Annotated in this window: 93 protein-coding genes, 1 tRNA gene and 3 pseudogenes (1 of these 97 running past the window's edge); 34 read left to right on the top strand and 63 right to left on the bottom strand. The window is 42.1% G+C overall.

The features are described 5' to 3' along the window. The 3 genes from AWH66_RS21110 to AWH66_RS21100 all read right to left on the bottom strand — a co-directional run. Positions 1–1805, bottom strand: partial view of a response regulator gene (locus AWH66_RS21110; RefSeq protein WP_063603599.1) — the 5' portion only. 1360 nt of this gene lie to the left of the window's left edge; the window shows 1805 of its 3165 coding nt (coding positions 1–1805); its start codon is at positions 1803–1805; its stop codon lies off the left edge, out of view. A 100-nt stretch (positions 1806–1905) separates the two neighbouring features. Then, the gene (locus tag AWH66_RS21105) at positions 1906–2775 is read right to left on the bottom strand and encodes a YdcF family protein (RefSeq protein WP_063603600.1); all 870 of its coding nucleotides are present in this window, start codon (positions 2773–2775) and stop codon (positions 1906–1908) included. 12 nt (positions 2776–2787) lie between these two features. After that, positions 2788–3186: an OsmC family protein gene (locus AWH66_RS21100; protein ID WP_063603601.1), complete on the bottom strand. Its 399-nt coding sequence runs from the start codon at positions 3184–3186 to the stop codon at positions 2788–2790. A 186-nt stretch (positions 3187–3372) separates the two neighbouring features. On the opposite strand from AWH66_RS21100, the gene msrB reads away from it, so the two are divergent. Further along, the gene (msrB, locus tag AWH66_RS21095; protein ID WP_420882872.1) at positions 3373–4449 is read left to right on the top strand and encodes a peptide-methionine (R)-S-oxide reductase MsrB; all 1077 of its coding nucleotides are present in this window, start codon (positions 3373–3375) and stop codon (positions 4447–4449) included. A gap of 245 nt (positions 4450–4694) precedes the next feature. After that, the gene (locus AWH66_RS21090; RefSeq protein WP_063603603.1) at positions 4695–5801 is read left to right on the top strand and encodes a mechanosensitive ion channel family protein; all 1107 of its coding nucleotides are present in this window, start codon (positions 4695–4697) and stop codon (positions 5799–5801) included. A gap of 254 nt (positions 5802–6055) precedes the next feature. Here the strand turns inward: AWH66_RS21090 and AWH66_RS26185 are convergent, their stop codons facing one another. Beyond that, positions 6056–6250 (bottom strand): hypothetical protein, encoded by a 195-nt coding sequence (locus AWH66_RS26185; RefSeq protein WP_240495646.1) that lies wholly within the window; start codon positions 6248–6250, stop codon positions 6056–6058. Positions 6251–6360: 110 nt separating this feature from the next. Then, positions 6361–7413 carry a 3-deoxy-7-phosphoheptulonate synthase AroG gene (aroG, locus tag AWH66_RS21080; protein WP_063603604.1) on the bottom strand — a complete coding sequence of 351 codons (1053 nt, stop codon included), beginning with the start codon at positions 7411–7413 and terminating at the stop codon, positions 6361–6363. Between the two features lie 381 nt (positions 7414–7794). Here aroG and AWH66_RS21075 point away from each other — a divergent pair, with 381 nt between their 5' ends. Further along, a complete protein-coding gene (locus tag AWH66_RS21075) occupies positions 7795–9411 on the top strand; it encodes a VRR-NUC domain-containing protein (protein ID WP_063603605.1) in 1617 nt (538 codons plus the stop codon). 52 nt (positions 9412–9463) lie between these two features. Here AWH66_RS21075 and AWH66_RS21070 read toward each other — a convergent pair whose 3' ends face one another. Continuing rightward, entirely contained in the window at positions 9464–10144 is a 681-nt protein-coding gene (locus AWH66_RS21070) for a MaoC family dehydratase (protein ID WP_063603606.1), read from the bottom strand. Between the two features lie 332 nt (positions 10145–10476). Here AWH66_RS21070 and AWH66_RS21065 point away from each other — a divergent pair. From AWH66_RS21065 to AWH66_RS21055, 3 genes are all read left to right on the top strand, one after another. Next, positions 10477–10567: transfer RNA gene (locus AWH66_RS21065), tRNA-Ser, on the top strand. A gap of 87 nt (positions 10568–10654) precedes the next feature. After that, positions 10655–11977, top strand: a complete 1323-nt coding sequence (locus tag AWH66_RS21060; RefSeq protein WP_063603607.1) for a site-specific integrase — start codon at positions 10655–10657, stop codon at positions 11975–11977. A 247-nt stretch (positions 11978–12224) separates the two neighbouring features. Next, positions 12225–13766: a hypothetical protein gene (locus tag AWH66_RS21055; protein WP_063603608.1), complete on the top strand. Its 1542-nt coding sequence runs from the start codon at positions 12225–12227 to the stop codon at positions 13764–13766. 67 nt (positions 13767–13833) lie between these two features. Here the strand turns inward: AWH66_RS21055 and lpdD are convergent, their stop codons facing one another. From lpdD to AWH66_RS21040, 3 genes are all read right to left on the bottom strand, one after another. Continuing rightward, positions 13834–14184, bottom strand: coding sequence for a prenylated flavin chaperone LpdD (gene lpdD, locus AWH66_RS21050; protein WP_143081553.1), 351 nt, complete (start codon positions 14182–14184; stop codon positions 13834–13836). Between the two features lie 74 nt (positions 14185–14258). Next, the gene (locus AWH66_RS21045) at positions 14259–14477 is read right to left on the bottom strand and encodes a non-oxidative hydroxyarylic acid decarboxylases subunit D (protein ID WP_063603610.1); all 219 of its coding nucleotides are present in this window, start codon (positions 14475–14477) and stop codon (positions 14259–14261) included. 1 nt (position 14478) lies between these two features. Then, entirely contained in the window at positions 14479–15894 is a 1416-nt protein-coding gene (locus AWH66_RS21040; RefSeq protein ID WP_063603611.1) for a non-oxidative hydroxyarylic acid decarboxylases subunit C, read from the bottom strand. 88 nt (positions 15895–15982) lie between these two features. Between AWH66_RS21040 and AWH66_RS25510 the strand changes: the two are divergent. From AWH66_RS25510 to nfsA, 3 genes and pseudogenes are all read left to right on the top strand, one after another. Beyond that, positions 15983–16464: pseudogene (locus AWH66_RS25510) on the top strand (transposase); the annotation flags it as partial. A 446-nt stretch (positions 16465–16910) separates the two neighbouring features. Further along, a complete protein-coding gene (locus AWH66_RS21030) occupies positions 16911–18560 on the top strand; it encodes a thiamine pyrophosphate-binding protein (protein WP_063603613.1) in 1650 nt (549 codons plus the stop codon). Positions 18561–18831: 271 nt separating this feature from the next. Beyond that, positions 18832–19554: an oxygen-insensitive NADPH nitroreductase gene (gene nfsA / locus AWH66_RS21025; RefSeq protein WP_063603614.1), complete on the top strand. Its 723-nt coding sequence runs from the start codon at positions 18832–18834 to the stop codon at positions 19552–19554. A 64-nt stretch (positions 19555–19618) separates the two neighbouring features. On the opposite strand, the gene AWH66_RS21020 is transcribed toward nfsA, so the two are convergent. Both AWH66_RS21020 and AWH66_RS21015 read right to left on the bottom strand, forming a co-directional pair. Continuing rightward, the gene (locus AWH66_RS21020; protein WP_063603615.1) at positions 19619–20962 is read right to left on the bottom strand and encodes a sensor histidine kinase; all 1344 of its coding nucleotides are present in this window, start codon (positions 20960–20962) and stop codon (positions 19619–19621) included. A 2-nt stretch (positions 20963–20964) separates the two neighbouring features. Then, positions 20965–21657, bottom strand: coding sequence for a response regulator transcription factor (locus AWH66_RS21015; RefSeq protein ID WP_063603616.1), 693 nt, complete (start codon positions 21655–21657; stop codon positions 20965–20967). Positions 21658–22087: 430 nt separating this feature from the next. On the opposite strand from AWH66_RS21015, the gene AWH66_RS21010 reads away from it, so the two are divergent. Next, positions 22088–23701 carry a hypothetical protein gene (locus AWH66_RS21010; RefSeq protein WP_063603617.1) on the top strand — a complete coding sequence of 538 codons (1614 nt, stop codon included), beginning with the start codon at positions 22088–22090 and terminating at the stop codon, positions 23699–23701. Between the two features lie 39 nt (positions 23702–23740). On the opposite strand, the gene AWH66_RS21005 is transcribed toward AWH66_RS21010, so the two are convergent. The 6 genes from AWH66_RS21005 to AWH66_RS20980 all read right to left on the bottom strand — a co-directional run bounded on the left by AWH66_RS21005 (position 23741) and on the right by AWH66_RS20980 (position 30258). Beyond that, entirely contained in the window at positions 23741–24532 is a 792-nt protein-coding gene (locus tag AWH66_RS21005; protein WP_063603618.1) for an EAL domain-containing protein, read from the bottom strand. Between the two features lie 209 nt (positions 24533–24741). Further along, positions 24742–25788 (bottom strand): GMP reductase, encoded by a 1047-nt coding sequence (locus AWH66_RS21000; RefSeq protein WP_063603619.1) that lies wholly within the window; start codon positions 25786–25788, stop codon positions 24742–24744. 526 nt (positions 25789–26314) lie between these two features. Further along, on the bottom strand, positions 26315–27847 hold the full coding sequence (locus AWH66_RS20995) for a bifunctional ADP-dependent NAD(P)H-hydrate dehydratase/NAD(P)H-hydrate epimerase (protein WP_063603620.1): 1533 nt from the start codon (positions 27845–27847) through the stop codon (positions 26315–26317). A 140-nt stretch (positions 27848–27987) separates the two neighbouring features. Continuing rightward, positions 27988–28230: a hypothetical protein gene (locus tag AWH66_RS20990; RefSeq protein WP_083400091.1), complete on the bottom strand. Its 243-nt coding sequence runs from the start codon at positions 28228–28230 to the stop codon at positions 27988–27990. Between the two features lie 36 nt (positions 28231–28266). Beyond that, positions 28267–29163, bottom strand: coding sequence for a DUF6279 family lipoprotein (locus AWH66_RS20985; protein WP_063603621.1), 897 nt, complete (start codon positions 29161–29163; stop codon positions 28267–28269). Positions 29164–29271: 108 nt separating this feature from the next. Further along, a complete protein-coding gene (locus tag AWH66_RS20980) occupies positions 29272–30258 on the bottom strand; it encodes a cytochrome-c peroxidase (protein WP_063603622.1) in 987 nt (328 codons plus the stop codon). A 494-nt stretch (positions 30259–30752) separates the two neighbouring features. On the opposite strand from AWH66_RS20980, the gene AWH66_RS20975 reads away from it, so the two are divergent. From AWH66_RS20975 to AWH66_RS20965, 3 genes are all read left to right on the top strand, one after another. Continuing rightward, positions 30753–31145, top strand: a complete 393-nt coding sequence (locus AWH66_RS20975) for a glycine zipper family protein (RefSeq protein WP_063603623.1) — start codon at positions 30753–30755, stop codon at positions 31143–31145. Between the two features lie 66 nt (positions 31146–31211). After that, positions 31212–32030: a LysR family transcriptional regulator gene (locus AWH66_RS20970; RefSeq protein ID WP_063603624.1), complete on the top strand. Its 819-nt coding sequence runs from the start codon at positions 31212–31214 to the stop codon at positions 32028–32030. A 176-nt stretch (positions 32031–32206) separates the two neighbouring features. Next, complete coding sequence (locus tag AWH66_RS20965) at positions 32207–33223, top strand: OmpA family protein (protein WP_063603625.1); 1017 nt, start codon at positions 32207–32209, stop codon at positions 33221–33223. 46 nt (positions 33224–33269) lie between these two features. Here AWH66_RS20965 and AWH66_RS20960 read toward each other — a convergent pair whose 3' ends face one another. Beyond that, positions 33270–34538, bottom strand: a complete 1269-nt coding sequence (locus AWH66_RS20960; protein ID WP_063603626.1) for an O-acetylhomoserine aminocarboxypropyltransferase/cysteine synthase family protein — start codon at positions 34536–34538, stop codon at positions 33270–33272. Between the two features lie 234 nt (positions 34539–34772). On the opposite strand from AWH66_RS20960, the gene AWH66_RS20955 reads away from it, so the two are divergent. After that, a complete protein-coding gene (locus AWH66_RS20955) occupies positions 34773–35642 on the top strand; it encodes a patatin-like phospholipase family protein (protein WP_063603627.1) in 870 nt (289 codons plus the stop codon). A gap of 36 nt (positions 35643–35678) precedes the next feature. Here AWH66_RS20955 and yqfB read toward each other — a convergent pair whose 3' ends face one another. The 4 genes and pseudogenes from yqfB to AWH66_RS20940 form a co-directional block, all read right to left on the bottom strand. Continuing rightward, a complete protein-coding gene (gene yqfB / locus AWH66_RS20950; protein WP_063603628.1) occupies positions 35679–35987 on the bottom strand; it encodes a N(4)-acetylcytidine aminohydrolase in 309 nt (102 codons plus the stop codon). Between the two features lie 9 nt (positions 35988–35996). Continuing rightward, positions 35997–37592, bottom strand: a pseudogene (locus tag AWH66_RS26325) (SbcC/MukB-like Walker B domain-containing protein); the annotation flags it as partial. 779 nt (positions 37593–38371) lie between these two features. After that, positions 38372–39041: pseudogene (locus AWH66_RS26320) on the bottom strand (AAA family ATPase); the annotation flags it as partial. A gap of 6 nt (positions 39042–39047) precedes the next feature. Continuing rightward, the gene (locus tag AWH66_RS20940) at positions 39048–40193 is read right to left on the bottom strand and encodes an exonuclease SbcCD subunit D (protein ID WP_063603630.1); all 1146 of its coding nucleotides are present in this window, start codon (positions 40191–40193) and stop codon (positions 39048–39050) included. A 440-nt stretch (positions 40194–40633) separates the two neighbouring features. Between AWH66_RS20940 and AWH66_RS20935 the strand changes: the two genes are divergently transcribed. Next, positions 40634–40930 (top strand): hypothetical protein, encoded by a 297-nt coding sequence (locus AWH66_RS20935; RefSeq protein ID WP_063603631.1) that lies wholly within the window; start codon positions 40634–40636, stop codon positions 40928–40930. 33 nt (positions 40931–40963) lie between these two features. Here the strand turns inward: AWH66_RS20935 and AWH66_RS20930 are convergent, their stop codons facing one another. The 6 genes from AWH66_RS20930 to pepT all read right to left on the bottom strand — a co-directional run bounded on the left by AWH66_RS20930 (position 40964) and on the right by pepT (position 49831). Beyond that, positions 40964–42256 (bottom strand): ATP-binding protein, encoded by a 1293-nt coding sequence (locus AWH66_RS20930; RefSeq protein ID WP_063603632.1) that lies wholly within the window; start codon positions 42254–42256, stop codon positions 40964–40966. A gap of 11 nt (positions 42257–42267) precedes the next feature. Then, positions 42268–42975: a response regulator gene (locus AWH66_RS20925; RefSeq protein WP_394628591.1), complete on the bottom strand. Its 708-nt coding sequence runs from the start codon at positions 42973–42975 to the stop codon at positions 42268–42270. Positions 42976–43301: 326 nt separating this feature from the next. Continuing rightward, positions 43302–46457, bottom strand: coding sequence for an efflux RND transporter permease subunit (locus AWH66_RS20920; RefSeq protein WP_063603634.1), 3156 nt, complete (start codon positions 46455–46457; stop codon positions 43302–43304). A 3-nt stretch (positions 46458–46460) separates the two neighbouring features. After that, positions 46461–47594, bottom strand: coding sequence for an efflux RND transporter periplasmic adaptor subunit (locus tag AWH66_RS20915; RefSeq protein ID WP_063603635.1), 1134 nt, complete (start codon positions 47592–47594; stop codon positions 46461–46463). Positions 47595–47718: 124 nt separating this feature from the next. Further along, on the bottom strand, positions 47719–48573 hold the full coding sequence (locus tag AWH66_RS20910; RefSeq protein WP_063603636.1) for a mechanosensitive ion channel family protein: 855 nt from the start codon (positions 48571–48573) through the stop codon (positions 47719–47721). Positions 48574–48601: 28 nt separating this feature from the next. Then, positions 48602–49831 carry a peptidase T gene (gene pepT / locus AWH66_RS20905; protein ID WP_063603637.1) on the bottom strand — a complete coding sequence of 410 codons (1230 nt, stop codon included), beginning with the start codon at positions 49829–49831 and terminating at the stop codon, positions 48602–48604. Between the two features lie 228 nt (positions 49832–50059). Here pepT and AWH66_RS26015 point away from each other — a divergent pair, with 228 nt between their 5' ends. Continuing rightward, positions 50060–50206 carry a hypothetical protein gene (locus AWH66_RS26015; protein WP_167360980.1) on the top strand — a complete coding sequence of 49 codons (147 nt, stop codon included), beginning with the start codon at positions 50060–50062 and terminating at the stop codon, positions 50204–50206. A gap of 74 nt (positions 50207–50280) precedes the next feature. On the opposite strand, the gene AWH66_RS20900 is transcribed toward AWH66_RS26015, so the two are convergent. From AWH66_RS20900 to AWH66_RS20890, 3 genes are all read right to left on the bottom strand, one after another. Further along, positions 50281–50469 (bottom strand): hypothetical protein, encoded by a 189-nt coding sequence (locus tag AWH66_RS20900; RefSeq protein ID WP_006073603.1) that lies wholly within the window; start codon positions 50467–50469, stop codon positions 50281–50283. Between the two features lie 286 nt (positions 50470–50755). After that, positions 50756–51709, bottom strand: coding sequence for a TerC/Alx family metal homeostasis membrane protein (locus AWH66_RS20895; RefSeq protein WP_063603638.1), 954 nt, complete (start codon positions 51707–51709; stop codon positions 50756–50758). Positions 51710–52178: 469 nt separating this feature from the next. Then, positions 52179–52754: a hypothetical protein gene (locus AWH66_RS20890; RefSeq protein ID WP_071487868.1), complete on the bottom strand. Its 576-nt coding sequence runs from the start codon at positions 52752–52754 to the stop codon at positions 52179–52181. Positions 52755–52924: 170 nt separating this feature from the next. On the opposite strand from AWH66_RS20890, the gene AWH66_RS20885 reads away from it, so the two are divergent. Continuing rightward, positions 52925–54979 carry an alpha-amylase gene (locus AWH66_RS20885; RefSeq protein ID WP_063603640.1) on the top strand — a complete coding sequence of 685 codons (2055 nt, stop codon included), beginning with the start codon at positions 52925–52927 and terminating at the stop codon, positions 54977–54979. A gap of 49 nt (positions 54980–55028) precedes the next feature. Here AWH66_RS20885 and AWH66_RS20880 read toward each other — a convergent pair whose 3' ends face one another. Further along, on the bottom strand, positions 55029–55985 hold the full coding sequence (locus AWH66_RS20880) for a hypothetical protein (RefSeq protein WP_063603641.1): 957 nt from the start codon (positions 55983–55985) through the stop codon (positions 55029–55031). 266 nt (positions 55986–56251) lie between these two features. Here AWH66_RS20880 and AWH66_RS20875 point away from each other — a divergent pair, with 266 nt between their 5' ends. Next, positions 56252–56899, top strand: a complete 648-nt coding sequence (locus tag AWH66_RS20875) for a hypothetical protein (protein ID WP_063603642.1) — start codon at positions 56252–56254, stop codon at positions 56897–56899. A gap of 39 nt (positions 56900–56938) precedes the next feature. Here the strand turns inward: AWH66_RS20875 and AWH66_RS20870 are convergent, their stop codons facing one another. Next, entirely contained in the window at positions 56939–57154 is a 216-nt protein-coding gene (locus AWH66_RS20870) for a DUF3820 family protein (protein ID WP_063603643.1), read from the bottom strand. A 90-nt stretch (positions 57155–57244) separates the two neighbouring features. Between AWH66_RS20870 and AWH66_RS20865 the strand changes: the two genes are divergently transcribed. Beyond that, positions 57245–57859, top strand: a complete 615-nt coding sequence (locus AWH66_RS20865) for a hypothetical protein (RefSeq protein ID WP_063603644.1) — start codon at positions 57245–57247, stop codon at positions 57857–57859. 2 nt (positions 57860–57861) lie between these two features. Here AWH66_RS20865 and AWH66_RS20860 read toward each other — a convergent pair whose 3' ends face one another. Continuing rightward, positions 57862–58212 (bottom strand): cupin domain-containing protein, encoded by a 351-nt coding sequence (locus AWH66_RS20860; protein WP_063603645.1) that lies wholly within the window; start codon positions 58210–58212, stop codon positions 57862–57864. Between the two features lie 184 nt (positions 58213–58396). On the opposite strand from AWH66_RS20860, the gene AWH66_RS20855 reads away from it, so the two are divergent. Next, positions 58397–59593: a potassium/proton antiporter gene (locus AWH66_RS20855; protein WP_063603646.1), complete on the top strand. Its 1197-nt coding sequence runs from the start codon at positions 58397–58399 to the stop codon at positions 59591–59593. Between the two features lie 180 nt (positions 59594–59773). Here the strand turns inward: AWH66_RS20855 and AWH66_RS20850 are convergent, their stop codons facing one another. From AWH66_RS20850 to AWH66_RS20840, 3 genes are all read right to left on the bottom strand, one after another. Further along, a complete protein-coding gene (locus AWH66_RS20850; RefSeq protein ID WP_063603647.1) occupies positions 59774–60226 on the bottom strand; it encodes a ParB N-terminal domain-containing protein in 453 nt (150 codons plus the stop codon). 470 nt (positions 60227–60696) lie between these two features. Continuing rightward, positions 60697–61959: an amino acid permease gene (locus tag AWH66_RS20845; RefSeq protein ID WP_083400090.1), complete on the bottom strand. Its 1263-nt coding sequence runs from the start codon at positions 61957–61959 to the stop codon at positions 60697–60699. A gap of 75 nt (positions 61960–62034) precedes the next feature. Next, complete coding sequence (locus tag AWH66_RS20840; protein ID WP_063603649.1) at positions 62035–63444, bottom strand: tryptophanase; 1410 nt, start codon at positions 63442–63444, stop codon at positions 62035–62037. A 1060-nt stretch (positions 63445–64504) separates the two neighbouring features. Between AWH66_RS20840 and AWH66_RS20835 the strand changes: the two genes are divergently transcribed. Further along, positions 64505–67825 carry an Ig-like domain-containing protein gene (locus AWH66_RS20835; RefSeq protein WP_063603650.1) on the top strand — a complete coding sequence of 1107 codons (3321 nt, stop codon included), beginning with the start codon at positions 64505–64507 and terminating at the stop codon, positions 67823–67825. A gap of 49 nt (positions 67826–67874) precedes the next feature. On the opposite strand, the gene AWH66_RS20830 is transcribed toward AWH66_RS20835, so the two are convergent. Next, positions 67875–68963 carry a ketoacyl-ACP synthase III gene (locus AWH66_RS20830; RefSeq protein ID WP_063603651.1) on the bottom strand — a complete coding sequence of 363 codons (1089 nt, stop codon included), beginning with the start codon at positions 68961–68963 and terminating at the stop codon, positions 67875–67877. A 180-nt stretch (positions 68964–69143) separates the two neighbouring features. Here AWH66_RS20830 and trxC point away from each other — a divergent pair, with 180 nt between their 5' ends. After that, the gene (gene trxC / locus AWH66_RS20825; RefSeq protein WP_063603652.1) at positions 69144–69578 is read left to right on the top strand and encodes a thioredoxin TrxC; all 435 of its coding nucleotides are present in this window, start codon (positions 69144–69146) and stop codon (positions 69576–69578) included. A gap of 24 nt (positions 69579–69602) precedes the next feature. Here the strand turns inward: trxC and AWH66_RS20820 are convergent, their stop codons facing one another. Then, the gene (locus AWH66_RS20820) at positions 69603–70505 is read right to left on the bottom strand and encodes a helix-turn-helix transcriptional regulator (RefSeq protein WP_063603653.1); all 903 of its coding nucleotides are present in this window, start codon (positions 70503–70505) and stop codon (positions 69603–69605) included. 72 nt (positions 70506–70577) lie between these two features. Between AWH66_RS20820 and AWH66_RS20815 the strand changes: the two genes are divergently transcribed. Beyond that, positions 70578–71960, top strand: coding sequence for an MATE family efflux transporter (locus tag AWH66_RS20815; protein ID WP_063603654.1), 1383 nt, complete (start codon positions 70578–70580; stop codon positions 71958–71960). An 80-nt stretch (positions 71961–72040) separates the two neighbouring features. On the opposite strand, the gene AWH66_RS20810 is transcribed toward AWH66_RS20815, so the two are convergent. After that, positions 72041–72928, bottom strand: coding sequence for a LysR family transcriptional regulator (locus AWH66_RS20810; protein WP_063603655.1), 888 nt, complete (start codon positions 72926–72928; stop codon positions 72041–72043). Between the two features lie 256 nt (positions 72929–73184). Between AWH66_RS20810 and AWH66_RS20805 the strand changes: the two genes are divergently transcribed. Further along, positions 73185–73553 carry a MaoP family protein gene (locus tag AWH66_RS20805; RefSeq protein WP_063603656.1) on the top strand — a complete coding sequence of 123 codons (369 nt, stop codon included), beginning with the start codon at positions 73185–73187 and terminating at the stop codon, positions 73551–73553. A gap of 123 nt (positions 73554–73676) precedes the next feature. Here AWH66_RS20805 and AWH66_RS20800 read toward each other — a convergent pair whose 3' ends face one another. The 7 genes from AWH66_RS20800 to AWH66_RS20770 all read right to left on the bottom strand — a co-directional run bounded on the left by AWH66_RS20800 (position 73677) and on the right by AWH66_RS20770 (position 82431). Next, positions 73677–74114, bottom strand: coding sequence for an ATP-dependent zinc protease family protein (locus tag AWH66_RS20800; RefSeq protein WP_031495458.1), 438 nt, complete (start codon positions 74112–74114; stop codon positions 73677–73679). Between the two features lie 4 nt (positions 74115–74118). Continuing rightward, on the bottom strand, positions 74119–75138 hold the full coding sequence (locus AWH66_RS20795; protein WP_038226967.1) for a succinylglutamate desuccinylase/aspartoacylase family protein: 1020 nt from the start codon (positions 75136–75138) through the stop codon (positions 74119–74121). Beyond that, positions 75139–76044, bottom strand: coding sequence for a 30S ribosomal protein S6--L-glutamate ligase (gene rimK, locus AWH66_RS20790; RefSeq protein WP_038226968.1), 906 nt, complete (start codon positions 76042–76044; stop codon positions 75139–75141). It lies immediately after the preceding gene. A gap of 492 nt (positions 76045–76536) precedes the next feature. Further along, on the bottom strand, positions 76537–77550 hold the full coding sequence (galE, locus tag AWH66_RS20785) for a UDP-glucose 4-epimerase GalE (protein WP_063603657.1): 1014 nt from the start codon (positions 77548–77550) through the stop codon (positions 76537–76539). Positions 77551–77651: 101 nt separating this feature from the next. Next, complete coding sequence (locus AWH66_RS20780) at positions 77652–79067, bottom strand: FAD-dependent oxidoreductase (protein ID WP_063603658.1); 1416 nt, start codon at positions 79065–79067, stop codon at positions 77652–77654. A gap of 253 nt (positions 79068–79320) precedes the next feature. Beyond that, the gene (locus AWH66_RS20775; protein WP_063603659.1) at positions 79321–81753 is read right to left on the bottom strand and encodes an ABC transporter permease; all 2433 of its coding nucleotides are present in this window, start codon (positions 81751–81753) and stop codon (positions 79321–79323) included. Between the two features lie 3 nt (positions 81754–81756). Beyond that, the gene (locus AWH66_RS20770) at positions 81757–82431 is read right to left on the bottom strand and encodes an ABC transporter ATP-binding protein (RefSeq protein ID WP_063603660.1); all 675 of its coding nucleotides are present in this window, start codon (positions 82429–82431) and stop codon (positions 81757–81759) included. Here AWH66_RS20770 and tesA point away from each other — a divergent pair. The 4 genes from tesA to AWH66_RS20750 all read left to right on the top strand — a co-directional run bounded on the left by tesA (position 82430) and on the right by AWH66_RS20750 (position 88151). Then, positions 82430–83038 (top strand): multifunctional acyl-CoA thioesterase I/protease I/lysophospholipase L1, encoded by a 609-nt coding sequence (gene tesA, locus AWH66_RS20765; protein ID WP_063603661.1) that lies wholly within the window; start codon positions 82430–82432, stop codon positions 83036–83038. The two genes, AWH66_RS20770 and tesA, sit on opposite strands and share 2 nt — an antisense overlap. Before the next feature lie 137 nt (positions 83039–83175). After that, the gene (gene fabV / locus AWH66_RS20760; RefSeq protein WP_063603662.1) at positions 83176–84372 is read left to right on the top strand and encodes an enoyl-ACP reductase FabV; all 1197 of its coding nucleotides are present in this window, start codon (positions 83176–83178) and stop codon (positions 84370–84372) included. Positions 84373–84545: 173 nt separating this feature from the next. After that, positions 84546–86408, top strand: a complete 1863-nt coding sequence (locus tag AWH66_RS20755; RefSeq protein ID WP_063603663.1) for a putative bifunctional diguanylate cyclase/phosphodiesterase — start codon at positions 84546–84548, stop codon at positions 86406–86408. 87 nt (positions 86409–86495) lie between these two features. Beyond that, complete coding sequence (locus AWH66_RS20750) at positions 86496–88151, top strand: ABC-ATPase domain-containing protein (protein ID WP_063603664.1); 1656 nt, start codon at positions 86496–86498, stop codon at positions 88149–88151. Between the two features lie 36 nt (positions 88152–88187). Here AWH66_RS20750 and AWH66_RS20745 read toward each other — a convergent pair whose 3' ends face one another. Continuing rightward, positions 88188–88799 (bottom strand): DNA-J related domain-containing protein, encoded by a 612-nt coding sequence (locus tag AWH66_RS20745; protein WP_063603665.1) that lies wholly within the window; start codon positions 88797–88799, stop codon positions 88188–88190. Between the two features lie 101 nt (positions 88800–88900). Beyond that, entirely contained in the window at positions 88901–89740 is an 840-nt protein-coding gene (locus AWH66_RS20740) for an isopenicillin N synthase family dioxygenase (protein ID WP_063603666.1), read from the bottom strand. A 198-nt stretch (positions 89741–89938) separates the two neighbouring features. Here AWH66_RS20740 and AWH66_RS20735 point away from each other — a divergent pair, with 198 nt between their 5' ends. Continuing rightward, positions 89939–90547: a DUF2238 domain-containing protein gene (locus tag AWH66_RS20735; protein ID WP_063603741.1), complete on the top strand. Its 609-nt coding sequence runs from the start codon at positions 89939–89941 to the stop codon at positions 90545–90547. Here AWH66_RS20735 and cutA read toward each other — a convergent pair. From cutA to AWH66_RS20710, 5 genes are all read right to left on the bottom strand, one after another. Continuing rightward, positions 90537–90857: a divalent-cation tolerance protein CutA gene (gene cutA / locus AWH66_RS20730; protein ID WP_063603667.1), complete on the bottom strand. Its 321-nt coding sequence runs from the start codon at positions 90855–90857 to the stop codon at positions 90537–90539. The two genes, AWH66_RS20735 and cutA, sit on opposite strands and share 11 nt — an antisense overlap. Before the next feature lie 11 nt (positions 90858–90868). Beyond that, the gene (locus AWH66_RS20725) at positions 90869–91120 is read right to left on the bottom strand and encodes a hypothetical protein (RefSeq protein ID WP_063603668.1); all 252 of its coding nucleotides are present in this window, start codon (positions 91118–91120) and stop codon (positions 90869–90871) included. A gap of 4 nt (positions 91121–91124) precedes the next feature. Continuing rightward, positions 91125–92846, bottom strand: coding sequence for an SgrR family transcriptional regulator (locus AWH66_RS20720; RefSeq protein ID WP_063603669.1), 1722 nt, complete (start codon positions 92844–92846; stop codon positions 91125–91127). Between the two features lie 63 nt (positions 92847–92909). After that, on the bottom strand, positions 92910–93143 hold the full coding sequence (locus AWH66_RS20715; protein ID WP_063603670.1) for a DUF3389 domain-containing protein: 234 nt from the start codon (positions 93141–93143) through the stop codon (positions 92910–92912). Next, on the bottom strand, positions 93140–93574 hold the full coding sequence (locus AWH66_RS20710) for a hotdog fold thioesterase (protein WP_063603671.1): 435 nt from the start codon (positions 93572–93574) through the stop codon (positions 93140–93142). The genes AWH66_RS20715 and AWH66_RS20710 overlap by 4 nt, the downstream gene beginning before the upstream one ends. A gap of 139 nt (positions 93575–93713) precedes the next feature. On the opposite strand from AWH66_RS20710, the gene AWH66_RS20705 reads away from it, so the two are divergent. Then, positions 93714–94496 carry a M48 family metallopeptidase gene (locus tag AWH66_RS20705; protein ID WP_063603672.1) on the top strand — a complete coding sequence of 261 codons (783 nt, stop codon included), beginning with the start codon at positions 93714–93716 and terminating at the stop codon, positions 94494–94496. Between the two features lie 48 nt (positions 94497–94544). Here AWH66_RS20705 and AWH66_RS25760 read toward each other — a convergent pair whose 3' ends face one another. The 3 genes from AWH66_RS25760 to AWH66_RS20690 form a co-directional block, all read right to left on the bottom strand. Further along, entirely contained in the window at positions 94545–94760 is a 216-nt protein-coding gene (locus AWH66_RS25760) for a hypothetical protein (protein WP_143081551.1), read from the bottom strand. Between the two features lie 496 nt (positions 94761–95256). After that, positions 95257–96204, bottom strand: a complete 948-nt coding sequence (locus AWH66_RS20695; protein ID WP_063603674.1) for a hypothetical protein — start codon at positions 96202–96204, stop codon at positions 95257–95259. 566 nt (positions 96205–96770) lie between these two features. Beyond that, a complete protein-coding gene (locus tag AWH66_RS20690) occupies positions 96771–97823 on the bottom strand; it encodes a cysteine synthase A (protein WP_063603675.1) in 1053 nt (350 codons plus the stop codon). 272 nt (positions 97824–98095) lie between these two features. Here AWH66_RS20690 and AWH66_RS20685 point away from each other — a divergent pair, with 272 nt between their 5' ends. After that, complete coding sequence (locus AWH66_RS20685) at positions 98096–98938, top strand: patatin-like phospholipase family protein (RefSeq protein ID WP_063603676.1); 843 nt, start codon at positions 98096–98098, stop codon at positions 98936–98938. Between the two features lie 92 nt (positions 98939–99030). Here the strand turns inward: AWH66_RS20685 and AWH66_RS20680 are convergent, their stop codons facing one another. Next, on the bottom strand, positions 99031–100224 hold the full coding sequence (locus AWH66_RS20680; RefSeq protein ID WP_063603677.1) for an acetate/propionate family kinase: 1194 nt from the start codon (positions 100222–100224) through the stop codon (positions 99031–99033). 275 nt (positions 100225–100499) lie between these two features. Next, positions 100500–102422 (bottom strand): DEAD/DEAH box helicase, encoded by a 1923-nt coding sequence (locus tag AWH66_RS20675; RefSeq protein ID WP_063603678.1) that lies wholly within the window; start codon positions 102420–102422, stop codon positions 100500–100502. A 363-nt stretch (positions 102423–102785) separates the two neighbouring features. On the opposite strand from AWH66_RS20675, the gene rnb reads away from it, so the two are divergent. Beyond that, the gene (rnb, locus tag AWH66_RS20665; protein ID WP_063603680.1) at positions 102786–104801 is read left to right on the top strand and encodes an exoribonuclease II; all 2016 of its coding nucleotides are present in this window, start codon (positions 102786–102788) and stop codon (positions 104799–104801) included. Between the two features lie 82 nt (positions 104802–104883). Here the strand turns inward: rnb and AWH66_RS20660 are convergent, their stop codons facing one another. Next, positions 104884–105231 carry a DUF3024 domain-containing protein gene (locus tag AWH66_RS20660; protein WP_006069662.1) on the bottom strand — a complete coding sequence of 116 codons (348 nt, stop codon included), beginning with the start codon at positions 105229–105231 and terminating at the stop codon, positions 104884–104886. Between the two features lie 184 nt (positions 105232–105415). Between AWH66_RS20660 and AWH66_RS20655 the strand changes: the two genes are divergently transcribed. Next, positions 105416–106231: a phosphate ABC transporter substrate-binding protein gene (locus tag AWH66_RS20655; RefSeq protein WP_063603681.1), complete on the top strand. Its 816-nt coding sequence runs from the start codon at positions 105416–105418 to the stop codon at positions 106229–106231. Between the two features lie 164 nt (positions 106232–106395). Further along, entirely contained in the window at positions 106396–106716 is a 321-nt protein-coding gene (locus AWH66_RS20650; RefSeq protein ID WP_006069660.1) for a heavy metal-binding domain-containing protein, read from the top strand. A 52-nt stretch (positions 106717–106768) separates the two neighbouring features. Here the strand turns inward: AWH66_RS20650 and pulA are convergent, their stop codons facing one another. The 3 genes from pulA to amyS all read right to left on the bottom strand — a co-directional run bounded on the left by pulA (position 106769) and on the right by amyS (position 115070). After that, entirely contained in the window at positions 106769–110401 is a 3633-nt protein-coding gene (gene pulA / locus AWH66_RS20645) for a pullulanase-type alpha-1,6-glucosidase (RefSeq protein ID WP_063603742.1), read from the bottom strand. A gap of 492 nt (positions 110402–110893) precedes the next feature. Continuing rightward, positions 110894–113203 (bottom strand): DUF7507 domain-containing protein, encoded by a 2310-nt coding sequence (locus AWH66_RS20640; protein ID WP_063603682.1) that lies wholly within the window; start codon positions 113201–113203, stop codon positions 110894–110896. A gap of 343 nt (positions 113204–113546) precedes the next feature. Beyond that, on the bottom strand, positions 113547–115070 hold the full coding sequence (gene amyS / locus AWH66_RS20635) for an alpha-amylase (protein ID WP_143081572.1): 1524 nt from the start codon (positions 115068–115070) through the stop codon (positions 113547–113549). Positions 115071–115343: the final 273 nt, after the last annotated feature.

Below are 115343 nucleotides of genomic sequence, written 5' to 3'. Positions count from 1 at the left end.
CCTCCCATCAATTCAATCAATTGAGTGCTGATCGCTAATCCTAGACCCGTACCTCCAAACTGTCGCGTTGTGGAGTCATCTTCTTGAGCAAACGCTTCAAAGATTTTGGATTGCCTTTCTTTGTCGATGCCAATGCCCGAATCCTGAACTTCAAACATCAACGACGCCATGTTATTAGACTCGCCTTGATAGTGTACTCCTATGGTAACACTACCTTTATCAGTGAACTTGACGGCATTAGACATAAAATTCATTAACACTTGACGCATACGGTGATCATCAGCGAGAACACGAAACGGAACGTTCTGATCGATATCAACGTTTAGCTCTATGCCTTTCTCTTTAACTTTTGGTGCCACGATCGATGCGATGTCATAAATCGTTTCCCGAATAGAGGTAGAGTGTGGGTTGATTTGAAGCATCCCTGATTCAATCTTCGAAAAGTCGAGGATGTCATTGATTAGGCTTAATAGCAGCTGGGATGAAGTCTCAATCGTATCAACGTAATCTTTTTGAGTAGCAGTCAGCACCGTATCAGACAAGACTTCAGAAATACCGATAACCCCGTTTAAAGGGGTACGAATTTCGTGTGACATGTTCGCCAAAAAACTACTTTTCGCTTTACTTGCTTCGATGGCATTCTCTTTCGCCTGCTCAGCTGCGTTTTTAGCTTCGAGCAATTTACGTTGGCTCTCTTGCTGCTCGTTCGTCAACCTTTCGACTTCACGTGCAAAGCGGCTTAATTCGTCTTTACCACCAATTCGTGCCGTTAGCGGTATATTTCCAATACTTTTTTCATTCTCTAGGAATGATAGGACCAGACTCAAGTTTCGAGTTACACGATGAGCAAGACTTATCCCAATGCCCACCACCAAGATAGTTAGAACGCCAACTAATGTTAAAAACAATAATCTTTGTTTTTCAAAACCCGAGACAAGTTCTCGAATTTCAGTTCTAAGTTGTACTTCAATAGACTGAGACACGCCCTGAATCAAATTAAGCCTTAAATCTAGCGCTTCCATCCCAAGCTTAATATCTGCTATAGGTAAATCAGTTGCGCTCTTAGTATTTAAAAGCTGCTCTCTAAAAACACTGCTTTGTTCAAAAGCAAGATTAGAAAAGGCTCTCAGCAACAAACTAACTTGAGTTTCATCCGCATTTATCGCGATAAATCTCTCCACAAAAAGTTGCTGGCTTTGCACTAAGTTAACTATCGACTCTCTTGTTGATAGCATCGCTGCTCTATCCTTTTGATCGTCGCTTACTAACGTATTGATCTGCCAAATCTCTTCCCCTGCCCAGAACATTAGCCACTCTAATTGTGCGAGTGATACCAGATGTCCATCGACTTTTGGTATCACGGCCGTTAACGGAGTTTTCTCTACAAACAGCAGCAATTGCTTGTAACTCTCATTTTGCCAATCAACGAGCTCATGAGTCTCCGCTATGTCTTGGCTTTCTCTAATCGATTCAATGGTTTCAAAATAATCAATAAGAAGATTATCAATCCGTTTTAGATCTTCTACACCGTATATTTTGGCTGCGTATTGTTGGAGAGAATCAAGGACAGGGGAAAGTTCGACAGTCGTCTTATCTAGTCGCGTACTGTTTGACTGCGATTGTGTATCGGAAAGAATTTCTGAAAAGCGCACTAACGCTTCTACTTTTTCAAGATTGTTTAGTTGGAGATTTAGGGTAGAAATCTGACGAGATGCCAAGAAGATAATTAGTGCTATCGGTAACAATACAAGTAAAAGCATTTTGCGTTGAACCGACAAATTATTCCAAAAGTTAAGTTGCCTCATTCCCTTGCCCAACTAAAGTTTAGATACTTTGAGTGTAGGACATCATTGAGACAGGTCGAACTAATCGACTAATTTAATGATAATTTTTTCCAAAAGTCGGTTATCGCCACCACTTAATACTCTCGTCACGCTCAGGATCCAAATATCGATTTAAGTAGTTTAATAAAGTGTCGAATAAAGAAAGATCGTTCTCAATCTCACTGATGTTCTCTGTTGATGATGTTCTTTCAACCGCCGACTTTAAAGCTGGCAGTTGATCATACAACACTGCATGAGTTGTAGGCGAAACGAGAACTTCTAACTGTGCTAATGCACAATGGGCAATGGATAACGGTTTTACGATTACTTCGGATAAAGGACGTCTAAACACGTTGTCCCTGACCCCTTCCAAATACACTCGGTAAGTTGTGAGTTCATCTAGCAAGGTGAATAACTGTCCATTTACACAGCTGTGAGGATAAGGTACTGAGAAATGCGACTGTATGTCAGGTGAGATATTTAAATTCAACCCTGCTCGCTGGCATTCAGATTTTAGGTAGCGTAGCAAACCTTGCTCATCGAGTAAGGACTGGATCGTTAACATCCTTTCCAAGTGGTAGTCATTCGAAACAAACTTAACCTCAATCTTCGCACCATTTTGTAGCAATTCACTTTCCAAGAGTACCTCTGACAAGTGAATGATGTTTTCCACCGTACTTGTTGATTCCTCTTCTAGCAAAACAGCGCCAACGTTGGAATTATCCATTGGTGAAAGACCAGTTTCAAACGCTTCAAACATTAATCGAGCTTCAGAAACTGACTGTCCATTCGTCACACCACCACAAAAGGCAATGATCGATGAACTACAGTCATTGCTGCTAACATGACGCAAGATTTCTTCGACTCTAGACACCCCTTCCAAAGTGAGTGCATTTTTGTTGAGGCGCTTTCCTAGAACAACGATAAGTTGATCGAATTCCTTTTCTTTCACCGATATCGTCCTTTAAATAATTTCCCAAGAGTGCGTCATTTCAACACCAGCACCAAGCATGAGACATACCGAGCAATATTTCTCCAATGAATCTTTAGTTACCTTAGCCACCAAGGCTTCATCGAGATTGTCGCCACTGATTTCGAAATGGATGTTAATCGCGGTAAAGATTCTTGGCGCGGTTTCACGTCGTTCTGTGGTTAGCTTTGCATTTACCGATGTTACAGCTTGGTTTTCTGACTTTAATCCGTCAACGACATCGACTGAGCTACAACCACCTGCGGCCATTAGAACCATCTCCATTGGACTTGGTGCGGTTTCGCCACCACTGCCATCCATTACGATTGAATGACCAGATTGCGATTGTCCTAAAAACTTGAATCCTTCGATCCATTTCACTTCCGCTTGCATATAAACCTCTGCAGTACGACTGATTATAAAGACTGAGATAGTAACCGATAAAACGGCAATTTGAAATTTTTCAGCAGGCAGCTCTGTCTAATCTAAATAACAAACACTACTTAATTTGGAGCTTTCATGACGAAATTCACCAAACTACTTGTTGCATTAGTAGCGGCTATTCCAATCCTTTGGCTTATGATACCTCGCGAGGGGATGGCTGACTCACCTAAAGCGCAGGGAGCGAATCAAGAGATCGCGACTTTAGCGGGGGGCTGTTTCTGGTGTACTGAGTCAGATTTAGAACAATTGTATGGCGTAACAGAAGTTGTGTCTGGTTATGCGGGTGGTCAGCAGCAAAACCCGACTTACCGACAAGTTGCGAGTGGAAAATCAGGTCATATTGAAGTGATTCAAGTAAGCTATGATGCTGACAAAGTCTCGTACGAACAAGTTCTTGACCACTTCTTTCGTCACATTGATCCAACTGATGATAAAGGCTCATTCGTAGACCGAGGGCCGCAATATCGCCCTGCTATTTTTTACCATAATAGCGAGCAAAAGCACATTGCGGAGCGATTTATGTCTGAGATAGACACACTCGGTGTATTTCAAAAACCTCTCGCTACTGAGTTGATTGCTTTTGATACTTTTTGGCCAGCGGAGGAATACCATCAGGATTTCTACAAAAAAAGCGGCCTGAAGTACAAATACTATCGATATAACTCGGGTCGCGATCAGTATCTGGATGAGATCTTTGGTAAGGATAGGAATGATAATCCAATCACCCTTCGTCAAATGATAGATAGCCAGGCCAATAAAAGCTCATTAAAGCGTTATACAAGGCCAAATAACAACGAAATCAAACAATCCCTTACTGACTTACAGTTCTATGTCACTCAAGAAGATGGTACAGAAAAGCCATTCAACAATGAATATTGGGATAACAAAGAGGATGGTATTTACGTAGATGTTGTTAGCGGAGAGCCTTTATTTTCTTCCACTGACAAGTACAAGTCGGGAACAGGCTGGCCTAGCTTCACTCAACCCATAGATAATGGTTACATTGTCACAAAAACTGATTACAAGATGATTTTTCCGAGGACGGAAGTAAGAAGCAAGTTTGCGGACTCTCATCTTGGACACGTGTTTAAAGATGGTCCCGCTCCTACCGGGCTGCGTTACTGCATGAACTCAGCAGCAATGCGTTTTATTCCAAAATCAAAGCTTGCACAGCAGGGTTATGAAAAATACTTGGCTTTGTTCGACCAATAGGTGGGCAACATAAACTTATGCTGCAAGTGTTGCTCATTTTTCAAAGGTCGAACGCACGCGATACCAGCCTACTCGGTATCGCGTTTCTTTTTGTATCGATAAAATGGTCCGGATCCATAAAATAAAAATCACTTTCTGCATGTACTATTCTTATTAATCTGAGTAATATCCGATAATTACGATTCATTTACTCATTGTTTGTTCTGTACAAATACATTGAGTTAATAGAAAGGCTTCTAACGGCGATGAATAGTTCAATAGATACGCTACAAAACTATATTCAATCTTTTGGCTACGATCTATTAAGTAATCTACTACTGATCACTGGCAGTAGTTTCCTTCTTTGGGTTGTTTGGCGAATATTCTATGGGCGACTTGAAGCACTGACTCAAAGAACCAATCTTGTATGGGATGACCTACTCATTAAAGCGGTTAAGTCTCCGATTAGTGTTCTCATTTGGCTCTGGCCCGCAACTGTATCTATTGGGTTAGTTTTGGCCTCCCATACAGAAACGGATTCGAGTTGGTTAAATAAAGTCGACTTACTGCTTGTTATATCAACCTTCATATGGATTTTTCTTCGACTTATTCAAAACGTTGAAGAATATGTATTGGCTCAGAAAAAACGTGATGAGACAACCGTTCAGGCCATCGCAAAAGTAGCGCGCTTGTTCTTTATCTCTATTGGCATTCTGACGGTAATGCAGGCTCTAGGCCTCAGTCTATCAGGCCTACTTACCTTTGGTGGTGTCGGTGGTTTAGTTGTCGGTCTTGCGGCTAAAGACTTACTGTCTAATTTCTTCGGCGGCATGATGATTTATTTTGACCGCCCCTTTAAGGTCGGTGACTGGATACGCTCTCCAGACCGAGCGATAGAAGGAACAGTGGAACGTATTGGTTGGAGGATGACCATTATTCGTACTTTTGATAAAAGACCGCTTTATGTTCCAAACTCTGTTTTTAGCAACATTGTCGTTGAAAACCCCTCACGTATGCTTAATCGCAGAATATATGAAACGATTGGTCTTCGTTATGACGATGGGGACAAGGTCAGTCAGATTGTTAATGAAGTAAAAACCATGCTAGAAAATCATAAAGATATCGATGCCAAGCAGACACTGATGGTGAATTTCGATAAATTTGGTCCTTCTTCGCTTAACTTTTTTATCTATACCTTTACTAAAACAGTAAACTGGGCTCGCTATCATGAAGTAAAGCAAGATGTCCTATTACAAGTAATGGACATTATTAAGAAAAATGACGCTGATATTGCGTACCCTACGCAAACTTTGAAAGTTGATCCTGTCTCGATTCACGAACACCCCACAGTGAAAGACATCATTGTCGAGTGACTTTAAAAGGGAGCATTTAATGCTCCCTTTTCCTTGGTAAAACGCATTAGGTTTTGAGCTGTCTGGCTTGATACTTTTCTGATTTGAATCCACCATTTCTTTGTTTCATCTTTACCTCAACAGCTCTAGTATTATTGGAAACATCATAATGGATGGACTGCTTTAGGTAAGCATCATTTAATCTAGATTCCCTCGCCTCAAGTTTTATCGTTCTCGAAGAACGATTCACGTGACAACGATAATCCCAGTCGTTCTTACCATCTTTTAATGCCAACAGTATTTTGTTTTCCGGCTAGCCCCTTTGTATTGATTCCACGTGGTTGTTTATCAATAGCGAGCGCTAGACCTGCCGTACAGAGTTGTTCATTAGTCAACGTATTCGCACTTACGGCAGTAGATACAAGAACACGCAAGCAGACAATGAGGATACGGCGGACGGACAGCTTCATTATATTCAACCTAAAGATATGACAGGGCTGCATATAATAGTATGTCATACTGTATACTTCAATAAAAAAGCCCTCGTATTACCAAGGGCTTAATCATCAATCAAAAATGTTTAGGCTTTACGGCGAGCTTCAACAGCGTCTGCCAGTTCACGAAGTACATTCTCTGTATCTTCCCAACCGATACACGCATCAGTAATCGACTGACCATAAGTTGGCGCAACTCCATCAACTAAATCTTGACGACCTTCAACTAAGTGAGACTCAATCATTACACCAAAGATAGCGTCTTCACCGTTAGCCATCTGCTGAGCTACATCTGTAGCAACGACTTTTTGACGTTGGAATTGCTTTGAGCTATTCGCATGGCTAAAGTCAATCATCACTTTCGCAGGTAGACCATTCGCTGTCAGCTCATCTTTGATAGCTTTTACATGATCAGCACTGTAGTTTGGCTCTTTACCACCACGTAAGATAATATGACAGTCAGGGTTACCAGCGGTTTCAATAATCGCAGAATGACCGTATTTGGTTACAGACAAGAAGTGGTGAGAAGCGCTAGCAGAGCGAATCGCATCAGATGCAATCTTGATGTTCCCGTCGGTACCATTTTTAAATCCTACAGGGCAAGAAATACCAGAAGACAGTTCACGGTGAACTTGAGACTCAGTTGTACGAGCACCAATTGCACCCCAACTAATAAGGTCAGCAACATATTGCGGGCTGATCATATCAAGGAACTCACTCGCCGTCGGCATGCCCAGATCAGTCAAGTCTAGGAGAAGCTTACGACCCATACGCAAGCCATCGTTAATCTTGAACGTGTCGTTTAAATAAGGGTCATTAATGAGGCCTTTCCAACCTACTGTTGTGCGTGGCTTCTCAAAGTAAACGCGCATTACGATTTCTAGTCTGTCACCAAGTTCGTCACGCAGTACTTTTAGTCGTTTACCGTACTCAATCGCCGCTTCAGTGTCATGAATAGAACATGGACCGACAATCACTAGCAGACGGTCATCGTCGCCTTGAAGGATATTGTGGATTGCTTTACGTGCGTTAAACGTTGTTGAAGAAGCAACTTCTGTCGCTGGAAACTTCTCTAAAACAGCAACTGGTGGTAATAGTTCTTTTACTTTATTAATTCGTACATCATCAGTTTGAAACATTGCTTACTTCTTCCTATTCTTTTAAATCTACATCTTTGATACACGACCGCATTCCATTTTGTGACTTATGTCGTGCTCTTTCCTTGTAACTTATCTGCTTCGAACAATAAGTTCAATCACTATTTAAATAAAAAGGCAAATTAATTGCTCGTTTTTAAAATTAGACACAGTGTAAACATATCAATACATTTATTTTTGACTAATAATCATACATTTAGTAAACATTGTCAGAAAATCATCCATTTAGCTGATAGATCTACGTCACTAATCTACGACTCAACAAACGGTCTATTTTTGGTAATGTGATATTTTTTATAGCTCAAATTACTCAACTATTATTTAATAAAGCGGAATTCATCTAAACAAGAAGCGTCTTTCCTAGTGTCTGTTTTTTCACCACCTACTCTACCGTCTAAGTATTATCGAGATAACTTCATACGTTTGCTGTTGCATGTTGAGTCTATCTACTCTGATTTGTTGAAACAAAGTGAACGACATTGGATTGAATCGTTTCATACTCTTAGTGAAAACGCGCAATGCCTTGTTATTCGACTAATGACTCGCAAAGGGATTTGGTTTAGAGACGATAAACTGAACTATCCCGAAATCGGCTGTCTCGACTCACCTATTTCAGAACTTATGGATTATGGCTTTATAAGCACAGAGCCGCCTACAAGTTCATTTGAACTCGCGTCCACGTTGTTATCAAAGCCTGAGATTCTCACTTTTTATTCAGATCTAAAACGTACCGCTAAAAAAAACCAACTGATCGAACAACTACGTCACCAACAGCCAAATCATGTACCCAAACTTCCGTTCACTGTCGTCAGACTGTTGGACGATGAGGTGTTACCTCTTCTTTGCTTATTATTCTTTGGAAATCGGCATCAAGAGTTCGCACAATTCGTCTTAGAAAATCTAGGAATTCATAAGTTTGAGGATTATGAAGTGTCTAAGGCGACTAGATTGTTCAATAGTAGAACGGAAATCGACTCCACACTAGCAATTACAGGTCTAAGGATAGCGTACACAGAACTCAAAAAGCCCTGTTCCAAGCTCATAAGGCAATTTGCTGACTTACTTCCATCCGCAAACGGACAGTACGCCACTAGACAATTAGACAAACTCACTAATCTAATCGCGAGAGATCTCGAGCGACAAGGCGACCTCGACCTTGCTTTGAGCCTGTTCGAGTCTTCCCGACTTCCGCCATCTAGAGAGCGACAAGTTCGTATACTTATTCATCAAGGAAAATTCGAGGCAGCAATTAAACTTACACTAATAATGATTAAAAGCCCTCTAAGCATCGATGAGCAAGAAGTAGGAGAACGATTAAAAACTAAACTCGACAGGAAATTAAAGATAGCTCTTGATAGGACAGTCAAACCAAGCTTTCCAGAACGTAGGTTCAATCTTGACTTATCTCATGAACGTGTTGAGTTAGTTGTTTGCAATAAGCTATCTGATCTAGGATGGAAGGTTTTCTATTTAGAGAATCAGTTTCTCAACACTATGTTTGGATTGGTATTTTGGGACATTATTTTTGCACCCGTCGAAGGCGCTTTTATCAATCCATTCCAACGCCAACCGCTCGATTTATATCATCCGTCATTTATTGAAAAGCGAAAAGGCGCAATCGAACAAAGGCTATCCGAAGTTAAACGAAATGGTGTTAAACCGTACCTAAACATTCTAGAAACCAAAAAAAATATGCAGAACCCATTCATTGTTTGGGACTTAGTGGATACGGAATGGTTAGAGTTGGCAATGACATCCATTGACTATAAGCAATTAGCAGATTTGTTTGCTGTTCTTCTCTCAGACCTGAGAGCATATCGCAATGGTATGCCTGATCTAGTCGCGTTCAAAGGCAACGAATGGTTATGGTGTGAGGTAAAGGGGCCTGGTGACAAACTTCAGAATAATCAAAAACGTTGGTTTAAACAGATGGAGAGATTAAACATTAATTATGAAGTGTGTTACGTCAATAATGACTGATGTAGTGGCAGGCAAAAAAACCAGCAATGACGCTGGTTTTTATGAAACTCGACTAGAAGTGTAAGTGAATCACAGATGTCGCAACACACGCGGGGCGACGGATTCCTTCTATTTCTACGCGTATTTCACGCTCTATCTCAAGACCTTTCTTGATCGGTGTAACTTTGACCAATGTGCTCTTAGCTCGAAGGTTACTACCTACCTTAACTGGGTATGGGAACCTGACTTGGTTCAACCCGATATTTACCATCATCTTCGCAGTCGGAAAAAGAGGTTTATCCGGATCGACACTATCTGTTAGTGCTGGCAACAAAGACAGAGTTAAGAAACCATGTGCGATAGTGGTCTTAAATGGTGATTCTTGTTCCGCTCTTTCTGGATCAGTGTGGATCCACTGGTTATCTTCCGTAATTGATCCAAATTGATTGATTCGTTCTTGACCAACGTGAATCCAGTTACCTTCATGAATCACAGTGCCAATCTTGTCTTGCAGTTCGTCAAATAGTTCCTGTGCTGCGGGTTTGAGCACAATTTCTGGTTCGACCTGTACTACATGTGGTTCATTTACGGCAGGCTTGTGATAGTCTCTGACCCATGCTAAAAAATTGCTATGATTCGTCTTGTCGACAAACTCAGTCCAATATTCGCGAATAGTGGGCGACATCCATTGCATAAGCTCAGACTGATGCTTAACCGAATCAGCTCTTTGTTTAAACAATTTTACAACTTTCATCTTGACCTCAAATCTCAGTTCATAAGAACTAACCCTACTATTTTGAAGCATGTCACTTCATCACGCAAACTTTTTCGAGCGAACACGCGTATTCTGAACACTGTTTTATATTTAAAGATCAATATCTTAGCAATAAAAAACATTATTTTATTTAGCAGTAAAATTCGCCGGATATCCACTTTTAGTAAAACAATCTTCTTAGAATCACACACATAACGACCACCCTGAACAAATTAACATCACTTTGACTGCATTTAACGCAGTCAGTACCCAAAAGCGAATTTTCTACTTTACAGCCCTTTCTCGTGGCTCTATTATTAGCGCCACAAAACGGAGAGATGGCTGAGTGGTTGAAAGCACCGGTCTTGAAAACCGGCATACGTTAATAGCGTATCTAGGGTTCAAATCCCTATCTCTCCGCCACTTTTAAAATGAAATAAGCCGTTGATTATCAACGGCTTATTTCATTTCTGACAGGTGCAAAGTTAACCGTAAGGATTGACTCAGACAATGTACCTATTCAAAACTGCCAGCCATAACTACTATACCCGCATCTGTCTTCCTAAATGTGCGCGTGATAGAGGCTTCCCATTTGACCTCAAAGTCTCGCTATTAACCAAAGACCGACGGCTCGCATCACTGCGTAACCTAGCTATCGCCATTGAACTGAAGCACTTGATAGAGAGCATCACGCCTCAAACGACGCCATTAGCGTTTAAACAAGCTGCTGACAACTTGGTTAATGAGTTGAGAAGCGCGTTTGATGACAACAAAGATAACCACAAACCATTAGCGACCGTACCTATCCGTCAAACGACCACAGTGACATGCCACCAAAGCTCACCTGTCCACACCACAGCCATCGTTTCATTAAAAGATGCGCTCGCATCTTTTGTCGAATCGAAAACGCTTCAATCGGTTAAACCGCTGACCATACATCAGCTAAACAGTCGCATTCATCACTTTATTGACTTCGTGAGTGAAAAAACCGTCGGTAACATCACCACCGCTCATGCCTTAGGATATCGAGATGAACTCTTGAGACAAGGCAGAAGCCCTAAAACGAATAAAGACTTCCTTGCCGCCTGCTTCCAGTTTTTTAAGTACTGTAAACTGATGAACCATACCAGCTTGAACCCTTTCGAAGACGTGAAGGTGTCAAGTAAAGCTTCAAAACGACATGATGAGCAGCGCGAGCGCTGGACACTCAAAGACCTAACCCGATTCTTTCACACCCATCAGTTTGAAAACAGAGACACAGAGTTTCAATGGATATCTCGACTACTCCTGCTATCAGGGGCTCGACCTTCCGAAATCTGTCAATTGAAGCTCTCCGACATACAGTGTCAGCGCGGTATTCATTACTTTTCCATTAACGATAGTGATGAAGAGAAATCAGTGAAAAATGTCCATAGTCTTCGTCAAGTCCCGATTCATAACACGCTGATAAAGCTAGGTTTCCTCGACTATGTCAGCGCACGTAAGGCTCGCGGTTATACTCAACTGTTTAGTTACGTCCCTGCCAATCAATTTGATGATTGGTCTAAGTCCTACTGCTCTAAAATGGGTAAGTATCAGACGGCTATTGGGATGAAAGCAGGTCAGCGCCCGACCGCCTATGGTTTTCACCACACTTTCATTGATGAGCTTAAGCAGCAAGGTGTGCCTGAGCATATTACGGCTCAAATAGTGGGCCACAGCAATAACACCATGACCTATGGTCGTTATGGAAAGCGTCTATCACTCTGTAAACTGGCGAACGTTATCAACAAGATTCATTATGACGCTGTGTTTGATAAGTACTCTCATGTTATTGCAAATGCTGATACATGACAGCCCTGAGCTTGAAGCCGCGCTATTCAGCGAGGCCTATCATGATACCTTCGCTTAAACTCGCCTTTGGCACTGTTGCTGTCATCAATGGCACTTTCAGTGCCAATATCGTTCACTTAAAAAGTGTGACGCAATAGCAACCCGCTACGCTCCCGTCACACTTTTGCTGCGCAAAAGATGAACGTGAGCTGCGGGCAAGAGAAGCCTATCTTGGCTCTCGAAATACCTGGCCTCTCTGGAGGCCAGAATGAAGGATATCCATCACTTTCATCGACGAGTAAATTACACCTCTCAGTCTGTTAGTCGGTTGAAATGCGAAGCGTCGCTCAAACACTCACTCAGAATAAGGGACACTTTATCTGATTCCAAAGCAAAGTCTAAACCAACGAAAAAGCTGGAATGGAATGACGAGTTATCAGCTCACAATCTTATCTGGTGTTATGACAGATTGTCACCACTAAACACTTGGGCGAAAGAAGCGCGTACAGATTTGCTATATCAAATTGCCCCTACTCCGCGTATCCAGAATCAGAAAAAACTTCAAACTCAGCATCGTCAATATCGACTCAAACTCAAAAAAGCCATCGCTAGTGAGACACGAAAAGGCAATGTAGAGGTAGCAGAGTTACTTCAAGCGGTACTCGATACCGAAGGGCATGTCCCGTATTCCAGTTTAGACAAGTTTGCGAAGCTGACTATGCAACGTAAAAGCCAGCGGATAAAGATGCTAGAGACATATCTGGATGCACATAACCAAGTTCAAAGCCGCCCTCCAACCAATGCCGTTTATTTGCAAGAAGGCATTCTCAAGGTTCCACATCGTTGGGGTGTTAGCTCCGACACCCTGAGCCTAGAGGAGTACATTGAATTTACACATAAGTTCCTGACTCATTACTTTCCGCAGTGTTCAATACAGGCAATCATTGGCCATAATGATGAACGTAATAGTGGTCAGAATACGGGGTGCCATCCCCACTACTTTCTTTCAGGACGAAATAGTGAGACAGGCGACTATGACTTGCACAAACGTCAAATTCAAGTAGTGAATGAATACGTTCATCAGATGTTCTTAGTGAAAGATTTCTTTCCTAAAGACGGCAAACTCAGTCGTGAGGAGTCGCAAGACTTTGGGCGGCTCTTCCAAATGATGGTAAAGGATTTTGCAAACGAGCACCTATTCCACGCCAAAGGGCTTAACGTAACATTCTCACCCGAGACGGAGCGGCAGTCTGAGCGACGCAAGAAAATGAACCGAGAAGCTCGACTACCAAAAGCAGAGCGTAGTTATAATTACTATTCTCATCAGTTAGAACTTGTGTTGGACAAGATAGAACTGACCAAAAAAAAGCACGCCAGCTTGCTAAATGAGCAAGAAAACATAAAGCAACTTCTGGCTCAGTTAATTGATGATACTGCGCAGGCTCAAGCAAGGCTGAGTCAGCTTCAGGTTGAGCGGGACTTTGTTCAAATAGAAGTGTCAGACCTAACGGCAGAAACGAGTCGGCTTACAGCACTCACGCAGGAGCTAACACAAGCTTTGGTACCACGGCTTGTTGAGGTGTTTAAGAAGGTTCTTCTTGCCTTCAATGCGAAGGATAAAAACATGTTGAACAAGCAGGCCGAATACCTTGAATCAGCAATCAACTCTGTTATTGAGCTTCCCCCTTCTGTGGCGCAAGGGATTGCCAGAGAAATCAAGGCAGTTAAAGAAGCGAGCATTAATGTTGAAGTAGGAGCTTCAATGGATAAGTTATTTCACATCAGTAACTTAGCTAACCATAATAACTAAGGTAATGTAGCTAACCCGATTAGACACCGAATGTAGAGACTGCAGTCCGAACCACTGTTGTCACCACTTACACCTCTCTGGAAATTAGGTAATCATGCAATAGTTGAATACAATTATTTACGGCCTGAGTGATTTCTTTTTTGCTGATGTTATCCCAATGTATACCACAACTTATAACACACGTTTTAGCGTATTTAGGAACAATGTATTGGATTAATTGTTCTGTCAAAAACGCTTCTTTATGCTCTGGCACAGCTAGGGTTTTAAACTGTACCTTTCCTTGATATTCAAAGCCTATTGTTACAGCACCAATATGGCCTCGCTCTCCACCGTAGAGAGTCATACTTAAATCATCACCGGCTTTACATACTGATAATGTTATTTTTGTATTTCTTACTGATGATAAACTAAGTTCCATATCTCGTATAATACCAAGGCTGTGACAGTGAAAACGGTCTACGGTTGCCAGTGTAGACTCTACGGATATAACTATTACCTCTTTGCTAGTGGTGGACTTACCTTCATATTTTCAATGATGTCGTCATTTAGTTTAAAGATGTCAGGGTAAGCACTATTGTCAGTCAACTCTTCTGATTCAGTATTACGCCATGTGTAAAGGCAATGATTGCACTTTGTAATTGACCAAATGTTGTCTTTAGGTGCATCGACCAATTTCTCGGTATCGCTATTGTTGCATCTTGGGCAGTTCATTTTATTGGTCCTTAATCATATGCTGTAGTTTGGTTAACCATTCATCACAGCCGTCTGGCAAGGTAACTAAATTGGTATCCTCTAATAACTTGGCTGGTGCAACAGGTGTTGTAGCGTCGATGATCATTTTTGAGGACATACCACTTGGATTAGAGGTTGGATCAAGCCCCACACCTGGCATGTTATCTAATATCTGTACGTCGTTTAAGGGGTCAACACGAACGGTCATCGCCCACATAACTTGATTAAGATCGAATGGGTCAACAAACTCATCAACCACAATAACAATTTTGGTAAATGGCATACCGTGAGGGGTCGAAAACACTCGGTTTGCCACGGCTTTTGCAAAACCACCAAAGCGACTCTTCACAGAAATAATCATGCCAATACCGTGTGTATACATCGCATTGACAGCTTGGACTTCAGGAAACTCTTCTTTTAGCTGTTGATATACAGGAACACTAGTATTGAGCGCAATAAGATGATCAACCTCAGTCCAAGGCATACCAACATATAGATTCTCAAAAATTGGGCTATTGCGGTGAGTTACGGTATGAACTTTCACTGTTGGTTGTCTTCTCGCTCCAGAATAAGACCCAGGAAATTCACCAAATGGACCTTCTACTACTCGCTTATTAGGATAGATTTTGCCTTCCAAGACAATCTCTGCACCGGCGGGAAGATCTAAATTTGATGTTTCTGCTTTGATTATTTCATAAGGCTTTTGTTGAATAGCCCCTGCCATTTTATATTCTGATTGGTCGTAACCCAAAGGTGTGCTAGCCATCAGTGAAATAATCGGTTCATTACCAATGGTGATAGCAATATCCAGTGGCTCGTTGTTTCGCTCCGCCTTAGAAAAATGAATACCAATATCGTGAAATGCGGATGGCTGAATACTAAGCTCATCCTTTCCTGTGACTTGTAGGCGATAAATACCAACATTTTGTTTATCGGTGTCGTCGGGAAACTCAGGATCTCGACTCACTATTGATGCTTTCGCAATATAGAACCCAGCATCCCCTTTGTTCACTCTAAATAACGAAAGAAGTTCAAACAGATTAATATTTTCGTTAACAATATTCTCTTTGCATGGTGCTTGGTCAACGAGCACAGGCTCAATTGGATAGTTTAACCAACGGTCATTCATCTCATGAAACTGTTCCTTCAGAGAAGTATTTTTATCCATATCAAGCATCAATGCATGATTTTCCCAAGAACCGTGTACATTCATTACCACGCGATTGTGATAACCCGCAATATCATTGAACAGCAGGGCTGGGGATGATGTCAGCTTGTTCGCTGCAGCTGCGGCCGCGCTAATATCAGGTTCAGGCATTACCTTTTGGTTAATTTCTAAAAGCTGATTATTATCTTGAAGTACCGATAGAAATTGGCGTAAGTCACTATATGGCATGATTACTCCTCAGCCTTCCAACGCTTTGATCCGCACCAGAAGTTTTGGACACTGAGTTAAGTGAGTAAAATCACTAATGAGGTGAACTATGACAAACAAGAAAAAACGTATTATCCATTCTCCTGAATTTAAAGCAGAAACTCTCAAGCTTGCTGAAACAGTAGGTGTAGCTGCTGCCGCTAGACAGCTATCTCTGCATGAGTCTCAGATCTATGGCTGGCGTAAATCTGCAAATAAAAACTCCAGCACTACTGAACGAGAGAAAGAATTAGCTGCAGAAGTAGCAAAGCTCAAAAGGCAGTTGGCGGAACAAGCTGAAGAGCTAGAAATAGTAAAAAAGGCCGCCACCTACTTTGCGAAGAATCTAAAGTAAATTGCTATGAATTTATGCTTGAACACCTACTGTTCTTCCGCGTTTCACGGATGGTTAAGGTGTTCGGCATATCGCGAAGTGGGTTTTATTACTGGATTAAACATCGCCATAAGGATTGCCTGCGGGAACAAAGCCGCCAAGTCTTAGATGGAAAGGTAAAAGAAGCGTTCGATAACAGTAAAGGTAGAGATGGAGCTAGTGTTCTGCTCCAGTTAGGCTGGACACCCTAGGAAAAGTATCAATCCTGTCCTACTTTTAATATCAGATGAGATAACGACAGGAGTCCAACGTGACACTGTTCCCATGAATCTTTTTTTTTGTACTAGGCATGTCTATTTCTACTCGCACATTTGACACGGATAGCACAACCGATATCTCAAAAAAGTTTACTAACCTCAAACCTCGTACCTGACGTTATTTGTCATGCTTTAAAAGGAGGTGCCATAGAAAGAGAAAAATAGGAGGCTAGCATGATTATCGTGATTGGTAAGTCAATAATACTCACTCCAAAGCTAAAGCTTCTAAGTCGATAAACGTTATCTATAGCTTTGGAAGGGCCAGTCAGTACCGAGTGAAAATTCCACATTCTCGACTAGCATTGGCCAACATTGGACACTACACCAAAATTTGATAGGGGATTAAAATGAAATTTGGAAAAGACATAATTATTGACACTCTAAAGAGAAACAATGTTACCCGCATATTTGGTAACCCTGGAACTACAGAGACTCCTCTTTTAAATGCCCTCTCTCATGACGGAAGTATTGAATACCTTTTAGGGCTTCAAGAAGGTACCGTTGTTGGAATGGCTGCTGGCTATTCTCTATCTACAGGTCAAACATCAATAGTCAATATTCACACTTACCCAGGTTTAGCTAATTCACTATGTAATATGCATAATGCAATGCTGGCTAATGCACCAGTTCTAATCACCGCAGGACAACAAGATTCTCGGCACCTTTCTCTGTCTCCCACATTATCTGGTCCTTTAACATCTTTAGCACAAACCTCCTCGAAGTCATCTGAAGAAATACTAATTTCAGAAGATATTGAATTAAAATTGCAGAGAGGTATCAATGTTACTCAGAAATACCCTAAAGGTGTCGCCTTCTTGTCTATACCAATGGATATTACTGAGCGTGAAATAAACAACTACCATAAACTAAGGCCCACTAAACAAGAGTCTCTGGGTGAGATAAGCTGTGTTGATGCTGAGCATTTGGCCAAATCTCTATCAGGTAAAAAGAATGCTGTTATTTTAGATCAAGAAGCCGCTGAGGCATTTGAGAGTATTGTTATGTTGGCTGAAAAACTTGAAGCAGATGTTTTTAGCAATCCTATGGCAAACATCCAAGTTTTCGATACGGCCCATGTCCTTTATAAAGGCGCCCTTCCCCCTTTCGCCAAGCAAGCTCATAAAATATTGTCAGAGTATGACAATATTTTACTAATTGGAAGGAACATCAGCCTCTTCCTGTTTACGCAGGGGCCTCAAGTGCCTGAAACTACTAATTTCATTCAAATAAACCCTTATAACCTAGCTGATAGAGAAAATTATTCTGTAGATGAATTTTACACAGCAGACATTAGGTCTAGCATACTTAAAGTTACGACACTGTTAGAAGCTAACAACTTGGTTGATTCGGTGAAGTCTAGAGATAAGGCATTTAAGCAAGAGCTGAAAGCAAAAAGAAAAGCGTACTTAAAGAAACTGGATTTATTCGACTCAAAAATAAACATACAAGGATTATGCAATATTGTGTCTAAGTACATACCCGAGCAAACTGCTTTAGTTATAGAGGCATCATCTTACGAAGGGATAATTAAGAGTTCAATATATAGGTCTGTTCCAGGTCGAATGTATACAGCCCCCGCTGGAGGAGGGCTAGGGTGGGCAATGCCATTAGCCGCTGGGGTGTGTTTAGGCTTAAATGAACGTGTTCTTTGTTTTGTGGGTGATGGTGGGTTCAATTATAGCTTACAAGCGATTTATTCTATGGTTAGATACGATATGGATGTAATGATAATTTGCTTAAACAATAACTACTATGATGTTTTAGAAAAACTAAAAAATGTTCAATTCCCTGAAGATGCCCTCAAACCGATTGAGTGTCTAGACTTATCTCCAAATGCGGTAGATTATTTAAAGGTAGCGGAAGGTTATGGCGCAAGTACTGCTTCAATATCCACATATAACGACCTGATAAAAGCATTGGAGTCTTTTAGTTTAAAAGGCGGGTGTGTTGTTCTAGATGTGCAAATAGAAAAAATAGATAGCCTGACAATGACCTAAATCATACGTATAACTGTTAGAATTTAGTAGTTGAAATACCTTTAATCAAGCTGTAATGTCAGTATAGTCTATTGATATATAACGACTAATTTTCAATTTTGGCGATGGGTGTAGCTTTCAAATCCCTATCTCTCCGCCACATTCTAAAGCCTCGCTTAATGCGAGGCTTTTTTCTTTGCTCTACGATCCTCTATGCAATTCAAACTTGCAATCTCCTATGAAAAGAAACTAAGGTTCAGTAAGTTATCTTAGCCATAGGGACAAAAGGAACGTGAACTCTACTCTAGAAACAATACTCAGCCACCGTTCTATTCGAAAATTTAAGCAGCAACCTATCGATAAGGATATTCTAGACACTATTCTTAAAGCTGGAATTGCCGCATCATCATCTAGCCTATTGCAAGTCGTCTCTATTATCAGGGTCACAGAGAAAGATAAGCGCAACAAACTGGTGGAACTTTCTGGCAATCAACCCTATGTGGCCCAAGCCGCTGAATTTCTCGTTTTCTGTATAGACTATCAGCGACACCAAGAGTTGAACCCAAACGTGAAAGTTGACTACACAGAGTTAGGTCTAATCGGTGCTATTGATGCCGGAATAATGGCACAGAACTGTTTAGTGGCGGCCGAGTCACTAGAGTTAGGCGGCGTCTATATCGGAGGCCTGAGGAATAAAGCGGCTGAAGTTGATGAGCTGTTAGGTTTGCCCCCACACTCTGCGGTTCTTTTTGGGATGTGTTTAGGATACCCAGACCAAATACCAGAGGTAAAACCACGCTTGCCTCTTGACGTCATTGTGCATGAAAATGAATATCATCAACTAGATAAGAAGGCGGTTGCGCAATACGACGATGTGATGCTTTCCTATTACGCACATCGATCAACAAACCAAAAGAGCAGTACCTGGTCTTCACAAGTTACTAGTAAACTCGAAGGTGAATCTCGACCTCATATTCTCGGTTACCTAAACCGTAAAGGCTTGTTCAAACGCTAGTTTCTACGTTAAGAACTCATGACCTTATCTCTTGCTAGTCATGAGTTCTTTGTTACAAAATAAATCACTCTTTCGGGATCACTACTGTAAAACGGGCTCCACCAATGTGGCTTTCATCTACAGATACACTCCAACCCAAGTTTCTGCTTGCCTGAGCGACAATAGCTAACCCTAGACCGAATCCACCATTGTTATGATTTCGCGAGGAGTCCAAACGCGAGAAAGCGATAAATACTTCCTCTCGCTTTTCAATAGGGATGCCAGGACCATTATCTTCTACGTCCAAAGTCCAACATGACTGGTACTCTCTCAAGGTGACATTGACTACCCCGCCGCCGTAACGAAGTGCATTTTTAAGTAAATTATCAATGACCAGTTTGGACAAGCACTTTGAAGCAAAATATCTATCACCTTGGATGTTTGAATCTTTGGTAAACTGAATTTGCTTAGAATCGGCAATAACATCGATACGTTTTTCAACTAATTCAGAAATGGAAAATGCCTCGCGAGCGATTGGTAGTTCACCACAGCGACCGTTAGTGAGCCTCGATAACTTAAGAATATCACTGGTTAAATGGGAAATGTCTTCGATATAACTGTCTATGTCGTTAAAGAGCGTTTGTTTGTCCTTTGTATCCTCTCTCCTGAGTAAATCACTGGCCATTTGAATTCTAGTTAGGGGCGTTCGGATTTCATGAGGAATAGCCTGAGAAAACACCAGCGACTCTTTCACTCTTAGTTCAATATCATCAGCCATATCGTTAAAACTTTGAGCGAGCTCTTTTATCGGTGAAATGTGGAACTCCTCAGAGCGGACACTAAGGTCACCTTGTCCAAATTTCGTCTGCACAGCTAATAGTTTGTTAATGCGCTTGTTTACTCTGTGCAACGGCAAGTAAATTAATCCTGCTAAAGCGATGCTCAATGTCACGAATAAGGAAAAAAAGAACTGGTTATCGCTGTCTTCATACCATTGAGCGTCAGCACTAAACGGGTCTTCGGTTTCTATAAAGAATAGTTGCTTGTTGGCACGTGGTATTGGAAAAGCGGCTACGAATAACTGGTTATTTTTTATATAAACATCAATGCCATCTCTTCGTTTGAATAGTTCACAATCTGAACAGACCTCTGTAATAGAAATAGCACTGTCCGATAGCATTAATTTGTAGTCGTAGTACAGCAAAGAGGACGTGGTGTTGAGCTTATGATAAAATCCGTGCCTCTCATATTGACTATCGATATAATCTTGAACGTAAGAGTTACCATTGTCGATAAAAGAGCCAATATCCTCGTGTCTTAATAAAACGTTCGTGACATTGATAAAGATGAAGAAGGTTAATACTAATCCTACTAGACTTTCTATATACAAGCACGTAAACATGTTTTTCGGCTGAGAAAGAATTTTCATCGTTAGGCCTTAACCAGTCTGTAGCCTTGGTTTCGGACTGTTTTAATAATTGCATCATATATTTCAGCTTGAATCAGTTTTTTCCTTAAGCCTGAGATTCGCATATCGATAGAACGGTTGTAGGAGCTGTACTCAATCCCTCTTACAACTCGACAGCAATGCTCTCTAGAAACTGTTTTTCCCTTATTTTCAATAAGTAACTGAAGAATTTCAAACTCAGAGTTAGTGAGGTTTAAAGGTTTCTGTTCATAGTATGCAGTCTGGTTCTCACTATTGACGACAATTCCATACGCATCTGATATATATAGTGACTTTTCAGCTTCTTGGACAGGTTTATAACGGCGCATTAATGCTTCGATACGAGCAACAAGAATATGACCTCGCACTGGTTTAGTTATATAGTCGTCAGCCCCTAGTTTGAATAACGATACCTCACTCATTTCATCTTCTGCAGCCGTAACAACCATAATCATTCCAGAATAAAATGCACGCGCTTCTCGACAAATATCCACCCCTGACTTTCCCGGTAGCATTAAATCTAATATCACCAGATCCGGTTTAAGAGAATCGATTTTATTCAGAGCCATTGATCCGTCTTCAATCCAGTTGACTGTATAGCCTTCTGCCTCCAAGAACATTTTGGTCAAATTTCCGATATGCATGTCATCTTCGATAAGCAAAATATTGCAATCCATAACTCCCCCTTAAAACGTAAACGCGCCGGAGTATATTGAAAGTTGCGCATTTCTCAATGCCAATATAAAAAAACATAAAAAAGTTTAGTATCACGGACTTTACAACGGTAATGCTTACATTAGCTTACCTTACTCAATTATATGACATGCCATTCTATATAATTTAATACTTTAGGGTTATCAAATTACTCATAGAGCCGAGAAATTACATTTAATGACTAAATGTGACTAAATAATTATTGTACTCATACTTACAAACACCTTAATTGAACACTGTAACTCCATTTGTACACCTAGATTTCCGCTCTTCAATTATTACTATCGCACACAATTCAGGGGGAAGGTTCACGTTTTAAAACCGCCCTACTTCATTTATGAGCATTAACGTATTTCAAATAATGCTGATCGTTAGAAATCATTAGGAAACAAAATGCATTTGATTAAGTTACTAAGCTTGAGCGCGATGACTCTGGCTATTGCTTCAGGCTGTAAGTCAGACAGCAATTCAAGTAATCCAACTTCACGTCCTCCAACAACTCCTGCCTCGAAGACCGTGAGCAACATATCAATTAGTGAAGTTAGTAAGACACTTCCAGCTGAGTTTAAGATAGCAAGCAATGCCGGTTTTAACCTCTACGTTTCAGTAATACCATCAGGCACAGCGACGACGCAATCGAGATCGTCAAATATCAATAATGGTGCTATACATTTCATTGCGTATTTTGATGAATCAAAATATCCAAATGCTGTAGAAATGAAGAAACGTAGAGCAATATTCAACTACAAAGTCGAACGAGCAACTAAAATTCTTCAACATCTAATGTCCAACGTTCGTAACTCACAGTATGGCGAAGACAAATCGTCAATCGCTGAACTAATGGCTCAACGCGAAGCGACGTTGATAATGACGGAAAACGATGAACAAAACCAAATGATGCTCACTAAGTTATTTGTCGGTGAAGCGTTTCGTCAAAACAAAATAGATGATTGGGTATCAAAAGTTCCTTCAGCGCCAAGTGTCCTTGATACTGCATCAGAATCTAGCTTTTTGAGTTCTCTAATACAGCTAGCGTCATCTGACGAGGATCTCTTCGATAATGTTATTACTTCAATCTTAACCGGTGTACAGCAAAGTCCCAATAGCCCTAAATGGCTCGTCAACAGCCAATCGTTAATGTTCAGGGAATTAACCCTTGAAGGTGACTGTCACTATATGAGTAACTTCGCGAGCTATTGCGAGGACTTAGGTAAACATGCCGACAGAGACGCAGGGTTTGAAGAAATACTCCACTTGTTTCAAGCACAAGGCATCGCTCCTAATCCATCGTTTTATGCGTTTCAACAACAGATTCAACAACGAGCACTTTCACTCTATACCGATCACAAGAATGGCAACTACTCTCCATGGCAACCAACCAATAGTAGTTGGCAAGATTGGAAAAATGACGACATAGATCCGGAAATCGGACCAAGTTATTCTCATGAATACTTTGCGGCTGCGTTCGAAGCTTACATGGGGATGTGGGAGCACAAGAGCGAAGGTCTGGATAACTATCAAGCAGTAACTCGCTCTCAAATGCGTTCTGTTGATATCGAGTCAGCCTTTTGGATAGAAAACATGTTCCACGACTACTTGCAATACACCGCAAATATCGATTCCAACGGTGTTAAGACGTATTACAACCACCGATTTCCGCAAGGGGGCTTAACTCCGACGTTCAATATGTCGAAAAGTACTCATCCACCTCTTGAACCGTATACGTTTAAGTCTCGCTGGCTAGTTAACGCAAAAATCATAGGTGATGCAACGATTGACCTCAATGCCAATGACCAGAACAATCATATTGAAGGTAATAATAAAGACAATGTGGTTGATGGTAAGGGTGGCAATGACGTCTATATTATTGATGAGAATTTTGCTAACTGCATTATCATAGAGCAGAAATACACAGTTGCGGTGCAATGTTCAAACACAGGAACAGACACCCTAGCGAATTTCGAGGCTATTCAGTTTAAAGATCGTATATACTCCCTCGCGCAATAATTCCTGCTCTAGGAAGCAAGCCCATTTGTTTGCTTCCTATCAATCCAATTTACATTCCAATATTTTCATTGCATTGGGCTTTGCTAAGCCGAATCCTTGAAACAATGACACTCCATGCAGTTGACAGCGCGCTAATGTGTCTTGATTTTCAATGCCCTCTGCTACAGTAGTTGCCCCTATTTTATTCGCAATGGTTACCGCTTCTGAAACTTTCTCGTCACACAATAAGATGCTTCTATCAAGTTTTAAATAGTCAGCTTTGATTTCTAGTGCACGATCTTTAGTGGAATAATCTGTTCCGTAGTCGTCAAGCGCTGTCTGCACACCAAATTTCGAGAGCTTGCCCTTTCCCATGACAATGGCGCTGATGTCAGATTCTTTAAACTCAGTAATTTCAAACACTATTTGTGATGGTATCGCACCAAATTCACCTATTCGTGTCATGAAACGTTCAACGGCAAGCGGTTCATTTGCAAGCAACTCGAACACACATGGCGAGACATTTAGGAATAACTTTCGTCTTCTAAAACGAGAACAAGAAAAGTTATGCAGGTGTAACTTGCAACATAGAATAGTACAGACGACATTTACCTCCACTTGTCGCTCTAAATCAGCGAAGTAACGTGCGGGGTCAAGTTTCCGACCTGAGATGTGCTTTATTCGAGCCAACCCCTCAAGTGCGACAAGCTCTAGTTGCTTGTTGAAAATTGGTTGAAACACACTAGTAAACTGAACGCCTTGATAAACACCTGTGGCAAGGCCATCTGGTTGTATCTTTAGCAGCTTTTGAACTGCATCATATTGATTAGAGTATATATTGCTAATGTCCATATTACGCAAACAGTACCTCCTTTACGGTTTGTAGCACGAAGTATCGCAGCAATAGTACCAAACCCGTGTTGTGAGATACGTAACACCATGTAAGCAAAGCACTTTGTTTGAACCTGATATGTAAATTGAGGCAAAAACAATGCAGAAAGTTAAGATCAAAAAAGAGCCGCCTAGGCGACTCTTTTATCAGAACTTGGATTAAAAGCGAATTAACCTTCTTTACCAAATACGTTGTTCTCTTGCTCTTGTACGCGAATAAAAGTCGTACGCTTAGTAAGTTCTTTAAGCTTAGCAGCACCAACATAGGTACAAGTTGAACGAACGCCACCTAGAATGTCTTGGATTGTGTTGTTTACATCGCCACGGTAAGGCAGAAGAACCGTCTTACCTTCAGCTGCACGGTAGTTAGCAACACCACCTGAGTGCTTGTCCATAGCAGACTGAGAAGACATGCCGTAGAACTTCATAAATTGCTTACCATCTTGTTCGATGACCTCGCCACCAGATTGCTCATGGCCAGCTAACATACCACCTAGCATTACGAAGTCTGCACCGCCACCGAAAGCTTTAGCAACGTCACCCGCACACGCACAGCCACCATCACCAATGATCATACCACCTAGACCGTGTGCAGCGTCAGCACACTCGATGATTGCAGAAAGCTGTGGGTAACCAACACCTGTCTTAACACGTGTAGTACATACCGAACCAGGGCCAATACCTACTTTAACGATATCCGCGCCAGCTAGAATCAGCTCTTCACACATATCACCAGTCACTACATTACCTGCTGAGATCGTTTTTGTTGGGAATTCAGCTCGTACTTTTTGCACAAACTCAACCAGGTGCTCTGAGTAACCGTTTGCAATATCGATACAAATGAATTCTAGATCTTCGCTTAATGCTAAGATTTCTTTTGTCTTATCGAAATCACGCTCAGACGTGCCCGTTGATACGAATACTTTGTTCAATGTTTCTTTTGTTGCACCAGCAACAAACTCAGCCCACTGCTCTACTGTGTAGTGCTTATGCATCGCAGTCATTACACCGTGTTGTGCTAGCGCAGTAGCCATTTCAAAACTACCAACAGAATCCATGTTAGCTGCAATTACTGGTGTACCAGACCATTGACGACCACTGTGCTTGAATGTAAAATCGCGGGTTAAATTTACTTGAGAACGACTTTTCAGTGTTGAACGCTTAGGGCGAAACAGTACATCTTTAAAGCCTAACTTAAGTTCTTGTTCGATACGCATTGTGTAAATTCCTTGATTTATATAGTACATGTTCCAGTGGGCATATGACTAAGCATAGTGCGTTGGCTCTCCGTTGGCAGACGGTTTACCTTTCTTCGGACACAAAAAAACCGGAGCGTTGGCAGACGCTCCGGTTTTCAGCATTATAGGTCGCGAAAATAATCTCGCAAGACTGATATTTTAATTTTTTTTGTGTTACTATTCCGACAAGTTGCAAATCCGCTGATTATCAATCTACTCCCAACGAAACAAAACCTCCCCAACCCTCTGATATAAAAGAACAAACCTACACTATTTACATGAGCAAGCTTAGTTTAGCACTCGACGCAAACGTTTTTGCACTGTTCAAATATCGAGCTTTCAACACCTATATGTGCAATTGTTGGCCAATTTTTGTGGTTGTTCTTGTTGTCTATGAGTTCATTTTTACCGATTAATTCGGAAAAAAACCGCTATTTTATACAACCTCCGAACTGTTCAAACTAAAAGTCATTGTTCTTATCGCCATCACAAATACTTCAAACGCTTAAGATGAAACATAATTGTCATGATTTCGAACTAAACGAATTTGTGGGAGTAAGTCAGAAGCTAGCATGCCGACTTCTCCATGTTCCTTTGACTCCTCGTCAGCCGCAATGCTGTGAATCAAAGTGCCGAGAATTGCGGACTGCACGGTGTTTTTTCCCTGCCCTAATAGACCTAGGATTGTTCCAGTCAATAAATCACCCATTCCACCATTGGCCATCCCTGGGTTTCCCGCATGACAAACAATCATAGACTGACCGTCATAAATCAGTGTCCCTGCACCTTTTAGCACCACCACTCCGCCGTAAGCTTTTTGTAATGCTCTAATTGCCTGAAAACGATCTTTTTCTATATCACCTATACGACAGTTTAATAATTGTGCGGCCTCACCTGGGTGAGGTGTCATGATATGGTTCTTCAAGACAGGAAGGTCGCTTTGTGACTGGCTTAGGCGATATAAGCCATCAGCATCAATGACGACAGGAAGATCCAGTGACATTGCCAACTTCAGTGTTTGGTCAAAAACTCTAGCGGACCAAGCAGTTCGTCCTAACCCCACCCCTATTGCGACTGCGGAGCTCCAATTAACGCGGTCAGTCAATGATTGGGTGGTGCACGCATCAATCATCGCCTCAGGTAGCAACGTTCTTATTGGTGTGACACTCGCTTCGTGGGTTAATACTGCGCAAAGCCCACCACCTGCTCTCAAACAAGCCGCAGAGGCGAGATAGGCCGCCCCACTCATTCCATTATTTGCACCAACCACTAGTAACTTTCCATGCGTACCTTTGTGAGAGTCTTTTGCTCTTTGCGGAAGATGATTCAGCCAATGATTGTTGGTCAATGTGGCGTTCGCTTTATTTTGTTGAGTAAACGCCTTATCCACTCCTAATCCAGCAAAATGCAGTTGTCCTGTAAATGCTCTAGCTCGACCGGTAACTAACCCTTGTTTAACGCCGATAAAAGTTACGGTTCTATCCGCCTCGATCGCATTTCCCAAAACAACACCGGTATCAGTATCAAGCCCGGACGGAGTATCTATCGAAACGATTGGTTTAGAAGACTGATTTAAACGGTCAAACACGTGAGAATAGAAAGGACGTACTTCACCCGAAATACCTGTCCCTAACAAAGCATCAATAATAATGTCAATGTCATCCGCTACCACATTTTCCGGCGAATCAATAACGCCACCAGCGGCAAGAAATTCATCTCTAGCTCGCAATGCGTCGCCTTTGAGTGCGCTTGAGTCGCCAACTTGCCAAACAGTAACGTCGTAGCCCGCAATAAGACTTAGTCTAGCGACAATATACCCATCACCGCCGTTGTTACCCTTACCGCAGCAAACTAGTAGTTTTCGAGTCTCTGTATAGTAAGTTTGTATCAGCTCAAATACTGACGCGCCAGCCAGCTCCATTAAGGTATACATTTCTATACCTAGTTGTTGAGCGACGACCTTCTCTCCTTCGCGAACTTGTTGCGAAGTGAAAAGCGGCTCAGGCAAGGATGTTATTTTTTGATTCGAAGAGATCATGTGTGCTCCCGTTTTAACCCTAGTGTCTGCTTATTAGGCAACAAATAAGGGGCTATAAAGCGTTAGCTATTCCGCTTTTATTGGTATTTATCCAAATGTTAGCAAACGGGGCACATCAAAGGTGTGAATGAGATTACAAGTTAAAACTGAGGCCAGAAAATATGCAGCGCAAACCTGAGGACAATGGCGAAAATGATCAGTGCTACACCTAATCTATAACGTTTGTACTCATTAACGCTCATTGGAACGCGTTTATAGAACATGGTGACGACGCCCTTCCAATCTTGACTACGACGACCATATTGCACGACACCCGTGATAATGAACAATACCCCGGCAAGTAACAGAAGTTTCTCTGTCCAAAAAACACCTTGCTCTATCATAACCCAACTCACTCCTTAAACTGGTTCGTAACTAGTTTATGATGGAAAGACGTACTTTTCTGTAGAACTATAGTCTAATAGCGAACTTGTCATTAAGTCTGAAGCGATGTCTCGCCAACCATCAATTTCTTGTATTAGATGTTGATGTTGTTTTTCTGTCACACTGTTGAGCGCAAGAGATATGTATTTTTCTGCTACTTGTCGATTGTTAGCGATTTTAAGTTTTAGTTCTTCGCTATAAAAACTCTCACTGTCATTTAACAAACGCTGAAACTCTGGTTGAAAGTAGCCTAGATCGGAGCGCCGATTAAGCAACTGGCGCATAAAGTGCTGCATCTGCTGACGATGGGCTTGCCAATCAAAGACCGTAACATCCATTTCATTTGCCCAACGACTCGCAAGTGTTTTTTGCTGATCTGTCAGAGATCCAAACCAACGCTCCAAATTCTCTTCAATACGTTGTTGGTAAATAAGTCGAATATCTTCGTCTTTGAGGCCTTGATACTTTTTAATGAACTTCTCGTCTTTCTGTTCAAAATTTTCGAGTAACTCTTTCACTTGTTTATCTGTCATCTGTTGCGTCAATGCATACAAATCAGGGGTAACCTGAGCAACTAAACGTTTTGTATGCTGCCTCACCTGTTCCATCTGCAAAGAAACATACTCTGAATCCACCTTTTTTGGGTCTTTATTTCGGATATCCGTCAACTGTTGTAGGTATCGAGGTAGTTCATTTGATTTATGCCAATCACCAAGAACTAGAATACGTTCGGTTAATATTTCCTCCTGTCCATCTTCAAGCGTTACGTAGTCATCAATATAGTCAACAATGAACCAATCCAAATTGCTATATAAGAATTTTGTTGTACACCCAGTTACAATTAACAAACTGGCAAATAAACCGAAAGTTCTAACCCAACCAACCTTTTTCATATAAATACTTCTTCCCTAATTTATGTTCACGCGGACTTATACGAAGTTTAAGATAAGATTAGATTGAAAATGACTAAAGCGCCCAACTTTGAGCGCTTTTTGACTTGTTTAAATTTGTGGTCTGGCGGTTGAGTGCGTTGAAGGAGGAAGGTGAGGTAAAGTAACCTCAGGCTGCTCTCCTGTGAGCGATCTTAAGAATGCGGTGATTTTCTTCGATTCGTCTTTAGTTAAGCTTTGCCCTAACTGAATATCGGCCATTACTTCCACTGCTTCTTGCAGATCCCATACAGAGCCGTCATGGAAGTATGGGTATGTAAGTTCGATGTTGCGGAGTGTAGGCACTTTAAACACATATTTATCGAAATCCTTTCCTGTTACGGCGGCTCTACCGATATCTGGATTATCTGTTTTAAATGCTTTTACCAAGCCCATTTTTTGGTACATCTGGCCTCCCGCTAGTGGTCCACTATGGCAAGCCGTACAGCCTTTTTGCTTAAACAACGCATAGCCTTCGACTTGTTCCGCAGTTAAGGCAGAATCATCACCCTTTAACCACTTATCAAACGCCGCGTTGGGGGTGCGAAGCGTTTTTTCAAACGTTGCAATGGCATCAGTTACTTCATTAATGGTAAAGTTCTTTGAACCATACGCACTTTCAAACCACTGTTGATACTGAGGAATGGACTGCAAGGTCCCAATAGCAAGCTCATGTGAAAACGCCATTTCTATCGGATTTTCAATAGGCCCTGCTGCTTGCTCTTGAAGATCTTTCGCTCGTCCATTCCAAAATTGTACGAAGTTTAGATCTGAGTTAAGAACCGTCGGTGAATTGATTGGTCCAATTGCCCACTTATGACCAATAGAGCTTGGAAGATTATCAACGCCACCTTTCGCCACATTGTGGCAAGAATTACACGAGATCGTATTGGATGCAGATAATCTTGGTTCAAACCAAAGGGCTTTACCCAAGTCGACTTTTTGTTGGTCCAAGCCAACCACGGATTCAATCACTTTGATAGGTTCTTGGTCTTGCCTTTTCGCATTAACGTTAAATGCGATACCTACTGCTATTGCTGTTACTATTACATTTCTCATTGCTTATTCCTTTGCGCAAATATGTAAATATTAAATACAAGCGAATACCGACGAAATATATCGTCTAGTTAGGTTATAATTATTATTAAATACAACGAACTTATGGCTTATTTGTTTGTCGCCATAAAACAGTAAGTAAATATTAATCGCTTTTACAATGCAAAATTTAGATTAAGCTTATGAAAAAAAGGAATGTAAAGTTTAATAAGCTGCTATTCGCCTTTATTCATGGTACTTTGAAATATAATGAGAAATTAGTCATTACAGTAATTCTACATTTTGTTTACACACTTTATTGATTTAAATCAACCAGTAAATTTAGCATTAGAAAAGAAACGATACACTAGAGCTATTTATTTTTTCATCGCATTTCTCTAGTGAATTCCCAAAAATCCACCATATGCGTTTCACCCAACGCTATACGTAATAACCGATATTCCAAATTGACATACCGATTTCGTTAACATGCTCCCAAATCAACCGGAGTACCCCCTATGAAAAAACCTTTATTTTCTTTACTGTTAGCCTCTACATTTGCCTTGCCTAGCTACGCAAACATTATCGTTGATATGCAAGGTGTGGACGAAAAAGATTACATCTACGATCTACACCAGTGCGAAGAGATGTCTGGACAAGTACAGAAGCAAAAATCATCAGGTGGAGCAATAAGCGGGGCAGCTAAAGGGGCAGCTTTAGGTTCGGCTGGCGTAGCAATCGCTGGTGGATCGGGGACTGAAGGTGCGAAAAAAGGTGCTGCAGTGGGAATGGCAGCTGGCGTTCTTGGCCGTAACCGCGCTAATCGTGAAAACGCAGAACAATATAACCAAGACAAGCAGACAGTAGTTAAAAATTGTATGACTAACCGTGGTTACGTGGTACTTAACTAATAATTGCTAAGTTCCTACCCAACAATTATAGTTGCCTTAAACTAGCTAAATGGTATCGACTTGCCGATGAACGATCTCAATGCGCTACGCGTATTCTTAACCCTGATGCAAACGCAATCTACGTTAAAAACAGCCAAGGCGTTAGGTCGTTCTCAGTCCTATGTATCTAAGACGCTAGCTCAATTAAGGATCGACTTAGCTGATCCGCTTTTTGTACGTAGTGCGGAAGGTTTATCTCCGACTAGCTATGCTCAAAACATTGAGCCCAAACTAAGAATTGCCCTCGCAGATATTACCGATGCTTTAAAGCCGGATACCTTCAATCCCAAATCTGTCGATAAAATCACTTTACACATCATCGAACCTTACTTGATCGCTTGTGGCAAAGAAATTATCGATGCCATTCGCGCGCATACATCAGCGCCAATTGAAATCAGGCAGTGGAATAAAGGCTCAGAGTCGTTGCTTCTGACGGAAGAAGTTGATCTTGCAGTCCATGCTTTGACAGACAAGCCCCAATCTATATATCAGAAATATATTCATACTGGTACTGGCGTGTTATATGGAAACACGGATGGCGAATACGTTAAGTATATGGTTGCCGATCTCAATGAACATATTGATTGGTACAAGCTGCTTGATAGTGGTGCGCAAGCAACCATTTTCGTCGATAATCATGCTTTGATGACACAGTTAATGGAACAATGTTACACATTGCGATATATCACGTCCGAAACACCAGAAAAAGCCCCCTTACACTTGGACATGGCTATCTTAACGAAGGCGTCACGTAAAAATGAAGATAAGGTAAAATGGCTCATAGAAATCGTCGAACCAATTCTGAGACGTTATACCCCTCTTTCTTACAGCAACACACCCAACTGAGACATAGACCTAGTTCACATATATAGGAAATCTGCGTCCGTTATTTCTTATAAATGAGCAATAGGCTGTCCTTTTGATATGAAACCCGTTTTATTCCTTTGATAAAAAAGGGTACTTCACCTATTTTTAGCAGTGATGTAATACATCGTACAGTTAACGATATAAAGGACGTCATTATGAGAAAAACAGTGGTAGCAGCATCAATTATAGGAGCGATGATGGCATTGCCCGTTATCGCCGATGATGGTTTTTATTTGGGTGGTCGATTGGGTGGTTCTCAACTATCCGATGCGTGTAATGTCTCAGCAGCACCTTGTACAGACAGTGGCTTCAGTGCAGGCGTTTATACTGGTTACGATTGGAATGACTACATTGCACTCGAGTTTGCTTACGATTGGCTCGGCAGTTATGAAACATCATTTGTTGATGGAGCAGAGTATAGAAGAGATGCCAATTTGAGTGCTATTACACTTGCACCTAAGTTCTCGTACCCATTTAACGATGAATGGGCAATATTCGGTAAAGTTGGCGCCGCATATACAATGTATGATGACCGTAAGTCAACAGCTCTGATGGGAGGAATCGGTTTAGAGTATGACTTTGCAACAGCTTGGTCAGGTCGACTCGAATATCAGCGAATCAACGACGCTAAAGACGACTGGTTCAACACTGATGTCGATACATTCTGGCTCGGCATTTCATACTCATTTGGTAATGCATCTGGGGCTGCTGCAACCGCTGCAGCAGCTAGTGCAACTCAGGAGGCCCCAGCCGAAGAACCACCTGTTGTAGAAGCGGTGGTTATGACCAAAACATTTGAACAAGTTTCTGGTCAAGAAAACTTCGAGTTTAATAGCACGCAGTTGAACGAAAATACTAAGTCTGACTACGATCCACTTATCGCTCTAATGCAAGATCATCCAGATTCAACAGTAACCATCACAGGTTATACTGATTCATCTGGTCCTGAAGAGGTCAATCAACGAATTTCTGAAGAGCGCGCTGAATCCATCGCCGCTTACTTAGAATCTCAAGGCATAGACCGCTCTAGAATGACGGTTAGTGGCATGGGCGAAGCGAACCCAATTGCCGACAACTCAACGAAAGAAGGTCGTGCGCAAAATCGTCGTGTTGAAATTACTGTTCCTGAGTTCGAATACACCACAGAAGAAATGGTAGAAAAAACTCAATAGTAGTTCTTAAGAGCAAAAGAAACCGAGCTTAGCTCGGTTTCTTTTTTTATGCTTTAAGTGCTTGTTCCAAGTCGGCCAGTATGTCATCAATATGTTCAATGCCAACTGAAAGCCTAATCATCTCAGGACGTACTCCCGCTTCTAACTGTTCAGACTCACTCATTTGTCTATGAGTTGTAGAAGCAGGATGACACGCTAATGATTTCGCATCGCCAATGTTCACCAATCTCTTAAATATCTGTAACGCGTCATAAAAACGTACACCAGCTTCATAACCATCTTTCAAGCCAAAAGACAGAATTGCGGATGGTTTGCCATCCATATATTTGCACGCCAGTTCATAGTGCGCCGAATCTTCTAAACCTGCATAAGACACCCAACTCACTTTCTCGTGTTGCTGTAAATATTGCGCTACTTTCAGGGCATTTTCAGTATGACGCTCCATACGCAAAGGGAGAGTTTCTAGACCTTGTAACAACATAAATGCATTCATTGGAGAGAGCGCTGACCCTGTATTGCGCAAAGGCACGGTTCTAGCTCGACCTATAAACGCTGCTGGACCAAACGCTTCGGTATAGACCACACCGTGATAAGACGGTTCTGGTTGATTGAAGACAGGGAATCGCTCTTTATGTTGCTCCCATGGAAACTTCCCAGAATCGATAATCACACCGCCGAGCGATGTTCCATGTCCACCAACATACTTTGTCAAAGAATGCACTACTATGTCCGCACCATACTCGATGGGTTTACAAAGTATCGGAGTCGCAACAGTATTGTCGACAATGACAGGAACACCTTGTTGATGCGCCAACGTAGAGATACCTTCTAAGTCGACGATATTTCCTGCCGGGTTACCAATCGATTCGCAATAAACAGCCTTGGTATTTTCGTCAATTAACTCGGCGATCGATTCTGGCTTATCGTCTTTAGCAAACTTAACTTGAATCCCTTGCTTGGGCAACATATGGGCAAATAATGTGTACGTTCCGCCATAAAGTTGCGGCGTCGAGACAATGTTATCTCCGGCCTCAGCTAGAGTCAGAATGGCATAATTAATCGCGGCACTACCTGCACTAACCACCAACCCAGCAATTCCGCCTTCTAAAGCTGCCATGCGCTGTTCGAGTACATCATTCGTTGGGTTCATAATGCGAGTATAAATATTACCTGGTACTTCCAAATTGAATAGATCCGCTCCGTGCTGTGCGCTATCAAATTCGTACGCTACCGTTTGGTAAATGGGCGTCGCGACTGATTTTGTCGTAGGGTCCGTTTCATATCCGTGATGAATCGATAGTGTTTCGTCTTTCATTGTCCTTCCTTTTACAAAGTCCTGTCTTTCTGGACGGTTTTAAGCGTCAGCCTTTCAGTATTTCACTACTAAATCGAGAATTCTTTGAATCAGACCAAAAAACCAACATGAGATTTTGCTTTTTAGCCTTATGTTTTATCGGTTTTACCAATTAATGAAATAAGTAGAGCCAGTTATACGTGCTTCAACAACCCTAGTATTGTTGCGACATAATCAAAAAGAAGAGAAAACCATATGACCGACAAAGCACTGATCGTCGAAGGTGGCGCAATGCGAGGCATATTTGCAGCAGGTGTGTTGGACGCGTTTTTAGAGCAGTCGCACAGCCCATACCACTTCGTTATCGGCGTTTCTGCCGGAGCATCAAACCTACTGGGATATTTGGGGAATGCTCCAGGTCGAAGCTATAAAGTTATTAAGGAACTCGCGACCAGCAGTCAGTTTTATAACCCTCGCAGGTTTGTATCTGGTGGACATCTCGTGGATGTTAAATGGCTATATGAAGAATCCAATAAACAGTTTCCACTCGATAAAGACACAGTGTTCAATTCAGTACCTTTTATCGCCGCAGCTACAAATGTTTCAACAGGTCTACCGGATTACTATGAAGTCACTCGTCACAATATCGCTAAAGCATTAGAGGCAACCGCCTCATTACCTCTCGCCTATAAAGAAACACCTTGCTTTGGTGGCGGATGTTATACCGATGGTGGCGTGGCAGATTCAATTCCCGTACGTGAGGCATATCGCCGTGGAGCTAGAGACATCACGGTTATCCTGTCTCATCCTTTAAGCTATGAAATGCCTAAACCTAAAGCAGGTTGGCTAATGAAAAAGATGTTTGTCAAACATCCAAATGTAGGTCGAGCACTCACTAAACGCGCTCAAAACTACAATGAATCTTTGGATTTTATCCGGAACCCACCGTTGGACTGCATCATTCGTGTCATCTCTCCACCAGAGCATTTCCCAGTAAAACGTTTAACAATGAAAAAAGAGTTGCTGGATGTAGGTTACGATATGGGACTAGACGAAGGAAGGAAGCATGTTCACCACCTTAAGGGTGAACATGTCTATCAACAAGAAGAGTGCCCTTTCTGCTAACACCAGGTGTTATAGGACAAGGTCTTCATTAAGCGATTATGCTAACTCAAACGTGATTACGTACAATTCGTTCTCACTAGGATATATGTCACGGATGACTTCTTTTAGCTGAGGTAAAGTCATGTTCTCTTGATGAGCGTGAGCCTCATTAATATCGTCGTATTGAATCGCCTCAATGGAAACAATGTTTAGACTTCCAAACTTTCTACCAGTTTCAAACGTCGCGACAGGAATGACTCGCCCTAGTTCAAAATCAATTTCTGTTTTGTCGCGAATCGTAATTGTTTTCTTACCTGACAAAATATCAGTTTCAAACCTTTCGAAAAACGTGATTTGGTCTAGCATACAATACCCTTAATTAACCAAACTTACTGTACTACCAACTCTCGATGCATGCACATCAAGACGAAGTGGCATTTGTTCTTTTAGTTCTGAGACATGGGAAATAATCCCAATTGTTCGTCCGCTTTGTTGAAGCTCAACTAGAGTCTGAACTGCAAGGTCGAGAGATTCTGGATCTAAGCTGCCGAATCCTTCATCGATAAACAGCGTATCCAATCGAATGCCACCGCTATAGGATTGAACGACATCTGACAGTCCAAGGGCTAAGGAAAGCGCTGCCATAAATGACTCACCACCCGAGAGCGTCGCCACATCACGCCATTTTCCTGTATATGCATCCTCGACTATTAAATCCAAGCCAGACCCTGCATTACCTTTACTTCGTGTTTCTTTTCGTTTTAGGTCATATCGACCTTTACTCATCAATCTCAATCGTTGTGATGCTTGGATGAGTACGTCATCAAGCAATACGCCTAATACAAAACGATGAAGACTAATTTTATTACCCGTTTTACCATTAGCCACGTCACTTAATGTCCCAACCACTTGATATTGTTTATCAAGCTCTGCATTTTGCGACATCAACGAGTTCACTCGAGTTAATACGTTATTTAGGCTATCCAGTTTAGATTGCTGTTGTTGGAACTGATCTAACATATGTTGATACGATGCATCAGTTTCATTTTTCACAACAAACAGTTCTTGAACATTCGGATAATCAGCGTCTTTCAGCTCTTCAGTCAACAGCTTGAGCTGCTCACTTACCCTAACCTCATCTCGAAAAAATGTCTCAAGTTCCTGCTCAAGCGCAATAATACGTTGCTCGTCTACTATCGAGAACAAGAAAGTTTCCTCATCAGGAAAATTGCTACTCAACAGCAGCGTCTTCCACCTCTCTACTGAAGAAACATGTTCGTTTGATAAGTCATTCAATTGCTTAGTTAATGTGTCCAAATGAGATTGATATTTAACCAAGGTTTCTGCTGTCTGATTAGCATAGCTCTGTGCTGCTTCAAGTGCCTGAGAAAGCTGCATTAGTTCATCAGAGATTGAAGCTTGTCGCTGTATGACTAATTGCGCATTAGCGTATCCAGTCTTATTATTCGATTCCAACTGTACAACCACTGCTCGCAGTTGCTCTTTTGAAATTGCCGCTTTATTGACTGTTTCCGTTAAAGTGTTTAATAACTCTTGCTTAGTTGATGTTTCGCTGACGTGCTTGTTAAGGCGCGTTTCCATAGCGTTTAAATCAATCTTGTTGAGTTCACTGATTTTGTTTTCAAGCATCGTTATTTGATTCTGCGTTTCAATAACAGATTGTTCTAACTTTTCTTCTTCCAACTCTAATGAATTTATAAGGTCGCTTCGCTGTAAGACGGCACTTTCTAGAGCACTATTTAGTCTTACCAACTCCTGTTGCTGCTGGTTAAGCTCTACATTTACGCTCGTTTCATTGGCTCTAAGGTCATTCAATTGTTGTAAGCTAACGGTTTCCTGCGATGGTGCCGCTAGTTTAGGGTGTTCAACACTGCCACAAACTGGACAAGCGGTACCTTCTTCAAGAGTCGCGGCCAGTATCGAGGCTTGACTAGAATGCCAGACTATTTCACATTCTGTACGCTTGCGAGTAGCGGCTTGAGCCGAAGCTGACAAGTTTTTAACCGTAGATTGAGTGTCATTTTGCTGTTTCTGCAAGGCTACAATATTCGCGGCTAATGTTTTAAGTGTTTCAATACCTTGCCATTGTTTTCGCTGCTCATTGAGTGACATTGTCACTTCACCAAGTTTCTGCTTCTCTTTCCCAGCGTCACTTATAGATTTTTCAAGCGTTAGAGTCTGCCCTTGAAGTCGTTCGACTTCATCGGATATTTGTTTATGCTGCTCTACATATGTGTTGAACTGACTTTCAGCATGTTGAGCTTCTCGCCTTTTATAATCAAGCTGGTTCAGAGTTTTCTCTAACTGCTTTAAGGAGTAGCTTTCTTCATTGAGCGCTTCACTCCTTTTATGAACCACTTTTTGTTGTTCCAAAGCAGTAAGAGACGCTTCTCTTTCCATCTGCGCTTGTTTAATTTTTCCACGTCCAATATCAATACGTTCCGATAAAGTAGACATGTTTTGTGCAAGCTTTATGGTTTCATCAAACGCAGGTTTAATCTTTATTGCCTGCTTGTGGCTCGTCATAATTTGCTTGTTTTGTGTAATCTCTCCACGTTTGTCGTTTAACGTTTTTGCTTCAGCCTCTAGGTTGCTCCTAGCTTGGAATCTCTTTTCTAGTGACTGCGCTTGATCATATGTTTGCTGAGCTAGGTTTTTTCTCTTTTCAACGACTTGTAATTCTTGCTTTGCTCGCTCAACATTGGGAGATAACATGTCTAAAGAGTCATTGAGCTGCTGTAAAGATTCAAGAGAAGCTACATCTAACGCGCCTTTAATTTGGTTATCAAATTCCTCTTTCGCTTTTCGAATACCTGCTGCTTTATCAAAAAGAGTACGTTCTATCGCCGTATAGACTTGTGTTTGAAATAACTGACCAAAGATAGATTCCCTCTCTTTAGAACTTGCGGTTAGCAACTCTCTAAACTTTCCTTGAGGAATCACCATCACTTGTCGAAACTGCTTAACGTCAAGTCCTAGCAGTTCTTGTATCGCGACACCTACTTGTTTAGGTTTATTAGCAATAAGCGTGTTGTCGCTAAGCTTAAGTAATGTAGCACTATGGCTTCGTTTTGTTGTGCCGTCTCCACGTTGTTTTGGAACTTCCTGATCGGGACTACGAGTAACCTCATACTTCTCACCTGACAGTTCAAACTCAAACACTAAGGTGGTCAGCGTTTTACTATCGGCATAATCACAACGCATTTGATCGCCAGTACGCTCGCTTCCAGTGGTCTCGCCATAAAGCGCGTAGCAAATCGCATCCAGTATTGAGCTTTTTCCAGAGCCTGTGGGGCCATTGATAAGAAAAAGCGGACAATCACCTAGCTGAGAAAAATCAATACTCTCTTTACCAGAGAATGGACCAAACGCCTGCAGAGTCAGTTTTAAAGGTTTCACTATTGATTACTCCTCAGACTGCTTTTTCAACGACATCACAACTTCTGATAACATGTCCTTTTGATTGCCGGTCATTTCATCTCCCTGAACTTCAAGAAAAAAGTCCTGGAACATATCCACTTCAGAACGACCTAAACGAGCTTGCGACATTTCTTTATCCACACCGATCAACATTCCAGGCTTTTCTAAATGAAGTACGTTTGGGTAGACCTCTCTTAACTTCGCCATAGGATCGAGAATCGCATGCCTATCAGTCAGCCTTACCAATAGATAGTCATCAAAATTTGCGTCGGTTCGACCGTGTTCAAGTAAGTTTTCTAACTCTCCCTCAAGCACTCGCATATCGTGCGGAGCGTTTAAAGGCAAAGCTCTTGTGGTTATCTCGCCACTCTCATCGCAGATTTCCACTAACGTCACGCTTTTTTTATGATGCTGTTCTGAAAATGAATACTTCATGATCGAGCCGGAATAGCGAATAGTTTCTAGCCCTCGTTTTTGAGCTTGATGAAGATGTCCTAAGGCGACGTAATCAAACGACTTAAAATGTTCGTAGCTGACACGATCGGCTCCCCCTATTGATAATGTTCTCTCCGACTCACAAGTTTCAGCACCATCAATAAAACAATGGCTAATAACTACATTATGTACGTCTTTATTTAAGACACTATCGATCTGAGAGGCAAGGTAAGCATGAGCGTCATCATGATTGTTGATTTGGATATCATAGTGGTGCCTTACCGTTTCAGGGTCGCTATAAGGCATACCATAGAAGTGAACCACTCTATTTTGATCGGATACAATTTCGACTGGAGTACAGAGTTGCTCAAGTGAACTAATGATGTGGAGGCCTGCTTTATCGAATTGCTTTGCTCCAAATCCCAACCTCTTCGCCCCATCGTGGTTACCGGAAATCATAATTACCGGCACGTTCAAATCTTGAACCATATGATTCAAAAACCCATCGAGCACTTCGATAGCTGCGGTTGGTGGTACTGAACGGTCATAGATATCACCTGCAATGACTAAAGCGTCAATATGGTTTTCAGTAACGTATTGGGTGATTTGGTTCAAGACTTGCTTTTGATCTTCAAGCAAAGAGACATTGTGAAACTGTCTACCTAAATGCCAATCAGAGGTATGGATAAATTTCATGCGGTTCAATTCGTTATCGATGATTTCCTTGTAGCAAAGTATATCATCAGCACTTCAGATTCCTGCGAAAAACTTCTCGCTTAGGCCACTTACCCTTAATTGCCATATTCTTAGCTATAACCGCCAAAAAATGGGGGTTTTATGAATTTTGATATCAGTTTAGTTATAAATATCATTACTCCCCGACAAAAATAAAAACGGGTAAAAGGGTTTATGAGAGTCAACCACAGTTGATTTAACTGTAATTACTCGCGTTGTTGGTCATGTGTATTTCATTATGCCATGGTCACGTTATCAGCTCTGCTTTTCAACATAGCTGGTATTACTTTTGGTTGATTTTCTCTTATCGCGACCCACTCATGGATGGCAGGTCGCACTTTTAATCCACTCAACAATACGCCAGACAAACAATGTCTAGAACAATAATAAAGGAGACGACAATGAAAGCTCCACAACGAAAAGATAGAATTGAAGACCTTCTGCAAGGGGTCGCCAAAGAAGTACATGCCTACCTTCATGAGTGTGGACGTTTAACTTCCGATGGTTGGGTTTCTTCGGTGACGATCCAGAAGCAGCTTGGTTTAAAACATCATTGCAATCCCATTGGATGCTCAAATGACACGCCAAAAAGCTGGGTGTTTAGCGTCATTATGAGAAAGCTACAAGACCAAGGTAAAGTAGAGTATAAAAAAGTGGGTTCCCGCGTTACCTATCGAAGCCGTACCTTTGTGCACTGACCACCGACAACCATTACCAATAAGAAAGGAGCCTTACGGCTCCTTTCTTATTGGTAGAATCAAACTAAAACAGGCTCCGCCCAACTCACTGTGACTGACTTCCACGTCCCCACCATGACGAAGCATAATGTGTTTTACGATGGCAAGACCAAGTCCGTAACCTCCAGATGCCCTATCCCTCGCTTTATCTACACGATAAAACGGCTCAAACAGCATACTCCAATGTTCTGGGTCGATACCGATGCCATCATCATGAACTTCTATCGCAATATGATCAGAATCAGGAACTGCTTTTACAACAATGGCATCTTTTGCATAGCGTTTGGCATTACCAACCAGGTTCACCAATGCCCTGCATAGAAGAAAACCATCAATCTGTGTAGGTAACTCGGTCTGATAGGTTTGCAGAAGAAACTTTTGCCCAATGTGATGTTCCCATTTAGCATGATTCTCCTTGAGCCATTCTACTAGGTTTACAGTCTCTAGATTAATCGCAGCATCAGGTCGTTCTACTCGAGCATAATAGAGCAACTCATCAACCAATTTTTCCATGTCTTCAGTATCTTCAATGATACTGGTTAGCTGCTTTTTCGCTTCTGGGTCTTTTATTTGCTCTATCAGGATTTCGCTTTGCCATTGAATCCTAAATATTGGTGTTCGCAACTCATGAGCAACGGCATTAGTTAATGCTTTATTGCTGATCATAAGGTCAGCAATCTTGGTCGCCATTCTATTAAAGGTGCGATTAAGCTTACCTAACCTTACCCAATGACGTTCCGATGCTCTCGCAGTAAAATTACCGCTGGCAAATTCCATCGCAGTTTTCTCTAAAACCCGAAGACGACGGCTCAAGAACCAAATGAGTACAAAACTAAACGCGACAAAGCTCGCTAAGAAAAACAGCCAAACCACTTGGTTTCCAAACTCAATGGCTTTAATCAGCTCAGAGTCTGGGTCATCAGAGAGCTCAAAGTAATTGGGGTTGTTATCAAACTTCAACCATAAATGACTGTCATCATTTAACAAGAAATGCGTATCTTGGTTTTCTTTGAAGTATTCACTAATAGCCTCTGGAAGTTTGTCTTGCGGATATTGTTCTAGCAAACGGTGTGTTTTTTTTGCGAACAGCTCCATAAGTTCAATAGCTTGCTCATCACTTTCATTAGTCGACACATGATTCATGATGTCACGAAACGCTTCCACACGAAGGTTGGCATCAACTAAATCAGGGTCTGTCTTACCATAAATTAGGTATTCATAACCATAGATACTGGCTGCGAACAGCAGGATCAACCCTACTAGAGACTCTACGAATATACGCCACACAATAAGTTACCTTAGTGTTTCCAGCCATCGGCAACAAACAGATAGCCTTTTCCGCGTACAGTGATAATCCCTTTAGGATTTGTCGCATCATCGGAGAGCTTTTTACGCAGTGTCACTATACGGTTGTCGATAGTGCGATCGATACCATCATAGTCTATGCCGCGTAATTGGCGAGTAAGATAGTCTCTTGAGAGAACCTCTCCTGCAGATTTTCCAAGTAACCACAACAGGTCAAATTCACTATCAGTAAGTGCAACATCAACATCGTCATACTTACAACTTCTGCTCTTCTGACAAATCATTAAGCTTCCAAAAGACATAGAATTTCCGTCTATTTGTACATGGTCATCAGTAGGACGTCTTAATAGGTTGCGGACACGGGCTAATAATACACGAGGCTTGATCGGTTTCGATACAAAGTCATCAGCCCCAGTTTCTAACGCAGCAACATGGTCAAAATCATCATCGCTGGCCGTAAGCATTAATATTTTTCCCTGATAACTATCGCGAACCTCTCTGCATATCGACAAGCCATCTTGGCCTGGAAGCATAAGGTCTAAAATTGTGATATCAGGATTGAACTCGGTAATTAGATCAGCTGCTTCATTGCCCTCGAAAACTGTCTTTACCTCAAAACCTTGAGCTTTAAAGTAATCGCCTAACATCACGTTGAGTTTCGTGTCATCTTCTACAATTAACAATTTTTGATTTACCATGATTGAGTCCAACTCTTCTCTATATTGATCGCAACAATACATAAATTTACATAATACTACAATCAGACCTGTTTACAGGTGCGTCAGATTATTCCTAGCACGCGCGTTGGTGCATATAACTATATTTATACAAATTAACTCTATAATACAATAACTTATACCATCAGCTTAATCCGCATTAATTGAACGCCGTGCAAAATACAGCCCTAGTCTCTTTTTTAGATCCTACTGTATGGATTTGTCAGAATCCAGGAGACAGAACATTACACTTTATAAAAAAGCCCCTCTAGATAGAGGGGCTTTAGATTAGAATTTAGCTTTTTTTTAGATTATTCGTCGTCTTCTAGAGGTACTAGCTTAGTACTTCCACCACGTATTTTTTCACGTCGATGTTGAATCATGGCGTAAAAGCCCGGAATTAAGAACGTACCGGCTAGTAACACACATAACAAACCACCAACTAATGAAATACCTAACGAATTTTGACTTACGTGACCGGCGCCAGATGCAAAAATCAAAGGGAATATACCTAAGATAAACGACCAAGACGTCATATTTACCGCTCGGAATCTCAGCATCCCTCCTCTAACAGCTGCATCATCGATAGCCACATCTTTATCTTCACGTTCTAGTTTGGCGAATTCTACAATCAATATCGCATTCTTCGCCGCCAACGCTATGAGCAGGACGAGACCTATTTGCGCATAGAGGTTAAGAGGTGTACCAGTCAGATTCAGAGCAATAAACGACCCCAATGTCGCAACCGGAACAACGAGTATGATGGCTAAAGGAATCGTCCAACTCTCATATTGAGCTACCATGAACAGATAAATAAATATTAGCGCTAGCGCAAACGCGTAAATCGCTTGATTACCCGCTAGTACTTCTTGGTAGGCCATTCCTGTCCATTCATACTGGTAACCCATTGGGAGTACCTCAGCAGCTACCCTTTCCATCGCAGCAATCGCATCACCACTCGAATAACCAGGAGCAGGTTGTCCTTGGATAACAGCACTTCGGTACATGTTGTATCGCCAGGCCACGTCCGGTTCAAACACTTGTTCGTAAGAAACCAATGTGCTTAATGGAATCATCTCACCATTAGAAGAGCGTACGTGGAACAATTGTAAATCATCCATTCCACTTCGATATTGCGCATCCGCCTGTACCGTAACACGAAAGTTCTTACCAAACATCGTAAAATCATTCACATACAAAGAACCTAAGTTACCCTGTAGCGTTTGAAATATCGAAGAAAGAGGAATCCCAAGCTGCTGCGCTTTCTCACGATCAATATCCACATAGTAATGTGGAACGTTCGCGCGGAACGTACTAAACGTATACGCTATTTCCGGTTGCTGGTTAGCAGTCTGAATGACATCTTGCATGACTAAAGCAAGGTCAGTTCGGCTTCTTCCCAAGGTATCTTCTAGAACAAACTCGAAACCCGAAGCAGCCCCCATACCCGGAACCGCTGGTGGTCCCATCGCAAACACAACAGCACCTGGAATCTGCTGTGCCGCCATTCCATTTACTCTAGCAGCGATCGCGTTTGCAGAATGATCGCCTTCAAACCCGTTCCGCTCACTCCAATCTTTCAACTTGATAAATAATGAAGCACCATTGGAGGCCGCGGCACCAGTCATAAACGCGTATCCATTAGCAACCGTTATTCCATCGATACCTGGTTCTTGTTCTACTAGATTCACCAACTTTTCAGTGGTTTCAGTGGTACGAGATAACGAAGCTGAATCAGGAAGTTGAACGTTTACGAGCAGAATGCCCTTATCTTCTTGAGGTACAAACGCTGTTGACGTGTTTTTAGCAAGGAAGGTTACTGTACCGACTGCTATAACAAAGAATGTCATCAACAGCAGCGCTTTTTTCACCAAGAACCCCGCAACTTGACCATAACGCATCGTGATACGCTCTAACAGTCCATTAAACGTTTGGAACCAACGTGCTGTGTTTCCACCGCCCTGTTTCAACACTAACGAACATAGCGCTGGTGATAACGTTAACGCGTTAATCGATGAAATGATTACCGAGATACAGATGGTCAACGCGAACTGGCGATACATGATTCCGGTGATACCCGGAAGCAACGTCACTGGAATAAATACCGCTAACAGAACCAGCGTTGAGGTAATAATCGGCCCCGTCACCTCTTTCATCGCCATCAAGGTCGCTTTTCTCGGCGAGATATGAGGGTTACGCTTCATAATGGTATCTACGTTCTCGATAACCAGAATTGCATCATCTACCACGATACCAATCGCAAGAATAATCCCGAATAAGGTTACGGTATTTATCGTGAAACCCGTCATATTCATCACGGCAAATGTACCGATCAGAGATACAGGGATTGCTACAACTGGAATTAACGTCGCACGTGCACTACCCAAGAACAGATAAGTAACCGCGATTACCAGCAAAATAGCTTCAACCAGCGTTTTAACCACGCCTTTGATCGACTCTGCAACGAAAACCGTGGTGTCATAGCTAGTTTCATACGCCATTCCCTCTGGGAAATTGACACTTAGGCGATCAAGTAAATCCATTACTGCCTTACCACTTTCTAATGCATTCGCATCAGATTGTAGGTTTAGCGCAACAATTGACGCGTCTTCACCGCGGAACTGACCGCTACCATCATAGAACTTCTTACCCAACTCAACGCGAGCAACATCTTTTAAGTAGACGGTAGAGCCATCAGAGTTTGCACGAAGAACCACATTTTCGAACTCACTGACTGACTCAAGTCGACCTTTCGTCACAAGGTTAAACTGAACTTCTTGTGGATTAGCGTAAGGTGCAGCACCAACACGTCCGGCGGCAACTTGAACGTTCTGTTCAGCAAGCGCCGCATAGACATCACTGGTGGTCATTTTTAGGTTAGCTAATTTATCTGGGTCTAGCCAAACGCGCATTGCGTATTCGCCACCGCCAATAACGTTAACTTCACTGATGCCTTTAACACGAGCTAGCTGATCTTTGACGTTCAGATTAATGTAGTTAATCAGGAACTGGTCATCGTAACGACCATCTGGAGAATAGAAGTTTAGAACCATCAACAGATCAGGCGAACGCTTTTTAACCGTTACGCCAACCATTCGTACTTCTTGCGGAAGTTTTGACTCTATCTGCGATACTCTGTTTTGAACGTTAACCTGAGCCATGTCTGGGTCAGTACCGATGTCAAAGGTAACATTTAGGTTATATGAGCCATCGTTAGCACTCTTGGAGGACATGTAAATCATGTTCTCAACACCATTGACCGACGTTTCGATTGGGTCGGCAACAGCTTCTTCAACGACTTCCGCACTTGCACCCGTATAATAAGCAGTAACACTTACCGATGGCGGACTGATTTTAGGATACTCAGCAACAGGCAGAACCATTAAGGAAATGGCACCTGCGAGTGTAAGTATTATCGAAATGACCAAAGCGAACTTTGGCCTTTGAATAAAGAAACGACTTAACATGTATTAGGCACCCTGTTCTTGTGACTTAGGCTCTTGAATACGTACAGGGATTCCATTTCTTACACGTTGTAGACCTTGGGTGATAACAACATCGGTAGTTTTAAGACCTGAGCGGATCACAACACCCGTTTCCACCTGAGGTCCCAATGCAACATTGCGGCGCTCTGCCACATTTCCTTCAGAAACGATCATAACAAAATCACCTTCTAGGTCAGTTTGTACTGCGCGTCGTGGCACCGTAACCACATCGCTCGCTTCTTTTTCCATAAGCTCTACGCGAACATGTTGACCTGGTAGCAGTCTTTGACTTGGGTTTTCTACCACCGCACGCATCGCTAATGTGCCAGTATTAAGATTAATTCGGTTGCCTAAGAAGTCGATTTTCCCTTGTTGCTCATAGACGCGACCATCTTCTAGGATAACGTTGACTGCTACGCCATTAGATTCATCAGAACCATCACCTTCAATTTGGTCCATACCTAACGCAAGTCGTTCTCGCTCTGAAATGCTGAATGAGGCATAAATAGGATCCATACTCACGAGAGTAGTAAGCACACCTGAAGACGGTGATAACAAGTCACCCGTACTCACTTTACTATCAGAAATTCGACCCGTGAACGGTGCTCGGATTGTAGTATGCGATAGGTTTACTTCAGCAACTTTCTCTTGTGCAATTCCAGCTTCTAGTTGCGCGCGAGCGCTCATTAGTGAAGCAGTTAATGCATCAAATTCGGCCTGAGAAATATTGTTTGATTTAACTAGGTTTTTACCACGCTCGAAGTCCAGTTCAGCTTTCTTTAACGAGGAGCGAGCTTCTGAAACCATAGCTTTTGCGCTCGCTACTTGAGCTTCAAACGTTGAAGGCTCGATGGTATAGAGCAACTGTCCTTTTTCTACAATTTGCCCTTCTTGGAAATGACGTTCCACTAAGTAGCCTGAGACTTGAGCTGTAATAGCCGTGTCTTCTACCGCATCCATGCGTCCGATGTAAATTTTACTTTGTTGATGAGGAATCACCTCTACCGCTTGGGTTTGTACTAGAGGCGCTGGCGCGTTTTGTTGGGTATTAGTTGTTTCACCGCACCCTGCTAGAAGAACAGCAGAGACTAGGCTAGCAACGAGTAGTTTTTTAGGCATTGAAACACCATTTTATCTTCTAATTGGAACAAGCTTTGGCAGACTAGCAAATTACAAGTCAGCTGAATGTCCGAGAAGTATTAATAGTTATCTTGAAAGTGTTTCAAAATATAACAAACTGTTTTTACGTAGTTTTTTCTATCTCTTTTGGAAATGCCTGGTGGTAGATATTCATAAAATCAGCGCGAATTTCTTGCTCTAAATGCGTCGCTAATTCTGTAGGACAAAATATCATTACGTGTACAATTTGTTCCCCCGTCGCACCACTAGAAATGTGGACGTGTGGCTCTGAACCAGGGAGATCAACACCGGCATGTTTCTCAATAACACTGTTATAACGCCGCGCTACATCGATAAAGCTCTCACTATGGTGTTCAATTTTATTTGTCAGTTCAGGTAATAGCGGGAATAAGTTGTCAAACCCAGGAACAATAATAGAAAAGCTATGGTAGACATACCTTTTCATGAAGTTTAGGTTTTTCACCGCATAGGTAAAGAACATGCTGTTTGGCAAAGTGATCGTTTTACCAGTGAAGTGGTATTGGCCGTGATACAAGTCTATCTCTTGAATAACTGTCGCCATTAAGTTGTGCTCTATCACCTCGCCACTCGTTTTGCCGACCTCAATCCAGTCTCCTATTCTAAATGAACGAGAGCTCGCTCTTTGGATAGAACCAGTGAAGCAGAGGATAATTTCCTTGGAGGCAACGACGATAGCGACGGCGATAGCTGTAACCGACAGTGCAAACTCACTGATTTCGGACTTCCAAACCAAAAACAACGTGATGACGATAATGGCAAAAGAGCCATTTTTGGTTCTCGACATCCATTTACGCTGATCTTCAGATAAGAAAGCGACATCCCCCCGAATACTGGAAAGGGTCACTCTACGAATGATTAAGTTAATAAAGACGACCAGAAAGCTTAATAACAGTTTATTTTCGAATAAGAACGCTATTACTTTTTGAAAATCTTCCATGGCCGCCTACTGCATAACTTTGTTTTCCTTAACGATAACGAATTGCAGTGTCTTTCGCAATTTGCACAATCACGTTTACTGCTAATTCCATTCCTTGAACGGTGATAAATTCATGAATACCATGGAAATTATAACCACCAGTGAAGATGTTGGGGCATGGTAGACCCATAAACGATAATCGTGCTCCATCTGTACCACCACGAATCGGTTTGATATTTGGCTTAACAGCGCAAGCTATCATCGCTTTTTTAGCAATGTCGATAATATGCGGATGCGGCTCAACCATTTCCTTCATATTAGAATAGTTATCAGTGACCGTTAAAGTAACTAGTTTCTGTTTACTGCCTTGGTTAAATGTCGCAACCTTATCTTTCAAATAAGCTTTTCGTCTCTCTAGGCCTTCTTGCTCAAAGTCTCGCAAAATATAATGTAGCGTAGACTTCGGTACCGACATTTCAGCAGTTGTTAAATGGTAGAATCCTTCATAACCTTCTGTCATTTCAGGCGTCTCTTCAGACGGCATTTCTGCTTGGAATCGTGACGCGAACGTCATTGAGTTCACCATCTTACCTTTGGCTGTCCCAGGGTGAACATTGTTACCATGAAACGTCACCGTTGCGGCTGCTGCATTAAAGTTCTCATACTCAAGCTCTCCTACTGGACCACCATCTATCGTATAAGCCCACTGCGCCCCAAACTTCTCAACATTAAACAGGTCCGCGCCACGCCCGATCTCTTCATCTGGAGTGAAGGCAATTTTGATGTCGCCGTGAGGAATATCTGCATTTACGATCAGATACTCTACTGCCGAAATGATCTCCGCAATGCCTGCTTTATTATCTGCACCTAATAGCGTTGTGCCATCGGTGGTTATGATGTCATATCCATGCAACTCATGAAGATCTGGATACTGTATCGGAGACAAGACTTCCTCGCCCTTACCCAAGGCAATATCACCGCCCTGATAATTTTCTACTAGCTGAGGTTTTACGTTAGATCCTGAAGCATCAGGAGCGGTGTCCATGTGAGCGACAAAACCGATGGCTGGAACCTTGTAGTCAACATTGGATCGAAGTGTTGCCATAACGTATCCGTTGTCATCTAAAACCACATCGTGCAGACCTAATGACAGAAGTTGGTCTCTGAGAAACGCAGCGAATGTCATTTGACCTTTTGAACTGGGACAACAACCTTGTGACGGGTCTGATTGCGTGTCAAACGTGACATAATTGAGAAACCGGTCGATAAGACTTGTCATTTTTTCACCTTACGTTCTTATGAATACTGGTACTCATCATACGTAAACTCATTGTCAGTAAATTGCGATGAATCAGTTTTATATAGATTGGGAGAGAAAAACGCTATTTAATATACGCCTATCACCCTACGCCCTAAATTTGGTGGTTTAGGCTGATGACGATTGGAGTTATAAGATAAATAATGAGTTTATAAATTACGTTTACCAATCTAAATGTGGACTTATCATATGACGACCAATAAACACTACGTGTTTTCTCCAAAGGATCTTAGCGAAGCTACTGAAGTAGTAGCAGAAAACACATCTCGGGAATCAGAAAGAGTTGAGTTAGTAAAAACGTTACAGAAAAAAGGTGGTTTTGAAGAACACCAATAGGTACACGAGTATTAAAACGAGCAAAAAAAAAGAGCATCTAGATAACTAGATGCTCTTTTTTAAATTCTTTGTGCTTATCGATTTATGCCGATATCACGCTGCATATGACCAGATAATTCGTTTGCGTAGTAAGTGTTCTCTACTTCGCCTTTACCGAACATAATGTCTAGTAAATGTGCAATCAATCCTTTGAAGTTAACCGCGTAGGTTTTCTTTTCCATAGAGGGTACAGCGATAGTTTCGATGTTCATTGCTTGTGCCATGATTGCCTCTCTTAAAAACTGGGTAACTCGTTGTTGTTGGTGACAATATTAGGCAAAAAAACGCTGTTTAAAAAATGACAAAATTTAGAACTTCGCATTAGTTATTCTAATAAAACAAACCATTAACAATGGTTCGTTAATGTTATCCCCAATTGATGACTACATAGTCACAATAGACATCAATAAGTGCATAATTAGCGAATTAAACACTTAGTTACAATACGGTTGTTGTATTATTGTTAAACAAAAAACCTCTTATTACTAAGAGGCTTTTTGCTATTTGTCGTTAGCTATTCTTATCTACCATATGGGGTTCGCGCTTTTCTCGATAGAGCGATGCAACCGTTGCTAATGTCATAGTCACTAGAATCACACTTAACGACACCCAAGTTGGAATTTCCCAAGCTGAACCCACTAGTGCCATTTTCACACCGATGAAAATCATAATGAATGACAACGCTGGTTTTAAGTAAACAAAACGATTCATCATCCCTTCTAGTACAAAATATAAAGAACGTAACCCAAGCAACGCAAATACATTTGCAGCTAGTACTAAAAACGGTTCTCTGGTTACTGCAAAAATCGCTGGAATTGAGTCTAAAGCAAACATAATATCCATAAACGCAATCACACCTATTACCACCAACATTGGCGTAAATACACGTTTACCGTTTTCGATAATAGATAACTTGTTACCATGAAAATCGTCTGTAACTGGGACTAACTTTCTAATTACACGTTCAGGTAGTGGGTTAACTTCATCTTCACTTGAGTCTTTAGCAAGCTTAATACCTGTCCAGATTAAGAACGCAGCGAACAAGTACATCACCCAATGGAACTCAGCAAGTAACTGAGCTCCGACACTGATCATGATTGCTCTTAGAACCAATGCACCTATAACACCCCAAAGAAGAGCTCTAGGGCGCAAATGTTCAGGCACTGCGTACTGGTGGAAGATAATTGCAAACACGAACAAGTTATCGACGCTCAGCGATTTCTCTAATAAGTACCCCGTTAGGAAAGACACCGTCGCCTTTTCCGCCGTGTAATCACTTGCCGGAGCGTAAAAATCCCAAAATAAGTAGATCGTCGCAGAAAAAGCAAACGCTAGTAGAAACCAAAACACACTCCATATCGCTGCTTTGCGAATAGAGATTTGACCACCGCGAGTTTGACATATGTCCAACGCAACCAGAGCTAGCGTTAGTACAAAAAAAGAAACGTAAATAGATGGGCTCATAAGTCCTCCAGGCAGAAGGACGAAGAGTATGGGTGTCGACCTTCCACAAACAAATACTTCACTCAGTAATAAAATACTGAGCATTTGATTGCGTTGGTCTCGTCAAAGCGCGGGCTGCGCTCTTATTTGCCGGATAAGCCTTAGACTTAACGAGATGACGACAAATAAACGGGTGACTACTCCCCAAAACGAGCGGATTGTATGCCTCAATTTTGAGGTTGTCTATCTTTTTTGTGAGCTAAAAACGAAAAAACCAGCACTTTCTTTTTTATGCTGGTTTCACGTCTTGGTTTGTAAAGCTTGATTACGCTTTTGCTTTATCCGTTGTTTTCTGGTTTGTTTCTTTCCAGTATTGAATACGACAACGATGAAGCTGTGCACGTCTCATTTTTTTCATGGTTAACTCCTTCTATACTTTACGCAATTCAAGTTACTTTTTGAATGTAACATTGAAATGACAGTCGTGAGACTATTGTGTGACAGTGTTAGAAAGCTGGGGAAAATCCCAAGTGAGCATGATTTGCTCTTTGTCACTCGTCATTAAAAGCGTTTCTGTTGCTAACGTATTCTGAATCTCATTTTTACGGATCCAGGTAAATAGTTTGGACTCAGAAATGGGATATAAGTTCAAAAATTCTATGAGTTTCTTATCGGCGATATGAGGTAAGTCTTGATTGATTAAATCTTCAACAATCAATTCCTTACCCGCTATTTTAACGCTTTTTATTTGATAGCCGTCAGAACGTAGTAAGGTCTGAAGCCTTGTGTAGTTTGTAACTGTCATTGGTATGAAAAAAGTGACTCGCGTGACTGACTGATTCACTACATCGATCTCAACCTCTATAGGAATGCCACGATAGTTTGTATCAAAACCACAAAAACGCTGATGTTCTATTTCACCACAATCATATACATCAGACAGCGACCTAACCTGATTTAAGTCACTTAATGGCATCTCTCCCATCACATAGCGAGATGGCCATGTAGTCATAGCAAATGAGATAGAGGGAATCAGTAGTGATAGCAACAATATTCTTAATTTCATCTTTCTATGATAGCTATTATTTCTTTCTACGAACTCATCCCCCTCTAACTCATCCCTAAGAATCCGTTATGTGAGCTTACTCTGACTTTGAGGCGTAGAGCATGAGAATGATGTAAGACCGTTTAAGGCAACTTATAGTAACCTCGGATTATTAGAACAACGGAATGAGCATGAAACATAAGACCCTACTTGCTTATATGCTGTTGGCTTCGCCATCGCTATTTGCATCACGCTACTTAACCATCTCTACCTCTACAACGAGCAGAGACTATCCACTAGACTCTACGACTCCATTAGTCGTCACTCTTAATAAAGATAAGTACCAACTCGAAATCAGCGCTATAGATAGGCTCTGCAATAATGAGTTGCCCAATAAGGTCAAGTTCAACACTCCAGTCCCTCTACTATGCGACAAAACATCTACTTTGCCTTTGAATATTAGGTTCACCGGAGACTACGCCTTTATCTACGATGAAAAACTTCACACATTGACCTTTAAACGACAACCTAAAAAAGTGGCTAAAACTGAGTTTAAACGTCCAATACCAAATGTTAAGTGCGAACAGCTCCCTAACCAGATCCAGACTATTGACCTAGGAAGCTCTTACCCCGATGGGACACAGCTGAAAGATGTGTTTTCAGGTTCCGTGGTCACTGTTCATAATGGTCACGTCTCACTACAACCAAACGCATCGAGTGGCGGACTAACATTGTTAGAGCCCGTTAAATCAGTCCAATCGAACACCAAGTTCGACTATAGAAACGCTAACATCTATTTCGTCATGGTCGATCGCTTTAATGATTCCAACCCAGGGGCAATACAACCTTATGGACGTCAAAAAGATGGTAAAGATGAGATCGGAACATTTCATGGTGGCGACTTAAAAGGCGTCACAGAAAAGCTAGATTATATTAAAGCGCTTGGTACCAACGTTATCTGGCTTTCTCCCATCGTAGAGCAGGTACATGGTTTTGTTGGGGGTGGTGATAGCGGCTCGTTTCCATTTTATGCCTATCATGGTTACTGGGCTCGCGACTTCACCAAAATTGACCAGAGCTTTGGTAATGATGATGATTTGAGACAGCTTGTTTCTGAAGCCCATAAACGGGGAATAAAGGTTTTGTTGGACGCAGTCATTAATCACCCGGGCTATTCAACGCTTGCCGATCTCCAATTTGATCGCATTGATGTTGCCAAAAATACCCATGTCCTTCCAAAGACCTGGGCACAGTGGGCACCTAAAAAAGGTGAAAATTGGCATAGTTATCACATCAATATAAATTACAACTCACACAATTGGGCTGATTGGTGGGGGCCTGATTGGGTAAGAACTGGTCTACCTGGCTATGATAAGCCAGGCTCTAGTGATACAACCTTGTCCCTTGCAGGTCTGCCAGATTTCAAAACAGAATCAAATAAAACCGTTCAACCACCAGAATTTCTATTAAATAACCCAGGCACACGAGTAGTCGCTAGAGACAATTATACCGTGGCCGACTACTTAATCGAATGGCAAACCGATTGGGTTAAACGTTTCGGTATAGATGGATATCGCGTTGATACCGTCAAGCACGTTGAAGGCGAAGTCTGGAAAAGACTCAAATCTGAAGCGACCTCTAGCCTTGAGTTGTGGCGTTCAGAAAATAACGTTGAAGGACAGCCTTTCTGGATGATGGGAGAAGTATGGGGGCATAGTGCCTACAGAAGCCCCTATTTTGATGATGGGTTTGATGCATTAATTAACTTTGATATGCAAAAGAAGCTCGACATAGGCGCTGCATGCTTCAGCCAAATGGCAGACACCTATCAGCATTACGCCAACTCCATTCAAAGCTCGCCTGATTTCAATCCAGTAAGCTACATGTCTTCTCATGATACTGAGCTGTTTTTCAGCCGCTTTAAAGACTATGACATGCAACGAAATGCTGCCAACGCCTTGCTGCTAAGCCCAGGTGCGATTCAAGTCTACTATGGCGATGAAGTGGGAAGAAACATCGGTCCTTATGCAGATGATTTCCATCAAGGTACACGCTCGGACATGATTTGGGAACTTTCAAATGACAAGCAAAAGCTGTTAAAGCACTGGGAAACAGTTGGACAATTTAGAGATCGACACCCAGCCATAGGCGCAGGAAAACATACGGTATTAGCGAATGACAACGCTTACGTATTTTCAAGAGAATTAGGCGACGACAAAGTCGTCATCGCCTATTTTGGAAAGTAACAGCTAGAGACATTCAATCAAGAGTTCTTAGGCTAAAACGCCTAAGAACTCATTTATATCCGCCTTCAATCATGGGTTCATCTAGCCTTAGTCTAATTCGATTTACATCCCATACACCAACAGCATCAACAGCAGAGGTCCCAGAAAGCGTATTGCCTTGCTCATCGGTTATCACCCAATTAATGGGTTGGCCCGATTCAACATTAGTGACCGTTCCTAGATATATACTCGACCCGACTTCTTGAGCGTTCAAGTAGTCGTCGCCGAATCCGTCAGCTTCCACAGTAATACTTGCCAAGGTATCTTTGATGGTGCCGTCATTGGCAGAAATACTATTTCCAACGTTATCATAAACAACGGCTGTGACCACTAACGGACCTTCGACTAACTCGGTTAGCACCACGCCTGAAACAGAATATTGTCCATCCTGAGTAGTTGCCTGAACTTGGATTGTGTTGGCATCTTGATCGGTAATGGTAATCTGAACAACGCGACCATCTCGCACATCAGTAGCTGTACCGACGATAGTGACATCAGGCACTTCAAATTGGTTTTCATAACCATCACCGCCATCTAGAATCTCAACCGTTAACTGTGCTTGGTCAGATAGAATGTCGAGCATTGTCGTTTCCGGCCTAGATTCTTGTGTATCGAATAGTCCAGGTCTAGTATCAAACCCCGCTCGGGCAATGGTTTCATCCAGTGTTGCTTTCAATGCAATGACAAAACCACCGCTGTCACTAGAGCTGGATGAAATCGTATCTACGGTCCCTTGTGAATTAACGATGTTATTAGAAAGGTTATCTAAGGTTTGAGAAAGCTCACGTTCTATCGCAGTAATCTGATTGTCAGATAACTGCACATCTTCTCCTAATTCCTGAACCTGTTGTCTAACAAGCTGAACTCCATCTAATAATTCCTCATCATCAGCTACTCTTTGCCACGAACCGTCAGCGGAAATTTTCCATATCACATCGCCAAGCTGCATGTAAAGAACCGGAACCATAGTAAAAACCTTATACGACACTAAGTTATTCATTAAGAATAGTATTTCTTACAATCTCTGCAGAAAATGTTGTAAAAAAGCGGCGTTATTCTCAGTTTAAATACTTATCAACAACCTTATCGTTACATGCACAACAAGAAGTTTTGGGCTAAAGATCCCATTTTCTACTGATAAACCTTACGAACCTCATCTATTTACTAGGCTATATATGATGGAGCAATTCATATAACCACATGTTTTTAATGGATAAATGAAAAGGAATTTCAATGGCAAAGATAATCTTATATATGCCTACACCAACAACGGATCTGCTGTCTTACATTGAGTACGGCGATCAACTTAACGACAAAGGCAATTTATCGACTTATGCAGGGCATCGAAAAAACCATCAATGGATTGAATATCTGTTAAATACCAAAAATAAAGAAGCAATCCAAATTTGGTATGAACCAAAAACCGTGATAAACGAATTAAAAACCATTTCTAACGATGACCAAATCTATATTCGAGGACACGGCGAACCTGGAAGCGAGTTTATCAAAACCTCAAAAGGTGGTAAGGAACTAGGACACCGATTCGTTGTTGATAGATTGAGAGAAAACGGTTTACCCAAATCCTTTAGAGGAAAGATAAAGTGCTATAACTGCAATAGTGGCTCATGGCTCAACGGCAAACGAAGCTTCGCCCAAGCTCTGGCGGATTACATGTATGGATGGGGATATGACAAATGTACCTATTACGGATACAGAGGAAAACTAGATTCGTATTATAAACAGGGCACACAAGGCGTACACAAATACATTCGCGAAGGAGCTTGGGATGTGAATCAAGGCATTTGTAGGGCTAGAGATGGTAGGGTACAAATAAAACCTCAGGCTCTCCACCCAACTCAATGGGAGTCCCTATCAGGTTAACGAATACAACCAAGCGACGCACGTAAGCGTCGCTTTTTACTACATTCGCTTTAATGGCTTGACGACACTGTCCAGTCCTTCAATTTTCAGCGCCAAGCACAGCTTAAGCAACTCCCCCAACTCACCATTAGGCCAACCTTTTTTGTCAAACCACAATAAGTACTCTTCAGGCAAATCAATCAACACCCTACCCGCGTACTTACCGAACGGCATTTGAACCCTAGCGAGCTTTACTAAATTTTCTTTATCTAACATCTTATTCTTGGGACTAGTCAGGTTCTTTTAAGGTGGCTAATCTTAAAGATGTTCAACCAAATAGCAATAAAAACGATCAAGGAGAAAACAATGAGGACTCTCATTCTCTTATTAGCCTTGTTGATTCCAGCATCTGTCAGTGCCAATTGGTTCAAAGAACACAAGGTAGATAAATTTGATGGTGTAGAGACACATCGCACATGGGGGTTTGGAAATATCATTGGTGAGGAATTTACGTCCTATGGAATTCGCTGTGATAGTCGTTCAAAGTTGTTGCTTACCCTTGGTTTCGCTACTGAACTAGAAAACTTCAATGCACCTATTGACGTCGTGTTTAAAGTAGATGGAAACGACCCAATACACTTAGAAGGGAAACTCTTTTCTAACTCGCAAAAGTCAGGTTTTGTTAGGGCGGATAAGTCTAATATATCAATGATTAACCAATTGATTTTGCAAAGCCGTAAAGGGAGAGTTATTGATATAAGAGTCTCCAATGTTGAGCAAAGTCAGTTTGTAGAATACTCTGTTCCGTTATACGGCTTTTCAAAATTCAGTAAAGCAACGCGATCCGCTTGCGGTGTTGGCAGTGTAAGAATGGAAATGACCCCAGAAGATAAAGCAGAACTGGTAAAACTAAACCAACAGTTGAAAGAAACTAGGCAGAGAATCGCAGACCTTGAGGCCAAATACTCCACTGGGTTTTAAACTCAGTGTTTCTGCTCACTCTCATCCTTTGGATAAAACACCGCCAACCAAATCGTTAATGAGGACTCTGAGGTAGACTTCACTCGATGCTTTTCATGTGCTGGGATTTTAATGTGATCACCAACACCTAACGTGACAACCGTACCGTCAAGGTACTCAATAACACCCTCTCCTTTCAAAACAGTCACCCATTCATTTTCGGCTTGATCATACCAATCACCAATTGGTGTAAAATGTCCATCTGAAACGATACGTTCAATTCTCACTCTCTCAGAAGTAATGATGTCTTCAAATACTTCATTGGTTAAATCTTTTGGAATTTCACCAAAAATATTTCCTCTCTTTAATCCCATTTTTCTGTTTCACTCTAGTTAGGTAAGCAACTAAAATACTTACAAAATTTTTGCGTCTAAGTTAAAGCTCTATCGCTAATAAGGTACTATAATCTAAACAAATAGAAACATAGAGTTTACGAATCATTTTCCATTTTGGTCTTTGATTTATGTCATTTGAAACAACAAAGATAATAGGACATTCATGAACTTTGAGTTTGGACTCGTAGGTTTTGCGGCGCTAATTTGCGTAGGCATTCTGTTACATCACCCTTCTCGTACTCTTGGCTTACCTTCTCTTTTAATCTTTATGGCGGTAGGTCTCGTCATAGGCAACGGCGAGTTTGGGTTCGTCTATGACAATTTTACACTGACCTCTGCAATCGGAGCGATTGCGCTAAACATTATTGTCTTTGTAGGAGGGTTGAGCACTTCCACCCAAAGTATTAAAGTGGCTTACAAAGAAGGCGGCGTTCTTTCGTCTCTTGGAGTGGTGTTTTCCACTGTCGCCTTTGCGGGTATCATCTATATCATATTTGCTCTTCCGCCGGTTCAATGTTTGTTATTCGGTGCAATAGTATCATCCACCGACGCAGCTGCCGTTTTCTCTATCCTTGAGTCTAAAAAACTAAAACTCAAAGAAGACACTGACACGATCTTAGAATTTGAGTCTGCAACCAACGATCCCGTGGCTTTGATCTTAGTCGTACTACTTACTAGCCTTGCCCTAACCCCAGATACTGTCCCTTCGTTAGCGAGTATTGGTCTTGAATTATTCCTTCAGATATTCGTCGCGCTAGCTATTGCTATTTTTGTCGGCAAACTTTGTACTCATCTATTAAACAATATCAAGCTTGAAGAATATGGACTAATCCCGGTTTTCATTCTTGCTTCTGCAGTGTTAGCGATGTACGGAGGTGATTTACTTGGCGGCAATATCCTACTCGCTTCCTATGTCGTTGGTGTGGTAATTGGCAACGGTGTAAAACGAGGTATGGAAGTCAGTCGCCACTTTTTTAATAGTCTTTCGTGGTTAGCTCAAGCAATACTCTTTGTTGCTTTAGGGTTACAGATCTTCCCTCAAGAACTATTCAAAGTGTTCTGGCAATCCTTGTTGCCTGCTTTCTTGTTAATTCTTGTCGCAAGACCGATAGCAGTACAGCTATGTTACCTACCGTTTAGAAAAGCCAGTTGGCAAAAGCGTTTATTTATATCTTCTATCGGACTGAAAGGAGCAACCCCTATCGTATTTGCCCTAATTCCTGCAGCCGCAGGAGTTGAAAACGCGGTTACTATGGTTCATATGGTGTTCTTTATTGTTGTCATTTCTGTATTCGTGCAAGGAGGTGCTATAGAAGTACTCGCCACAAGGCTTGGACTTAAAAAAGTGGATTCAGAATAACAGCAGAATCTAATTCACCGCTCACCATAGCAACACAAAAGGCAGAGTAAGCCGATAACTTGCTCTGCCTCAGGTAGCTGACCATCACTCATCATTACTTTTTACTTTTTACTTTTTACTTTTTACTTTTTACTTTTTACTTTTAGTTAAGTCTTGATAATCGTATTTATTTTCAATGCGTTACCCTACCGCGTGATCTTTGATTGAATGAGCCGTACTGTCCTTCATATTGTTTATTATCACAACAGGGATGTGGTTAGCTAAAGACTCTCTGATATCCGGTTCACTCTTAATAATTTCCATTCGGTGGGCGCCATCAGTCACTGTATAGCCATTTTCGCCTGAACACTGTCCTACAACAATTGGCATTGTAAGCCCTTCTTTACGGATAGATTTTTTAAGCGCGCAGTCCTCCGAAAGAGTGATGCTCTCGGCGCCAAAATCGTTGTTGAACACTAGGTTAGCTTCTACCAACCTAACATTTAATACAGGATGCCGAATCCCAACAAGTTTTTGCGATAAACCTGAGAGGAGATTAAAAATCACAATTCGTTCTTTTGTTGTTAATTCGTCGCAACAAGTCGATAAGGCATTAATAAAATTCGACGCACACTTAAGTGTTTTTGCATTCATATCTCACATTCCAAAAATAGATGTTAGAACTACTACTAAGATAATGTTTATCAATCGATACTTTGCAGGCTTATTTCTTTCCTTAAGATTTGATAAAACATCCTACGATTTAGTGTAAATAAAAAAGGCCTATCTCCATCATTTAATGGGGAGTGTCATGGTGCCTCTATATGGAGTAGGCCAAAACCGAAGCGCTTTTCTCGCCTGTGACAGCTATGTAATTTAGTAATAATTTCATCGCTTAATTATTATTCGAGCCCCAAGTTCTTTCTTTCACACTAACGTTGGGTTCTTTTTGTTCCATTGGCAGATTACAATTACAACCAGTTAAAAAAAATAAATATCAGCACTACTACTATCAAGTTAACTATCCCTATACTCAAAACCACTCTTACCAGTAGACGAATATGAGTGAATAACAACAAGAATAGTTCGTCAAAAGACTTCATAGAGTCGCCTTTTATGAGTGCTTAACTTAATTTAGGTAAGAGTTCAAAGTAACCAAGAAGCATAACTACTATTAACACCGTACTATAGCCAAAAGTAAACCAAGGCGTTATCCTGCCGCCAAAAGCTCGATACGACTGCTTTGGTAACGCTTCTGAGCTGCGCTCGCGAACTACCAGCGCCATCAATGCAGGATACACCCCTGACCACACTGCTCCCGCTAAACCTGCGAATCCAATAGCAACAAGAAAACCGTACGGAAATGCCAGAGACAGCAACAATGGAACGATTAAAACAAATATCTTGCTATATCTAGGTGAGAAACCATATCGATTTGACGCAAAATCCGTTAAATAATCTAACAATCCCTTTGCTACACCAATAAATGAGGTGAGAACAGCAATTTGCACAAAGAAAAACATCAGAGACTTTACACTGTCATTTTGGCTGATAGTTTTCACTACAGTCTCTATGTTATCCTTCCCTGAAGTTACGGAAATAATCATTTCTTCTCTGGATTGATTTGCCATTATAACAAACAGCCAAATACCGTATATGCACGATACAAAAACGATCCCTAAAACAATACTCTTCATAATTCTTTTAGGTTTGTTACTATAAAGCTCTCTCAACATTGGTATAACCTGTTGAAAACCCATGGCAGCCATAAAAAAAGGAAGCGCTACAAGGATAAATGGCAAAAGTTTCAAAGAGTAGCCATTCTCAACTGAAGGTAACGTAATGTACTCTATCTCCACAGTTGAACTTAGATGATAAGCGATGTAGATAAAACTAAGCGCCATTACAGAAACGCATAATCCTAAAAACCGACTAATCATCAAAGGTGCGGAATAGAATATCGCTCCAAACACACCAGCAAAAAGTACTCCAGCGCTATAGCGATTTAATTCAAAACTTAGCAATTGCTTTACATAAAACTGTACAGCTTCAGTACCAACTGTTATATAAGCGTAGAGCAATATGAAACCATTAAATATCATCGTAAAATCACATAATAAAGCGTGCCTTGTTCCTAATAGATCATGGACCATAGTGTGTATCCCGGTACCAGTTGGATACCTCATATTTACCTCTAGTAAAAGAGAGCCAGCGGCAATTACATAGATTGCCGTCGTTAGTAGTACGAACAGACTTAAGAAAAACCACATACCTAGACTAACAATAGGTAAACTCATCATACCAACTCCAACAGCAGTACTGGCGACCACCGCTGCTCCATATGATAAAGGAACTTGCCGTTCGAAAAACAAAACCAAATTTCTCATTGCTTTGAAGCCTATTTACTTATACTTGGAAAATGCTCTGCCCCTACTCAGCGACTATAGAGACAGAGAAATTGATTAACTTACTTTTATCACCGGCTCAAACTGAGCCAAGAAATGACGTAAAACTAGTGGTTCGTAGGTAAACCTATAACCAGGAATGCTCGATTTCTTTTTCTTTAGTTCAATCAAATTTTCCGCAACATAGTCCATATGTTCATTTGTATAAGTACGCCGTGGAATAGCCAAACGAAGGAGTTCTGTTGGCGATGATTTCTGTATTCCGGTCACTGGGTCTCGGCCCAATAACAAAGACCCTATCTCTGCAGAACGTATACCTGCCTCTAAATAAAGAGCATTCGCTAATGCATGCCCTGGAAATTCACCGACTGAGAGGTGTGGTAAAAATGCTCTAGCGTCTATAAAGACCGCATGTCCTCCGGTTGGAGTTTGTACAGGTATACCCGCATTTGCTAACTTTTGAGCGAGTCTGTCTACTTGACTAATTCTCGTTGAAAGATAGTTGTAATCCATTGCTTCATACAAACCAACCGTCAGAGCTTCAATATCACGACCCGACATCCCGCCGTAGGTTGCAAACCCCTCCATCGGTATACAGTGAACTTGAGCCTCTCTATATAGATCTTCGTCACCTTTAAAACAACATAGCCCTCCTATATTTACCATCGCATCCTTTTTTGCCGACATTGTAAATATATCAGCATATTGAAACATTTCCTTCACAATTTCTGATATTTCATGGTCTACGTAATGCTCATCCCTCTGCTTTATAAAATAAGCATTCTCAGCAAATCTTGCTGCGTCCATAACCACTGGAATATCAAATTCTTTTGCTATGTCATGAACTGCTTTAATGTTATCTAAGGAAACTGGTTGTCCCCCCATACTATTACAGGTAACTGTAATAATAATAGCAGCAACATTTTCTGGGCCATGAAGCTCGATATATCCAATCAACTTAGTTAGATCGAAATTTCCCTTCCAATCAAAGTGTTCATTCAAAGCATAAGCTTCTTCAACTACAACGTTGATAGCTTTTGCTCCACTCAGTTCTACATGCGCAGCGGTTGTATCAAAGTGATAGTTAGAAATAAATACGGGCTCCTTTCCTCCCCTTTCTCTACGCATTTTATCTATAAGCACAGGGAATAATATCTTCTCAGCACCTCGCCCTTGGTGAACAGGTATCGTATATTTATAATTGAAGATATCTGCAACGGCACTCTCTAAATTGTAAAAGCTCGTACTACCTGCGTACGATTCATCCCCTACCATAATTGCGGCCCATTGATTCTGACTCATTGCCCCTGTACCAGAGTCTGTTAACAGGTCTATAAATACTTCTTCGCTTTTTAGTAGAAACGGGTTAAAACCCACGCGTTCTAAAGCTGCGTAACGCTGCTCCCTCGACAGTAGATTAATAGGTTCTACTGATTTAATTTTATATGGTTGTGGTGAAGTCTTCATTGTTATTCCAATCAAATTTTATAATTATCTTAATGTCTTACATCTCGTCACTGGATTCTTAGTAAGATATATTTCGGACGAGATAAACCCGACGGTCAACCCGCCATTTTAAGGTTTAAACAGAACTATAAATCGACTGATTTGAAGATATTCTTTAGTGAAGGATCCTCTGTATACCAACGAAACCAAAATAAAGGTGAGCGATTACAAGATATTATAGATTTAAGCGACACTAATACATTCATCTAGCCCTCCTTTAAGTAAGTATAGATATAACAAGAGTGTTAACTATAATGTCAACCCTACTAACATTCAACTAACAAAGTAAAATTACATTCCCATTAGAGTTATTGCTTTGTCAGAGAGTTTCCACCAAAACCTTTTGTTTCAGATACTTAAAGAAAAAGAAAGCCACAATTAATAAGAACTCTATCATTTAATTAATTAAAAATGAGAAAATTATCACACTAATTTGAAGCTTTAATTATCCCCAATGTATTTGTGGTAATTGAAATTTCACCATAATATTATGTTCACAATATGAACTTAGTTTTCTGAATGTGATTGATGGAGACCAATAGCTAATTTGTGTGACATTCTACCAATAATTTACATTTACCAACACATGCCTATCTCCAAACAAAGCATAACGCTTTGTTTGGAAGTAGCTTCCTCCATAGTAAAAACTCTAAATATAAAATTTCGGCGCTTTCAACCTTGTACTTATGAGTTCAGAACTCTATTATTCGTAATATTCTAACAGCTAGAATTAGGAGGGTATGATAATGAGCAGTAATTTAGCTCTCTCTCCAGCAGCTTTATATCCCATTATTTATCAACGTTGCAGTTTTCATTGGTACACTATTGACCCAGCAATGCACTCTTCTTCCAGAAAACCTTACTAGCGGTATCATTTATTCATTAGTATTCCAGTTACAAATATAGAAATACCTTATCTTAGTTCTCTCATTGACTTTTATTATCTCTGTGTATTTTAAGTTTAATTTTTGGAGTAACTAAGTATACCAAGTTTCTTAAAGATTACTCGGAGATGATAAAAATGAACCGTAATAGACATTTGATACCAAACCACTTAGTTTTTTGCTACGTGACAGTAACTTTATGCCTTATTTTACTGTCTGGTTGCGATTCTTCTAAAGAAAGCCTATCTAAGAACCCAAGATCAGACAATGAAGATTTTCAATTAGTTATAGAAAGCCGAAAGACTCTCCCTGTGGGTTTCTCAAGTCCAATGAAAGCTGCATTAGTTTCCAACGAAACTGGGGTGAGTAAAAATGTACCTGGCGAGATTTCAATGTCATCTTCCGACATATCTATAGTCAATATTATAGATAACAAAATACATGCTAAAAGCGTAGGCGAAGCCGAAGTGACTGCAGTAACAAGGTATCAAGGTGAAACATATCGAGCTGTTGTTCCTATGCTAGTAACCGACGCTATAGTAGATTCTCTCACAATTTTAGCTCCTAAAGAGTCTATTGGGTTAGGTGCAAAATTACAGTATAAAGCTATTGCGCAATTCGATGATGGCACTTCCTTAGAAGTTACTCAGCAGCCTAGCACTCTATGGCGCGTCAACGACACTAATAGAGCCTCGATAGTCGCGTCTACAGGTTTATTGACAGCACTATCTCCAGGTGAGGTATATGTTGAACTTCAAGGTTTCGCAAATGGTATTTCATTCTCCGGCTCCAAGCTGTTAACGGTAACGGAAGCGGAGGTGGTAGACCTGACGGTTACTCCCTCAACATCAACCCTCACCAGTGGAATGACTAAACAATACACAGCCACCGCTCTGTATTCTGACTCAACAACAAATGACGTTACGTCCAGCGCTATATGGTCTACAGATGCACCTGAAATAGCGACCATAAATGCTTCTAATGGGATACTTACTGTTGGCCCAAAGTCCGGAAAAGTTACCATCTCAGCAAGCTACACCGTTGGTAACTCACTATTTAGCGATTCAGCCCATGCTTTTGTGGACAACAATGACCTTTCGTTTTCATCTTTTTCTATTTCACCAGGAACAGCCTCTATTCCTATCTTATCAACGAGCAAGCTCTCTGCAATTGCGGTAGATGAAAATGGTAATTCATATGATGTATCCTCTCAAACAACATGGACTTTAAACTCACCAGTTCACGCTTCGATTTCCACTCAAGGCAAGTTGACGGTCAAAGAAAAAGTTAGCAGTTCTCCTCTTGAGGTTACCGCCAATTATAAAGGTCTAGTGGCTACAGCAAGAGTTTCAATCTCCGAGTCACCAGTACAACACTTTGCCGTCTCACCCCAAATCCTCAATCTCTCCATCGGCCTTAGCAAACAGTTAGTAGCCAGCCTGGTTTTCGAGAGCGGTCAGTCATTGGATTTTACAAGCTATTCATCTTTAGTTTGGAGCAGTGATGACCCTTCTATCGTTTCTATAACCGCAAGTGGATTTGCAACGGCTCAAGCTACTGGCTCTACGTTAATTAGGGTATCAGGAGACTACAATGGTGAATCGTTCTCTGACTCTGTTACAGTTCGCGTTGCGCCAGCTACTGTAAAAAATATTATGGTGACTCCTACAACGCATTTTATAAATGATCTTCAAACCAAACAGTTTAATGCTAAAGCTATTCTATCCGACCTTAGAGAAATAGACATCACAGATACACCATCAATATCGTGGTCTTCATCCGATACATCGATCGCAACCATAGATGGATTCGGGCTTGTTACGGGCATGACTCCCGGAACCGTAGATATTACGGCAGTATTTCAAGAGCACACAGACACCGTCCCACTGACCGTTATAAACTCCAGCGTACTGGATATTGTTAGTATGGCCATAAAAAGTGATAGCCCCCCCATCATTCCTGCTGGCACGCAAGCAAATTACTATCTTGAACTCACTAGTTCCACTGGTGGGAGAACAACCCTAGGTTCAGCTTCAACATATAGCTACGTGAGTAGCGACCCTACTATCGCAAGCATTAACGCAAGCTCAGGCCAGCTCACCGCTCATAAAGAAGGTGGACCTGTTACAATATCTATTAATGGTGATGTTAATGGCATGCATGCTGCTAACACAACAGTTTTGGTTTCCTCTGCAGAACTAGTGGCGTTATCACTCGAGCCAAGTAACTTACAAGCGAGAGTGGGAATTCCAATTAACTTAACCGTCACTAAATATTATAGTGACGGTAGCGAGATATTTGATTTAAGCAGTCTAACGTGGACAAGTCGCGATCCTTCGATAGGAACAGTGGATACACAAACTGGTGCATTCACACCTCTCAGTGAAGGAACGACAATCATAAGGGTAACTGATAACACATTTTCCCACATTTATGATATTTCTAATGTAGAAGTATTAGAGCCTGTACTGCAAAGCTTTGAAATTCACTTTGAGGACACTGTCAATGAGCACCTAGTGATCAATGAAACTAGTTCAGTTAAAGCAACTGGTACTTGGACGGATGGTTCGACAAGAGATATTACGTATCTCGTAAACTGGTCTACGTCCCCACAAATTACGGCTCTGATTACCCATAAAGGTCAAGTTGAAGCGAAACAGCTTGGTGAGCTAACTATCTCTGCGGAAATACCTGGACTACCCATTCAAAGTCTGGCCACAAAAGTTATCTCTCCTGTATCTCAATTTGTTATTGCCAACCGTTCTATTACTTTACCTATAGCAGGCGAAGCCTCGATTCTTATAGAAGATCAAAACGGGAATGATATCCGAGATATAGTCAACTTTAGCACTAGCGACGAATCAATAGCCACAGTGACAAACAATGGCTTAGTACAAGCCGTTGGTTTGGGAAGAGCCGAGATAACTATTAGCTTGGGCGACCTAGAAGATACAGTGACGCTAAGCGTACCAACAGATGTGAATGTTTGTGATTCAATTAATAGCACTACAAACGACACTAACGGTGCTTGCTTAAAGGTAACAAGTACGTCAAACAATACATTACTCTTTACAGCTTCCCCTTCAATACCTGCCGTTCGGGCTCTTGAATTTAAGGAACATAGCTTTATTGATGTTCGGTCACCAGGACAAGGTGTTCCAAATACATTTTATGCCGTGTTTTCGAAGAGTCCAGTTAACAATGTTGAGAAGTACTGTAGTTATTTAGGACAGGTTTCTTTCTTAAATCGTACTACTTGGCGTTTACCTGAAATATATGAGCTCGAGGCATTTTATAACGATAGAGGCCCGTTAGGTGACAACTTCAATTGGCCTTACCCTGCTAATTTCGGTTACCGCGCATTAAACTCTTCCAAGGTTTTGGACATCAATACTGGAGTATTGAAAAACGATAACGACTTAAACAGCAGACTTGTATCTTGTGTTGCGGCATATTAGTAGGCAGGAGCCAGAGAAGGATCTCTGGCTCTTTTATTTCACAGCAGCATTATTTGGCTGGTTTATTGTGGCAATGCTCAATTGCCGTTTTCATCAGCTCTAGCGCAGACTTGTCACACGGTGGCAATGCAGCATCGCTACTTCCAATGGGCTCGACTCTCTCGCCCCATTTGATATGGCCAGCGCCCCATGTCAGACCCGCACCAAACGCCGCAAGTAACAAGTTATCTCCTGGTTTAACTCTCCCTTGCTCCATTGCTTCACAAAGAGCGATTGGCACAGTCGCAGCAGAAGTGTTGCCGTAGTTTTGAATGTTAACGAATGCTTTATCTTGGTCAATCCCAGACAAATCACACAAGGTTTGAATAATACGAATATTAGCTTGATGCGGAATTACAACATCGATATCTTCTTTAGTTAGGTTAGAACGAGTCAAAACGGTGTTGGCTGCCGCCCCCATTCCTTTTACTGCACGCTTGAAGATTTCTTTACCAATGAAATTAAATTCAAAGTAACCGTTATCTGCTGCAAAGCGTTCCATTGACGTGCCAAAAGCTGGAACCGCGAGAATATCGCGACCTTTCGCGTCACAGCCAATCTGTGCATCTTGAAGACCAACTTTGCATTCAGTACGTGATAATACTGCAGCACCTGCGCCATCACCGAATAATACGGCGGTATCACGCTCACTCCAGTCAATGAAGAACGATAGGCGCTCAGCGCCAATAACGATTGCATTACGATAGTTACCTGATTGGATCAGTTTCGTAGCTGTTTCAAGGCCATAAACAAAGCCAGTACAAGCCGCATTTAAGTCGAACGCTGCGGCGGCTGGAACACCTAAGTTTTGCTGAACGCGCGATGCAGTATTAGGGATCAGAGAATCTGGAGAACAGGTAGCGACGATAATCAAATCTATTTCGTCTGCCGTGATTCCAGCACATGCCATTGCGTGCTTAGCAGCAACGGTTGCCATTTCAGAAGTATTGACATGGCTGATGCGACGATTTTCTATACCAGTACGGGTTCTAATCCACTCATCGGATGTTTCCATTACAGTGCTAAGATCGTGGTTAGATAAGATCGCTGGTGGAAGGCACTTACCCCAACCAGTGATTTCGGCGTAAAATGTTGTCATTCTGTACCTATTTTTTTATAGTTTTCGTCAATCGAGATAGACAAATAATATCAATCAACTCACTGTGATAAGTTTCAATAATAACTTGTCTATCCCGACTCTAAGAGCTTCGAGTATACTCATAATCTAAGGCTCACAGAAGCCTAATTTCATAAATTCAATTCACGGTTGGGAGAGACCATGTCGACTATCAATACCCGTTGCCCATCATGCAACGGACTTAATCGTTTACCCGCAGAAAGAATCACCGAATCACCTAATTGTGGTCGTTGTAAAGCGCCACTTCTTGATGGACAACCAATTGAAGGCACGTCAGACAACTTCTCCGCGCTTTTAAACAGCAAGCAGCCCGTTGTTGTCGATTTTTGGGCAACGTGGTGCAATCCTTGCGTTGGTTTTGCGCCCGTGTTCCAACAAACCGCCGAAGAACTCAAAGGTCAGGTACGATTCATTAAAATTGATACTGAACAACAGCAACAACTGGCAGCTCAATTTCAAATCAGAAGTATTCCGACCATTATGATCTTTAAAAATGGTCAGCGCGTAGACGTAATCAATGGTGCTCTACCAAAAGGTCAGTTCGACCAATGGTTAGAGCAAGCTATTGCAAAATAACCACTATTAGAGCGCAGACGCGCTCTATCTTTCTTCATTCGATTGCATGACTTGTTTACGATATGCACTCGGTGAACTACCCATATGTTTTGTGAACCTATGAGTAAAATTGAACGGATCGCGATATCCTAATCGCTCCGCAATCATGGCAATTGACCAATCGTTATTTCTTAGCAAATCACACGCTTTTTCCATACGCAGGTTTATTAGTCTTGTTCGTGGTGACACGTTGTAAAGCCGCTTACATATTCGCGAGAGTTGCTCTTCACTTAAAAACGTCTTATTCGCCATATTCTTAACGGTCCATGGTAGATGAAGCTGGCCTTCAATTTGGCTGAACAGGGCTTGTACTCGCACTGTTGAATCGGTTGGTTGCGACTCAAACCCAGTAATAATACGACACACTTCCCCTACTAGCAGTTTTCGATAGCTTGCTCTACCACCAATTTCCAAATACAGAAGTGTCATTAAGGCCCAAATCCGTTCACAGCCATGAAATGGCAGCACCTTCTGTCCTAAATCAGATAACGGTTGCCAGCGTGGTCGAGCTTTAGGTAGAAACCAGATCATACGCCAATGTTTATATTGAGGGTTGATCTCAAATCGATATGGGGTGTGTGCAGGTAATACGACTATCGAGTATGGCTCAATAGGAGCAACAAAATCTTCCGTCATTAACACGCCACCGCCTTCGATTGTGAATAATACCGTGTGTACATCAATGCCCTTGCGCTCCACATGGTAGCCTTCAATCAGGTTTGCCATTCCAGCCATAAAGATATCTTCTGGAATAAACTCAGGGATATCATTGGACGAAAGGAAGCGTTCTTCACATGCCTCCGATAAAAAGACTTCATCTATCCACTCAGACTTGATGTTAAATTCATCAATGACGGATTTGCACAGGTTTTGTCTATTTTTGAACATGGTTTTGACGTCCCAATTTTCTTATATTACCTCCGTTTATATGATTCAAATCACACTTTCAGGAGGGCTGCTATGACAACTAAAACCTATCTTAAGTCATCTAACAAGGCTTCTCAAAACCATCTTCTCTCTTCTGTGGTCAAGCTTGGTTTCCCCGTCGCAATTCAAAGTGCACTTGTTGCAATTTTGGCACTGGCGGATGTACTGATGGTCAGTGATTTTGGTAAGGAAGCGACTGCTGCAGTCGGCATTGCCTCTAAATGGCACTTTGTCGCTATTATGATCATGGCTGGAATGGCTTCAGCCAACGGTGTACTTGTTGCTCAGTATTGGGGACGTAACGACAAACGTAGCGCCAAAACCATCACCCAGCTTTCAATGGAGTTCGGAGCAAAACTGCTGGTGCCCGTGACCCTAGGTATCACGCTATTCTCCAGTTTTATTATGATGCTGCAAACCAACGACGCTACCGTTATCGAGCTTGGTGCAACCTATTTATGGTATGCATTTCCGGTACTTATATTAACCCACGTGGTGATTGTAGCGGAATCAGCCATGCGCTCATCCGGTGACGCTGTCACGCCTTTAATTCTTGGGGCTATGACAATCTTTATCAACATTGCCCTCAACTTCTGGTTAATTAAAGGCGGTATGGGTGTCCCTCCAATGGGTGTAGCAGGTGCTGCATTAGCGACAACGATATCCAGATTACTTCAGGTAATTTTCATCTGGATTTATCTCAACCGTCGTAACCATTGGCTTCTTAAAGAAGCAAAACTTGAGAACACTGAGCGACTCTGGGGTTCTTATAAAAAACTCGCGGTGCCGACCACGCTTAACGCTATTTTGTGGGCAATGGGTACACTCATGTACCAAGTGATATTTGGTCATATGGGCACTACGGAACTCGCTGTTTTTAGCATGATTGGTCCATTTGAGTCGCTGTGTTATTCACTGTTTTTTGGTATTTCGGTTGCCTGCTCTGTGCTGCTTGGTCAATCCTTAGGCAGAGACGAATTTGAACAGGCATTCAGTATGTCTAAGTTCTTTATTAAAGCGGTGTTCTTGTTTGGAATCGTCACAGGAGCGATTCTACTGCTCGGTCGTGAAGTCATTCTTGAGTGGCTGAACTTAACCACCGATGAACTTTATCCGCTTGCTGCACCCGCTATGTTCATTCTGTGTTGTGCGATATGGTTACGCATGCTGAACCTTATTATTATCAATGGCATTCTAAGAGCTGGCGGAGACAATAAGTTTTGTTTAAGAATGGATTTCATTGCAATGTGGACTGTGGGGCTACCACTCACCGCAACCGCAGCGTTTGTATTCGGACTTGAATTTCAGGTTGTCTATGCCTGTATGCTTTTTGAAGAAGTAGTTAAGTTTGCTTTGTGTTTCCATCGTTATTTAAAACGTTATTGGATGAATAATTTAACCGTGGTTAGTGCTTAATAATCTGCAAAATCAAAAAGGCTTCACTTGTTTAGGTGAAGCCTTTTGCTATATGTTACTAGAGTACGCAAAGTTGTTACTTAATCCGTATTTTCCCCAGCCTGCTGCATTAAATAACTGGTCGTTGGCTCAATAGTATTAACCAGTTTTTCTACTTGAAGTATCGCCTCTATAGACGTGCTGTTTTTACGGTAACTGATAAATAAAGGACGGGACCATACTTCAGACCCTTCGACTTGATAGAGCTGTCCAGAGTCTAAGAAAGGCTCCACCAACGAAGATGGCAAATACGCACAACCGCCCTTCTCAAGAATAAAATCTAAAGCAATTCGACCTGTTGAGGTACGTAAATATGGTGCTGGAATATTCGGGTGTCTGTCCGCATGCTCAAAAGCAAATTGGGTTCCCCAATCCACATAAACGTATTTATCTTTAAAGGCTTCATCAAGATTGCGTTGTTCTGTTGACACCAATACTAGCGTCAATTCAGCAATCTGATGGCTTTTAAACTCTTCGACTTTAAATGGGTCAAAAGAGAATGCGAGATCTAATGTTCGCTCCAGTAGTTTCCTATTTAGCTGCTCACGACCAAGAGACTCAGCAACAAAGCCATACCCCGTTAACGAGTCAGTGACGATGCTTAAACAGTTCTGTAAGTAGGCATCCCATATATTGGGTGTACCACCTATCGTTAATTGCAACGCTTTATTACTCTCTAATGATAAGTCAAACGTCGCTTGCTTGAGCGTCGATACCATTACTTCTGCGTAACCTACTAGCCTTTGGCCTGCCGACGTTAGTTGGATGTTGTTTCGGTGCCTAGTAAACAACCTAGTATCAAAGTATTCCTCTAGTTGTTTGATGCGAGCACTCACAGCGGCCTGAGTAATGTAAAGATTTTCTGATGCGCGGCCAAAGTGCTTTTCCTTCGCGACTTCGAGGAAAGTTTGAAATACTTTTACGTCCATAAAATGACTCTTAAACAGATTCTAAGTAGTTGAGCTAGCGAAAAAGTTAGCTCAGTATTCTTACACAGTTATGCTGTCTTAAGCATAAAGAAATTTTGTGATTTCGACAAAAACAATTCGTTTCCTTTCTTGTCGTTTTCACACTATTTTCAGCATCGAACCAACACGGGATTCAACGGTTAAGTCGACTTTCTTTGGATTGTTACGGAGCCACCTGAATTACCTTGCTTTACTACCTATTTGCTTTGAGGTCTCTATGACTGAAACTCAATTTCGCCACGGCAAGAAACGTTTTTATGATGCAGTAAAGTTTCCACGCGGATTCGCTAAATCGGGAGATTTTACACTTTTGGAAGAAGATATCTTAGTGACTTATGGTGAAACTATGCTTGCGCTTGAGCGCGGTGATATTTCTCCAGAGAACGCTGAAGAGAAACACTTCACTAAAGTGATCGTTAACCCGAGTAAGGCGAAATCTAAACTGGAACATACTTGGCTTAAATACGTTCGCTTAGCACGCGGAAGACGAGCGTTCCACACTTTAAATAGTAAATCGAAGTTTCACGAAGCTTCGAAAGACTATGATTATGATATGGATAACGATGACGTTCTAGAGCCAGCATAAGTATTGTGATCTTTCCTCCTAAACACAAAGTAGAGCCAAGTGCTCTACTTTTTTTTCGCCCCGCAAACTCTCGTATATTCTTCCCAACATCGAATCACAAAAAACCGCCCGAAGGCGGTTTAATTAATCAATCAGAAACGCTCTGCTTGGGTCTACATAAACTTTGTCGGCCATAGCTTCACGTCCTAATAACATCATATATGACATATCCTGACGATTACTTAATGTAATTTCAATTGGCCACTCCCTGTCTCCTAATCGGAATAGCGTTTGAATTACACAACGTTGCTCTGAATCACCATTGGATGATTTGATACGCCTTGAGTCGTGGATAAGTGACTCACAGTGTACGATTTCTTCCAAATGATAGATATCTGGATGAAGATCGTATTGAACGTACATGCGCCCATCACGTTTGAAGCGTTCAAGGTTGTCCACATGAAGAGACGAAGTTTTGGCCCCGGTATCAATACGAACTTCGAGATCAAATATTCCCAACTCAGGAAGACTGCACACTTCCAAGTTGCCAATTATCATTCTGTCATTATATGTGTTTGGCATAGTGTTACATGCTCGGTTCTACAGGAACAATCGACTCTTGCATGATTTCGATATGTTCAAATACCTCTTCTGCGCTATCTCCAAAATACGCAATGTGATACATAGCTTCACCTTCCTGTACTAAAGGAATGTTCTGCTTGCCAATGATGATCCCCGTACGGTTGGATTTTACTTGGCTGATATTATTTCCTAACGGGCCATTGATATCTGCCAATGTTTCGCCTTTCTCAACCATAGAGCCCAGTTGTACGTACTCTTTAACAAATCCACTAGCGTCTGCACGAGTCCAATCACTGCGGTTAGCAATAAACGGCTCAGTTTTCGCTTTAGAGACACGCTTACGAATCATGCCAAGTGCTTTGAGCACTCTTAAAACGCCTTTAACGCCAGTCTGAATCGATAGTTCGTCAAAACGTAACGCTTCACCGGCTTCATAAAGCAGCACTCGAGCACCATGATTTACAGCAGCTTCGCGTAAAGAACCATCGCGGATGTTTGCATTCAACAATACAGGTACTGCAAATGCTTCCGCGAGACGCTTAGTTTCTTCATCTTCAAGGTTGGCACGAATTTGTGGCAAATTAGACCGATGAATCGCGCCTGTGTGTAAGTCAATACCATAATCACAATGTGCGACAATGCTTTCTAAGAAAGTATGAGCTAGTCGACCTGCCAGAGAACCTTTCTTTGAGCCAGGAAAACAGCGATTGAGGTCTCTGCGATCTGGCATGTAACGGCTTTGGTTTAATACGCCGTAGACATTCACCATAGGTACATAAATTAATGTACCATTCTGGAGTTTTAGGTTCTCTGCGATAAGACGACTAATAATTTCGATACCATTCAACTCGTCACCATGCACCGCTGCACTGACAAACACCACTGGGCCTTCTTTTTTAGAACGAATGACCTGCACTGGTATTGATACTTCTGCATCGGTATACAGCTTAGCTACTGGTATATCTATTTCTTTACGCTCTCCCGGGCGTATTTCTACGCCCGCAATGACAAGCTCTTTTGCCATTTAACCACGTCCTTTTGTTTTGTTGTTGTTAGGCTTGGCATTTTTCTCGATAAATTCGTAAATTAAGCCCGCCACATCTTTACCTGTCGCGTTTTCAATTCCCTCTAGGCCTGGTGATGAGTTAACTTCCATCACTACTGGGCCATTTTTGGATTGTAGAATATCAACACCACAAAGGTTCAGTCCCATCGCTTTAGCCGCAGCTACAGCTGTCGCGCGTTCTTCTTTAGAAAGCTTAATAAGCTGAGCACTACCACCGCGATGTAAATTTGAACGAAATTCACCTTCTGCCGCTTGACGTTTCATCGCCGCAATTACTTTGCCACCGACGACAAAACAACGAATATCAGCGCCGTTAGCTTCTTCAATGAACTCTTGTACCAAGATGTTTGCTTTAAGGCCCATGAACGCTTCGATAACACTCTCAGCTGCTTTGTGAGTTTCTGCAAGTACCACACCGATTCCTTGAGTACCCTCTAGCAACTTGATGACAAGCGGTGCTCCACCAACATTCTTGATAAGATCTGGAATATCATCTGGCTTACTAGCGAAACCAGTTCTTGGCAGACCGATACCTTTGCGTGATAGCAGTTGCAATGAGCGAAGCTTGTCACGTGAACGGCTGATCGCAACCGACTCGTTTACACAGAATGTGCCCATCATTTCAAACTGTCGTACTACTGCTGTTCCATAGAACGTAATAGACGAGCCAATTCGTGGAATAACTGCATCGTATTGAGGTAACTCCTCACCCATATAACGGACTTTAGAGTTACTACTAGTAATATCCATATAGCAATGCAGGGTATCAATGATATCCACTTGATGTCCCCTCGCTTCCCCTGCTTCTTTTAGGCGGCGAGTTGAGTACAAGTTTTCGTTGCGAGATAGAATCGCAATGCGCATGGCAGTATCCTCTTATAGATGTTTAGTTTTATGAGTGTGAAACCCCGGTATCGGACGACCGGAAAGAGCGTGCACCTTAAGAGTTTAGTCGATAAAAATACAACGATTGTTTTTGACCGTTACGACAATTTATTTTTATCGTTAGTTACGCAAATTTTGGGCATAAAAAAACCGGCTTCCGCCGGTTTTTGTTAATAAATTCATTCAGATAAAAGGTATGTAATCAAAGTGTTAGAATGAATATTACTTATTAGCCATTTCTTTCTTAACCATTACTACTGCTGCAACTACGAAAGTAATGATGAGTGCTAACTCCATTGAGTTCCCCTTAGATTAAAAAGTTATTTCATAAATAAAATTAAGTACTGATACCATTTTATCAAAATTACAACAATTTCATACTTTTTATTCACTGCTTAAGGAGATCTAGATCAAAAAAGAGCGCATTATGCGCTCAATTGTTATCAGCAATAATTCAATGTTAATAAAACATTATTCCGGATACCCTTCTGGGTTTTGCGATTGCCACTTCCAACCGTCCGTTGTCATATCTTGCAATGAACGCGTAGCCACCCAACCTAAATCTTTGTTAGCTTTACTTGGGTCCGCCCAGCACTCCGCAATATCGCCAGGGCGACGCTCTACAATCTTGTAAGGTACTTGTTTTCCTGAAGCTAACTCAAACGCCTTAACCATATCTAATACACTCGAACCATTACCCGTTCCAAGGTTATAGACATGCAATCCTTTTTGATTGTTCAGCGTTTTGAGAGCCGCAATATGGCCATCGGCTAAATCCATAACATGAATGTAGTCACGAACGCCGGTACCATCTGGCGTTGGATAGTCATTACCAAATACCGAAAGAAAATCACGACGTCCAACAGCAACCTGCGAGACAAATGGCATTAAGTTGTTAGGGATCCCTTGAGGATCTTCCCCCATTTCTCCGGTTGGGTGTGACCCTACTGGGTTGAAATAACGCAGCAAAGTAATCGTCCAGTCTGGGTTGGCTTTCTGAAAGTCTGTCAAACACTCTTCAACCATTAACTTACTTCGGCCGTAAGGGTTGGTAGCACTTGTAGGGAAGCTCTCTGTGATAGGAACAGAAGCTGGATCACCATAAACTGTCGCTGATGAACTGAACACCAGGTGCTTAACGCCCGCTTCTCTCATCGCGTCTACTAAAACTAAGGTACCGTTAACGTTGTTATCGTAATACTCAAGAGGTTTTTCGACAGATTCACCAACCGCTTTTAGTCCAGCAAAATGAATAACTGAGTTGATATTGTGCGTTTGCAGAACTTCCAATAGCGCTGACTTATCGCGTACATCACCTTGGACAAATGTAGGCCGTGTACCAGACACTTTTTCTATTCTGTCTAACACAGCTGCTTTTGCATTGTATAAGTTATCGAAAATGACAGGCGCCATACCTGCATTTATTAACTGCACACATGTGTGGCTACCTATGTAACCAGCCCCACCAGTAACTAAAACATTCATTTGCCAACTCCATGTCTCATCTACAAAGGATTATATGCAATCAAAACTGAATTACGACTATCAATGGTGAGAATTACTCAAATTTATCTTTAATTGATTGATTAATAGGCGACTGCCAACTCTTCAGGGTATCCTCGACTCAACGCGATTAGTTTCGCACGTGCTTCAATAGCATTAACGTCCTCAATTACTGCGTCCACGTTATTACCTTTATCGGGATGGATACCAAACCATTTTTCAGCGATCTTCTTACCTGCAAGTAGCGCGGAAGAGGCTTTTACAATTTCCAGTCGAGCATATCGCTCTCCTTCAAAACTCACATCTGCAGCGCGAAGGCTTGGGTCGTTGCCTGGAATTTGCTGCGCACCGTACAAAGGTGTTCCTGCTGGTTCAGCGGTTTCAAAACAAGGAATATATTGACTAAGGTGTTGTATCGCGTTGCAAGCTCGCTGCGTTTGAACTTCCAAAGACCAACCTTTGTCGACTTTGTTAATTAGGTTTTGCGGCAATTGAGGCTGTGCACTCTCTGAGGTGGACTTGACAAGTCCTTCATTAAATAAAGTAATGTTCTTAGTCATACCATGAAGTTGAAAGTACCCGCCTGGATAAGGCGTCAACTGAGCCATACCTTGTGGCGTACCACGCTTGCCATGAAAAATAATTTCTGGCCATTTTTCGTTCTTATGACTTTGCCATTGAGTGACATAAGCGGCTTTGAACTCAACAAGACGCTTTCGTGATAATTTCAGTTGATCATCAATTATGCCCGTTCTAAAGCCACAGGCATTAATGACAAAATCAAAATGAGCTTCATGACCATTTTCAAATTGCAATCTATACCCATCACCCAGTTGAGAAACACACTGAATGCAGCGACCCGTTTGAATGTCCAGGTTTTCTAGGTTATCAGAAAAGAGCTCGACTGATGCCGCTACGCGAAACAGACTTAGGCCATATTCCTGTACTACATAAACTGGATACTTAAGCTTGTTCAAATCAGCATGCTTTGCGAAAGGTATTAACCACTCATCGATCGTGGAAGGTTTTTTTGGAGCTTCAAGAGATGCCAAGGCTTTCAATTGCGCAAAGCTAAACTCATGAAAATAGTCTTCAGGACTACCCAGCACTTGGTTAGCTGGATTCGCTGTCACTAATTGCAGGTAGCTTTCTCGAAGTAGTTCTAAACGAGGTAATAAAGACTCCGGCGTACCATCATCATTTTTGGGGACGGCTATAACGGTGGGACGCTTATTGACTGTAGCGGGAAAGAACTTCACGAAGTCTATCGACTGCACTAGCAAATCGAGACATTGTTGCTGGGAAAGCTCACGATACAGATTGCCACCAGCATGCAGATGACAAATTGGTGGGCCGCTAACTAGGTTGTTGTTTTTTTCAAACAGCGAAACACTTAGCCCTTGCTTTGCTAGATAAAGTGCCACTGTCGAACCAGCTACACCTCCACCAATGATTGCAACTCTTTTACCGCTGGTTGCCACCGCTAAATCTCTGTTCATCGCTTAGTTATCGGCGTTATAAAGGAGGTCAATTTTAGCCTTTTAATTTATTAAAAAAAATCACTATTTTTGTGATGTTTTTCTTGACAGTAATTCAGTGTATAACTCAAACCAATGTGTATTTTGAGTGAAATTCCTTTCCATTACCGATAAATCAATGGTTACAGTTTTATGCCAGTAATTTTACTATCGAGTTATCCAAGACTTTATCCACCGATTTTGTGGATAACTCATCAAAATCGGTGGCTAACTATTAAGCAAACTGCTTCTGACTTGTAGTAAGCATCTGTCGTATCAATGAAAATAACACTAGTGCTAACGTGACGAAAGCGATTGCAGGTACCATTACCCACGTGGATAAATGCCAACTCCACGGCAATTCAAAACCGAACTTCATGATCGATCCAACTACGACTTCTGCGCCAAAAGTAGCGACGAAACCAGCTGTTATCGCCATAATGCCGTACTCAGCCCATATTGTCCGAACAATTCGTTTTCGACTGGCACCAAGTGTACGGTACAAACGAATCTCTGCTTGTCTTTGAGATAAGCTCAAACGAAGTAAAGTAAAGATGAGCAACACCCCAGATAAAACACCCAAGGCAGCTAATACGGTAATTGACCAGACTATTTGGCTAAGTAAACCTTGAATCTTCTCTCCCATCAAACGAATGTCCATTAAACTCACCGTTGGATGATTTCGTGATAATTCTCCAATCAGAGCATTATCTTTGTCTTCTAGTCGAAAGCTAACTAACCACGCGCTAGGGATATCAGCCAACACATCAGGGGTAAAGATGAAGTAGAAGTTTGGCTTCATATCGCGCCACTCAACAAAACGAATGGAGTTAATTTTTGCCGTTACTTTTTGCCCATTGATAGTGAACCCAAGCTCATCCCCAAGTTTAAGATTCAGGTTTTCAGCGACCTCTTTCTCTACAGAAACACCGTTTGTTTCAGTCCATTCCCCCTCCAGTACTTCATTATAAGTCGGAAGAGTTATAGCATAAGTAAAGTTAAGCTCCCTACTTAAGGCATCTTCTTGTTCTAGCCCTTGCTTTTGTCGAGACTGAGCGTCTTCCCCATTAATCTCAGTCAGCCTGCCTCTAGAGATAGGAAACGCCTCTGAACGCTGGATGTTGTTGCCGTCGAGTGCCTCTAGATAAGTTTGCTTCTCATGCTCGCCTATATTAAGCGCAAACGCATTAGGAGCGTCTGCTGGCAATGTTCGCTGCCAATCACTTAATAAGTCACTTCGAACTAACCAGATGGTAGTCAACAACATTAATGACAGACCTAGAGCACCATATTGAAGCCCAGTATGGCGCTTACTACGGTTGATGCGGCTGACCGCCAATTTCATCGAAACTGGAAGCGACACTTTTGAAAGAAGCAAGGTAAAAACAACGCTGATCGCCCCAAGAACTAGAAACAGCCCAACGATACCCGCGAGAACTATCCACACTAAGTTGTTATCGCGATAAGCGATAAGCAAAGGAATGAGCGGAACTAGAATCAATAGGTAGATGAACCCACCACGCTTCTCATCTGCGCTTTGCAACACCTCTACAGAAGAGACTGATATAAGTTTGTACAATGGTATACCCAAAGCTGGTACGCCGATACACAAGCTAGAAACGACTGCGATGAACGCTGGCGTCATGCCATAACTCGGAAGTGGATCGGGTAGCAAGTCAGTCAGTGGCAATCGCAATAACGTTTCTAGAAGCGTACCCAGTACCAAACCTGCAAAGATCGCTAATGCCACCAGCAACAGAGTTTGAATACTGAGCCAGCGAACTAACCATGCTTTGCTTGCTCCTAAGCTCTTTAACATAGCGACAGTTTGCCTTCTGCTCTGCACGTAATTTTGACACGTCAAAACTAACGTTGTTGCCGCCATAATAATGATGATAGCGACCGTAAGAGACAAGTACTGAGTGGTTCGATCGAATATTTCATTAGTACGACTACCGGAGCTTTGGTCTCGCCATCGATCACTTGGCGTTAACTCTATCTGGTCTTTTAAGGTTGTAATCGCGGCATCGTCACCCGTTAGATAAGCCCTGAATTGTACACGACTGCCCAATTGCACCGCACCCGTAGCATCTACGGAATCTTGATGAATATATGCAGTAGGCATCTGCTGGAACGGATTAAAGCTAATACCGGGTTCCTCCAAGATGACCCCACTCACCGCTAAATCCGCGTCGCCAACAGTGACAACGTCACCTTGACTAACACCAAGCTGCTCAGCGATACGGCTGTCCAACCATAATTCTCCCGGCTTCACGCGATGCTGGGTACCCGTATCGGTTGCAAGCGTTAATGTTCCTCTCAACGGAAATCTATCGTCGACTGCCTTAACGGTAATAAGCTGCATGCCATTATCACTAAAAGACATCGTGGCAAAGCGAGTGTAAAAAGAAACGTTGAGTCCAGAGGACTCAATATATTGTTGATTGGTTGGCGTTATTGGGTTCGCAGTGATGTATACCGTATCAGCGGTAAGTGCATCTTTGCCCTGCTTGACAATGACTTGCTCCATCCTTTCTGCAAGTGCTGCTAAGCCAAAGATACAGGCAATGATTAGAGTGAGTGAGATAGCAATTGGCCAAAGTTGCCCCTGCCTAATTTCATCAATGCTCCAACTAACCAACCTTTTGTTAAGTCCTCCTTGAGCCATCGCTTATTCCTCTTCCAACTTTCCAGCATTCATGTGGAATACGCGATCACAACGTTTCGCTAGCGTTAAATCATGGGTCACTAACACCAATGTCGTACCATGCTCTTTGTTAAGGTTAAAAAGTAGCTCAACGATTTTATGCGCCGTATTTTGGTCTAAGTTTCCTGTCGGCTCATCGGCGAAAAGGATTTTGGGACTAGTCATAAATGCTCTGGCAATAGCAACACGCTGTTGTTCTCCCCCTGACAATTGCGATGGCAAATGATCGATACGATGACCAAGACCGACCGACTCTAACAGCGCCTTAGCTTTCTCAGTATCCTCATCTTCTCCTTTCAAAAGACAAGGTAATGTCACATTACCTAAAGCAGATAGACTTGGGATCAGTAAAAAACTTTGGAACACAAAACCCAAATGGTCACTGCGTATCTTGGCTCGAGCCTCATCATCAAGACCCGATATGTTTTGTTCGAGTAACCGAATCGTCCCAGCTGACGGTACATCCAAGCCGGCTAACAAAGTCATCAAGGTTGACTTACCAGCACCCGATGTCCCTACGATTGCGATGCTCTCACCCTCCTGAATAGACAGATTTACATTCTCCAGGATTGTTAAATGTTCCGTTTTCGTAGACACTACTTTGGTCACTGATTCAGCTTTGATTATGGAAGAACTCATGATTCGGCAACTATCCTATTTCGTTTTAATTGTTATTTCCTTGGCCTCTTTTCATGCAAAAGCGGCAACGTTACTCATTCTCGGGGACAGCTTAAGCGCAGGTTACAACATGCGCGCAGAACAGAGCTGGCCAACGATGTTATCTGACGAGTTATCATCAGGTGATGAACCAATGACGGTCATCAACGGCAGTGTTTCAGGCGATACTACGAGCAATGGCCTCGCCAAGCTCCCAGGACTTCTTAAACAACATTCGCCAGATTACATCCTAATAGAATTAGGTGCTAACGACGGCCTAAGAGGTTTCCAGCCTAACATAATCAAGAACAACTTGGCCTCGTTGATTAAGATGAGTCAAGAAGCAGGAGCAAAAGTTCTTCTGATGCAAATCCGTATTCCACCAAACTATGGAAAACGCTATGCGTCGATGTTTGAGGGAATCTATCCTGACCTTGCTCAAGAATCCGGGGTTCCTTTGCTACCCTTTTTCTTAGAACAAGTCATCATCAAGCCTGAATGGATGATGGAAGACGGATTGCACCCAAAACCAGAAGCACAGCCTTTCATCGCTCAGTTTGTAGCTGAAAGCATGCAGCCCCACCTTTGACTCTCACATTGAAACTTTTTTAAAGTTTCTTCAATTTAAGGGCATCAGATTCACCTTTTTGATGCCCTAGCTCAATATAATTTACAACACTTTACGTTATTCTGTTCCTTTATCATCGTCTTAGATAGGTTGTATAAATGATAATTGAACCGATTATCAGCGGTGTCGTCGCACGGTCAGCCCACCCAGAGGGCTGTAAAAAGGCGGTCGATAACCAAATTGATTACGTAAAGTCGGCCGATCCGATCAAGAACGGACCTAAACGAGTACTCATTATTGGTGCATCTTCTGGTTTTGGATTAGCAGCAAGAATTGCTCTTACATTTGGTGGTGCTAAAGCAGATACCATTGGAGTGTCCTTCGAGCGGGGGCCTTCTGAGAAAGGTATCGGGTCTGCCGGATGGTACAATAACATTTACTTCAAGAAACGCGCAGAGCAAGCTGGTCAACGCGCTATTAACATCGTTGGAGACGCATTTTCAGCAGACGTAAGAGAACAAGTAATAGAAGCTATTGAAACTTACTTTGAAGGAGAAGTGGATCTGGTTATATACAGCCTTGCTACTGGAGTAAGACCAAATAACGAAGGTGGCTTCTGGCGCTCTGCAATTAAGCCTATTGGGGAATCTGTTTCTGGGGCAACTATCAACCTAGAAACTGAACAATGGGAAGGCACCACTTTAGAGCCGGCTAACGACGAAGAAATTGAAGGCACTCTCAAAGTCATGGGCGGTGAAGATTGGGAAAGCTGGATCGATACTCTGGTTAATTCTGACTCTGTCGCTGATGGATTCAAAACTATTGCATTCTCGTATATCGGCCCAGCAGTGACGCACCCTATTTATTTGGACGGAACTCTTGGTCGGGCGAAAGTGGACTTACACCAAACTAGCCATGCCTTAAACTTAGAATTGTCTAATTTCAATGGCAACGCTTACGCTACGGTTTGCAAAGCACTTGTTACTAAAGCGAGTGTGTTTATCCCAGGTCTGAGCCCTTACCTACTTGCTTTATACAAGACTATGAAAGCACAAGGTAAACACGAAGAGTGTATTGAGCAGATGCAACGTTTGTTCTCCACCAAACTCTACGGCCAAAGCAAAATTCCAGTTGACGGGGAGCGTTTGATTCGAATGGACGATTGGGAACTGGATCCAGATATTCAAAATCAAGTAGGTAAACTACTCGACCAAATGGACGCAGACAATTTCAAATCCGTTGGTGATTTTGAAGGTTTCCAGCGAACATTCTTAAACCTAAATGGATTTGCCCTTGATGGTGTCGATTACACCAAAGAGGTTGACGTAGAAGCTCTCTATCGCCTACAACCCTAGTTGTTGCCTTTCCCGTTTCACGGTCTCAAAAGTGAGACCGTGATCATTCTTACCATCCGATGCTCACTTAACCTTCCGAGATTACCCCTGCAATAAGCAACTACTGATTATAATGAAGTAAGAAGCACATCATCAGATACATGATTGCGCCCCACAGGATGTGGAAAAAATCTATGATAGAAAAAAACAATTCTGGCGAGCTCACGAATAAGGATATTCGTAAGATTCAAAATCTCATCTCTTTGCTTGATGTCCCCTTTACTGCATGGGGCTATTGCATCTGCGAAGGAGACCGACTGCCGTTGAAATTTATCACCTTATCTGAATCATCAGAAAAAACAGATCTCAAAGACTTTGCGCTCAACAACGCTTCTGTTCCAACATCACCTGCCCACTATTTCACAGCATTAGTTGAAACACTAAATCTCAGTGCTTCAAACCTATCGGTAAAACACCTCGCATTTTATGGTAAAGACAAACAGCAACTTGGTATCGCTTTTATTATCGGGAAGCCAAACACGCGGATTACAAACACTCTCAATATCATTGTTACTGAGATCGAATCGCTAATCTCTACCAAGAGTATGCATGAAGAACTAAACATGTTGAAAGTCTGCCATAGGAACGAGCTTAGCAATCAAAAAAAACACATCGATAATCTAGAGCAACACTTGCAACACCTCAAATCCGAAAACGCTAGACTTACTCGCCAAATGCAGTACCAGCTTAATCATGACTCCACAACAAACATGTTGAACAGGTTAGGACTCGAGAATGCCATCAAAGCATGCTTTAAAAGTAGAACCATTATTGAAGGCGATGCTTACCTATCGGTTATTCTTTTGCAAATAACCAATGGAGAACGCATACAAGCGCGAATAGGCTGTGACGGGTTCGATACATTACTGTCACTATTCGAACAAAAGATAAGTAAAACAACACCGCACATTCATTATTACGCCAGAATATCAACGACGGAATTAGCGTTAACGACCATAGTCCCTTCGCTTGATGAACACTTCCTACCCAACTTATGTCGCCAACTGTCTAGCGTTGCTCGCAAAGGTTTAGGATTTAAAGATCAAGAGGTTCACTTCCATGTCTTTATGGGAGTAGCAAACTCCTACCATACTAACAATGCGTCTCAACTCATCAACAACGCTTACCAAGCTGCAGTCTCTTGCAAAGAGTCTGGATCATTGGTTAATACCTATACCGAAGCGGACCACGAAGAGCAAAAACAATTCAATCAGCTGGAACACTATCTACTGCAAGCTGTTAGGAATGATGACCTCATTCTTCATTTTCAACCGAAGGTAGACTTAAGCAGCGAAAAATGGGTAGGAGCAGAAGTTCTTTTGCGTTGGAAGCATCCTGTATTGGGAGATGTATCTAACGAAGCATTAATACACATGGCGGAACAAAATGGTTTAATCGTTGAAGTCGGCTATTTCGTTCTAAGGAATGCGATAGATAGAGCGTCAGAATGGATTGAGATTGCTCCGAACTTTGTTTTATCCGTCAATGTATCAGCCAAACAAATTTGTTCTCCACTGTTTGCAGACAGAGTTCTAGAAATGCTAACTCATAATGAATTACCCGCTAAAAACTTAGAATTGGAGCTCACGGAGAGCTGTCTAGTCTCCAATTTCGACGTTGCTTACAGCAACATCAGTCAATTGAAGCAAAGCGGCGTCAAATTTGCACTTGATGATTTTGGTACTGGATATGCGTCATTTAGTTATTTAAGGAAGCTTCCCTTTGATTCAATCAAAATCGACAAAGAATTTCTAGCCAATGTTCTATACAACCCACAAGACAAAACCATACTACGCTCTATTATCAACGTAGCTAAAAAGCTGGACAAGCAAGTTGTCGTTGAGGGCGTAGAAACACTAGCGCAACATCGCTTTGTATGCGCAGAGCAATGCGATATAGCCCAAGGCTTCTACTATGCCAAACCTATGCCACGCGACATATTTGAGTCTCAGCTTGAAAAACAATATCCGCCACCAAAACTCTATATTATTCGATAAACTTTTATTTTAAAGCTTAGAGCTTTACCCACAGCAGTGAGGCTCCTATAATCGCGCACCAACCTTAAGAAATTCGAGACATTCGACATGGATCTATTAATCGCCAAACTTAAAAAAATCGAGAAGCAAAATTATCGTGCTTACCAGCAAATCAAAGGTAGTTACGATTTCTCTGACTTTGATTTTCATATAGACCATGTTCAATCAGACCCATACGCGGCCGCATCACGTGTACGTGCATTCAGACAATGGGCACCAAGCGGTCTTGAATGGTTAAAGGATCAGTCTTCAGCCTATCAAATTGCCGCGCGAGACTATATTGCTCGTCAATTTGCTGCTTTTGCAAAGCAAGAAAATAATGTCTCCATTTCATTAACCGGTCAAACGGTGATGGACTCAACGGCCGTTATTTTTACCGACGAAGGGATTGAGCTTCGTTTTCGCGTTAACTTGCCAGCGGAAGGTCGCAGCATCTTAGCGAAGAAAGCCATTAATATGCTGACGTTCCATCTACCAAAATATATTCGTAAAGCGACATTAGAACGCGAATTAAACTTAGAAGAGCTGAAGAAGCACTGCGAAGTAGTGGAAGATCAGGTAGCACTACGTGAGCAGCTTGCTGCAAATAACTTAATTGCCTTCGTTGCCAATGGCAGTGTGTTACCACGAATCGCAGGTAACTGTGATTTACCAATGAAAGACGCCATCCCATTCACGTCACCAGAATCACTCGAAGTAACGTTACATCGTCCCAATCAGGGTTATATCAAAGGTATGGGTATCACCAAAGGTGTCACGTTAATCGTTGGTGGCGGCTTCCATGGTAAATCGACGTTGCTTAACGCACTTGAACGCTCTATTTACGATCATATCCCTGGAGATGGTCGCGAAGGGATCGTCACCGATGCGGATTCATGCAAAATTAAAGCGGAAGACGGACGCTCAATTCATAATTTGAACTTGAGTAATTACATTAATCATCTGCCGTTTGGTAAACAAACCACTGATTTCAGCACCCAAGATGCTTCAGGTTCTACGTCTCAAGCAGCATGGCTACAAGAATCCATTGAGGCAGGTGCCAGCGCTATCATGATTGATGAAGATACCTCAGCGACGAACTTCATGATTCGTGATGAGCGTATGCAAGCACTAGTGTCTAAAGGTGACGAGCCTATTACGCCATTTGTTGACCGTGTTGGACAGTTAAGAGATGAGCTCGACATTTCAACTATCATCGTCATGGGCGGTTCTGGCGACTACCTAGATGTTGCGGATACTGTGATTCAAATGCATGACTATCAGGCGATTGATGTCACAGAGAAAGCGCAGCAAGTCATCGCGCTTCATCCAACTGAGAGGCAGAATGAATGTGAGAAACCTCTGGAACTGATTCCACCTCGTCATGTTGATTGCGCACACCTACAACAGCTATTGATTGATGGAAAATTCAGAGTATCTGGCAAAAGCGCAAACAGTTTGAGATTTGGAAAAGAGTTCATTGATGTCCAAGCATTGGAGCAGCTTGAATCGAATTCGGAGCTCAATGCAATTGGCTGGCTTTTGTTCCAACTAGCACAACAACCAGGTTGGTCAATACATCCACCAAAGGCGCTATCCGAACTACTTCAAGGTGATTGGAGTGCGACGATGCCAAATTCAGGTGATCTTGCGAGGCCAAGATTGGTTGATACGTTAGCAACTTTAAACCGCCTCAGAGCAGCTAAAATGCGTCAGCCGCGTTAATTACGTAATGCCAAATGTAGTGAGTCTTTAGACTCACTACTCCTTCAATAGCGACCAAGCTTCGCAATAACGCCTAAACTTCTCCGCATCACCACCTTCACGATCCGGATGCCACTTAAGGGCTAGTTTACGCCACGCTTGTCTTATCTCTTTTTGCGTCGCCCATTCATTTAATTCAAAACACTTAAGCGCAACACTTCGTGACATTGTCACAGATGAAACACCAACAAAATTTTTGTACCGTTGCCAAAAATCCTCTAACAATCGTTTTACCTCTCCTGTATCAGCCTCATAGTGTGACCAATCCAGATAGTATTCTCTCAATGGGTTATTTTTATCTATTGCGTGCTCCGCGGAACGGTAAGAGAAAAGTTGAATGTCCATAGCTTCGACTTGCAACCACTTCTCGGGTATCAGTAACTCTTGTAGCTGATACAGGGCATTCATTAGTAAGAAGTTTCGTTTGAACAGGTCTTTTTCTGGAGACTCATCCAGTGACGGTATCAAGCCTGCGTCAGTGAGTTGAGAAGCTAAGGTATGAATTTTCAAACCATCCACATTGTTCTCAATTAAATGTAATACCGACCAAAGCAGAGGGTTATCTGCTTGTCGATGAGATTGGACTTGGCAATCTTTAGATCCTGTCAATCATCCTCTCCTATTACACTGTGTCTTCATTTAGAGATTAGCACTTCCACTCCTTGAATACACAAAAAAGGCCAGCATAAAGCTGACCTTGATTCTATTCGTTAGATAACACCTAACTCTCTCAATCGTTCCATTAGATAACTATCAGCTGTGTATTTATCTGACAGTACAACCTCTGGATTTGGGTGCAAAAATAGTGGTAATGAAATACGCGACTTCTCTTGCTTCTCACCCGTAGGATTGATCACACGGTGAGTCGTAGACGGGAAATACCCACCACTTGCCTCTTGCAGCATATCACCGATGTTTATGATTAGGTTTCCGAAGTCACATGGAACATCCAGCCACTCATCATCCTTTGTCATGACTTGAAGACCCGGTTCATTTGCCGCTGGTAAAACCGTCAGTAGGTTAATATCTTCGTGGGCAGCAGCACGAATCGCTCCAGGCTCTTCGTTCCCTGTCATTGGTGGATAATGCAGTACGCGTAGTAACGTTTTTTCGCTGTTCTTGATCATCTCAGACAGTTCAATCGAAAACTTGTCACTCACTTCTTTTGGTGCACACTCTTCTACCCAGCCAAGAAGCTCAGCAGCGAATTCATTAGCTCTTCGATAGTAATCCAAGATTTGCTCTTTTAGTTCTTCTGGGATCTGTCCCCAAGGATAGACATGGAAGTACTCTTTAATATCCTTAACTGAGTGCCCTTTAGCAACTTCAGACACGCTAGGTGGAAAATAACCGTCTTGAGTCTCTACGTTAAAGTGAAACTCATTCTTCCTTTCTGTGCTGAAAAACGTGTGCCAGTTCTGATAAATCGACTCTACAAGTTCTTGAGGAATCGGATGGTTTTTAAGAACCCCAAATCCTGTTTCTCTTAATGAACGTACAAATTGTTCCGCTGCATCTGGTGCTAAATAATCAACCGTTTCTAATTTCATGACTTTGCTTTCTTGTCGTTATGATTTGACGCAGATGTTAGAAAAAAGTTGGCGTTTTTTCAAAGAATCTATTGTATAGCTGTGTAAATGGTTGCGTTTTTTGTGCTATTCATCACCAAATTTGTTCGGATCACAATTGAACAGTGTTTTATTGTAGTTATACTACGCTTACTACATCGACATCAGATACTAAATATTATGAATTACAGAACCTCGACACGTTACTGCCCAATTCTCACCTTTCTTACCGGTTTATATTGTCTCGTATTTGTCTTCTCAGCCATTGCGCCGAGCTCGCGAGCAGTATGGGTAGCAGAGATTGTTCCTGCGGTGGCCATCTTGTTACTCATTTGGCTAGTGTCTGCAAAATTCCAGTTTTCCAAACCTGCTTACGTCTTGATGTTCATCTGGCTTGTCCTTCACACTATAGGAGCTAAGTATACATTCGCCGAAGTCCCTTTTGATTGGTTCAATCAGTTAATTGGCGCTGAGCGAAACAACTTTGATAGAGTTGCCCACTTTTCCATTGGGCTTTACGCCTTTCCTATTGCGGAATATGTCTATCGCAATAAAGTGATGAGTAAAATTCCAGCGATCATGTTTGCGCTATTCGCCATAATGAGCCTAGCGGCTGCTTATGAGATCATAGAATGGTGGTACGCCGCCATTGCTGGCGGAGATGAGGGTATCGCCTTTTTAGGTTCGCAAGGAGATATTTGGGATGCACAAAAAGACATGTTATGTGACACGCTAGGTGCTATCACAGCATTAATATTTTTTGCTCTGAAAACACCAGCTAAGGCTTAACATTTTGTTTTAACCAATTGAGGTAAGGTCTAAATCCTGCCTCAATGGGTAAAGCAACAATTTGTGGGACTTCATACTCATGGTTGGCAATAATAGTTCGTTCTAGACGCGAGTATGCTTCATTAGTCGATTTGATAATCAACAACACTTCCTCATCATGACAGACTTTCCCTTCCCATACATAGTGACTACCGATGTTTTGTGTCTGAATGCATGCTGCGAGACGACGCTCTAATAACACCCTTATTAAGTCATTAGCTTGTTGTTCATTTGATACGGTAGTAAGTACCGTTATGGCATTGGATTTCATCGACTGTTTCCCTATTTCATACGAATTTTTCCACCAACCATTTTGAGCGCCGGCGTACCACGAATTAATGTATCCCTGCCGAAAACACTCGAACACTGGGGGCAAACACCAAGTTCCTCTGTGAAATCTTCAGCGATCCTTTCCTTAAAACACTTGACCAGCGCGCCCTTTCCACCTTTACGATATCGAAATAGCTTAACGCCGCATTTTGAACAGAAAATGTCGACGGTCTTTACTGGACCCTTTTTGTTAGGTTTTGCCATTGTACTAACTGTTTATCTCAAGGTCGTCTGGTTTGACCCACACTTTACTAAAGTCAAACCAACCTAACGCATTGCATTTAGCATTTTGCAAACTACCACAATGGTCTTTGCTGATACCAAGCCAACAATGAAACATGGGAATGATTTGATAACTTTGAATCAGTTTCTTACCCAATTCTTGAGCAGGGAACTTTTCATTGGATTTTCCACGCCAATCTTCGACGATCTTGGACCATTGGTAAAAGTCTTCAGGCGTAGACATATGTTCGATATCGCTGTGACCAAGTAACCAGCCCGCTAATGCTTCCTCGCGCTTACTAGCAATACCCATAGGGCGAATCCATATGTCGATATCATCGAATTCCGGAGAATCCAAACCATAGCGTACCAGCTTAGTACGAATACCATCTTGTTTTAATAACTCTTCAATGCCCTTAGCAATCTCAGGGAACGTTGGATGCTCAGCGTAATAGGCAATTCTAATTTCTTTATCTGCAATGTGTTCATACTCAGCCTGTTGTAGCGCTTGTGCCTCAGACGTTGGATGATGGTACCATCCAGGCTTAAGCCCATGCGCGGGAATCATTCCAAGCTCTTCAATGGTCTTTTCCGGGAGCTTGCGGAAAATCGCCAACGAATTGATTTTTTTGCTCAGATAACGAGCCCAATGATCGTCTTTAGCAATGCCAGACACGCGATTTAACAACAAATAGGTACAGCCAGGGTCGAGTTCAATGTCGTCTTGAACTTCTGAACGGGCTCCAGCTATCGGATCCGCTAACGTAGGGAAAACCAATGTAGAATGCGTTTCGTCGATGACCCATACTTCCACCGTATCTAAAAGGGGACGATAACCAAAGTAGCCATCGAACGCGGATAAAATTAATCGCTTATCATTATTGGTCGTCACACAATAAGGGCCAGTACCAATAGGATATCGATCGAAGTCATCCGCTCGCATACTTTCAGGTGGCAATACCTTGGCCATATTCTCGGCAAAAAGCATCGGAGCTTGAAAGTCAGGTTGCGTAAAGTAGACATCAATGACCCATGCTGATGGCGAGATCACTTTGTCCAAGTGTTTATAAAGGTTAGCGCCTTTTAACGTTTCAATACTTTGAATTATGTGTTCAATTTTGAGCAATTCACCGTTATGAAAGCGAATCCCAGGGCGTATGTAGAAACGCCATTGCGTTTCAGAGATCTGTTGCCAATGGTGAGCAATATCCGGTTGTAGGACATCATTCTCGTCAAATTTAGTTAACCCACTGAATACTTGGCGTGCTATGTGAATTTCAGAACGGCGCATCGGCTTAGTTGGATTAAGCATCGACAACGCACGGTAGTATGGAAGCCGGATAACTTGTTTACCGTCTGCCTGAGTTACCCCTAAGTAGCTTTGAATGACATTAGATAGTCGACTTGCGTCTTTGTCGAGCACATTTAATGCATGACCAATACGCCCCTCTTCCAAATAACGCCTTGCCAGCGTTTCGCTCACATCATTCCGATTCTGTTTGAAGATAAGTTGAGAGAGCTTTCCTCGCCCTGCCGCTGGGTGCCATTCAATCCACCCTTCTTCTTCGAGTTTGTTAAGCACGATCCGGGCATTTCGTCTCGTACAGAACAAAATACCAGTCACATCTTCTAGTTGTGTTTCAGCGTCTTGACCTGAAAAGTGCTCAAATAAAATCTCAAATTGCTTTCTTAGGCGGGGGCTGCTCATAAAGAGGAAATACCATTCGTTGACTTGGAAATAAGTTTCCTCTTTATTAGCTTGTTTGGCAAGTTACAGTGTCAAAATCGCTATACCAGTCTCATCAGAGATAGCACGAATTTGCGCATCACTGTCTAATTTCACAGACCATTTACACTCCGCACCATTAGCAGAAATTACACATGCTGGAACGATAAGTTGTAACGCATCTACTTGGGCTTGCAAAGTCACGCCGCCCACCGCTAGCCGCACCACCACTTCATGTGGCGTGACAATCACCTTACCTTGGGAAAAATCGACGATCATCGGCTAGCCTTTTTGTTCTTTTTCACCGCAATCGTTAAACGACTGGTACATACTAACCTCTGCTTCTCATCGGTAATATCGATTTGCCAAACTTGAGTTGAAACACCCAGATGTAACGGTCTTGCGGTGCCTATGACGAAGCCAGAACGCATTGCTCGTACGTGGTTTGCGTTGATGTCTAATCCGACACAGTAATGGTCATTATCAACACAATAGTTCGCAGCAAGCGAACCTAAAGTCTCTGCTAACACGACAGATGCACCGCCATGAAGCATCCCCAACGGCTGATGAGTGATGCTACTTACAGGCATCGTCGCACTTAACGTGTCATCGGTGAACGCCGTATATTCAATTTGTAGGTGCTCAATTAACGTGTTCTTAGAAGTGCAATTTAACGCCTCTAATGAGATATTCTTCTTCCAAATACTCATCGATAAATCCTATACTTAGGTGAACTAATTATAAGAATGATGCCTGTCGTTAACGCGAATGGCAAATATCAAAATGTAGGTAACACGTTTCCTCTTATTCCAACTTAGGGGACGGATAACATCTAAGGGAGTCTCACATATGAAGACTTGGACAAAGGTTTGCTGCTTAGCAGTGATCACCTCTGCTATTGCAGCATGTTCATCGTCTCCAACTGGACGGAATCAACTGATTCTGTTCTCAGACGCGCAAATGAGTCAATTAGGTGCTCAATCTTTTGAGCAGATGAAAAAAGAACAAAAAGTAAGCAAAGATAAAGAAGTGAACGCTTATGTTCAATGTGTCGCAAAAACTATCACAGACCACGTGCCACCCCAACCTGAGTTCAGCGAATGGGAAGTGGTCGTATTCGATTCCGATCAAGTTAATGCCTTCGCACTACCTGGTGGTAAAATCGGAGTCTATACAGGGCTGTTGAATGTAGCAGTAACCCCAGACCAACTCGCTACAGTTATAGGCCATGAGGTGGCTCACGTTTTGGCTGACCACAGTAACGAACGTTTATCACAATCACAGTTAGCCAATACGGGACTTCAAATTACCAACGCTGCACTTGGTGGTTCTCAGTATCGCGATGTAACGATGGCCGCTTTGGGTGTTGGGGTTCAATATGGGGTGATCTTACCTTACGGTCGAACTCAAGAGTCGGAGGCGGATATCGTTGGGTTAGAGTTAATGGCGGAAAGTGGATTTGATCCCAATCAGAGTGTTGAGTTATGGAAGAACATGGCAAAAGCATCTGGAGGGAGTCAACCACCAGAACTTCTGTCCACTCACCCATCTCACGATACACGTATTTCAGACTTAAGAGCAAAAGCGGCGACGTTACCAAATTACGATACGATTAAACCTAACTGTAAATAGTTGAGTCACGCCACCTCTAACTCAATGAATACTGCAGAGGTGGCTTGATTAACCATGCACCTTGAGAATGCCGCCTAATCTCTCTAAGACGACCGGGTTATCTCTTACGTTGTCAAACCAAGTATCAGTCGCTGTCGCTAAAGCAAGACAAATGGTGTCGATAGGGATTGCCATTTGTTCCTTAATGCTGCTTTCATCCAGCGTTCGATACGCTTGAGGAGTGACGAATCTATATTTTTTCACCATCTTTAGAGACTTACTCATCTCCAAACTACTGCCTGTTTCATGAAAGAAAGCACATCTGAGCGCATATAACTCCTCTCCACGGAGTTGCAAGATTGTTCGGGTTTGTTTATTCGTTTTTTCCGTTAACTGCGAAGAAACCCATATTTGATACCACTTTTGATATCTCGCCCTAGGTTGTTTCTGAGGGTTTTCTAGTCTGCCACATATATCGGGTAACGTGAGCGCAGTTAATAAGGCAGCATACCAATCTTCTCTTTTCAGAGATTTCCTCACTGAGTCGGTAAAGTGTTTCATCTTGAGCCTTTAACGTAGTATCTAAAATAAGCAAAAAGCGTTATTTTTTTGTCGCTGACATTTTTTTGACGACTATGAATCAAGTGCCATATCTGTAATCTCAGTTTATAAAATGCAGTTGTCGAGCACAAACGTGCTCAACACAACTGGTTATAATAAATAGCTTTATAAAAGTTGTTTAGTATAACTAACTAAAAGAATAAAACTGTATCATCCAATATTAAAATGGATAATATAAGTCGTTTTCCGGACCTAATTCCTCAATTGAAGACTGTGACTTCTTATCATAAACAGCCTTTACAATAACTTTTGAATTATATGAATTTCTAAATAAGATCTCTTTGCCTTCACCCACTTTTTTACCATTAATGTAGTATGTAGCTTCTTTATTCGAGGACAATTTAATATCTTTAGTACTTATTCCAAGCTCTTTATTTATCTCTTTTATAGTAAGTAAAGAAAAAGGCTGTGTATACGTAATTTCAACGCTATAGGACAACGTACCATTAATGTTTAGGTTAGCATCTTCAACCTTTGTTGCATGAACCCTGTACTCACCAACCGTGGACTTCATAGCCTGACTAACAATATTTGTTTTATTTTTATTAAAACAATCACTTAGTGTCATTGAACTTGAGCAGATAACCTTTCCATCAAAGAAGACTTTTTTCTCCTTATCAGCATCTTGCTTCAGCCTCGTCTCAATGTCTTTTTTTAGTTTGGCAAGTTCTAGCTCTTTGCTCTTTTCTATCGCTTGCTTTTCGTCTTCATTATTTTTTATCTTCTTAACAAGTTGAGCTTCTTTATTAGTATCGCTATTTAACTTAGCAACGCTCTCATTATAAATAGTAATGTTATTTTGCAGTCTATTAATAAGATATTCGTTAATTTCTTTTTTTTCACTTGTAAGGTTCACTAACGAATTATATGTGGATTCTATATCTTCTTGCTTGTTACCAATTTCATTAATAACTGCATCATTATTATATCGCAGTATATCAACTTCATCGTAAAACTGTTTGAGTTTTATATTGACACTTTGGGTATCGAATTTTGCATAGATCTCTTTCTTCTTAGCCAACTCCTCTGGCGACAGTTGCAGTTGAGCAAATGAAACAGAAGGGAGCAAAACAGAGAGAAGCAATACTGGCTTTGTTATGTTCTTCATAATATTTGACGTTTAATTGTTAGTTTACTTAGTTTCAATCATATCTTTGGCGATAGATAGAAACAAGCAAACGCTAACATTGTTCTGACATTTATTTCAAAGGTGAGATCATGGACATATTTTATTCAGATGATAAATTAGAATCATGAATGTTAATTGTCTATACCTTTGAATCTACAATAAACTATGACCTAAGGAACAATCTGTATGATGGAGGTTTTTATCACTAAGATGTTAACCATTGAGTTGATACGGCCCCAAAGTTACGCTCTTTCCTCTTGCTAAGGCTCCTCATCTCACGACGACACAACCTAGTGCACGAGTTGATTATTAGTTACATCACCATTTGTACGTTTTCGTGATGTTGACAAACACTTCACTTTTATTTTGGTCCAAGACACCGGGATTTTGAGTGATTTAGCGCCTCACGCAGAGATGCAATCAGAGGTTGTTAGCTTCTTAGCCACTGGAATTAGTGCGATTTCTAACACTAATTCAGTGTTGTAACAGAAGTGAATTAAGAGATATAGAGCGAGTCTAAGACTCGCTTTTTTTGTTTTAGTACTTCAAGAGACATCGGCCACCATGCTGTCATCATCAGCTTGGTAACGAGTCCATATCTCCTTAAGAGTTTCTGTATTGAGCTTAATCCCCCTCTCTTTTAGAAACTCCTCGTTGTACAGCTTTGAGTAGGAACGGTCCGCCAGGTCACAACTGAAGGTGACAATTGTTTTTCCTTTGCCCATTCTAGCCGCAGTGTACAGGGCTCCCGCTACGTTCAGTGACGAGCTACTGCCAAGAACTATACCGTCATGTTCCGCTACCAGACGAGAGATAGTCACTAAGTCCTGATCAGGTAAAGTGATTGCATGATTGATTTTCGCCTGCCTGAAGTTCTCTACCGTTCTCATAATACCTATGCCTTCAGTAAACGAACTCCCTGTAGATCTGTATTCTCCGTTTTTCAGAAAAGAATGAATACCTGAGCCATCGGGATCGACCAACCAAGTTTTCAGATTTGGCTGTTGCTGCGAGAGGTAGTGAGAGTTTCCAGCAATTGTACCGCCAGTCCCTACTACAGACACTAATGCGTCTATGTTGCCTTCGGTTTGTCTCCATATCTCGGGGCCCGTGTTTAAATAGTGCGCTCGGTAATTGCTTAGGTTCTCAAACTGATCGGCCCACCAATAATCTTCATGCTCCTCACCTATCCTCTTGGCGGTATGGTAAAAGTGTTCAAGGTTTGCAAACGGACAAGGGTCGACCAGCAACAGTTCGGCACCATAGAGGGAAATCATCCTTTCTTTTTCTTTCGCTTGCCCTTTTGGCATCACGACCAGCATCTTATAACCAAGTGACTTCGCCACCAGTGCTAGCCCAATGCCGGTATTCCCTGCGGTTCCTTCTACTATAGTCATACCTGGTTTTAGTTTTCCGGCTTCAATGGCATCGGTCACCAACTGAAGCGCGGCTCTATCTTTTATTGAACCTCCTGGGTTCTGTTGTTCGCACTTGAGAAGGATGTTGCAACCGGATATCTCTGAGAGACTGTTAATTCTGACCAGATCGGTGTCACCGATGAGTTCACTGACATTGTTTGCAATAGAGGCAATTGACATAATGGCTCCACTTATCTATCTGATTTATTTAGCGTGTGTCTTCATTGTTAATTATCATAAGCGTAGTTAGGTGGGTTGCTTAGTCAAGATAAGTACAAAAGGAGATGGTATTTATAAAGCGCTTTTGTATAGAGAAGCTCGACAGAGTTTGGTATTTTACCTCAAGGCAATTACACATCTGACCACTCGTCCATTCAGTGTTCAGCGCTGTAATCACTAACGTCTATGGGTCAAGGGAAACGCCTGAAATACTCTAAGGGAATCATTTTTTCATGTCACTAACAACAAAACATGCTTTAGTCGTTGAAGGCGGTGCTATGCGAGGTATCTTTGCCGCAGGGGTTTTAGATGGCTTTATCGACCACAACTATAATCCTTTTGATTTTTGTATTGGAGTCTCAGCTGGGGCGACCAATATCGCGTCGTGGCTGTCTAATCAACGCGGACGAACTTACACCATCATAGCGGACTACTCGTGTCGCCCAGAATTTATCAACTTCCATAACTTTGCTAAGGGTGGTCACTGGCTAGATCTTGACTGGCTCTGGGATCATATTGCGAGACATTATCCCTATGATATGCAAGCATTTAACGAGCAGCCTATTCCTTTCCATATTGTTACGACCGACGTTAACACAGGAACTCCTGTATACACATTAGGATCACAAAGTAATTTAGAGATGATTCTAAAGGCATCATGCTCAGTGCCTGTCGCCTACCGCACACCTATAAATATCGATGGAAGAAAGATGATTGATGGAGGAGTTGGTGATTCAATTCCCGTGATTGAGGCATACAAAAAAGGTGCTAAGGTCATCACAGTGGTTCTGTCGCAAAAACAAGGTTATGTCAAACGCCCACCTAAAGCACCTTGGCTACTACGTCGGCTTATGAAAAATACTCCGCTGCTGGCAGAAGCAATGATCAACCGCGCAGACCAATATAACCAAACGATGGCGTTTATCAACAACCCTCCACCCGACTGCACTATTCACGTTATTACTCCAGAAGATAACTTTTCTGTAGGACGGCTAACAACAAATAAAGACAAGCTTGAAGCGGGATATCAGATGGGGTTAAGAGCGGCAAACAAAGTGGTTCAGCAAGATACATAGCGTGTGTTGTCTTTGCGCTTATCATTTAACCAATAGATAGAACTAAAAAGCGAGCACTAAGCTCGCTTTTAACTATTCGTTTTCAATTATGGTTACAGTAGTTCTACCGACTGCTGTGCAATTACAAACTCTTCGTTAGTCGGAATAACCATCGCTACAGCATCTAGCATCTCAGATTTACCGATGATGCCAGCGTTTCCGAAGCGAGCATCTTCGTTGCCCTTCACATCTTCTTTAAAGCCAAGAAGTTTTAGGTTGTTGAGAATCTCGCTACGAATTGGCATTGAGTTTTCACCAATACCACCAGTGAAGATGATGCCATCAAACGAATCTAAAGCTGCTAGGTAAGATGCAATGTATTTTGATACGCGGTATGTAAACACTTGAAACGCCAGTTTTGCGCCTTCATGACCTTCTTCCATCGCTTCCAGAATGCCACGTGCATCACTCGTTAGGCCAGAAACACCTAGGAAGCCTGACTCTTTGTTAAGTGCGTTAAATACTTTGTCCTGTGACCAGCCCTTTTTCAAAAGGTACTCAATAATACCTGGGTCTAGGTCACCACAACGAGTACCCATCATTAGACCAGACAATGGAGTGAAACCCATTGAAGTATCTACTGAATCACCATTATTGATAGCACATACAGAAGCACCGTTACCAAGGTGTACTGAAATGAAGCTAGACTCTTCAATTGGTTTATTGATCATCTTGGCGGCTTCGCGGCTTACAAAATAGTGGCTAGTGCCGTGGAAGCCGTAACGACGGATGCCGTAGTCTGTGTATAGCTCATTAGCAATAGCACCAGTGTATGCACGCTCAGGCATCGTTTGGTGGAATGCTGTGTCAAACACTGCGAACTGAGGAAGAGAAGGAAATGCTTCCATCGCTGCTCGGATACCGATAGCGCCTGCTGGGTTATGTAGTGGAGCAAGATCCGCAAGCTTTTCAATTTCCGCTGTTACTTCTTCGTTGATGCGCACAGTCTTAGTGAATTTCTCACCACCGTGAACAATACGGTGACCTACGGCAACAATGTTCTCTTGTAGGCCAAGTTCATCTGTTAAACCCACAAGCTTGCTGATCGCAATTTTGTGGTGACTGTCGTCGCCTTCGATAGCGATTTCAGTTTTTTCACCATTAAATTTCCAGCTCATACGAGATTCAGGAAGGCCAAAGCACTCTCCAAGACCAGACAGAACTGCTTCACCACTTGCTGAGTCGATTACAGCGAATTTCAGAGATGAACTACCAGAGTTAATCACGAGAACAAACGAATTAGACATGGGGGGATATCCTGTTTTGAGCATTGATGGAAGACGACTTCCTAATATTTGTTTGTATTATTCAATATTTTTTGAATCTTTCAACTTTCTTTTATACAAACAACTGTATCAAAATGATATTTATTGATAATGATCAAGGTCCGATTTAATTCACATCTTGAATTTAATCGATTACATACCTTGATTATAGGGCAGGTTCGCACCAGTTGCATATTCATCATACAAAAAAGCCGGGCATGAGCCCGGCTTTCAACTATTTTTGAGTAGAAGCGATATTATGCTTCATCACGACGATTGCGTGAGAAGCTTCGCTCGCCACGGTGACTACCACGGTGGTCTCCACCACGGTTACGATCAAAACGACGCTCGCCATCACGACCACGACCACCTTCACGGTTTCCGTCACGGTTACCACGATAGCCACCGCCTTCGCGATTACCGCCTTCACGATTACCTCGGTATCCACCGCGATTTCCATCACGGTTACCATCGCGACGACCACCACCATCACGGCGACCACGCGGCTCACGGAAATCAGTAAAGTCTACCACTACTGCACCCGCTTCTTTTTGGCGGATGCGCAGTTTACGAAGCTTACCAGCAACATCAGAGGTCATTTGCTTTGGAAGCTGAACGTAAGTTGACTCACGATCTAGCTTAATTGCACCGATAGAACCTTTTGTTAGGCCAAGTTCGTTCGCAAGTGCACCTACGATGTCTTTAACCTGAACACCTTGCTCGCGACCTACTTGCAGTTGGTAAGTATCCCAATCAGCAGTGTTGAAGCTACGACGACCATCACGGCCTCCGTCACGACCACCTTCACGACGCTCTTTGCGACGTTGCTTGTCACGCTCGATAGCCGCGATCATTGGGTCTTCACCAATGTAGAATAGTGGGCGTTTACCCTGTTGGCGCTTAAGTAGAATTGCCGCTAGTGTTGCTGCGTCAATTTCTAAAGTTTCTTGTAGCTTTTCAACAAGCTCAGCAAACTTATCAAGTGACTTGTGCTCAGTTTCTTGAGCAAGTTCTTCACCAAGTTTAACTAGACGAGCTTCTGCAACTTTGTCACGTAGAGGAAGTTGGATTTCTTCCATTGAGGACTTAGTTACGCGCTCGATAGTGCGAAGCATACGGATTTGGTTTGTGCGAACTAGAAGGATCGCTTTACCTTTACGTCCAGCACGACCAGTACGGCCGATACGGTGGATGTAAGACTCAACATCGAATGGGATGTCGTAGTTAAATACGTGTGTAATACGTGGAACGTCTAGACCACGTGCAACAACGTCAGTCGCAACTAGGATGTCGATAACACCTTGTTTGATGTGATCAACTGTGCGCTCACGTAGAGACTGAGGAATGTCACCGTGAAGTGCTGCTGCTTTGAAGCCGCGCGCTGATAGCCAGTCTGCAAGACGCTCAGTGTCTTGACGAGTACGTACGAATACGATTGACGCGTCAGTTTCTTCTGTTTCTAGAAGACGAGACATTGCTTCGTCTTTTTCTACGCCTTTAACAACCCAGAATTGCTGCTCTACTTTATCTACAGTGTGGTTTTTACCAGCAACGTCAACATACTCTGGCTCACGCAAGAAACGATCAACGATCTTCTTAAGCATTGGAGGCATAGTCGCAGAGAATAATACGCGCTGTGCTGTTTCAGGAGCGTGCTCCATGATCTCTGTTACGTCATCAACAAAGCCCATGTTAAGCATTTCGTCTGCTTCATCAAGAACGAAAGTGTGTACTTCGTCTAGGTGTAAACGGTCACGGTTGATAAGGTCTTGTACACGACCAGGAGTACCAACAACAATGTGAGCACCATTTTTAAGTGCACGCATTTGATCGACGATAGATGCACCACCGTAGATTTCTAGTACCTTTAACCCATTGATGTTTTTACCAAGGTTTTTCATTTCCGCCGCAACTTGAATAGCAAGCTCGCGAGTAGGCGCAAGCACTACAGCTTGTGGCTTACGTTGATCAAGGTTTAGCTTATTAAGCAGAGGAAGAGAGAATGCAGCTGTTTTACCAGTACCAGTTTGAGCTTTACCTAGTGCATCTTTACCTGCTAACAAGTGCGGAATTGCCGCAGCTTGGATAGGAGTTGGAGATACGAAACCCATTCCGTCAAGAGCAGAAAGGATTGAATCGTTCAGCGCTAAATCGCTAAACTGAATTGAAGAATCTTGCATTGGGATCCCATTTATCAATTATTAACTAAGGTCCCACGAGCTCTACCAATTCCAAACTGATCCAGATTGCTTCTAAAGCAAACCTTAAAGAGCTGATTCCATTCAGATGCGGATAAGTAGCAAATCGCATCAAGCCGCTAGGGACGTAAACAAGGAGGCGGATTATTCCCTAAAAGCACAAAAAAAGCCAGAAAAAATTGAAATACATCACAATTTTATTCTCGATGACAAAATTCTGTATAAAGCGTCATCAAATATACATGCAAAGCGCCTAAAACCTAGCCTTCGCACTCGTATTTCGGCTAGGCATATTCCGGGCATTTGGGTATAGTGTCCGCACTTTCATTGTTAAGAAGTAGATACATGTTCCAAGACAATCCGTTACTTGCACAACTTAAGCAACAAATTCAGGAAACCCTTCCAAAAAAAGAGGGGACGATTAAAGCAACTGAAAAAGGGTTTGGCTTCCTAGAAGTTGACGCAAAAAACAGTTTCTTTATTCCGCCACCATACATGAAGAAATGTATGCACGGAGATAAAGTTGTTGCAATTATCCGTACTGAAAAAGACCGAGAAGTAGCGGAACCACAAGAACTTATCGAACAGGCTGTCACTCGATTCATTGGCCGAGTTAAACTTATCAAAGGAAAACTTAACGTTGTTCCTGACAGCCCTACTCTTAAAAAGCTCACACTTAAAGCCAAGACTAAGAAAGGCATTAAGTCGGATGATTTAAATGACGGTGACTGGGTCGTAGCACAGGTAATTCGTCACCCATTGAAAGACGATGGCGGTTTCTTTGTAGAAATCACTGAAAAGATCACAGACACCAATGACAAAATCGCACCTTGGTGGGTTACGTTGGCTCAAAATGATTTACCAAAGACTGAACCAGCAGGCCTTGAAGACTGGGAAATTAACGATCATTCCGATCTAGAGCGTATCGACCTAACAGACATTCCATTTGTCACTATTGATGGCGAATCAACAAAAGACATGGACGATGCACTTTATGCAAAGAAAAATGACAACGGCAGTTTTGAACTCACTATTGCTATTGCCGATCCAACCGCATATATCACACCAGAAGACGATATGGACAAAGTCGCGAGAGAGCGCGGCTTCACTATCTACCTTCCAGGACGTAATATCCCAATGCTCCCTCGCGATTTAGCGGACGATCTCTGCTCGTTAATTGAAAATAAAGTACGCCCAGCGATATGTTGCAAAGTCACGGTAAGTGCTGACGGCGTGATTCAAGATGATATTCAATTCTTCGCAGCCAACATAAAATCTCATGCACGTCTAGCTTACGACAATGTGTCTGATTGGTTGGAAACCGGAACTTGTGACAAATGGCAACCAAGTGAAGAAATCGCTCAAGTGGTTACTGAACTAAATGAATTTGCCAATGTTCGCGCGCAATGGCGCGAGACACACGCCGTTGTATTCCCTGACCGTCCAGACTATCGCTTTGAGCTTAGTGAAGACAATGACGTCGTGGCTATCCACGCAGATATGCGCCGTGTGGCCAACCGCTTGGTAGAAGAGTCCATGATTACGGCCAACATTTGTGCAGGCCGTGTACTGAGTAAAGCGTACGGCTATGGCGTTTTCAATACTCACCTTGGTTTTAAAGCGGACAAGCTGAAAGATGTTGTAGAGTTGGTCAACCAAGGTAAAGAAGACAACCTTTATACTGAAGAAAACCTGTCAACTCTTGAGGGATTTGCTCAACTCCGCCGTAATCTTGGTGGTTTAGATTCAAGCTACCTAGATAACCGGATTCGCAAATATCAAGCGTACAGTGAAATCAGCAACCAGCCAGATGCACATTATGCAATGGGCTTGGACGTTTACGCGACGTGGACATCTCCTATTCGTAAATATGGTGATATGGTCAACCATCGTCTGTTGAAAGCCTACATTCTTGGCTCTGAACCATCGCAACAGCCAGATGATGCTTTAGGTGAAGAGCTTGCTCTACATCGTAAACACCACAAGATTGCTGAGCGTACTGTGGGTGATTGGCTATATGCTCGTACACTTGCCGACGAACCTAAGAAACAAACACAGTTCACCGCAGAAATCTTTGATATTAATCGAGCTGGTATTCGTGCCCGTTTGCTAGAAAATGGCGCTTCTGTGTTTATTCCAAACCCGCTCATCGTTGACAACAAAGAGCGCATTGAAGGAAACAACGAGAACGGCACGGTTTCTATTGATAAAGAAGTCGTATATCGTCTAGGCGACACGTTTAAAGTGACACTGAACGATGTTAATCAAGAAACACGTAGCTTAATCGCTAAGCCTGTTGAAGTATTTGCTGATGCACCTAAAAATGCATCAGCAGATCAAAGCGATAAAACGGCTAAATAGCCAATAGCACCTCGCTGTACAACACAAAAAGGGAGCCATCGGGCTCCCTTTTTAATATGAATGATGCTTTGTCGTTCATGCATCACCAAAAGTACGCTTTAGGATCTTTCTCAATCTCCCTCATCACCGCGGTAAGGTCCGTACTTTTACCAAGGAATGGATACGGCATCCAGTTGTCCCCTTCATCTTCATCGGGAACGAAAATCGACCATTCTCTAGTATTGGAATCGAATAGGACTTTAACGACGACACTGGTGTAACTGGAAGAACTTGAGTCCAATAGATAATGAGCTTTAGAAAATAAGACGCCATGCTCAACCATTTCAAACAAGGACTTACCCAGTTCAACGGGCATACTCTTGTTACGGTTGCTGCAAACAATTTCGGCACATCTTTCTAGGCGACATTGTGACATTTCGATAAGTGTCATATACCCCACCTTTTGGCTGACTATGTGTTTAATATAACTGCTTTTTGGATAATATGTTAGCGTTCGACGCCACACAGTAACCATTTTTATCCGCTAATTTATTGGCTATGCAACTTCACTTCACAAAAGTGTCACACAAACGAAATATGATGTGGCAAATTCTCACTTTAATTGGAGTTTCTCTATGCTTCGCGTCGCTTTAGCCGCTCTACTCTCCTTCTCTGCTGTAAACACTGTAGCAGCACAAGAAGTCAATATTTCTGGTTCTACATCTGTTGCTCGTGTTATGGATGTCTTGGCAGAACAATACAACACATCACACAGCGACACGTTCATAGCGGTTCAAGGAATCGGTAGTACAGCGGGTATCACCTTAGTGGAAAAAGGGGCAGCGGATATTGGTATGAGCAGCCGTTATCTTACAGAGCGTGAAAGCAGTGAAAGCCTAGACGTTTTTCCCATTGCTTACGACGGTCTAGCTATTGTTGTCAACTTGGCAAACCCGGTTCAAGACCTCACTCGCGAACAGTTGTTTGACATCTATAAAGGGAAAATTAATAACTGGAAGCAAGTTGGTGGCCCAGATCAGAAGATTGCTGTTGTGACACGTGAGGCCTCTTCAGGTACTCGTTCAAGCTTCGAAAGTCTATTGGGCTTGACTCAGATCATCAATGACAGACTAGTCTCTGATATCAACCCAACGAACCTCGTTGTAAATAGCAACAGTATGGTAAAGACCATTGTTAATAACAACCCACACGCCGTAGGTTACATTTCTGAAGGTTCGGTCGACCGTTCAGTAAAAGCTATTAAGTTTGAAGGTGTGGAAGCAACCACCAAGAATATCTCCGAAGGAAAATACAAGCTCGCGCGCCCTTTCCTTTTGCTACACAAGAAAGATGACATTGATGATGACGCAGATAAATTCATTTCTTTCGTGCTATCTAGTGAAGGACAGTCCCTCATCCAAGAGTATGGCTACACGCCTATTAAAAAGTAGTCAGAGTCATCGATACATATGGGAAAGCTTTGCTTTCCCTTTTTTGTTTCTATCAAGGTTGGAATCATTGAATACATAATTCCGACACGTCTGCCATTTCCCATGTTATCGCAACCTGCTATGTTGTTATTCTAAAATGGTTTATCCCCAATAGGAGTCTATTCATGATTGTCACTACTACTCAAACCGTTGAAGGAAAACGTATAGTAGCTTACAAAGGCGTGATCGCCGGCGAAGCGATCTTGGGTGCTAATGTCTTCAAAGACATGTTTGCTGGCCTGCGAGATATTGTAGGCGGCCGTTCGGGCACCTATGAGAGAGAGCTACAACGTGCGCGTGAAATCGCCCTAAAAGAACTAGAACAAAAAGCCGCAGATGCTGGCGCTAACGCTGTTGTAGGTGTCGACCTTGACTATGAGGTACTTGGTACTGGCAACGGTATGTTAATGGTGTCGGCGAGTGGTACTGCAGTCGTTGTTGATTAAAGACGAATAAATAAGGCAGCGAAAGCTGCCTTATTTGGTTACTCTAAAAATACTAAAGCTTGGTCACAGTCAGCGTTGGATTAACTTTATTTGTTGCATCCAACTTGAAACGATAGTTTCCCTCTTCAGCGATATTTATAGTGACATTATCATTGCTACCTGCAGTAAGAGTGTTTGCATCACCCAAAGTAATACTTACTTTGCCACCAAAATTTGTCTCTGCGTTCCAAGACACATCGGCGACCTTCATATTAAAACTTCCCGCTTGTACCGATATATCCAACTGGTAAATATTATTGGCAATATAACTAAACTTAGCCTTGGAATTTTCCGCTGGGGCATCCCATGTCGTGATCGAACCACGTAAGTAAAGTTCCGTATTTCCGAATGGTGCGATACTAGATACATCTTTATTACTGTTGTCTATTGGCAAGCCTACACCCTGGCTCTCACCTTGAGGAAGTACAAAGACAGCGGTTGTCAATGCTGGTACAGAGAAGGTTTCATTACTAAATGAGGCTGCTTTCACTTCTCTATCATAAGACGATTTTTGAACCGGATGCAGCTCAAAACCGCTAGTCCCTTCAATCTTGAAGTCCTTAGTAAATGCCGTAGAGTTAACCATAACCACCGCTGCATCATATGCAGAATCAAGCTCAGCGCCTGCGCTGGTTCCATCATCAATCGTCATGACAATTAAACCTTGTGTTTGACCCTGACCAACGTTGCGGAAATCGACTCGTTTCATGACCTCTTCAGCACTATCTAAGCGGAACAGCTCACTACTACTTCTAATTTTAAGTAACTCTAAGAATTGTTGTTTGGTTAGCTCAATGTCCGTTTGAGAGGGTTTGGCACTAGAGTCGGCTATGATTTTTCTGATCAAATCCCAGTTAGCGCCATCTTTGTCTTCTCGAGGTAAACCAACATTCCAGTTGTTGTCTGAACCATCGAAACGAACGCGGTTATACCAATCACCTGAGTCATAGGAATCTCGTTGCATAGACTTAGATCGCAGTAGCTCTGAGCCCATGTGAATAAATGGAATACCCTGCCCTAACATCACGGTTGAAAGCGATACAGTCTGCATTCTAGCTCGCTTCGCCGAATCTATCCCTGTCGCAATCTTGTAGGCGTTGTTGTCCCAAAGTGTTTGGTTATCATGCTTCGATACGTAGGAGATATTCTCCGATGGGAACTTGGTATAGCCTGCCGGAGCGCCATTATAATCCACGTCTTTACCACGTTTAGTCTCGCCAGTATAATCTAAGAGAACATAGTCAGCCAAATTGCCCGCCATACCTAAACGAACGATATCTTGATTGTGAAGTCTATCGTTTGTCGTTTCAGCTGATTCGATTACCTCTTCATTAGGGTAAGCCGCATTACCAAACCCTTGATTAAACCTCAGTGCATGGCGACCATCGCTGTTAACGCCGCCATCAAAAGGACTACCACCACGTACTGCGTCACGTAATCGATCAGAGAAAGTGCCAATTTCCGTACCTGCCATCGCTAGCTGTGTGGCTTGCTCAAATCGGGCGTGATTAGAAACTTCACCAAAGTCCCAACCTTCACCATAGAAAATAGTATCGGGATCAATCGCTTTCACTTTCTCTAAGGCATAAACCATCAAGTCTTTTGGTTGGTGCCCCATAAGGTCAAAACGGAAGCCATCGACTTTATAGTCATCAGCCCAAACTAATAATGAATCAACCATTAGCTTACCCATCATCAAGTTTTCCGTCGCAGTATTGTCACAACAGGTCGAGTTTTCTACACCTCCGGAATTGGTATTAAGCCTGTGATAATACCCAGGAACAATTTTATCCAACACCGACTTATCGTTTACTCCAGAGGCATTGGTGTGGTTATATACGACATCCATGACGAACTTTAGTCCCATATCATGAGTCGCTTTTACCATTTGACGGAACTCTTTGATTCTTAGTGAGCCTTCAGCGTCGGTAGCGTAACTACCTTCAGGAACCGTGTAATGGAATGGATCATAGCCCCAGTTAAAACTGTCATACATGCGCAGGTCATTCATCAAAGACTGTGCGTTCGCACTTGCTGGGTCATAGCTTTGCAATAGATCTTCAATGACCAGCCCACTATCTGCTGTAGAACAAACCGCAGCTTTAGCATTAAGAGCACATAGTTCACCGACCGTATCGGTAATATCAACTCTATAGACTTCATCAACTGTCGCAATATCAAACACAGGTAATACATGCAAAGTTGTTAAACCCGCTTGTTGCAATGACTTTAGATGAGTTACCGACTCTCGAGTATCTTCGGTTAGTGCTAAATACTTGCCATTCAATGCCTCCGTTCCTCTAGAATCACTAAAGCTAAAATCACGTATGTGAGATTCGTAAAGGACATGATCCTCAGCTTTATCTAATTGAGGACGAGAATATGATTCGTCATTCCAACCTTCAGGCATTAATAACGTATCATCGAGATCTACAACTTGAGAATATAGAGAATTTGCGGACACGCTAAGTGAATATGGGTCAGTTACTAATCGCTGCTCCACTTTACCCGTCGTTGGATGGTACACCTTAACGTCATAACGATAGAACTTATTCAGTACGCCACTGACTCCATTCGAGGACCATATACCAGTGTCCGCATCTTCGGCCATTGGATATACACTATCTAGGGTCTTATCTTCATTATAAACTTCTACCGACACTGACATTGCTGTTGGTGCCCAGAGTTTAAACGTCACATCACTTCCTTCAACAACAGCACCAAGCGTTTGCGCAATTGCGTTACCCCCATCTTTTGAGGCAAATACAGAGTCAAGAACTCCTGCTGTTTGAAGCTCAGTGGCGGCAATGATTTCATTACTCTTGTTAAATGCAGCTATCACAAGTTGGTTTTTCAAAAGTGTGTGTCGTGTCTCCGCATTCACATCGATGTTAAGGGCAGTTAAGCTAGCTAGGTGCTTGTAGCGATCTTTGAGTGCCTCTGGTAGCTCACCAGAAATGATGAGTTCAACGTGTCCATCTTGCCCATGAATAGACTTATCATCATTCATTGTGATACTGCCGTCTTCACTGTAGAACAGAACCACTTTATCTGCTGTCGAAGCAGCCTCCCAACCAATTGTGGCGCCATCTAACCAGTGAGCGGCCCGCCCATCGATCGCGACCGGTCTCTCCGCAGTAGGAACGTAATAAATTTGGCTGCTACCATGGAAACCAAATAACCCCTTACTGTCATCAAGTTGACGTAGTTGAACCTTGTGATTTCCACTACCAAAGGCTTTCTCATCTCCATTGTGCAGTATAAAGTTCATACATTCGTGAGGGTCTGATGCATCTGGGTTCACCTTCAAAACATAATAAGCGCCATAGGTAGAGCTTACCCCTGTATAACCAAATGGTGCATCCCAGTTCGTTCCACCATCACCAATGTTCATTGCTTCTAGGTCAGTACTTTCACACCCTTCACCATTCCATAGATGTAACCCCCAACCAGCGTACGGATCACCTGATTGAGCCGCTAAGTCACGTTTATAGTAGATGACGACTTCATTCTCGCCAGCCTTGTACAAACCGTCCACATCTCCACTATTGCCACCAGCACTTGTTCCAGAGTCGCTATTCGTATTGCATCCTGCGATTAGTGCTATTGAAATCAATGGTATAAGCGTCTTAGCTACCACTGTCATCTTCAGTTTATTATCGTCCACTTTTCAACCTTTTATTATTGAGGGTAAATTAGTTAGTTCGCCCTCTATGCTATGAAAGGTGATGCTCAACAAAATGTGAACAATGCATGTTAAGTTTTTGTATCAGATGAAATAAGGGTTTGATTGAAGCGTGTTCACGTTGATGGCCATTTTCGCCAAAAAATATGCACACAAGTGCACATTTTTCGGTCTTTTTTTCTCAGGCGTAGCGACGATGGCGTAGAGAGATAGGATGAGAATTCAGCCTCCAATACGAGAGATAGATCTATTTTTCACTCTTTGTTATTTTTCTTCGTTAAGAAAGAACGGCATTTCTGCTGTTATGTTGGAATTCCAATGATGTTCATTCACTAGGGAGGAAATCACCTTTTAACAGAATGACTCTCCTCTGGTCAGAATGGTTATCAAGCTGGAAACAGTCAGCTAGTAAACCCCAAAAGCTTCAATGCCTTTGGGGTTTTCTACACGTACTCACTCCTGAGTCACTAGTTGAATATCAATATCACCGTTTGCGGAATTACCTTGTTCATCTTCAACCGTTACTTGAACCGCATTACCCGCGTTCGCATTGAAATTGACAACGTCAACATCATCCAGTCCTGCGGTAAAGTCTATGACGAATGCACAAAGGTAAGTATCACTCGCCGAGCCAGCGTAGGTAATTGACTGGTTGAGTTGGCAAGCTGGATAAAAGACTTCGTTGTACGTGCCACCAATATTTCTGAACGTAAATCCATCATCCACTACATCCGCATTCAACACATTTTGACCAAACAAGGTTAAACCTTGGAATGTCACATCCTCTATGCTGGTATTTTTAACTTGCAGCACAACCACCACTCTTGGAGCAAACGCAACATCAACAGTTGGAAGCACATCAGTAAAGTTGACCGTTGCTGTAGCAACGTCCATAACGGCTTGTCCATCAGCATCCGTACCTTTCACCGTTGCTTCATTAGTATGGCTCCCCCCTGCATTACCTTGTAAATTTCGAGAAATTTGACAAGAGAGTACGTCACCAGGATTAGCCACATAGTTAGCAAGCGGTGTAATTCCACCGATCAAACATTCATTAACTAACTCTCCAAACTTATCGTCCAACAAAGAACTGAACGAAACAGTATCCACACCATTACTATCGACGGTAATAGTAAAGGTGTACTCGATAGAGCGTTTGACACTAGGGTCATCACCTGTTTCCGGCACTGAAGTTGGATTGGCCTCTTTTAGCAGGGATATACTAGAGGGAACATTAAGAACAGCAACCGAATGAGACTCGCTCCCACTTGCGGTATCACTCTCATTGTCAGCTATAGTTACACTTGCCGTATTGAGAATGGAAGCATCACCAAAATTACCAACAATACTTTCTGTATAGGTACAAATCGCTTGTTCTCCAACTCCCAGTACAGCACCTGTGCTGCACGTTCCTGTACCCGAGGACAAATCATACAAAGTATCGGTAAACGAGCTGATGGTCACTGGAGAATCAAAGTAGGCCGACGTGTTAGTAACAGTAATGGTATAGGTCACTTGGCCACCCGGCTCGGTAACTGAAGAGACATTACCTTCTTTTACAATACTGACGCTTGGTTTTACATTGGTGATTGTCACATCGATGGGTGCACTACAATTATCACCTGATTGGGAGCTTACCCATATAGGACAGGTACTGCCATCTCCTACTGGTTCTTCGTTTTTATCCTGAAGTCCTATCTTAACAGTATCCCGATACACTTCCGTTTTGTTCGTATCATTTAGGTCAATATCTTTGATGTAAACAGAGAAACTGCAACTTAATGAAGCACCAGCCATGATTTCAGTAGCGTGGGTATTACACGTATTGGCAACAAGATAAGCCCCATCAGGATCTGTCTGTGTAGGTGAGCTCACAGGAGATGAAAGCAGATCAACAGAATAATCTGCTGGAGCACTTCCAACGGGCACTACCGATATTTCATCGGTCATCGAAGCTATAAACAAGGAAGCAGTGCTACTTGGATTAGTGAACGAGACAGTGTAGTCAAATTTTCCCCCAGGTTCGGGAACATTGTTATCCGATACTAAGGTCTTAACAATACTAGGTGGATTTGGTCTTATGAACAGATCAATATTAAACGTATCGCAATTACATTTGGATTTAGTATTAGGAATCTGCCCTGAGGAAAAGTTACTGTCGTCAACCGTACAGTTGTTTCTGTTGATATTGTCCCACGCAGCACAATAGGTGAAGTCCGCTCTACCGTCATCATCATTATCGACACAAAGCATGTTAATACGTTCATTCACTAATACGTACTCATCAAGACCACCCGCTTTAGATATATCGCCACACTCGTCCCCGTCAAGTTGGACATCGGCTATTTCCCCACTGTCTCCTGGCTTAGGTAATATAAGGCTGCAGTTTTCAGCACCACCCTGTACCACTTTAGGGCTTTGACTTGTTAAGGGTAAGTAGAATGTGGTGTCGTAACGTTCGTTCGCATTTGTTCGAATTGTAACGTCGGCATCAAAGCTAACCACTTGGCCGGGAGTACATTCACTTATGCCTACAGGTACTACATTTGTGATTTCAACATCGTTGGCGGTACAGTTTAGTTGATTTTGAGGAAGAGAATTCCCAGGCTTTAATAGGTAGGCATCCGCCATACACCGACGTTCATAGTCATCACCGAAATCGTAGCCAGCAGAGAGCACCTCAGTTGGCGTTGCCGTTAGCATCAGCCCCAACGCTAATGCCGCCCCACTACAAGGCAATTGCTGCAAGAGATTATTTTTCATCTTGGTTTCCTTTGTTGCACTTGGTTTTAAGAAGGAACGCTAAATACGACAAGCGTTGAGACTGAGGGATAGCAGGGAACGTACCAATATTTAACATATTGATATTTCGGTCTTTTATAAAGAGTTCGGCGATTAAAGTTGTAAAGTATTACGCGCGCTGAAACAGCCCAGCATAGGCAACGGTTACCAAACTACTGCTTGGTAACCGTTTTCAGCCTTTAATTGGAGTGTAAATATAAGCGTCCGGCTGTGGACAATGTGTAACATATCAAGCCAACAGATAATCACTGGCCAAGGCGAAGTAACAGGTTAAACATTACTTTCATGTTATGGGCAAATATAATTATCTCTGACTCACCCAAACTGAAACACTATCTCCATTGACCGGAAACTCAGCCCACCCATTCGCATCTGTCCATACATCTTCAGAACGGATACCAAGTTGATCGGTATAACGGGTACTAGGTGACCCTGTGTACATCCATTTCTTTCCACCAAGACCATCGCTCATAATGACAGCCAGAGAATTAGGGTGTTCAGTATTTCCTTCTCGAGTCCATCCGATGATATCCCAATGATCAAGATAGGAATGCTGCTTACCATACGCATAGTCCTTGCGAAGGCGAACTAACTGCTCTAGATAAGGTACTTTAGCCATATTTATATGATGTCCCTTATCACTGTACTGCGCACCGTAATAATCCGCGTAGAAGATTGTAGGATAGCCTTCCTCTCTAAGAAGAATAAAAGCATACGCTAATGGCTTGAACCACCAATCAACGGGCGATTCCAATGCTTGTAAAGGCTGAGTGTCGTGATTTTCTACTAAGGTCACCGCTTTAACTGGATTATCCTTCATCAAGGTTCCATCCATAATAGTACGCATATCAAAGCTGCCGCCTGATCGGGAGGCTCGATAAAAATTCATATGTAACGGTGCATCAAACAGCGACATACTGCCCGATGTTTTACTAATGAAGTTATGTAAATTATTGACGTCATAGTTCCAATACTCACCAACAGTAAATAGCTCCTTTCCTGTCTTCGTGCGCAAGTATTCAATCCACTCTTGCAAGTATTGATATTTTATATGTTTAACAGCATCCATTCGAAAACCATCTACTGCCGTCATCTTGAGATACCATTCTCCCCAATCCTTAAGCTCTTGTTTTACTTCTGGATGGTCCATATCTAGGTCTGCATACATTAAATAGTCATAATTGCCTTTCTCCGAGCTGACTTCCCAGTCCCAAGCCTTGCCCTCTCCTTTGAACTTAAAGATCGCTTTTTCTTTACCTGCGTCATCCCAATCTACGCCGTCAAAGTGATACCAAGTCCAGTGAAAGTCCGAGTATTTATCGTTTCTTCCCGGAAAATTAAACTCTACCCATGCTTCAATCCACTTATCACCAAGTTCTACGTTTCGGTTATTCCAATCCACTCGCTTTGTATCGACCCATGACTTCCCATCAGCACCACCACGATGGTTAAATACGACATCCCCATAAACCTGAATGTTATGTTTGTGCGCTGCCTCAATCGCAGATAAGTATTGATCCTTAGTGCCATACTTTGTACGTACCGTATCTTTTTGTGCGAATTCACCTAAATCATACATATCGTATACGCCGTACCCAACGTCATTGATGCCTCCAGCACCCTTATATGCTGGAGGAAGCCACAATGCGGTTATTCCATTCTCAGAAAGTGCCTGAGCATTATGTTCAACTTGCGTCCATAATGTGCCATCGTTAGGGGTATACCAATGGAAGTATTGCATCATAGTTCCATTCTGTGCAGCCCATGCGGGAGTACTCAGCAACAAAGCAAAAGGAAGGTAAAAAGAAGGGTGTTTCAATTTTGTCATCATGTTGTCTCACAGTTAGGGTCAATTGTGGACACGTTAACATTGGCACTAGCCTACCGTTATTGAATCGACCCGCAGTTATCGACCCAACAAATAACAATAAAAACAATTAGTCAAAAACTATCTTGAGATGAAGTACGATATTGGTAATGAGCAATGATCAGCTTGGATATAAAGCTATAGATGAAACGAAAAAACCCGTCGATGAGACGGGTTTTCGATAATATGGAGGCGCCTCCCGGAGTCGAACCGAGGTCCACGGATTTGCAATCC

The organism is Vibrio barjaei, assembly GCF_001639065.2.
Classification (GTDB): domain Bacteria; phylum Pseudomonadota; class Gammaproteobacteria; order Enterobacterales; family Vibrionaceae; genus Vibrio; species Vibrio barjaei.
Note: the sequence above shows the minus strand (reverse complement) of the source record. Positions and strands in the feature narration are given on the sequence as shown.

Excerpts from the sequence above, each read along its gene's own strand:
- AWH66_RS20835 (WP_063603650.1), top strand. The coding sequence starts at position 64,505 with ATGAACCGTAATAGACATTTGATACCAAACCACTTAGTTTTTTGCTAC.
- AWH66_RS20810 (WP_063603655.1), bottom strand. The coding sequence starts at position 72,928 with ATGGACGTAAAAGTATTTCAAACTTTCCTCGAAGTCGCGAAGGAAAAG.
- AWH66_RS20755 (WP_063603663.1), top strand. The coding sequence starts at position 84,546 with ATGATAGAAAAAAACAATTCTGGCGAGCTCACGAATAAGGATATTCGT.
- AWH66_RS20955 (WP_063603627.1), top strand. The coding sequence starts at position 34,773 with ATGACCGACAAAGCACTGATCGTCGAAGGTGGCGCAATGCGAGGCATA.
- AWH66_RS20795 (WP_038226967.1), bottom strand. The coding sequence starts at position 75,138 with ATGGCAAAAGAGCTTGTCATTGCGGGCGTAGAAATACGCCCGGGAGAG.
- AWH66_RS21100 (WP_063603601.1), bottom strand. The coding sequence starts at position 3,186 with ATGCAAGCGGAAGTGAAATGGATCGAAGGATTCAAGTTTTTAGGACAA.
- rnb (WP_063603680.1), top strand. The coding sequence starts at position 102,786 with ATGTTCCAAGACAATCCGTTACTTGCACAACTTAAGCAACAAATTCAG.
- AWH66_RS20805 (WP_063603656.1), top strand. The coding sequence starts at position 73,185 with ATGACTGAAACTCAATTTCGCCACGGCAAGAAACGTTTTTATGATGCA.
- AWH66_RS20990 (WP_083400091.1), bottom strand. The coding sequence starts at position 28,230 with ATGATAGAGCAAGGTGTTTTTTGGACAGAGAAACTTCTGTTACTTGCC.
- AWH66_RS20710 (WP_063603671.1), bottom strand. The coding sequence starts at position 93,574 with ATGAGTATTTGGAAGAAGAATATCTCATTAGAGGCGTTAAATTGCACT.
- AWH66_RS21020 (WP_063603615.1), bottom strand. The coding sequence starts at position 20,962 with ATGAAAATTCTTTCTCAGCCGAAAAACATGTTTACGTGCTTGTATATA.
- AWH66_RS20650 (WP_006069660.1), top strand. The coding sequence starts at position 106,396 with ATGATTGTCACTACTACTCAAACCGTTGAAGGAAAACGTATAGTAGCT.
- AWH66_RS21040 (WP_063603611.1), bottom strand. The coding sequence starts at position 15,894 with ATGCCATATAGTGACTTACGCCAATTTCTATCGGTACTTCAAGATAAT.
- AWH66_RS20870 (WP_063603643.1), bottom strand. The coding sequence starts at position 57,154 with ATGTTAGATAAAGAAAATTTAGTAAAGCTCGCTAGGGTTCAAATGCCG.
- AWH66_RS21060 (WP_063603607.1), top strand. The coding sequence starts at position 10,655 with ATGTACCTATTCAAAACTGCCAGCCATAACTACTATACCCGCATCTGT.
- pepT (WP_063603637.1), bottom strand. The coding sequence starts at position 49,831 with ATGACAAGTCTTATCGACCGGTTTCTCAATTATGTCACGTTTGACACG.
- AWH66_RS20850 (WP_063603647.1), bottom strand. The coding sequence starts at position 60,226 with ATGAATGCAAAAACACTTAAGTGTGCGTCGAATTTTATTAATGCCTTA.
- AWH66_RS20640 (WP_063603682.1), bottom strand. The coding sequence starts at position 113,203 with ATGAAAAATAATCTCTTGCAGCAATTGCCTTGTAGTGGGGCGGCATTA.
- AWH66_RS20680 (WP_063603677.1), bottom strand. The coding sequence starts at position 100,224 with ATGTCTAATTCGTTTGTTCTCGTGATTAACTCTGGTAGTTCATCTCTG.
- msrB (WP_420882872.1), top strand. The coding sequence starts at position 3,373 with ATGATACCTCGCGAGGGGATGGCTGACTCACCTAAAGCGCAGGGAGCG.
- AWH66_RS21055 (WP_063603608.1), top strand. The coding sequence starts at position 12,225 with ATGAAGGATATCCATCACTTTCATCGACGAGTAAATTACACCTCTCAG.
- AWH66_RS20860 (WP_063603645.1), bottom strand. The coding sequence starts at position 58,212 with ATGGGATTAAAGAGAGGAAATATTTTTGGTGAAATTCCAAAAGATTTA.
- amyS (WP_143081572.1), bottom strand. The coding sequence starts at position 115,070 with ATGACAAAATTGAAACACCCTTCTTTTTACCTTCCTTTTGCTTTGTTG.
- AWH66_RS21005 (WP_063603618.1), bottom strand. The coding sequence starts at position 24,532 with ATGGACATTAGCAATATATACTCTAATCAATATGATGCAGTTCAAAAG.
- AWH66_RS20865 (WP_063603644.1), top strand. The coding sequence starts at position 57,245 with ATGAGGACTCTCATTCTCTTATTAGCCTTGTTGATTCCAGCATCTGTC.
- AWH66_RS20965 (WP_063603625.1), top strand. The coding sequence starts at position 32,207 with ATGAGAAAAACAGTGGTAGCAGCATCAATTATAGGAGCGATGATGGCA.
- AWH66_RS20770 (WP_063603660.1), bottom strand. The coding sequence starts at position 82,431 with ATGAGTTCTTCCATAATCAAAGCTGAATCAGTGACCAAAGTAGTGTCT.
- AWH66_RS20980 (WP_063603622.1), bottom strand. The coding sequence starts at position 30,258 with ATGAGAAATGTAATAGTAACAGCAATAGCAGTAGGTATCGCATTTAAC.
- fabV (WP_063603662.1), top strand. The coding sequence starts at position 83,176 with ATGATAATTGAACCGATTATCAGCGGTGTCGTCGCACGGTCAGCCCAC.
- AWH66_RS20840 (WP_063603649.1), bottom strand. The coding sequence starts at position 63,444 with ATGAAGACTTCACCACAACCATATAAAATTAAATCAGTAGAACCTATT.
- galE (WP_063603657.1), bottom strand. The coding sequence starts at position 77,550 with ATGAATGTTTTAGTTACTGGTGGGGCTGGTTACATAGGTAGCCACACA.
- AWH66_RS20960 (WP_063603626.1), bottom strand. The coding sequence starts at position 34,538 with ATGAAAGACGAAACACTATCGATTCATCACGGATATGAAACGGACCCT.
- AWH66_RS26185 (WP_240495646.1), bottom strand. The coding sequence starts at position 6,250 with ATGAAGCTGTCCGTCCGCCGTATCCTCATTGTCTGCTTGCGTGTTCTT.
- AWH66_RS20880 (WP_063603641.1), bottom strand. The coding sequence starts at position 55,985 with ATGGTTCCGGTTCTTTACATGCAGCTTGGCGATGTGATATGGAAAATT.
- AWH66_RS20875 (WP_063603642.1), top strand. The coding sequence starts at position 56,252 with ATGGCAAAGATAATCTTATATATGCCTACACCAACAACGGATCTGCTG.
- rimK (WP_038226968.1), bottom strand. The coding sequence starts at position 76,044 with ATGCGCATTGCGATTCTATCTCGCAACGAAAACTTGTACTCAACTCGC.
- yqfB (WP_063603628.1), bottom strand. The coding sequence starts at position 35,987 with ATGCTAGACCAAATCACGTTTTTCGAAAGGTTTGAAACTGATATTTTG.
- pulA (WP_063603742.1), bottom strand. The coding sequence starts at position 110,401 with ATGACAGTGGTAGCTAAGACGCTTATACCATTGATTTCAATAGCACTA.
- aroG (WP_063603604.1), bottom strand. The coding sequence starts at position 7,413 with ATGTTTCAAACTGATGATGTACGAATTAATAAAGTAAAAGAACTATTA.
- lpdD (WP_143081553.1), bottom strand. The coding sequence starts at position 14,184 with ATGGAACTTAGTTTATCATCAGTAAGAAATACAAAAATAACATTATCA.
- AWH66_RS20820 (WP_063603653.1), bottom strand. The coding sequence starts at position 70,505 with ATGTTCAAAAATAGACAAAACCTGTGCAAATCCGTCATTGATGAATTT.
- AWH66_RS20775 (WP_063603659.1), bottom strand. The coding sequence starts at position 81,753 with ATGGCTCAAGGAGGACTTAACAAAAGGTTGGTTAGTTGGAGCATTGAT.
- AWH66_RS20720 (WP_063603669.1), bottom strand. The coding sequence starts at position 92,846 with ATGAGCAGCCCCCGCCTAAGAAAGCAATTTGAGATTTTATTTGAGCAC.
- AWH66_RS20885 (WP_063603640.1), top strand. The coding sequence starts at position 52,925 with ATGAAACATAAGACCCTACTTGCTTATATGCTGTTGGCTTCGCCATCG.
- AWH66_RS20725 (WP_063603668.1), bottom strand. The coding sequence starts at position 91,120 with ATGGCAAAACCTAACAAAAAGGGTCCAGTAAAGACCGTCGACATTTTC.
- trxC (WP_063603652.1), top strand. The coding sequence starts at position 69,144 with ATGTCGACTATCAATACCCGTTGCCCATCATGCAACGGACTTAATCGT.
- cutA (WP_063603667.1), bottom strand. The coding sequence starts at position 90,857 with ATGAAATCCAATGCCATAACGGTACTTACTACCGTATCAAATGAACAA.
- AWH66_RS20675 (WP_063603678.1), bottom strand. The coding sequence starts at position 102,422 with ATGCAAGATTCTTCAATTCAGTTTAGCGATTTAGCGCTGAACGATTCA.
- AWH66_RS20895 (WP_063603638.1), bottom strand. The coding sequence starts at position 51,709 with ATGAGCCCATCTATTTACGTTTCTTTTTTTGTACTAACGCTAGCTCTG.
- AWH66_RS21070 (WP_063603606.1), bottom strand. The coding sequence starts at position 10,144 with ATGAAAGTTGTAAAATTGTTTAAACAAAGAGCTGATTCGGTTAAGCAT.
- AWH66_RS20845 (WP_083400090.1), bottom strand. The coding sequence starts at position 61,959 with ATGAGAAATTTGGTTTTGTTTTTCGAACGGCAAGTTCCTTTATCATAT.
- AWH66_RS20655 (WP_063603681.1), top strand. The coding sequence starts at position 105,416 with ATGCTTCGCGTCGCTTTAGCCGCTCTACTCTCCTTCTCTGCTGTAAAC.
- AWH66_RS20890 (WP_071487868.1), bottom strand. The coding sequence starts at position 52,754 with ATGAAATTAAGAATATTGTTGCTATCACTACTGATTCCCTCTATCTCA.
- AWH66_RS20900 (WP_006073603.1), bottom strand. The coding sequence starts at position 50,469 with ATGGCACAAGCAATGAACATCGAAACTATCGCTGTACCCTCTATGGAA.
- AWH66_RS25760 (WP_143081551.1), bottom strand. The coding sequence starts at position 94,760 with ATGAGTAAGTCTCTAAAGATGGTGAAAAAATATAGATTCGTCACTCCT.
- AWH66_RS20685 (WP_063603676.1), top strand. The coding sequence starts at position 98,096 with ATGTCACTAACAACAAAACATGCTTTAGTCGTTGAAGGCGGTGCTATG.
- AWH66_RS26015 (WP_167360980.1), top strand. The coding sequence starts at position 50,060 with ATGACGACCAATAAACACTACGTGTTTTCTCCAAAGGATCTTAGCGAA.
- AWH66_RS20715 (WP_063603670.1), bottom strand. The coding sequence starts at position 93,143 with ATGATCGTCGATTTTTCCCAAGGTAAGGTGATTGTCACGCCACATGAA.
- AWH66_RS21045 (WP_063603610.1), bottom strand. The coding sequence starts at position 14,477 with ATGAACTGCCCAAGATGCAACAATAGCGATACCGAGAAATTGGTCGAT.
- AWH66_RS20830 (WP_063603651.1), bottom strand. The coding sequence starts at position 68,963 with ATGACAACATTTTACGCCGAAATCACTGGTTGGGGTAAGTGCCTTCCA.
- AWH66_RS20695 (WP_063603674.1), bottom strand. The coding sequence starts at position 96,204 with ATGAAGAACATAACAAAGCCAGTATTGCTTCTCTCTGTTTTGCTCCCT.
- AWH66_RS20940 (WP_063603630.1), bottom strand. The coding sequence starts at position 40,193 with ATGAAATTTATCCATACCTCTGATTGGCATTTAGGTAGACAGTTTCAC.
- AWH66_RS20935 (WP_063603631.1), top strand. The coding sequence starts at position 40,634 with ATGAAAGCTCCACAACGAAAAGATAGAATTGAAGACCTTCTGCAAGGG.
- AWH66_RS20920 (WP_063603634.1), bottom strand. The coding sequence starts at position 46,457 with ATGTTAAGTCGTTTCTTTATTCAAAGGCCAAAGTTCGCTTTGGTCATT.
- AWH66_RS20735 (WP_063603741.1), top strand. The coding sequence starts at position 89,939 with ATGAATTACAGAACCTCGACACGTTACTGCCCAATTCTCACCTTTCTT.
- AWH66_RS20705 (WP_063603672.1), top strand. The coding sequence starts at position 93,714 with ATGAAGACTTGGACAAAGGTTTGCTGCTTAGCAGTGATCACCTCTGCT.
- AWH66_RS20740 (WP_063603666.1), bottom strand. The coding sequence starts at position 89,740 with ATGAAATTAGAAACGGTTGATTATTTAGCACCAGATGCAGCGGAACAA.
- AWH66_RS20660 (WP_006069662.1), bottom strand. The coding sequence starts at position 105,231 with ATGACACTTATCGAAATGTCACAATGTCGCCTAGAAAGATGTGCCGAA.
- AWH66_RS20855 (WP_063603646.1), top strand. The coding sequence starts at position 58,397 with ATGAACTTTGAGTTTGGACTCGTAGGTTTTGCGGCGCTAATTTGCGTA.
- AWH66_RS20815 (WP_063603654.1), top strand. The coding sequence starts at position 70,578 with ATGACAACTAAAACCTATCTTAAGTCATCTAACAAGGCTTCTCAAAAC.
- AWH66_RS21000 (WP_063603619.1), bottom strand. The coding sequence starts at position 25,788 with ATGCGTATCGAACAAGAACTTAAGTTAGGCTTTAAAGATGTACTGTTT.
- AWH66_RS21010 (WP_063603617.1), top strand. The coding sequence starts at position 22,088 with ATGCATTTGATTAAGTTACTAAGCTTGAGCGCGATGACTCTGGCTATT.
- AWH66_RS20970 (WP_063603624.1), top strand. The coding sequence starts at position 31,212 with ATGAACGATCTCAATGCGCTACGCGTATTCTTAACCCTGATGCAAACG.
- AWH66_RS21030 (WP_063603613.1), top strand. The coding sequence starts at position 16,911 with ATGAAATTTGGAAAAGACATAATTATTGACACTCTAAAGAGAAACAAT.
- AWH66_RS21015 (WP_063603616.1), bottom strand. The coding sequence starts at position 21,657 with ATGGATTGCAATATTTTGCTTATCGAAGATGACATGCATATCGGAAAT.
- AWH66_RS20985 (WP_063603621.1), bottom strand. The coding sequence starts at position 29,163 with ATGAAAAAGGTTGGTTGGGTTAGAACTTTCGGTTTATTTGCCAGTTTG.
- AWH66_RS20995 (WP_063603620.1), bottom strand. The coding sequence starts at position 27,847 with ATGATCTCTTCGAATCAAAAAATAACATCCTTGCCTGAGCCGCTTTTC.
- AWH66_RS20800 (WP_031495458.1), bottom strand. The coding sequence starts at position 74,114 with ATGCCAAACACATATAATGACAGAATGATAATTGGCAACTTGGAAGTG.
- tesA (WP_063603661.1), top strand. The coding sequence starts at position 82,430 with ATGATTCGGCAACTATCCTATTTCGTTTTAATTGTTATTTCCTTGGCC.
- AWH66_RS20780 (WP_063603658.1), bottom strand. The coding sequence starts at position 79,067 with ATGAACAGAGATTTAGCGGTGGCAACCAGCGGTAAAAGAGTTGCAATC.
- AWH66_RS21090 (WP_063603603.1), top strand. The coding sequence starts at position 4,695 with ATGAATAGTTCAATAGATACGCTACAAAACTATATTCAATCTTTTGGC.
- AWH66_RS20915 (WP_063603635.1), bottom strand. The coding sequence starts at position 47,594 with ATGCCTAAAAAACTACTCGTTGCTAGCCTAGTCTCTGCTGTTCTTCTA.
- AWH66_RS20975 (WP_063603623.1), top strand. The coding sequence starts at position 30,753 with ATGAAAAAACCTTTATTTTCTTTACTGTTAGCCTCTACATTTGCCTTG.
- AWH66_RS20690 (WP_063603675.1), bottom strand. The coding sequence starts at position 97,823 with ATGTCAATTGCCTCTATTGCAAACAATGTCAGTGAACTCATCGGTGAC.
- AWH66_RS20750 (WP_063603664.1), top strand. The coding sequence starts at position 86,496 with ATGGATCTATTAATCGCCAAACTTAAAAAAATCGAGAAGCAAAATTAT.
- AWH66_RS20910 (WP_063603636.1), bottom strand. The coding sequence starts at position 48,573 with ATGGAAGATTTTCAAAAAGTAATAGCGTTCTTATTCGAAAATAAACTG.